Source organism: Cohaesibacter celericrescens (assembly GCF_002866925.1).
Lineage (GTDB): Bacteria > Pseudomonadota > Alphaproteobacteria > Rhizobiales > Cohaesibacteraceae > Cohaesibacter > Cohaesibacter celericrescens.
Genome location: NZ_PKUQ01000031.1, coordinates 173,014 through 286,961 on the forward strand (window position 1 = coordinate 173,014; position 113,948 = coordinate 286,961).

The 113,948-nt window shown below is 50.0% G+C and carries 113 protein-coding genes and 2 tRNA genes (2 of these 115 only partly in view); 49 read left to right on the forward strand and 66 right to left on the reverse strand.

Annotated features, from left to right (window positions below):
- Positions 1–9: the beginning of a DUF3592 domain-containing protein gene (locus C0081_RS15080; RefSeq protein WP_180966915.1), read on the reverse strand. The gene continues 624 nt to the left of window position 1, outside the view; 9 of the gene's 633 nt are visible here — the first part of the coding sequence; its start codon is at positions 7–9; its stop codon lies off the left edge, out of view.
- 553 nt (positions 10–562) lie between these two features.
- Between C0081_RS15080 and C0081_RS15085 the strand changes: the two genes are divergently transcribed.
- From C0081_RS15085 to C0081_RS15095, 3 genes are all read left to right on the forward strand, one after another.
- Positions 563–1,450, forward strand: coding sequence for a glycosyltransferase family 2 protein (locus C0081_RS15085; RefSeq protein ID WP_210200521.1), 888 nt, complete (start codon positions 563–565; stop codon positions 1,448–1,450).
- Positions 1,451–1,615: 165 nt separating this feature from the next.
- Complete coding sequence (dapB, locus tag C0081_RS15090) at positions 1,616–2,428, forward strand: 4-hydroxy-tetrahydrodipicolinate reductase (RefSeq protein WP_101534663.1); 813 nt, start codon at positions 1,616–1,618, stop codon at positions 2,426–2,428.
- Between the two features lie 167 nt (positions 2,429–2,595).
- Positions 2,596–3,216 carry a 2,3-bisphosphoglycerate-dependent phosphoglycerate mutase gene (locus C0081_RS15095; RefSeq protein ID WP_101534664.1) on the forward strand — a complete coding sequence of 207 codons (621 nt, stop codon included), beginning with the start codon at positions 2,596–2,598 and terminating at the stop codon, positions 3,214–3,216.
- Positions 3,217–3,290: 74 nt separating this feature from the next.
- Here the strand turns inward: C0081_RS15095 and C0081_RS15100 are convergent, their stop codons facing one another.
- Together C0081_RS15100 and C0081_RS15105 are read right to left on the reverse strand one after the other, a co-directional pair.
- Positions 3,291–4,181 carry a methylated-DNA--[protein]-cysteine S-methyltransferase gene (locus C0081_RS15100; protein WP_101534918.1) on the reverse strand — a complete coding sequence of 297 codons (891 nt, stop codon included), beginning with the start codon at positions 4,179–4,181 and terminating at the stop codon, positions 3,291–3,293.
- A gap of 91 nt (positions 4,182–4,272) precedes the next feature.
- On the reverse strand, positions 4,273–4,803 hold the full coding sequence (locus C0081_RS15105) for a DUF2244 domain-containing protein (RefSeq protein WP_180966916.1): 531 nt from the start codon (positions 4,801–4,803) through the stop codon (positions 4,273–4,275).
- Positions 4,804–4,959: 156 nt separating this feature from the next.
- Here C0081_RS15105 and nth point away from each other — a divergent pair, with 156 nt between their 5' ends.
- Positions 4,960–5,796, forward strand: a complete 837-nt coding sequence (gene nth, locus C0081_RS15115) for an endonuclease III (protein ID WP_245417964.1) — start codon at positions 4,960–4,962, stop codon at positions 5,794–5,796.
- Between the two features lie 62 nt (positions 5,797–5,858).
- On the opposite strand, the gene C0081_RS15120 is transcribed toward nth, so the two are convergent.
- Positions 5,859–6,545, reverse strand: a complete 687-nt coding sequence (locus C0081_RS15120; RefSeq protein WP_101534919.1) for a sulfate transporter family protein — start codon at positions 6,543–6,545, stop codon at positions 5,859–5,861.
- Positions 6,546–6,754: 209 nt separating this feature from the next.
- Here C0081_RS15120 and C0081_RS15125 point away from each other — a divergent pair, with 209 nt between their 5' ends.
- On the forward strand, positions 6,755–7,753 hold the full coding sequence (locus C0081_RS15125) for an adenosine kinase (protein ID WP_101534668.1): 999 nt from the start codon (positions 6,755–6,757) through the stop codon (positions 7,751–7,753).
- 77 nt (positions 7,754–7,830) lie between these two features.
- Here C0081_RS15125 and coaA read toward each other — a convergent pair whose 3' ends face one another.
- The 7 genes from coaA to hisB form a co-directional block, all read right to left on the reverse strand.
- Complete coding sequence (gene coaA, locus C0081_RS15130) at positions 7,831–8,784, reverse strand: type I pantothenate kinase (protein ID WP_101534669.1); 954 nt, start codon at positions 8,782–8,784, stop codon at positions 7,831–7,833.
- Between the two features lie 308 nt (positions 8,785–9,092).
- Positions 9,093–9,416, reverse strand: coding sequence for a phosphoribosyl-ATP diphosphatase (locus C0081_RS15135; protein WP_101534670.1), 324 nt, complete (start codon positions 9,414–9,416; stop codon positions 9,093–9,095).
- A 74-nt stretch (positions 9,417–9,490) separates the two neighbouring features.
- Positions 9,491–10,273, reverse strand: a complete 783-nt coding sequence (hisF, locus tag C0081_RS15140; protein ID WP_101534671.1) for an imidazole glycerol phosphate synthase subunit HisF — start codon at positions 10,271–10,273, stop codon at positions 9,491–9,493.
- The gene (gene hisA, locus C0081_RS15145; protein WP_101534672.1) at positions 10,274–11,026 is read right to left on the reverse strand and encodes a 1-(5-phosphoribosyl)-5-[(5-phosphoribosylamino)methylideneamino]imidazole-4-carboxamide isomerase; all 753 of its coding nucleotides are present in this window, start codon (positions 11,024–11,026) and stop codon (positions 10,274–10,276) included. It lies immediately after the preceding gene.
- Entirely contained in the window at positions 11,026–11,676 is a 651-nt protein-coding gene (gene hisH / locus C0081_RS15150; RefSeq protein ID WP_101534673.1) for an imidazole glycerol phosphate synthase subunit HisH, read from the reverse strand. The genes hisA and hisH overlap by 1 nt, the downstream gene beginning before the upstream one ends.
- A 12-nt stretch (positions 11,677–11,688) precedes the next feature.
- Positions 11,689–12,201, reverse strand: coding sequence for a DUF2628 domain-containing protein (locus C0081_RS15155; RefSeq protein ID WP_101534674.1), 513 nt, complete (start codon positions 12,199–12,201; stop codon positions 11,689–11,691).
- Positions 12,202–12,262: 61 nt separating this feature from the next.
- On the reverse strand, positions 12,263–12,856 hold the full coding sequence (gene hisB / locus C0081_RS15160; protein WP_101534675.1) for an imidazoleglycerol-phosphate dehydratase HisB: 594 nt from the start codon (positions 12,854–12,856) through the stop codon (positions 12,263–12,265).
- A gap of 440 nt (positions 12,857–13,296) precedes the next feature.
- Here hisB and hslV point away from each other — a divergent pair, with 440 nt between their 5' ends.
- The 3 genes from hslV to hslU are packed head-to-tail and all read left to right on the forward strand — an operon-like array spanning position 13,297 to position 16,242.
- Positions 13,297–13,857: an ATP-dependent protease subunit HslV gene (hslV, locus tag C0081_RS15170; RefSeq protein WP_101534677.1), complete on the forward strand. Its 561-nt coding sequence runs from the start codon at positions 13,297–13,299 to the stop codon at positions 13,855–13,857.
- A complete protein-coding gene (locus C0081_RS15175; RefSeq protein WP_101534678.1) occupies positions 13,844–14,938 on the forward strand; it encodes a hypothetical protein in 1,095 nt (364 codons plus the stop codon). The genes hslV and C0081_RS15175 overlap by 14 nt, the downstream gene beginning before the upstream one ends.
- On the forward strand, positions 14,935–16,242 hold the full coding sequence (gene hslU, locus C0081_RS15180; RefSeq protein ID WP_101534679.1) for an ATP-dependent protease ATPase subunit HslU: 1,308 nt from the start codon (positions 14,935–14,937) through the stop codon (positions 16,240–16,242). The genes C0081_RS15175 and hslU overlap by 4 nt, the downstream gene beginning before the upstream one ends.
- Before the next feature lie 2 nt (positions 16,243–16,244).
- Here the strand turns inward: hslU and C0081_RS15185 are convergent, their stop codons facing one another.
- The 4 genes from C0081_RS15185 to C0081_RS15200 form a co-directional block, all read right to left on the reverse strand.
- Entirely contained in the window at positions 16,245–16,646 is a 402-nt protein-coding gene (locus tag C0081_RS15185; protein WP_101534680.1) for a helix-turn-helix domain-containing protein, read from the reverse strand.
- Positions 16,647–16,696: 50 nt separating this feature from the next.
- Positions 16,697–17,323, reverse strand: coding sequence for a Smr/MutS family protein (locus tag C0081_RS15190; protein WP_245417965.1), 627 nt, complete (start codon positions 17,321–17,323; stop codon positions 16,697–16,699).
- Positions 17,324–17,325: 2 nt separating this feature from the next.
- A complete protein-coding gene (mltA, locus tag C0081_RS15195; protein WP_101534681.1) occupies positions 17,326–18,441 on the reverse strand; it encodes a murein transglycosylase A in 1,116 nt (371 codons plus the stop codon).
- A gap of 103 nt (positions 18,442–18,544) precedes the next feature.
- Positions 18,545–19,267 (reverse strand): Tim44/TimA family putative adaptor protein, encoded by a 723-nt coding sequence (locus tag C0081_RS15200; protein ID WP_101534682.1) that lies wholly within the window; start codon positions 19,265–19,267, stop codon positions 18,545–18,547.
- 151 nt (positions 19,268–19,418) lie between these two features.
- Between C0081_RS15200 and C0081_RS15205 the strand changes: the two genes are divergently transcribed.
- Both C0081_RS15205 and secB read left to right on the forward strand, forming a co-directional pair.
- Positions 19,419–20,036: an FxsA family protein gene (locus C0081_RS15205; protein ID WP_101534683.1), complete on the forward strand. Its 618-nt coding sequence runs from the start codon at positions 19,419–19,421 to the stop codon at positions 20,034–20,036.
- Between the two features lie 189 nt (positions 20,037–20,225).
- A complete protein-coding gene (gene secB, locus C0081_RS15210) occupies positions 20,226–20,723 on the forward strand; it encodes a protein-export chaperone SecB (RefSeq protein ID WP_101534684.1) in 498 nt (165 codons plus the stop codon).
- A gap of 189 nt (positions 20,724–20,912) precedes the next feature.
- On the opposite strand, the gene dnaQ is transcribed toward secB, so the two are convergent.
- The 5 genes from dnaQ to C0081_RS15235 form a co-directional block, all read right to left on the reverse strand.
- Entirely contained in the window at positions 20,913–21,653 is a 741-nt protein-coding gene (gene dnaQ, locus C0081_RS15215) for a DNA polymerase III subunit epsilon (protein ID WP_342587675.1), read from the reverse strand.
- A 51-nt stretch (positions 21,654–21,704) separates the two neighbouring features.
- The gene (gene coaE, locus C0081_RS15220) at positions 21,705–22,304 is read right to left on the reverse strand and encodes a dephospho-CoA kinase (RefSeq protein WP_101534685.1); all 600 of its coding nucleotides are present in this window, start codon (positions 22,302–22,304) and stop codon (positions 21,705–21,707) included.
- Between the two features lie 9 nt (positions 22,305–22,313).
- Positions 22,314–23,186 (reverse strand): shikimate dehydrogenase, encoded by an 873-nt coding sequence (locus tag C0081_RS15225; protein ID WP_101534686.1) that lies wholly within the window; start codon positions 23,184–23,186, stop codon positions 22,314–22,316.
- Positions 23,187–23,192: 6 nt separating this feature from the next.
- Positions 23,193–23,789 carry a Maf family protein gene (locus C0081_RS15230; protein ID WP_101534687.1) on the reverse strand — a complete coding sequence of 199 codons (597 nt, stop codon included), beginning with the start codon at positions 23,787–23,789 and terminating at the stop codon, positions 23,193–23,195.
- 85 nt (positions 23,790–23,874) lie between these two features.
- A complete protein-coding gene (locus tag C0081_RS15235) occupies positions 23,875–24,723 on the reverse strand; it encodes a pyruvate, water dikinase regulatory protein (RefSeq protein ID WP_101534688.1) in 849 nt (282 codons plus the stop codon).
- Positions 24,724–25,267: 544 nt separating this feature from the next.
- On the opposite strand from C0081_RS15235, the gene hemE reads away from it, so the two are divergent.
- The 8 genes from hemE (at position 25,268) to C0081_RS15275 (ending at position 34,623) form a co-directional block, all read left to right on the forward strand.
- Entirely contained in the window at positions 25,268–26,302 is a 1,035-nt protein-coding gene (gene hemE, locus C0081_RS15240) for a uroporphyrinogen decarboxylase (RefSeq protein ID WP_101534922.1), read from the forward strand.
- Between the two features lie 60 nt (positions 26,303–26,362).
- The gene (hemJ, locus tag C0081_RS15245) at positions 26,363–26,812 is read left to right on the forward strand and encodes a protoporphyrinogen oxidase HemJ (protein ID WP_101534689.1); all 450 of its coding nucleotides are present in this window, start codon (positions 26,363–26,365) and stop codon (positions 26,810–26,812) included.
- A gap of 259 nt (positions 26,813–27,071) precedes the next feature.
- On the forward strand, positions 27,072–28,337 hold the full coding sequence (rho, locus tag C0081_RS15250; RefSeq protein ID WP_101534690.1) for a transcription termination factor Rho: 1,266 nt from the start codon (positions 27,072–27,074) through the stop codon (positions 28,335–28,337).
- Positions 28,338–28,650: 313 nt separating this feature from the next.
- Positions 28,651–29,994 (forward strand): tRNA uridine-5-carboxymethylaminomethyl(34) synthesis GTPase MnmE, encoded by a 1,344-nt coding sequence (gene mnmE, locus C0081_RS15255; protein WP_101534923.1) that lies wholly within the window; start codon positions 28,651–28,653, stop codon positions 29,992–29,994.
- Between the two features lie 301 nt (positions 29,995–30,295).
- Positions 30,296–32,143 (forward strand): tRNA uridine-5-carboxymethylaminomethyl(34) synthesis enzyme MnmG, encoded by a 1,848-nt coding sequence (gene mnmG, locus C0081_RS15260; RefSeq protein WP_101534691.1) that lies wholly within the window; start codon positions 30,296–30,298, stop codon positions 32,141–32,143.
- A 20-nt stretch (positions 32,144–32,163) separates the two neighbouring features.
- Entirely contained in the window at positions 32,164–32,820 is a 657-nt protein-coding gene (rsmG, locus tag C0081_RS15265; RefSeq protein WP_101534692.1) for a 16S rRNA (guanine(527)-N(7))-methyltransferase RsmG, read from the forward strand.
- Positions 32,821–32,845: 25 nt separating this feature from the next.
- The gene (locus tag C0081_RS15270) at positions 32,846–33,676 is read left to right on the forward strand and encodes a ParA family protein (RefSeq protein WP_101534693.1); all 831 of its coding nucleotides are present in this window, start codon (positions 32,846–32,848) and stop codon (positions 33,674–33,676) included.
- Positions 33,677–33,753: 77 nt separating this feature from the next.
- Positions 33,754–34,623 (forward strand): ParB/RepB/Spo0J family partition protein, encoded by an 870-nt coding sequence (locus C0081_RS15275; protein ID WP_101534694.1) that lies wholly within the window; start codon positions 33,754–33,756, stop codon positions 34,621–34,623.
- Positions 34,624–35,241: 618 nt separating this feature from the next.
- Here C0081_RS15275 and holA read toward each other — a convergent pair.
- From holA to leuS, 3 genes are all read right to left on the reverse strand, one after another.
- On the reverse strand, positions 35,242–36,273 hold the full coding sequence (gene holA / locus C0081_RS15280) for a DNA polymerase III subunit delta (protein WP_101534695.1): 1,032 nt from the start codon (positions 36,271–36,273) through the stop codon (positions 35,242–35,244).
- Positions 36,274–36,380: 107 nt separating this feature from the next.
- The gene (lptE, locus tag C0081_RS15285; protein WP_180966917.1) at positions 36,381–36,935 is read right to left on the reverse strand and encodes an LPS assembly lipoprotein LptE; all 555 of its coding nucleotides are present in this window, start codon (positions 36,933–36,935) and stop codon (positions 36,381–36,383) included.
- The gene (gene leuS / locus C0081_RS15290; protein WP_101534697.1) at positions 36,922–39,543 is read right to left on the reverse strand and encodes a leucine--tRNA ligase; all 2,622 of its coding nucleotides are present in this window, start codon (positions 39,541–39,543) and stop codon (positions 36,922–36,924) included. Before leuS ends, lptE begins: the two co-directional genes overlap by 14 nt.
- Before the next feature lie 219 nt (positions 39,544–39,762).
- Between leuS and C0081_RS15295 the strand changes: the two genes are divergently transcribed.
- On the forward strand, positions 39,763–40,461 hold the full coding sequence (locus C0081_RS15295) for a YggS family pyridoxal phosphate-dependent enzyme (RefSeq protein ID WP_101534698.1): 699 nt from the start codon (positions 39,763–39,765) through the stop codon (positions 40,459–40,461).
- Here C0081_RS15295 and C0081_RS15300 read toward each other — a convergent pair.
- Positions 40,451–40,963, reverse strand: coding sequence for a L,D-transpeptidase family protein (locus C0081_RS15300; protein WP_101534699.1), 513 nt, complete (start codon positions 40,961–40,963; stop codon positions 40,451–40,453). The two genes, C0081_RS15295 and C0081_RS15300, sit on opposite strands and share 11 nt — an antisense overlap.
- A gap of 289 nt (positions 40,964–41,252) precedes the next feature.
- Between C0081_RS15300 and C0081_RS15305 the strand changes: the two genes are divergently transcribed.
- Together C0081_RS15305 and C0081_RS15310 are read left to right on the forward strand one after the other, a co-directional pair.
- Complete coding sequence (locus C0081_RS15305; RefSeq protein ID WP_101534700.1) at positions 41,253–41,936, forward strand: response regulator transcription factor; 684 nt, start codon at positions 41,253–41,255, stop codon at positions 41,934–41,936.
- Between the two features lie 124 nt (positions 41,937–42,060).
- The gene (locus C0081_RS15310; RefSeq protein ID WP_101534701.1) at positions 42,061–42,573 is read left to right on the forward strand and encodes a cyclic nucleotide-binding domain-containing protein; all 513 of its coding nucleotides are present in this window, start codon (positions 42,061–42,063) and stop codon (positions 42,571–42,573) included.
- Between the two features lie 112 nt (positions 42,574–42,685).
- Here C0081_RS15310 and acs read toward each other — a convergent pair whose 3' ends face one another.
- The 4 genes from acs to C0081_RS15330 form a co-directional block, all read right to left on the reverse strand.
- A complete protein-coding gene (acs, locus tag C0081_RS15315) occupies positions 42,686–44,629 on the reverse strand; it encodes an acetate--CoA ligase (protein WP_101534702.1) in 1,944 nt (647 codons plus the stop codon).
- A 241-nt stretch (positions 44,630–44,870) separates the two neighbouring features.
- Complete coding sequence (locus C0081_RS15320; protein ID WP_101534703.1) at positions 44,871–45,284, reverse strand: Rieske (2Fe-2S) protein; 414 nt, start codon at positions 45,282–45,284, stop codon at positions 44,871–44,873.
- A gap of 31 nt (positions 45,285–45,315) precedes the next feature.
- Positions 45,316–46,281: a citrulline utilization hydrolase CtlX gene (gene ctlX / locus C0081_RS15325; RefSeq protein ID WP_101534924.1), complete on the reverse strand. Its 966-nt coding sequence runs from the start codon at positions 46,279–46,281 to the stop codon at positions 45,316–45,318.
- 34 nt (positions 46,282–46,315) lie between these two features.
- Positions 46,316–47,383: an ornithine cyclodeaminase gene (locus C0081_RS15330; RefSeq protein WP_101534925.1), complete on the reverse strand. Its 1,068-nt coding sequence runs from the start codon at positions 47,381–47,383 to the stop codon at positions 46,316–46,318.
- A gap of 192 nt (positions 47,384–47,575) precedes the next feature.
- On the opposite strand from C0081_RS15330, the gene C0081_RS15335 reads away from it, so the two are divergent.
- Positions 47,576–48,013, forward strand: a complete 438-nt coding sequence (locus C0081_RS15335; RefSeq protein ID WP_101534704.1) for an Lrp/AsnC family transcriptional regulator — start codon at positions 47,576–47,578, stop codon at positions 48,011–48,013.
- A 26-nt stretch (positions 48,014–48,039) separates the two neighbouring features.
- Here the strand turns inward: C0081_RS15335 and C0081_RS15340 are convergent, their stop codons facing one another.
- Together C0081_RS15340 and C0081_RS15345 are read right to left on the reverse strand one after the other, a co-directional pair.
- A complete protein-coding gene (locus C0081_RS15340) occupies positions 48,040–48,333 on the reverse strand; it encodes a hypothetical protein (RefSeq protein WP_101534705.1) in 294 nt (97 codons plus the stop codon).
- Positions 48,334–48,394: 61 nt separating this feature from the next.
- Positions 48,395–48,808 carry a DUF1761 domain-containing protein gene (locus tag C0081_RS15345; RefSeq protein ID WP_101534706.1) on the reverse strand — a complete coding sequence of 138 codons (414 nt, stop codon included), beginning with the start codon at positions 48,806–48,808 and terminating at the stop codon, positions 48,395–48,397.
- A 139-nt stretch (positions 48,809–48,947) separates the two neighbouring features.
- Between C0081_RS15345 and C0081_RS15350 the strand changes: the two genes are divergently transcribed.
- The gene (locus tag C0081_RS15350; RefSeq protein ID WP_101534707.1) at positions 48,948–49,748 is read left to right on the forward strand and encodes a DUF1223 domain-containing protein; all 801 of its coding nucleotides are present in this window, start codon (positions 48,948–48,950) and stop codon (positions 49,746–49,748) included.
- Between the two features lie 26 nt (positions 49,749–49,774).
- On the opposite strand, the gene C0081_RS15355 is transcribed toward C0081_RS15350, so the two are convergent.
- From C0081_RS15355 to C0081_RS15365, 3 genes are all read right to left on the reverse strand, one after another.
- The gene (locus tag C0081_RS15355) at positions 49,775–50,389 is read right to left on the reverse strand and encodes a cytochrome b/b6 domain-containing protein (RefSeq protein ID WP_101534708.1); all 615 of its coding nucleotides are present in this window, start codon (positions 50,387–50,389) and stop codon (positions 49,775–49,777) included.
- A 58-nt stretch (positions 50,390–50,447) separates the two neighbouring features.
- Positions 50,448–50,900 (reverse strand): c-type cytochrome, encoded by a 453-nt coding sequence (locus C0081_RS15360; protein ID WP_101534709.1) that lies wholly within the window; start codon positions 50,898–50,900, stop codon positions 50,448–50,450.
- Positions 50,901–51,368: 468 nt separating this feature from the next.
- Positions 51,369–52,451 (reverse strand): saccharopine dehydrogenase, encoded by a 1,083-nt coding sequence (locus C0081_RS15365; RefSeq protein ID WP_101534710.1) that lies wholly within the window; start codon positions 52,449–52,451, stop codon positions 51,369–51,371.
- 860 nt (positions 52,452–53,311) lie between these two features.
- Between C0081_RS15365 and C0081_RS23255 the strand changes: the two genes are divergently transcribed.
- From C0081_RS23255 to C0081_RS15410, 9 genes are all read left to right on the forward strand, one after another.
- Positions 53,312–53,986 (forward strand): GGDEF domain-containing protein, encoded by a 675-nt coding sequence (locus C0081_RS23255; RefSeq protein WP_180966918.1) that lies wholly within the window; start codon positions 53,312–53,314, stop codon positions 53,984–53,986.
- Positions 53,987–54,214: 228 nt separating this feature from the next.
- Positions 54,215–54,850 carry an HAD hydrolase-like protein gene (locus C0081_RS15375; RefSeq protein WP_245417966.1) on the forward strand — a complete coding sequence of 212 codons (636 nt, stop codon included), beginning with the start codon at positions 54,215–54,217 and terminating at the stop codon, positions 54,848–54,850.
- Positions 54,851–55,267: 417 nt separating this feature from the next.
- On the forward strand, positions 55,268–56,809 hold the full coding sequence (ffh, locus tag C0081_RS15380) for a signal recognition particle protein (RefSeq protein WP_101534712.1): 1,542 nt from the start codon (positions 55,268–55,270) through the stop codon (positions 56,807–56,809).
- 110 nt (positions 56,810–56,919) lie between these two features.
- Complete coding sequence (gene rpsP, locus C0081_RS15385) at positions 56,920–57,312, forward strand: 30S ribosomal protein S16 (protein WP_101534713.1); 393 nt, start codon at positions 56,920–56,922, stop codon at positions 57,310–57,312.
- A gap of 73 nt (positions 57,313–57,385) precedes the next feature.
- Complete coding sequence (gene rimM / locus C0081_RS15390) at positions 57,386–57,997, forward strand: ribosome maturation factor RimM (RefSeq protein ID WP_101534927.1); 612 nt, start codon at positions 57,386–57,388, stop codon at positions 57,995–57,997.
- Positions 57,998–58,011: 14 nt separating this feature from the next.
- Positions 58,012–58,767 carry a tRNA (guanosine(37)-N1)-methyltransferase TrmD gene (trmD, locus tag C0081_RS15395; protein WP_101534714.1) on the forward strand — a complete coding sequence of 252 codons (756 nt, stop codon included), beginning with the start codon at positions 58,012–58,014 and terminating at the stop codon, positions 58,765–58,767.
- Between the two features lie 237 nt (positions 58,768–59,004).
- The gene (gene rplS, locus C0081_RS15400; protein ID WP_101534715.1) at positions 59,005–59,445 is read left to right on the forward strand and encodes a 50S ribosomal protein L19; all 441 of its coding nucleotides are present in this window, start codon (positions 59,005–59,007) and stop codon (positions 59,443–59,445) included.
- A 295-nt stretch (positions 59,446–59,740) separates the two neighbouring features.
- Positions 59,741–61,147: a 3-isopropylmalate dehydratase large subunit gene (leuC, locus tag C0081_RS15405; protein WP_101534716.1), complete on the forward strand. Its 1,407-nt coding sequence runs from the start codon at positions 59,741–59,743 to the stop codon at positions 61,145–61,147.
- Between the two features lie 231 nt (positions 61,148–61,378).
- Entirely contained in the window at positions 61,379–61,846 is a 468-nt protein-coding gene (locus C0081_RS15410; protein ID WP_101534717.1) for a GNAT family N-acetyltransferase, read from the forward strand.
- A 120-nt stretch (positions 61,847–61,966) separates the two neighbouring features.
- Here the strand turns inward: C0081_RS15410 and C0081_RS15415 are convergent, their stop codons facing one another.
- Positions 61,967–62,545, reverse strand: a complete 579-nt coding sequence (locus C0081_RS15415; protein WP_101534718.1) for a TetR/AcrR family transcriptional regulator — start codon at positions 62,543–62,545, stop codon at positions 61,967–61,969.
- Positions 62,546–62,634: 89 nt separating this feature from the next.
- Between C0081_RS15415 and C0081_RS15420 the strand changes: the two genes are divergently transcribed.
- Positions 62,635–62,853, forward strand: coding sequence for a putative antibiotic biosynthesis monooxygenase (locus C0081_RS15420; RefSeq protein WP_101534719.1), 219 nt, complete (start codon positions 62,635–62,637; stop codon positions 62,851–62,853).
- Between the two features lie 269 nt (positions 62,854–63,122).
- Here the strand turns inward: C0081_RS15420 and C0081_RS15425 are convergent, their stop codons facing one another.
- The 4 genes from C0081_RS15425 to tsaD are packed head-to-tail and all read right to left on the reverse strand — an operon-like array spanning position 63,123 to position 66,006.
- Positions 63,123–63,539, reverse strand: coding sequence for an EVE domain-containing protein (locus C0081_RS15425; RefSeq protein ID WP_101534720.1), 417 nt, complete (start codon positions 63,537–63,539; stop codon positions 63,123–63,125).
- A 34-nt stretch (positions 63,540–63,573) separates the two neighbouring features.
- On the reverse strand, positions 63,574–63,858 hold the full coding sequence (locus C0081_RS15430) for a YciI family protein (RefSeq protein WP_101534721.1): 285 nt from the start codon (positions 63,856–63,858) through the stop codon (positions 63,574–63,576).
- A gap of 25 nt (positions 63,859–63,883) precedes the next feature.
- On the reverse strand, positions 63,884–64,909 hold the full coding sequence (locus C0081_RS15435) for an NAD(P)H-dependent glycerol-3-phosphate dehydrogenase (protein ID WP_101534722.1): 1,026 nt from the start codon (positions 64,907–64,909) through the stop codon (positions 63,884–63,886).
- On the reverse strand, positions 64,906–66,006 hold the full coding sequence (gene tsaD / locus C0081_RS15440; RefSeq protein ID WP_101534723.1) for a tRNA (adenosine(37)-N6)-threonylcarbamoyltransferase complex transferase subunit TsaD: 1,101 nt from the start codon (positions 66,004–66,006) through the stop codon (positions 64,906–64,908). The genes C0081_RS15435 and tsaD overlap by 4 nt, the downstream gene beginning before the upstream one ends.
- A gap of 230 nt (positions 66,007–66,236) precedes the next feature.
- Here tsaD and hemC point away from each other — a divergent pair, with 230 nt between their 5' ends.
- The 5 genes from hemC (at position 66,237) to C0081_RS15470 (ending at position 72,041) form a co-directional block, all read left to right on the forward strand.
- The gene (gene hemC, locus C0081_RS15445) at positions 66,237–67,193 is read left to right on the forward strand and encodes a hydroxymethylbilane synthase (RefSeq protein WP_180966919.1); all 957 of its coding nucleotides are present in this window, start codon (positions 66,237–66,239) and stop codon (positions 67,191–67,193) included.
- Positions 67,194–67,244: 51 nt separating this feature from the next.
- Positions 67,245–67,970 (forward strand): uroporphyrinogen-III synthase, encoded by a 726-nt coding sequence (locus C0081_RS15450; RefSeq protein ID WP_180966920.1) that lies wholly within the window; start codon positions 67,245–67,247, stop codon positions 67,968–67,970.
- A 223-nt stretch (positions 67,971–68,193) separates the two neighbouring features.
- Complete coding sequence (locus tag C0081_RS15455) at positions 68,194–69,849, forward strand: hypothetical protein (protein ID WP_101534725.1); 1,656 nt, start codon at positions 68,194–68,196, stop codon at positions 69,847–69,849.
- 18 nt (positions 69,850–69,867) lie between these two features.
- Positions 69,868–71,685, forward strand: a complete 1,818-nt coding sequence (locus C0081_RS15460) for a heme biosynthesis HemY N-terminal domain-containing protein (protein ID WP_101534726.1) — start codon at positions 69,868–69,870, stop codon at positions 71,683–71,685.
- A 280-nt stretch (positions 71,686–71,965) separates the two neighbouring features.
- Positions 71,966–72,041 (forward strand) — tRNA-Thr (locus C0081_RS15470).
- Positions 72,042–72,109: 68 nt separating this feature from the next.
- Here the strand turns inward: C0081_RS15470 and dld are convergent.
- Entirely contained in the window at positions 72,110–73,795 is a 1,686-nt protein-coding gene (dld, locus tag C0081_RS15475; protein WP_101534728.1) for a D-lactate dehydrogenase, read from the reverse strand.
- A 193-nt stretch (positions 73,796–73,988) separates the two neighbouring features.
- Here dld and C0081_RS15480 point away from each other — a divergent pair, with 193 nt between their 5' ends.
- Positions 73,989–74,762 (forward strand): FadR/GntR family transcriptional regulator, encoded by a 774-nt coding sequence (locus C0081_RS15480; RefSeq protein WP_101534729.1) that lies wholly within the window; start codon positions 73,989–73,991, stop codon positions 74,760–74,762.
- Positions 74,763–74,900: 138 nt separating this feature from the next.
- Here C0081_RS15480 and C0081_RS15485 read toward each other — a convergent pair whose 3' ends face one another.
- Positions 74,901–75,884 carry an aldo/keto reductase gene (locus tag C0081_RS15485; RefSeq protein ID WP_101534730.1) on the reverse strand — a complete coding sequence of 328 codons (984 nt, stop codon included), beginning with the start codon at positions 75,882–75,884 and terminating at the stop codon, positions 74,901–74,903.
- 270 nt (positions 75,885–76,154) lie between these two features.
- Here C0081_RS15485 and C0081_RS15490 point away from each other — a divergent pair, with 270 nt between their 5' ends.
- The 3 genes from C0081_RS15490 (at position 76,155) to C0081_RS15500 (ending at position 78,084) form a co-directional block, all read left to right on the forward strand.
- A complete protein-coding gene (locus tag C0081_RS15490; RefSeq protein ID WP_101534731.1) occupies positions 76,155–76,640 on the forward strand; it encodes a tellurite resistance TerB family protein in 486 nt (161 codons plus the stop codon).
- A complete protein-coding gene (locus C0081_RS15495; protein ID WP_101534732.1) occupies positions 76,637–77,404 on the forward strand; it encodes a glutamine amidotransferase in 768 nt (255 codons plus the stop codon). The genes C0081_RS15490 and C0081_RS15495 overlap by 4 nt, the downstream gene beginning before the upstream one ends.
- A gap of 416 nt (positions 77,405–77,820) precedes the next feature.
- Entirely contained in the window at positions 77,821–78,084 is a 264-nt protein-coding gene (locus tag C0081_RS15500; protein ID WP_180966921.1) for a YggT family protein, read from the forward strand.
- A gap of 117 nt (positions 78,085–78,201) precedes the next feature.
- Here C0081_RS15500 and ppa read toward each other — a convergent pair whose 3' ends face one another.
- Entirely contained in the window at positions 78,202–78,726 is a 525-nt protein-coding gene (gene ppa / locus C0081_RS15505) for an inorganic diphosphatase (RefSeq protein WP_101534734.1), read from the reverse strand.
- A 348-nt stretch (positions 78,727–79,074) separates the two neighbouring features.
- Here ppa and C0081_RS15510 point away from each other — a divergent pair, with 348 nt between their 5' ends.
- A complete protein-coding gene (locus tag C0081_RS15510) occupies positions 79,075–79,674 on the forward strand; it encodes a hypothetical protein (protein WP_146006479.1) in 600 nt (199 codons plus the stop codon).
- 403 nt (positions 79,675–80,077) lie between these two features.
- Here the strand turns inward: C0081_RS15510 and C0081_RS15520 are convergent, their stop codons facing one another.
- From C0081_RS15520 to tesB, 3 genes are all read right to left on the reverse strand, one after another.
- A complete protein-coding gene (locus C0081_RS15520; protein WP_101534737.1) occupies positions 80,078–81,454 on the reverse strand; it encodes an ammonium transporter in 1,377 nt (458 codons plus the stop codon).
- A gap of 44 nt (positions 81,455–81,498) precedes the next feature.
- On the reverse strand, positions 81,499–81,837 hold the full coding sequence (locus C0081_RS15525) for a P-II family nitrogen regulator (protein WP_101534738.1): 339 nt from the start codon (positions 81,835–81,837) through the stop codon (positions 81,499–81,501).
- Between the two features lie 368 nt (positions 81,838–82,205).
- On the reverse strand, positions 82,206–83,069 hold the full coding sequence (gene tesB / locus C0081_RS15530; protein WP_101534739.1) for an acyl-CoA thioesterase II: 864 nt from the start codon (positions 83,067–83,069) through the stop codon (positions 82,206–82,208).
- A 243-nt stretch (positions 83,070–83,312) separates the two neighbouring features.
- Between tesB and C0081_RS15535 the strand changes: the two genes are divergently transcribed.
- Complete coding sequence (locus C0081_RS15535) at positions 83,313–84,563, forward strand: ubiquinone biosynthesis hydroxylase (RefSeq protein ID WP_101534740.1); 1,251 nt, start codon at positions 83,313–83,315, stop codon at positions 84,561–84,563.
- Positions 84,564–84,574: 11 nt separating this feature from the next.
- On the opposite strand, the gene C0081_RS15540 is transcribed toward C0081_RS15535, so the two are convergent.
- The 4 genes from C0081_RS15540 to C0081_RS15555 form a co-directional block, all read right to left on the reverse strand.
- Entirely contained in the window at positions 84,575–84,790 is a 216-nt protein-coding gene (locus tag C0081_RS15540; protein ID WP_101534929.1) for a Trm112 family protein, read from the reverse strand.
- 36 nt (positions 84,791–84,826) lie between these two features.
- Entirely contained in the window at positions 84,827–85,522 is a 696-nt protein-coding gene (locus C0081_RS15545) for an LON peptidase substrate-binding domain-containing protein (RefSeq protein ID WP_101534741.1), read from the reverse strand.
- 172 nt (positions 85,523–85,694) lie between these two features.
- Positions 85,695–86,711 (reverse strand): thioredoxin, encoded by a 1,017-nt coding sequence (trxA, locus tag C0081_RS15550; protein ID WP_101534742.1) that lies wholly within the window; start codon positions 86,709–86,711, stop codon positions 85,695–85,697.
- Positions 86,712–86,859: 148 nt separating this feature from the next.
- The gene (locus tag C0081_RS15555) at positions 86,860–87,393 is read right to left on the reverse strand and encodes a prolyl-tRNA synthetase associated domain-containing protein (RefSeq protein ID WP_101534743.1); all 534 of its coding nucleotides are present in this window, start codon (positions 87,391–87,393) and stop codon (positions 86,860–86,862) included.
- Between the two features lie 328 nt (positions 87,394–87,721).
- Here C0081_RS15555 and C0081_RS15560 point away from each other — a divergent pair.
- Positions 87,722–87,796: transfer RNA gene (locus tag C0081_RS15560), tRNA-Gly, on the forward strand.
- A 218-nt stretch (positions 87,797–88,014) separates the two neighbouring features.
- On the opposite strand, the gene C0081_RS15565 is transcribed toward C0081_RS15560, so the two are convergent.
- The 3 genes from C0081_RS15565 to C0081_RS15575 all read right to left on the reverse strand — a co-directional run bounded on the left by C0081_RS15565 (position 88,015) and on the right by C0081_RS15575 (position 90,145).
- Positions 88,015–88,500: a fasciclin domain-containing protein gene (locus tag C0081_RS15565; RefSeq protein WP_101534744.1), complete on the reverse strand. Its 486-nt coding sequence runs from the start codon at positions 88,498–88,500 to the stop codon at positions 88,015–88,017.
- Between the two features lie 260 nt (positions 88,501–88,760).
- Positions 88,761–89,447: a ChrR family anti-sigma-E factor gene (locus tag C0081_RS15570; protein WP_101534745.1), complete on the reverse strand. Its 687-nt coding sequence runs from the start codon at positions 89,445–89,447 to the stop codon at positions 88,761–88,763.
- Complete coding sequence (locus C0081_RS15575; protein WP_210200522.1) at positions 89,444–90,145, reverse strand: sigma-70 family RNA polymerase sigma factor; 702 nt, start codon at positions 90,143–90,145, stop codon at positions 89,444–89,446. Before C0081_RS15575 ends, C0081_RS15570 begins: the two co-directional genes overlap by 4 nt.
- A gap of 31 nt (positions 90,146–90,176) precedes the next feature.
- Here C0081_RS15575 and C0081_RS15580 point away from each other — a divergent pair, with 31 nt between their 5' ends.
- Genes C0081_RS15580 through C0081_RS15590 form a run of 3 tightly spaced genes read left to right on the forward strand, consistent with a single transcriptional unit; the run spans position 90,177 to position 93,624 of the window.
- Positions 90,177–91,520, forward strand: coding sequence for an NAD(P)/FAD-dependent oxidoreductase (locus tag C0081_RS15580; RefSeq protein WP_101534746.1), 1,344 nt, complete (start codon positions 90,177–90,179; stop codon positions 91,518–91,520).
- Complete coding sequence (locus tag C0081_RS15585; RefSeq protein WP_101534747.1) at positions 91,517–92,365, forward strand: DUF1365 domain-containing protein; 849 nt, start codon at positions 91,517–91,519, stop codon at positions 92,363–92,365. Before C0081_RS15580 ends, C0081_RS15585 begins: the two co-directional genes overlap by 4 nt.
- Entirely contained in the window at positions 92,362–93,624 is a 1,263-nt protein-coding gene (locus C0081_RS15590) for an SAM-dependent methyltransferase (protein WP_210200523.1), read from the forward strand. Before C0081_RS15585 ends, C0081_RS15590 begins: the two co-directional genes overlap by 4 nt.
- A 58-nt stretch (positions 93,625–93,682) precedes the next feature.
- Here C0081_RS15590 and C0081_RS15595 read toward each other — a convergent pair whose 3' ends face one another.
- The 12 genes from C0081_RS15595 to C0081_RS15650 form a co-directional block, all read right to left on the reverse strand.
- A complete protein-coding gene (locus C0081_RS15595; RefSeq protein ID WP_101534749.1) occupies positions 93,683–94,135 on the reverse strand; it encodes a nuclear transport factor 2 family protein in 453 nt (150 codons plus the stop codon).
- Entirely contained in the window at positions 94,132–94,881 is a 750-nt protein-coding gene (locus C0081_RS15600; protein ID WP_101534750.1) for an SDR family NAD(P)-dependent oxidoreductase, read from the reverse strand. Before C0081_RS15600 ends, C0081_RS15595 begins: the two co-directional genes overlap by 4 nt.
- A 111-nt stretch (positions 94,882–94,992) precedes the next feature.
- Positions 94,993–95,820: an aldo/keto reductase gene (locus C0081_RS15605; RefSeq protein ID WP_101534751.1), complete on the reverse strand. Its 828-nt coding sequence runs from the start codon at positions 95,818–95,820 to the stop codon at positions 94,993–94,995.
- A gap of 177 nt (positions 95,821–95,997) precedes the next feature.
- Positions 95,998–97,056 carry a transglutaminase family protein gene (locus C0081_RS15610; RefSeq protein ID WP_101534752.1) on the reverse strand — a complete coding sequence of 353 codons (1,059 nt, stop codon included), beginning with the start codon at positions 97,054–97,056 and terminating at the stop codon, positions 95,998–96,000.
- Between the two features lie 24 nt (positions 97,057–97,080).
- Positions 97,081–99,705, reverse strand: coding sequence for a circularly permuted type 2 ATP-grasp protein (locus tag C0081_RS15615; protein WP_210200524.1), 2,625 nt, complete (start codon positions 99,703–99,705; stop codon positions 97,081–97,083).
- A 507-nt stretch (positions 99,706–100,212) separates the two neighbouring features.
- Positions 100,213–103,593 (reverse strand): transglutaminase family protein, encoded by a 3,381-nt coding sequence (locus C0081_RS15620; RefSeq protein ID WP_101534754.1) that lies wholly within the window; start codon positions 103,591–103,593, stop codon positions 100,213–100,215.
- A gap of 97 nt (positions 103,594–103,690) precedes the next feature.
- Positions 103,691–104,692, reverse strand: a complete 1,002-nt coding sequence (locus C0081_RS15625) for an alpha-E domain-containing protein (RefSeq protein WP_180966923.1) — start codon at positions 104,690–104,692, stop codon at positions 103,691–103,693.
- On the reverse strand, positions 104,689–106,110 hold the full coding sequence (locus tag C0081_RS15630; protein WP_245417967.1) for a circularly permuted type 2 ATP-grasp protein: 1,422 nt from the start codon (positions 106,108–106,110) through the stop codon (positions 104,689–104,691). The genes C0081_RS15625 and C0081_RS15630 overlap by 4 nt, the downstream gene beginning before the upstream one ends.
- Before the next feature lie 44 nt (positions 106,111–106,154).
- On the reverse strand, positions 106,155–106,391 hold the full coding sequence (locus tag C0081_RS15635; protein WP_101534757.1) for a hypothetical protein: 237 nt from the start codon (positions 106,389–106,391) through the stop codon (positions 106,155–106,157).
- 243 nt (positions 106,392–106,634) lie between these two features.
- Positions 106,635–108,110 carry a sucrose phosphorylase gene (gtfA, locus tag C0081_RS15640; RefSeq protein ID WP_101534758.1) on the reverse strand — a complete coding sequence of 492 codons (1,476 nt, stop codon included), beginning with the start codon at positions 108,108–108,110 and terminating at the stop codon, positions 106,635–106,637.
- A gap of 203 nt (positions 108,111–108,313) precedes the next feature.
- Positions 108,314–109,129, reverse strand: a complete 816-nt coding sequence (locus C0081_RS15645; RefSeq protein ID WP_101534759.1) for a response regulator — start codon at positions 109,127–109,129, stop codon at positions 108,314–108,316.
- A 14-nt stretch (positions 109,130–109,143) separates the two neighbouring features.
- Positions 109,144–110,754, reverse strand: coding sequence for a sensor histidine kinase (locus tag C0081_RS15650; RefSeq protein WP_101534760.1), 1,611 nt, complete (start codon positions 110,752–110,754; stop codon positions 109,144–109,146).
- 279 nt (positions 110,755–111,033) lie between these two features.
- Here C0081_RS15650 and C0081_RS15655 point away from each other — a divergent pair, with 279 nt between their 5' ends.
- Positions 111,034–111,519 (forward strand): low molecular weight protein-tyrosine-phosphatase, encoded by a 486-nt coding sequence (locus C0081_RS15655; RefSeq protein ID WP_101534931.1) that lies wholly within the window; start codon positions 111,034–111,036, stop codon positions 111,517–111,519.
- 76 nt (positions 111,520–111,595) lie between these two features.
- On the opposite strand, the gene thpR is transcribed toward C0081_RS15655, so the two are convergent.
- The 3 genes from thpR to C0081_RS15670 form a co-directional block, all read right to left on the reverse strand.
- Positions 111,596–112,333: an RNA 2',3'-cyclic phosphodiesterase gene (thpR, locus tag C0081_RS15660; protein WP_245417968.1), complete on the reverse strand. Its 738-nt coding sequence runs from the start codon at positions 112,331–112,333 to the stop codon at positions 111,596–111,598.
- 100 nt (positions 112,334–112,433) lie between these two features.
- A complete protein-coding gene (locus tag C0081_RS15665; protein WP_101534761.1) occupies positions 112,434–113,489 on the reverse strand; it encodes an aldo/keto reductase in 1,056 nt (351 codons plus the stop codon).
- Positions 113,490–113,588: 99 nt separating this feature from the next.
- Positions 113,589–113,948 carry the 3' portion of an arylesterase gene (locus C0081_RS15670; RefSeq protein ID WP_101534762.1) on the reverse strand. Its footprint extends 351 nt past the window's final position, so 360 of the gene's 711 nt are visible here — the last part of the coding sequence; the start codon falls outside the window, past its right edge — the gene reads right to left on this strand; the stop codon is at positions 113,589–113,591.

Here is a 113,948-nt window from a genome sequence, read left to right on the forward strand (position 1 = left end):
ATAACGCATGATATAATACTCGGTAACACAATGAATATAGGGTCTAATGTAATCACATATTTCGAATTGAACCAATGTAAGATCAAGCATACAGCATAAGTTTAATGAAATGCTTGAGTCTTCGGAAAAATTTTATTTATATCCTTTACAAGTGAAACAAGATTCCTGATTAACCGCTTATTAACATTTATTATCCACAGAGTCTTCACAGTTTTTCAACTGTCACAGTCTTGGTTTACCAGAGTCTAACGTAAGATAAACGGATAAAAAGACGTTTGGAGCCAGAGTCTTGGCGCGTCACAAAATTCAAAAATTGCCTCATATTCACATTTGATAACAAGGGTGCCGAACACAGCAGAGTCATTCTCTCTTAAAAAAGGGTTAATACTTGCAGGGGGCGAGTCTAGTGGGAATGAGTCAAAATGGGGCACCCAAAGAGACGTGTTATCAGGACAAGAATTTTGCCACCAACCGGCGACATGGGGTGAGGCTACATCGCTATGTATTGAACAGATATGAACGGTTTTCATCAGATGTAAGCTTTGGTAATAAGGGTCTGCGAATGGCAGACATGAGGAAATTTTGGATTCAAAATGCCTATGCAGCACCTCACGCTATTCATGCATCCGTTGGATTGACCCTGAGAATGAGCAAACCCGTGACATCAACTGATAAGCTTCCTGTTTCTGTCTTCATCATTACTCTGAACGAGGATGACAGAATCGAAACGGCCATTCGAAGCGTGATACAGTGGGTTGATGAAGTCATTGTGGTTGATTCTGGCTCTAGTGACCGAACCGTTGAATTGGCGAAAGCTTGCGGAGCCAAAGTCTCCCATAATGATTGGCGTGGGTATGGAGAACAAAAGCGCCATGCAGAGGATTTATGCAAACATGACTGGCTGCTGAATATTGACGCGGATGAAGAGATCACTACCGCCTTGCGCGACGAGATAGTGTCTTTGTTCAAGCCATTCCCAGATACCGATATTTGCCGGGTGGAAATCCTTGATATTTTCCCTCATGAAGATAAAGCCAAAAAATGGGCATACGGTTATTGGCAATATCGCCTTTATAACCGCCATAAGGGTCGATTCTCTGATTCCAGCGTGCATGACACTGTACGGCCTTTGCCAAAAGCGCGAATTGATACTCTGAAAGCCAAAGTCAACCACCGTTCTATGCGCTCACTGCAAGTTTCTGTTGCCAAAATGAACCGTATTTCTGATATGCAAGTCAACGACATGCTACAACGCGGGCGACATATTTCCCGGTGGAGGCTGCTAACAGAGTTCCCTCTGGCTTTCCTTAAGGGATATGTCCTGCGCAGACAGTTTATATATGGTTTTTGGGGCATGGCCCTTGCGTATAATTATGCTTTTTCCCGTTTTTTGCGCGTTGCAAAAATGTATGAAACGGAACTCAACCAGAAAACGCGCCGCGACCAATAAACCTCGGCCGTGCCTTCAATCTCCCGTAAATGCGTATAATATTATGCAAACAGCGAGGTGCAGCCATGCAGGATGCTGCTATGGACTTGCGCTAAAGTCGTATCCCGCTTAGAAGGGGTCCAGAAAAGATCTGGCTTTTACGTGAACCATAGGCGAGGCAAATCAATGGCTGATATGCGACTGGTTGTCATGGGTGCTCAGGGGCGCATGGGACGCGCGCTCATCGCTGCTATCACCGACCAACAAGGGGTCTGTGTCGCTGGAGCCGTTGAGCGCGAAGGTGCCGACTGCATCGGCATTGATGCAGGAGCACTTGCCGGACAACAACCATTGAACGTCGAGGTGACCACAGACCTTGGAGCGGCTCTTGACGCTGCCGATGGTCTGATTGATTTCACAGCACCACTTGCGACTCTTTCCTTTGCAAAGATTGCCGCACAAAAAGGCAAAGCCCACATTATCGGCACCACAGGCTTTACGCCTGAGCAAGAAGCCGAGCTTAAAGACATTGCCAGTTCAGGTTCCGTGATGGTCAAATCCGGAAATATGAGCCTTGGTGTCAATCTTCTGGGCAAGCTGGTAGAACAAGCCGCCCGATCGCTGGATGCCGATTTTGATATTGAAGTGGTTGAGATGCACCATAAGCACAAAGTGGATGCACCGTCTGGGACCGCTCTTTTGCTGGGAGAATCAGCAGCAGAAGGTCGGGGGATTGATTTGCACAGCAACGCAGTTATGTCTCGTGAGGGTATCACAGGCGCGCGCGAACGTGGCTCTATCGGGTTTGCCACATTGCGCGGTGGATCGGTCATTGGCGAACATACTGTAATTCTGGCAGGGGAGGGCGAACGCATCGAGCTGACGCATAAAGCCCAGGATCGCACTGTTTTTGCAAGGGGTGCCGTCAAAGCGGCCCTATGGACAAAAGAAAAACCTGTTGGCTATTACACCATGATGGATGTTCTGGGCCTGAATTGAGCTCAACACACAGTCATGCTTGGAGTTTGAAACCGCAATTTGAACAATTCTCGTGACAGTCTGCTCGCGGGAAATGATTCAAAACATTGAAACAAAGCCTTTTCTTGTCTGATCTACTCCTAGAATCAGCAGAAATTGCTTTCATTTGCTGCGAAGGAGTGGATCCGATGGAACGGACACTAGTGCTGGTACGTCATGGCCAGAGCGACTGGAACCTGAAAAACCTGTTTACTGGCTGGAAAGATCCAGACTTAACCGAACAGGGTGTTTCCGAAGCAATTGCCGCTGGCAAGAAGCTCAATGAAATGGCTATGAAATTTGACATTGCTTTCACGTCTGACCTGCAGCGTGCGCAAAAAACCTGTCAGCATATTCTGGATGGCGTTGGTCAATCTGACCTCAAAACCATTCGCGATCAGGCACTCAACGAACGCGATTATGGTGATCTGGCCGGTCTGAACAAAGACGATGCCCGCAAAAAATGGGGCGAAGAGCAGGTTCACATCTGGCGCCGGTCTTATGACGTGCCTCCTCCAGGTGGTGAAAGCCTAAAAGACACCGCTGCACGCACCCTGCCGTATTTCATCACCGACATTCTGCCACAGGTAATGTCTGGTAAGTCTGTGCTTTGTGCAGCGCATGGAAACTCCCTGCGCTCATTGGTGATGGTGCTTGACCGTCTGACCACCACAGAAATTCTAGACGTAAACTTGGGCACCGGTGTTCCGATGGTCTACAAGTTCAACGCTGACACCAGTGTATTGTCTAAAGAAATCATCAATCTCTAAGATTTTGGTTGATTGGTTCGGTATCGAAAGGGTGGCTTTGGCCACCCTTTTTTGTTGCCCATCAAAACCTAACGCTATGAAGCGCCGCCTGCCAGATGCCCGCGCTCCCAGCCCAATATGGCGCGTTTACGCGTCAACCCCCAATGATAACCACAAATCGAGCCGCCCTTACCCATCACACGATGGCACGGCACAACGAATGATATCGGGTTCTTACCCACAGCCGTCCCGACGGCGCGGGCGGCCTTGGGGCTACCGACCTGTTGAGCGATGTTTGAATAGCTGGTCATGTCGCCAAAGGGGACCTTTAACAATGTATCCCACACCCTGATTTCAAAATCAGTGCCGATCAGGGTAATGCGCAAAGGCTGTTCTTCCTGCCAAGCAGAGGGATTGAAGATGCGCTTTGCGAAGGGACGAGTGGTGCTTGCATTCTGTCGGTAGGTGGCGCGTGGCCAGCGACTGCTCATATCGCTGAAGGCAGATACTTCTTCGCCGGGGTCTGCAAAGGCCAATCCGGCAAGCCCTTGTCCTGTTGTCATAATCAATGCATTGCCGAAGGGACTTGCGTGAAATCCATAGTCAATCACCAGCCCTTCCCCCTTGGCTTTGTATATGCCCGGCGTGATGGCTTCGTGGGTGACAAACAAGTCATGCAAGCGTGAAGGACCAGACAGGCCCACTTCAAAGGCTGTATCCATTACGGACGCGGATTGATCCAGCAATGCTTTGGCGTGATCAAGAGTAACGGCTTGCAAGAAGCCTTTGGGAGACAACCCTCCGGTCCAGCGCGTGAACAATCTTTGCAAATGATGAGAAGACAAGCCGATGTGGCTAGAGAGATCATCCAGATTGGGTTGATCCCGCCATTGACCGGTCAGATATTCTATCGAGCGGCGAATAGCATCATAATCCTTCAACACCTCTTGCTCGTCGGCAAGGTTGCTTTGCGCTGCGGTTAGCATGGGCAAATCGCTGCTGGATGGAACAATCTGGCTATTGATCATGACGCAAGTCCTCGTGAATGGAACAGCAGGCTATCGCCAATGGCCCGCGTCAGCCACCCGAAACTTGCGCATGCATGGTCTTGGTGGTTTTGGCATCCTGCAAGGCTGTCTTCAGTGCCTGCGCCAGACTTTCACGTTCACAAGCATGCAGGAACGCACCAATCTCTGTCGACTGTCCGTGGGAGGTCAAACTCAGTTTGGTCATGCCTTTGTCTTCTTCATGAACGGCTTCAAGACGCACCCAATAGGGATTGAAGCAAAATTGTTGTTGATGCCCTTTGGGCGATGTCTGGACCAGCGTGACCTTGTCGTGGGTAATCTCAATTTGTTCTTTGGCCCGCGCATCTGAACAGTTCCTACGCAAAGCCCAATAGAGCAGCAACACATCCAATCCAGCAAAGCCAATGATCGGCCACGCCCCTAGCAAAAAGAACGGGATAGACATCACCAGCATCGCACCTCCGATACAGACAATGATCCAGAAGAAACCTTTGCGTCCCATCGATCGATAGGGATGCAGTATGGCATTGAAATAGGGGCCAGAGGCTGTCGGCAAGGCCGCGCTGTTTTCATCAATCATCGTCATGACGCCAGTTTATTCGAAATTACGTATTTTCCCATAAGTTTTTTCTAGCCTGCCACTTTTTGATCAAAGCGCTTGCACGATTGGAGCAAAACACCAATATTGGCGTTTGTTTGATGGGATTTGTGGCAATCGCAAAAAGGATGCAGGATCGTGACCGATAAACAGGATGCTTCAGACCCAAAAGGAGAGCGGCAAAAGCCACCCAAGGAGAAAGCCCAAGCAACCGGCAAACCAGCTGCCAAAAAGCCCACTCGCCGGCGCAAATGGAGCAAGATGTCCAAAGAGGACATCGAAACCCTCTTTGCTCGCTTTCAAGCCCAGCGCCCCGATCCGCGCGGTGAACTGGATTATACCAGCGCTTACACATTGCTGGTCGCAGTGGTTTTGTCCGCGCAGGCCACCGACGTGGGGGTCAACAAAGCAACAGGCCCGCTGTTTGCCATAGCTGATACACCGGAGAAAATGGTTTCGCTTGGAGAAGATGCGGTTCGAGACTATATCAAGACCATCGGCCTTTATCGCAACAAAGCCAAGAATGTCATTCTGCTCAGCCAAAAATTGATTGATGAATTTGGCTCGCAAGTGCCGGATGATCGAGAGTCTCTGGTCAGTTTGCCCGGTGTAGGGCGCAAAACTGCCAATGTTGTTTTGAATATTTTCTTTGGCCAGCCCACCATTGCGGTTGATACCCACATCTTTCGCCTCGCCAATCGCTTGGGGTTGGCTCCGGGCAAAAATGTCGAAGAAGTAGAAATGGCGTTGGAAAAAATCATTCCAGCGGCCTATGTCCGCCAGTCGCACCATTGGCTGATCTTGCACGGTCGCTATGTCTGCAAAGCACGCAAGCCCGACTGCCGGAAATGCATTGTTGCCGATCTTTGTTTGTTTAAGGACAAAACCTATTCGGTACCAGCTCCGATTGTTGAGCTCGATTCCTATGACAATCGCCAAAGCGCGCCGGACAAAACCGGTGAATTTCTGGGCTAGACATAAAAAGCCGCTGCGAATTTTTCTGCATCGGCTTTAGAAGATCGGTGGATCGGAGCATTTTACAGCGTATTAACGGGTTTGGAACCCGTGAATTTCTTATGCACATGAACCATAAAGGCCGTCGCAAACAGCGGTGTCAGCAGGTTCAGCAGCGGTATAGAGATGAATATCGCAATCAGCACCCCTCCGATAAAGATCTTGGCACCATGACGTGCGCGCAATTCTTTTAGTTCTGTTTGGTTGCGAAACCGCAGAGCGGCTTGTTCAAAATATTCTCGTCCCAGCAAATAGCCGTTGGCGATGAAGAAAAGCGGGATGCCCAATCCCAAGAATGGGATCATCAATAGAACCACCAAGTTGACGCCGATGACGACCAACACAAATCGAATGGTCTGAAACACAGCATCCATGATCGGCAAATCGCGGCCATGAGGTTCATGAGGATAATGGGTATCTTCCACAACATGGCTGACCTGATCGAGGAAAAGTCCCGCCACAATGGTCGAAACGGGGATGATCAGGAACCACAAGCCAAAGAAAAAGCCAAAACCGGTGATAACTTTGGCTACGGTCTCGGCCCAACCGGGCAGAAAATCTTCCAAAGTCAAAAGATACTCAATACCGCTCTCAATTCCGACCCAGACAAGCCCAAGCAATAAAATTGTGATGCCAAGCATTTTCCAAAAGACGGAACGAAAGGGTTTGGTGAAAAGCTGGTTGAACGCCAATAGGGCGGAAGAAAGCATGGCCACAGGCCTCATTTGGTCGGTTTCATCAATATCTTGTTTCACATAGGCGGGCAAAAGCAGTTCTGCAAGGCCTTTTCACGGTTTTGCCGGTTGCCTTGCGACGCTGCCCTACTATACTGCCGCCGACTTTGACAGATTTTACAAGGCTATTGGTCCCTCGTTGGTTGACGTTGGTTTGATCAGGCCAAAAAAGGCCGGAGTAGGGCATGACAGCACCTCGTTTTGATATTCTTGGAATTGGTAACGCTATTGTTGACGTGCTTTCGCGCACGGACGATGATTTTCTGGTTTCCGAAGGCTTACACAAGGGTTCAATGAATCTGATCGACACTGACCGCGCAGAATATCTCTATGCCAAGATGGGCCCGACCATTGAAGCGTCTGGGGGTAGCGCCGGCAATACCATTTTTGGAATAGCCAGCCTCGGCGGACATCCAGCCTATTTTGGCAAAGTGGCTGATGATCAATTGGGCAAGACATTCACCCATGATATGCGCTCGCTCGGGGCACATTTTGAAAGCACTCCGCTGCTTGGTGGTGCACCAACTGCACGATCAATGATTCTCATTTCGCCCGATGGTGAGCGCACCATGAACACCTACCTGGGTGCATGCGTTGAATTGTCTGAAGAAGATATCGACGCAGATGTTGTTGCCAATGCGGGCATCACCTATATGGAAGGCTATTTGTGGGACAAGGAAGGCGCCAAAAACGCATTCCGCAAAGCCGCAAAAATCGCTCATGAAGCAGGACGTCAGGTTTCAATCACCTTGTCGGATAGTTTCTGTGTTGATCGCTTTCGTGACGAATTTCTCGAGTTGATGAAAAGCGGACAGGTAGACATTGTTTTTGCAAATGAACCGGAAATCAAAGCGCTGTATCAGACTGCTGATCGAGCAACTGCGCTTAACGCGTTGCGCGAGGATACCAAACTGTCCGCCGTCACCCTTGGTGAAGAAGGCTCAATTGCTATTTCCCACAACGAAACCCATCATGTAAAAGCCTGCACAATCCGCGAACTGGTGGACACCACCGGTGCGGGTGATCTGTATGCGGCAGGCTTTCTGTTTGGTTTGTCCCAAAGCATGGAATTGGAGAAATGCGCGACCCTGGGCAACTTCTGTGCATCAGAAGTGATCCAGCATATTGGCCCACGGCCTGAGCATGATATGAAATCAGCGGCGATACAAGCAGGCTTGCTGTAAGCCAAGGCAATTCCTTCCACATAGAAAAGGCGGCCCTTTGGCCGCCTTTTTGTTTGCGTTGATAGAGTTTGAGCAAACTATAGTTTGCGTAGCATGACTGTCTTGATGGCGTGACTATCGTCTTTTCCCAGAACCAAATCCGCACGCGGGCGAGTAGGGAAGATATTTTCACGCAGATTGACCAGATTGATCGACGCCCATAGATCGTTAGCAATCTTGTCTGCTTCGTCTGCTTCAATCAGTGAATAGCGGTGGAAGTAGGATTCAGAATCCCGAAACGCGGTCTCGCGCAAGCGCATGAAGCGTTCGAGATACCATCGGTGCAATATGTCTTCGTCCGCATCGATATAGATCGAAAAATCGAAAAAGTCCGAGACAAAGGGGATTTCTTTGCCATCTTTTGGCAATATCCCGGTTTGCAGCACATTCAGGCCTTCCAGAATCAGGATATCGGGCTGGTCAATGATTACATGCTCATCGGGCATCACATCATAATAGAAATGCGAATAAACGGGCGCACGGACATTGCGCTTGCCGGCTTTGATGTCGGTCAGAAACTGAATCAGAGCCGTTCGATCATAGCTTTCCGGAAAGCCTTTGCGGCGCATCAGCCCTTCTTTATTCAACACGGCATTGGGCAGCAAAAACCCGTCTGTGGTGATCAGATCCACTTGCGGACTGGCAGACCACCGAGACAACAGGGCCTGCAACAAACGCGCGGTGGTCGATTTGCCCACGGACACCGACCCTGCAACACCGATGATAAAGGGCGTTTTGGGCTCATTTGTACCGAGGAAATGCTGGGTGGCGTTGTTCAACCCCCTCGCAAATTCAACATAATAACTGAGCAATCTGGAGAGTGGCAGATAAATTTCTTCCACTTCCTGAAGTGAAATGGGATCGTTCAGGCTCTTGATCTTTTCCAGATCCGAGCCGGTCAACGTCATGGGCGTATCCGCCCTCAAAGTTGCCCATTCTTCATTTGTAAAGGCGCGGTAGGGGGATAACTGCCGCTTTTCGTTTTGGTCCATTTTGAGTTCCCTAGAGCCTTACTGATCGACTTGCTGTCAATCCCGTTCTAAAGGCTCCCCTCCCTGTGTCCCTGTATGCCAAACCTTACAGCGACATCAACCCTGCCGCGGGAGGCTGGAACGGGATCAATTGTGTGGCACAATAGCGATCAATGCCGCAACATGAGTTGATTGAACTCAATTTCTTCCGTCTTCTACCGTCTTTTGTGCATCTGCGAACTAGGACAATAGTGGAGGTTTTTGGTTCATTTAATAGGTATTTTACCGAGGCTTCTAGAATCTTGATCGGCACCAAAAGGCATGAGGTGTCAGTCAGCTGGACGAGAGGCTTTTTCTTGCAGACCTGTCTGTCCGGTACGATTGGCCAGCTCCAACATGACATCATCCAGTTTCACGCCGGAAATATTCAGCACCACCAACAGATGATACAGTAGATCGGCTGTCTCTGAGGTCAATTCAGCTTTATCGGACTTCATCGCAGCAATCACGGATTCCACCGCTTCTTCACCCAGTTTTTGGGCGCATTTTCCGACACCTTTATTCATCAGTTTGCGGGTGTAGGACATTTCATCGTCGGACGTTGCTCGCGTCTGGATGATAGCCTCAAGGTCGCTCAGGGTGAAATTGCTCATAAAACTGTCTCTTGTTTGCCTTCGTGGCGCTTGTCTTTGATGAACCGCGTATGAAAAGCCCTTCTCGGGCAGTCCTATTTATCACGATCCATCCGCATGGGAATGCCCGCCTTGACCATATGGGCCTTGGCTTCATGAATGGAAAATTCACCAAAATGGAAAATGGAGGCTGCCAGCACTGCTGTTGCGTGGCCATCGCGCACGCCTTCCACCAAATGGTCGAGCGTACCAACTCCACCTGACGCAATCACCGGAACGGAGACCATATCGGCAATTTTGCGGGTGAGGTCGATATCGAACCCAATTTTGGTACCGTCACGATCCATCGATGTCAGCAGGATTTCTCCGGCACCAAGATCAACCACTTCTTGCGCATAGTCTATCGCATCAATGCCGGTGGGTGTGCGCCCGCCATGGGTGAAAATTTCCCATTTGAGCGGTTCGCCGTGTTTGGATACCCGTTTTGCATCAACCGAAGCGACGATGCATTGGGCACCAAATTTTTCAGCGGCTTCCTTGATAAATTCACGGCGCAACACAGCCGCGGTGTTGATAGAAACTTTATCAGCCCCGGCTTTGAGCAAATCACGGATATTGTCTGTGGTGCGGATGCCGCCACCGACGGTGACCGGCATAAAGCATTCTTCTGCGGTGCGGCGTACCACATCAAAAATGGTGTCGCGATTCTCGTGGCTGGCAGTGATATCAAGAAAGCAAAGTTCATCTGCCCCGGCGGCATCATAGGCTTTGGCGCTTTCCACCGGATCACCGGCGTCTTTCAGGTCAACAAAATTGACACCCTTGACCACACGGCCATCTTTCACGTCAAGGCAAGGGATAACGCGGGCTTTTAGCATTTACACATTCCCTGCTTTGCCAGATTTTGACGCAGCGATCAGCGCCAGCGCTTCCGCCGGATCAAGGCGTCCGTCATAAAGCGCGCGACCTGTGATCGCCCCTTCAAGGATGGAACAATCTGGCTCAACCAAGCGTTTTACATCATCAATCGATGCCAAACCACCAGATGCGATGACCGGAATAGACACGGCGTTGGCAAGTTCCAGCGTCGCCGTGATATTAAGACCAGTCAGGATGCCATCGCGGTCGATATCGGTATAGATAATTGCAGCAACACCTGCATCTTCAAACTGACGGGCCATATCAATAACGGTCAATTCAGATGTTTCGGCCCAGCCTTCAACGGCAACCTTGCCGCCTTTGGCATCAATACCAACAGCCACGCGGCCAGGGAAGCGTTTGCAAGCTTCTTTTACCAATGCTGGGTCGCGCACAGCGACGGTGCCCAGAATGACACGGGAAATGCCTTTTTCCAACCAATGCTCAATGCCTGCCAGATCGCGGATGCCGCCACCCAGCTGCACCGGATTGGTGGTATTTTTTAAAATGCTCTCAACGGCAGTGCTGTTTTCTGATTTGCCAGCGAACGCGCCGTTCAGATCGACCACATGCAGCCATTCAAAACCCTGATCCTGAAAACGGCGGGCCTGATCACCGGGGTCGGTGTTAAACACCGTGGCTTGGTCCATATCGCCCAGTTTGAGGCGCACACAGTGACCATCTTTGAGGTCGATTGCAGGAAAGATGATCATTAGGGCCTCCAATTGAGGAAGTTGGAAATGAGCGCAAGGCCCAGCTTCTGGCTTTTTTCAGGGTGAAATTGCGTTCCGACAATATTGTCACGCCCGACCATGGCCGTCACCGTCTGGGCATAGTCACATGTTGCAAGAATATGCGCGGGATCTGTCGGTTCCAGATGATAGGAATGCACAAAATAGGCGTGAAGACCGTCAGGCCCTGTCGGAATGCCCGCCCACAGCGGGTGTTCACCCACCTGATTGACGGTGTTCCAGCCCATATGGGGGATTTTCAAGGAAGGATCGCTGGGCTGCATGGCAACCACGTCGCCAGAGATCCAGTCCAAGCCTTGGGTCACACCATGCTCAAGGCCGCGGCTGGCCAACAATTGCAGACCAACACAAATGCCCAAGAAGGGTTTGCCCTCTTTGATCACCGCCTCAGTAAGGGCGTCTGTCATACCATCGACGGCATCCAGTCCGGCGCGACAATCGGCAAAGGCTCCCACACCGGGCAGTACAATATGCCCAGCCTTGCGCACATCATCTGGATGACAGGTGACCAGCACCTCCGCATCCAGTTCGCTTTCACGCGCAGCGCGTTCGAAAGCCTTGGCTGCAGAGCAAAGGTTGCCCGAGCCATAATCAATGATCGCAATGCGCATTTGGTCTTTCTCCTACGACTGGCCGGGAGCGGGGAAAAGCCCAATAATCGGGCCTTTTGGCGCGCTTTCACGCAGTCGGTCTTTTGTATTGATCGGGCTGTTACCAGTGCTTGGTGTGGAAACCATGGATTTGGATTTTGGAACGGCATCACCAGCCGTCACTTTGGCTTGCACATATCGCCGTTCACAATGGTCACGATCTTCTGCAAACAGACTGGCCACTTCGATATACCCTTTGCGCTTTAGAGACCAGCCGATCAGATTGGGGGCTTCAAGACAAAGCCAAAGACTGACAAGCAAAGTCATCAACATGCCCGACCAAACTGGAAGAATCGATTCCAGCGCAAAAAGGGGTATAAGCAAGAGGACGTAAATCAGCAACACCCACCAAAGTCGTTTGACGAGCATCCAGACAAGCGGCAAAAAGAAAGCCAACATTGAATAGTGGTTCTTTACCAGTATCGCACTGTCGATTGCTTCTTCGAGTGGCAAGTCCGGTTTTTCATAAATGGTATAGGAAGGCATCGCCCCGCCTCATCAATTTGCTTGTCCGAAAACTGGTTCATCCAGATGGGAAATGCAAAGTTTATCCGTTCAGAGTTCCCTTGGTCGACGGTACGCGGTCGGCTTGACGTGGATCCAGTTCCACCGCCTGCCGAAGAGCGCGAGCAACCGCCTTAAAACAACTCTCGGCAATGTGGTGGTTATTGGTACCATAAAGATTGGCTATATGCAGCGTAATGCCTGCGTTGATCGCAAACGCATTGAAAAATTCTTCAAACAACTCGGTGTCAAAGTCACCGACTTTGTCGCGGGTAAAGGTGACGTCCCAGACAAAGAAGGGACGGCCTGACACATCCACAGCAGCGCGGGTCATGGTCTCATCCATGGGAAGATGTACATCGGCATACCGCCCAATGCCCTTTTTGTCGCCCAACGCCTGTTTAAAGGCTTGGCCCAGAGCAATCCCCACATCTTCTGCGGTGTGGTGGCAATCAATATGCAGATCACCGTCGGCCTTGATGTCCATATCGATGAGCGAATGGCGAGACAGTTGATCAATCATATGGTCCAGAAACCCGATGCCAGTCGCAATATTGTAAGCGCCCGTGCCATCTAGATCGATGGAAAGCGAAATATGTGTCTCATTGGTTTTGCGACTGATTGTGGCTGTGCGCATGACTGCGTTCCTTGGCTTGGACTTAACTCAGATCGGCGCTGTATCGCTTCTCGGCATGGGCGAAACAGCAAAAAGTCTTGGTTTTGAGCAGTTCACAGTCAAATGGTCCTCACCGGAATGGCAGGGTTTGGTAGACCGTTCTCTCGTTATGATCTTATGTATCAGGGCCATCTGGACAAATCCATAGGGTTAGGCACCCAAAGTGGACGGGAAAAGCCTGTATCATTGTGATTTTTGATGTCTTTGTTGACGGAACACAAACAAATGCCGCGATACCTCCTATTATAACGGATACCCCGTGCCGTTTTGAAGCGCCCACACGACGATTGAAAATCAGGCATTGATGATTACATTGGGTTCAACCTCTCGATCAACCGTCCTTATGGCGGTGATCTTTTTGGCTCGCACGGAGCGAGCGACAGAATGGAACATGTTTGAGAATGACAAATCAACAAAGCTTTCCCGGTTGGCGCGGAACAACCATTGTCACCGTTCGTAAAGGCAATAAGGTCGTTATTGCAGGCGACGGTCAGGTTAGCCTTGGGCAAACCGTGATCAAGGGCAATGCCCGCAAGGTGCGCCCCTTAGGCAAAGGCAACGTGATAGCCGGTTTTGCCGGCGCGACGGCCGATGCCTTCACTTTGTTTGAGCGGCTGGAAGCCAAACTTGAGCAATATCCCGAACAGCTCACCCGTGCATGTGTCGACATGGCCAAAGACTGGCGTACAGACCGCTATTTGCGCAAGCTGGAAGCCATGATGATCGTGGCCGACAAGGACGTGTCTCTGGTCTTAACTGGCACTGGCGATGTACTGGAGCCAGAATATGGCGTCACCGCCATCGGGTCGGGGGGTAATTATGCCCTCGCAGCTGCACGCGCGTTGATGGATACCGATATGGATGCCGAAGCAATTGCACGAAAAGCAATGGGCATTGCTGCCGAGATTTGCGTCTATACCAATGACCATCTAACCGTGGAAGTGATTGATGATCAATCATGAATTGCTACATCAAGCCAGCGAACGCGGTCTGATTGATAAAGCCCAGATCGCGCCTTTGCTGGCCTTCCTGACCGGTGATGAGTCTGAACAGGCTCCGCATGCAGACCCCGAAGAGATGCATTTTGCGCGTGGGTTCCACGACATATTCATTTCCATCGGACTTGTTATCCTTTTTGCCGGTTACTTTTTTAGCGCCTCTTTGATCACCGACGATTCTCCTCTGCACTGGTTTGGAGTTTGCGCTGGTGCCATGACGGTCAGTTGGCTTCTGGCCGAATGGCTTTCGAAAAAACTGAGGCTTTCCTTACCGTCTATTCTGCTAACAGGTGCTTTTGTCACCTTTAGTACATTGGCAGCGGTCGGGTTGGTGACCTTTATCTTGGGCAGCACAAACCCCATCTGGGATTTGTCCAGTTCATATGATCATCCAGATATTACGTGGTTACAGATCACACCGTTTGTTTTTGGGCTTGTTGCAGGGTGGGGCTTTTACAAGCGTTTCAGCGTTCCTATTACGCCCGCTTTTCTGTCGCTTGTTGGCATCGGTCTGTTTTTGTATAGCATCGCTGTGATTGACACCGATTTGTTGGCCAATTATCTCAATCTGTGGCTAATGGCCATCGGAGTGGGTTGTCTTGTACTCGCCCTTTGGTTTGATATGCAAGATCCGCTGCGGCGAACCGTCAACAGCGACACTGCTTTCTGGCTGCATTTGGTTGCAGCTTCGTTGATTGTACATTCCATTCTCTCCCTCTTTGTCGCTCAAAACCAAAGCACGGTAGCTGCAATTGCCACAATCGTGACGATTTTGGTGATTGGTCTGTTTGCGCTTGTGATCGACCGTCGTGCTCTGTTGGCATCTGCCATAGGCTATCTAGGATTTGCCATTGCGGCTTTGTTGGATCAGATCGATTTGGGTGACAAAGTCGGGTTATCCGTCACTCTTTTGGTGCTTGGCATTTTTGTTTTGATGCTGGGGTCGGGCTGGTCTTCCCTACGCGGATTGATCCTGCGCCCCTTTGCTAAGCGTGCCATTATGCGCCTGTTACCGCCAATTTCTCCGAAAGGATACTCCAAATGACCAATTTTTCACCTCGTGAGATCGTTTCCGAGCTTGATCGTTTTATTGTTGGCCAAAAAGATGCCAAACGTGCGGTTGCCATTGCGCTGCGCAACCGTTGGCGGCGGCAACAGCTAGATGACGACCTCAGGGAAGAAGTCCTGCCGAAAAATATTTTGATGATCGGCCCCACGGGCGTCGGCAAGACCGAAATCTCTCGTCGCCTTGCCAAACTTGCCAATGCGCCCTTCATTAAAATCGAGGCAACCAAATTCACCGAAGTGGGGTATGTTGGGCGTGATGTTGAGCAGATCGTCCGTGATCTGATCGAAACAGGCATTGCACTCACCCGTGAGACCCGTCGTAAAGATGTGCGCACCAAAGCACATGCCGCCGCCGAAGAACGGGTCCTTGATGCGCTCGTCGGTCCCGGAGCAGGTTCTGCAACGCGCGAAAGCTTTCGCAAAAAACTGCGGGGCGGGTTGCTGGACGACAAGGAAATCGAAGTCGAAGTGGCCGACAACACATCCCCTATGTCGAATTTTGAAGTGCCTGGTATGCCAGGCGGATCGATGGGTGTGATGAACCTATCCGATATGTTTGGCAAGGCCTTTGGTGGCCGCACCAAACAGCGCAAAATCCAGGTTAAAGACTCCTATGCTCTTCTTATCGATGAAGAATCAGACAAGCTTTTGGATGAAGATAAAATCATTTCGGAAGCGATATCATTGGTTGAGAATAACGGAATTGTCTTCCTTGATGAAATCGACAAAATTTGTGCCAGCGAAGGGCGGGGCGGGGCAGATGTCTCACGCGAGGGCGTACAGCGCGACTTGCTGCCGTTGATCGAGGGCACCACGGTGACCACAAAATATGGCCCAATCAAAACCGACCATATTTTGTTTATAGCTTCTGGTGCTTTTCATGTGGCCAAGCCGTCTGACCTGTTGCCTGAACTACAGGGTCGTTTGCCTATTCGTGTGGAGTTGCGCGCTCTGACGCGGGAAGATTTCCGTGCCATCCTGAAAGAAACCGAAGCCAATCTGCCCAAACAATATTCGGCCTTGCTGGCGACTGAAGAGGTGACCCTAACCTTCACTGACGATGCCATCGACACCATCGCGGATATCGCCGTAGAGCTAAACAGCTCGGTAGAAAATATCGGCGCGCGTCGTTTACAGACGGTGATGGAAAAAATTCTTGAAGACATTTCCTTTGATGCTCCAGACAAACCCGGAGCGGCCATTGAAATTACCGGTGATTTTGTCAATGAACATGTCGGTGAACTGGCCAAGAATATCGATCTAAGCCGCTATATCCTGTAAAATCAGGTTTGATCCCGAAGGTCTGGGCTTCCCAGACCTTTGTCCCGAGACGAAGCCGCGCGCAATTGCAGAATTAACGCTTCGAGACTATCGACCGACAGTTGATCAATACGATCAGCCAACAGGTTGGCCAACTCTGTTGCGTGCGGGTCTAGCCCTGCGGTCCTAATGGTAGGGTTAGGGTCGGAAATTTCAGCCAGCCGTTGCAGTTCTTCTGCTTCATCCCAAATGACATTAAAATAGGCGATGATGCGCTGAATCAGAAACCAGGTTGGCTTGCCGCGCTTGCCATGTTCAAGGGCTGAGAGATAGGCGCTGGAGACATCAAGGCGTTCGGCCATTTCCTTTAGAGAGATTTTGCGTTGCAGACGCATCCGCCGCAGTTTCGCACCAAAAGGTGTCATGGCTCCATTCCTATGGGTCGGGCCTCTGATCGGCCTTAAGATCTGGACATCTATTTTAATTTGTTACGACTTCTCAAACGGATATGCAAGGCACCACCACCACCCAACGTTGGGTGTGCTTCTTCAAAACCTACAATAATCGAGCGAATTTCAGGCTCTGACAACCACTTGGGCACGACCCGCCGCAAGATGCCCTTTTCTGGCCCGATGGTGTAGGTCTCGGTCTCACCACGACTGCCTTTACCGGTGATTACCAACACATGTTTGCAGCCATTGGTATGGCAACTGCGCAAAAAACCAAACAAAGCCCCATGGGCTTCCCTTTGTGTCATACCGTGCAGGTCAAGACGGGCATCAATAAACCCACGCCCTTGTACGATGCGTTTTTTCTCTTTGCGATCAAGGCTGTTCAATGGTGGTGCCTTGCCCGATTTTGGCCGATCATTGCCGGCAATGCCTGCTTGTCGCAGTGCCTCCAGCTCTGCACCGCTAGCCCGTCGTCGCTGAACCGGATGTTGCGGATCGGGCTGGTTGTCTGGATTTGTTTTTTTAGGCTGATCAAAGCCTTCAATCAACGCTTTCAGTTCGGCAGATTTGCCTTCCATTGGCGACACAGTACGGGCCACCAATTGCCATAATTTGGCATCCTTGCGACTGATAAGCGGTTTTTTAGCCACGGTTAGGACCCTTCCGCATTCTCAGTGCGTTTGATAGGCATCAGGCAAAAGAAGGCCGTCTGTTGTTGAAGTCTGCCTGCAAGCTGTCCAGCTTGGGCGCCTGTGCCGACAAACAAATCACCACGAGCCGCGCCTGTGATAGCAGAACCGGTGTCATGGGCAAAGACTAGTTGATTGAACGGGGTCTGCTCATTTTCGCCCGATGGCAGATTGGTCTGCAGCCAAAAGGGCAAACCGAATGTATGGCGATGGCGATCAACTGCCATGCTGCGCATCGCAACAAGCGGTATGCCAGCCGCCGCAACGGGGCCCTGATCGGGGTCTTGCACCAGCTTGTTGCCGTCAGATTGCACTTGCTTGAAGAAAATATAGGAAGGATTCTCGGCCAACAACTTGGAGCCGGCGTCGCCCAGTGCTTTGATATAAGCCATCAAGCCATCCATTGTGATGGTATCAGCGGAGAAAATACCTTTTTTAATCAGTATCTTGCCAAGAGACTGATAGGGGTGACCAGACTTACCATCAAAAGCGACACGCAGGATTGTTTCATCTTCCAGTACAATCCTCGCAGACCCCTGAATATGAATGATATAGACATCCAGAGGATCTTTCAGCCATACCAACTCAAGACCCAAACCATCAAGGCCACCAGCCATTATTTCACTACGGCTTAGGTGAAAAGCAAGGCCTTGCTCGGTTTCGCGAGCAAAACTGGTCTCTTTGGTGAAGCCTGCTGCCAGCGCTTGTTTGCTTGAAATAGGAATCAGATCGCCAGGGCGTTTGTACAGCGGGTGACAAAAGTCTGCATCCGGCGTGCGGCGACCTTCAAATTGCGGTTGGTAATAGCCCGTTAAAAGCCCATGCTGTTGCAATTGATAAGGTTGAAAGTTGTCTTCAAAAAAGCAGCGCGCTTGCTGTGCATTTAGGTCTTGTGAGCAATCGAACGCCTTTTGCGCGATCAAGAGTAAGTCTTGAGCTCGAGCGCTCTTCTCACGAGAGGTCGGAGGACTTTGTAACAAATAGGATGAGGAATGACGAAAGGCGGCAAATGCCGCCTTATGGTCTTCTTCATCCCAACCTTCAAGCTCTGTAAAGCCCGTTTTTATAAGACCCGCCATTCGGTTGAGCCACTCCTATGGATGAGTCACGCGACTCCTTGCTGTGCTGCTTTACCAAAAAGCAGCACAGGATGTAACAATCGCTTGGATGCCGACAAAGGCTTTATTGCGCCGATTCGGTGCCAATCAATTTCCAATTTGGATTGCGGCTGTTGACATCGCGGCTGAATGTCCAGATGTCAGTCACCTCTTCAACGGCATTCGGATCACCCTCAATGACATGCCCAATCTCGTCTTTTGTGCAAGACGTGATAGACGATACAAAGCGCACTGTGATCTGTGCGTCGCCACCGGCGACTTCCGCTTCGATAATGGAGGATTTATTGATACCGATGAAGGTGAAGTCAACACGCAATTTTTGTGCTTCACGTTCATCCAATGCAGCGGTAAAGCCAGCAAAGACGTCCGCAGCCAACAGCTTTTTCAGCGTTTTTCTGTCGCCGTGAGCATAAGCCGTGACAATCATTTCATAGGCGGCACGCGCACCAGAAACAAACTCTTTGGGGTCAAAGCTTTTATCGACGGCCATCAGCTGGCTCAAAACGGCATTGAGGGATGATCCTTCTGGCGCGATTTTTTCAAGCTGTTTGCTTTTTGCTTCGGCTTCCATTGCTTCAGACTCGGCCCGACCGGGAAGAGAAATAACATTGTCCCCTATGTCGTCAGCCCCAGGAGCATGACCCTCGTGGCCCTTATCCTTATCTGCATAGGGATCATAAGGCTCCTGTTCGTTGCCTGTTCTGGTTCCCAACACATCGCGCAAGCGCATGAAAAGAACGACTGCGATAACAAGGAAAATAATCGTAGTGACATCGAAATCGAACATGTATTTTGCCTAGGTCCGTTTGTTTTTTGCAGAAAAGGCCTGCAAGTTTCATATTTCTTTCTATATGTAGGGGAGGGTTGGTCGCAAATCCAGAAATGAAGCCGTCAGACCCCTAAAAAAAACAGGCTTTTGAGGAGAATCCGTAAAAACCATGCGAAAATCGCTCTTCCCCTTTGTTCCATTCTTGTTATTGATCGTTCCAATTCTCGAAATTGGCGTCTTTATTATCCTTGGCGGACAAATTGGGGTCATCAATACGCTTCTCGGTATCGTGCTGACGGCCTTCATTGGAACCATACTTTTGCGCCAACAGGGTTTTGCTTTGCTTGGACAAGCGCAAAATCAAATGAATAACGGCAATATTCCCGGTCGTGAACTGGCCCATGGTGTCATGCTGTTGGCGGCTGGGCTTCTTTTGCTCACCCCGGGTTTTGTAACCGATACATTTGGTTTTCTTCTTTTGGTGCCAGCCATACGAAGCGGGATTTTTTCCTTCTTCAAAAGCCGCATGACACTGACAGGCATGCACAGCCAAGCAACCGGGTTTTCCTCCGATCCATTCGGCGGGACAAAAGGCACTTATTACGAAAGCTACACCTACTCAACAGACAATGCCAAAGGGGCGGGGGCACGATACCCTAATCAGCCTGTGGATCCATCGATCATTGATCTTGATGAAGAAGATTTCAATGAAGTAGCAGATCGTGATGCCATTGAAGCGCGCCCCGCGAGCGAAAATGACAAAAAATCTCCTTGGGGGAAACCCTAAGCCAGATTCGGTTCCAGATAGGCCCGTGCGGTTTTGGTTGCATAAACGTGGGCAAACCCGCCCAAATACCGATGCTATTGATGTGGCCTCCTTGTTTCAAACGGCCTGTCATGCTAGGCGCATATTAGCCATGGGTTTCTTTTAGAGATCCCCAAGTGTTTTAAACTCAAGATATCAGGAAATAGTTTTATGAGCGACGCACAAGAAAATGGCGCAGCCGAAGGTCAAGAGCCACAAGTCCCTGGCCTGCGTATTCTGGCGCAATATATCAAGGATCTGTCATTCGAGAATCCAAACGCTCCAGATTCCCTGCGTCCTCGCGAGAATGCTCCGGAAATCAATGTACAGATCAATGTCAACGCTGCTCCTCTGTCCGAGAATGAGTTCGAAGCTGAATTGACGCTGAACGCAACTGCAATGGACGGAGAAAACACTCTGTTCAACGTCGAGCTGCTCTATGCAGGCATCTTCTCCATTTCAAACGTACCGCAGGAACAGCTGCATCCGTTTGTTATGATCGAATGCCCACGGATGCTGTTCCCGTTCGCTCGTCAGATCATTTCCGATGCGACGATGCGAGGTGGATTCCCTCCACTGAATGTCGATCCAATCGATTTTGCACAGCTCTATCGTCAACGTATGATGGAACTGGCAGCCCAAGAGCAAGCCAATCAGACCCAACAGTAAAATGTTGTGAAAGAAACTATTTAAAAAGCCGGCTGAAATCAGTCGGCTTTTTATTTGCCTAAAGGAAGCACGCGGTCAATATATCGTGAAAAATGGACGTTTCACGTGAATCCATACAGCCTCTATCTTGGTGATAGAGATGGTTACGACGCTTTTAGGTGTTCGCCTTCTGATTTTCCAAAAGACAAGCTATTCGTTTAAATCTGATGCTTCTCTGGGCAGATAGCGCGACCACAAGCTCTCACCTTTGATTTCCTTTAAGAAAGTCAAATGCGCCTCAATATTATCTTGGGATAGACGGGAGGGTAGGGGTGTTGGTCGCTGTTTTGCAGCGGCCCGCTGGCGTTTTCCGCCATCAGATCCATCCTGGCTAGATCCATCCTCTTCTTCCCCTGCAAGAAGCAGACTAGTTTGCCTACCGCCGATCAGTTCAAGATAAACATCTGCGAGAATTTCACTATCAAGAAGCGCACCGTGCAAGGTGCGTTTGCCATTGTCGATATTAAAACGGTTGCAAAGCGCATCGAGGCTGTTGGGCCCCGCCGGAAATTTCAAACGGGCCATCGCCAAGGTATCAATGACATATTGATCATCGATTTTGCCAAATCCAGCCTTCTCCAACTCCCAATTGAGGAATTTCACATCAAAGGATGCATTGTGCGCGATTATCGGCGTGTCCTTGATGAACTCTTGAAAACTTTGCGCAATTTCAGAAAATTTCGGTTTGTCTGACAGAAATTCTTCTGAAAGGCCGTGCACTTTGAAAGCCCCTTCGGGCATATCACGCTCAGGATTGATATAGACGTGGAAAGTCTCACCGCTGGGCAAGTGATTAATCAGCTCGACACAGCCAATTTCCACCACTCTATCGCCCGAAAATGGGTCAAACCCGGTGGTTTCTGTATCGAAGGTAATCTCTCGCAGCGCCATTGAAATTCTCTTTTTGAAATGGGATCAAATCAGTTTGGTAAGTATGGTCTATCAGGCGTCCGCTGCCAATCGGCTTTTGATGGTGGCCAGGATGCTGTCCACCTGTGCTTGTGCCGCTTCCAAGCCTTGGCCAGTGTCGACAATAAAATCTGCGCGGTGGCGTTTCTCTGCATCAGGCATTTGCCTTGCTTTGATCGCTGCAAATTTGTCTTCGGTCATACCATCACGCGCCAAAACCCGCTGTCTTTGAATATCTTCAGGGGCCGATACGACGACAATAACATCAACCCGATCTTCTGCACCTGTCTCAAACAACAACGGAATGTCCAGCACCACGATTTGTGAGCCGTCCAATTTTGCCATTTCGAAAAATTCTTTTTCTTCTTCACGCACCAAGGGATGAATGATGGCCTCAAGCCGCTTCATAGCCTCCGGTTTGCCAATCACATGCTTAGACAAAGCCGCACGATCAACGCCTTGAGGGCTAGTTGTTCCGGGAAAGGCCTCTTCAATCAACGGTGCAGCGCGCTCTGAATAAAGCCGATGCACGGTAGCGTCGGCATCGTGAAGGGGACAACCTCGTGCGACAAACATTTGGCCGGTGGTTGTTTTGCCCATGCCTATTGAGCCAGTGAGACCAATCTTGATCATCTCAAATTCCTATGTGGTGCTCAGCACCAATTGGCGCAATGCATCGGTTACCGCAGGACGAACGCCGAACCAATGCTCAAAGCCCGGTACGGCTTGATGTAACAACATGCCCAATCCATCAACGGTCACGTTGCCACGTGCTTTTGCGTCTCGCAGCAAGTTCGTTTCTAGCGGTGTATAGACAATGTCTGTGACCAACGCAGAACTTGGTAGGGCATCAAGAGACAGATCCAGCGGCGGTTGACCTACCATGCCAAGAGAAGAGGTATTGACCAAAAGGGAACATTCGGCCAGCAATTCCGATCTATCTTGCCAGTCCCCGACCACCATTGAACTGCCAATCCCGAGCTCTCTTAATGTTTCAACGAGAGATTCAGCCCGCTCTTTGGTTCGATTCACTAGCGTAATGGTTTTGAATCCTCGCTCTATCAAGCCATTGATGATTGGGCGAGACGCTCCGCCCGCGCCCAAAACAAGCGCTTTTCCATCAGAGGATTGATCCCAATTGGGCTGATGTTGATCAAGATTGGACAAAAATCCGTAGCCGTCCGTGGTATCCGCATGCAATTTTCCACCCTCAAACCAGACCGTATTGGCGGCCCGCAAACGCTTGGCGTTGGTGTGAACCACATCAACAAAGGACAGTATGGCTTCTTTGTGCGGGATTGTGACATTGCCGCCAACGAAGCCATTGTCCTTAAGGCTTCCGACGAAGCGTTCCAAATTACATGGTTCTACCGCGATTTTTTCATAACTGCCAGAAAGGCCATTTTGCTTGAGCCAATGGGTATGGATGGTCGGTGATTTGGAATGGGCAATTGGCCAGCCAATGACAAAGGCTTTTGGTAAGACTGCAGTGTTGGCATGCGTGCTTTGTGACATGGTTTGTTAGAACTCCAATCCCTGTTGATCCCTAAAGTAACCCAACAACGGCAATAGTGGCAGACCGAGGATGGTAAAATAATCACCGTCTATCTTTTCAAACAATTGCACACCTAGACCCTCCAATTGATAACACCCGACAGAGGAGCGCACAGGTTCACCCACACGGGCCATATAACGCCCTATTTCCTGGGGGCTTAATGGACGCATGGTTAGGGTGGCTGTCGATATATATCTCCACAAGGTTTGCCCATCTTTTACACAGGCGACCGCCGAATGCAGCTGATGGCTTTCGCCCGCCAGATCAAGCAGTTGGGCGCGTGCGGCAGCGTCGTCTTGCGGTTTGTTAAACCGTTGTGCGCCAAAGCCAAGCGTTTGGTCTGCACCTATAACCAGATGGCCGGGATAGCGGTTCGAAACTTCCACGGCTTTGACTTCAGCCAATAGCTCTGCAATGTCTTGAGGGCTGCCACCCGCTTTAACAAGGGGTTGTTCGGCGGCACGCTCATCAATCTCTGCGGCAACACAATCAAAAGATAGCCCGGCGTTACGCAACAGGCTCGAACGGGCCTGACTTTTGGAAGCAAGAATCAGTGGATCCATAAAATTTGTCCATCGGGTTGGGGTTTTGATATTTGTTTAGAACAAGTGGCAAAGAAAACAAACTGTTCGCCATCTCTCCCTGATTTCACCGTCTATTTTGCACCATTTCCGCCAGATATCGACAATGCTGTTGATAGCTTTTGAGTATTTCAGCGGAAGTTTCTTCAATTGATTTGCGCGTTACATCCAATATCGGCCATTGGTTTCGCTGGCAGATCCGTCTTGTATAAGCGATTTCTTCGTTGATAACGCTGCGATTGAGATAATCGCTTTCCTGACTGTTGGCGGGTAGCCCCAAAATACGATGGTGCCTGATTTGTAGAATGTGCCGGGAACTGGCAATCAAACAGATGATGAATGGCTTTTTGAGTGCAAATAAGGCTTTTGGCAGAGCAATATCTGGAACGATGGGAATGTTTGCCACCCGCAACCCGCGCTGCGCCAAATAGACAGACGTGGGTGTTTTTGACGTACGGGAGATGCCTAGAATGACGACATCGGCCTCGCCAATAGAATGGGGAGACAGACCATCGTCATGCAGCATGGTGAAGTTCATGGCCTCAATGCGCTGAAAATAGCTGGCATCGAGGCTGTGTTGTGCTCCGATTTGGCCTGTTTGTGAAGAGCCCAGATAAGACTGAAACAGATCAAATATTGGGCTGAGTACATTATAAACCGGAATATGCAGCTGCTGACAGGCAGTTTCCAACTTCTGAGCATGATCGCTATTGACCAAGGTATAAAGAACTATGCCGGGTTCTAGCTCTATTTTCTCGAGTATATCACTGAGCTGTTGATCATTTCGAACCATGGAATGTATATGCTCAACAACCCGTGCATGGGAATATTGCGCCGATGCAGCCCGCCCGACTGCACGCAACGTATCTCCCGTTGCGTCAGAAATCATATGCAAATGGAAAAATTGGTCGCGCATTTCTGTCCCCTTGTTGGTCAAACCGTCTGGCGCGGGCCCGTCAGTCTCTTATCGTGACGTGAATCTATAACTCTGGCGCTCGGATGATTCGTCCCCAAGGCCTGTGGGCAACATGGGACAAAAATCCTTTTTTGGTACAGATAAGGTTTTCATCCTCCTTACCCTCAGTTTCATCCCCAAGCTCGATTGAGCAGTCTTGGTTTTGTTAACAGTCTATTAACGAAGGTTAACAAACAATTAATGCACAAACTATTCAAAATCAGTTACGAAACTGTTCCTCGTAATTTAAGACATTGGCCACAGGCAAGCATGCTGGATTCCTTGCACAAACTGACTTGTCCCCGTAATCCCAAAATCGCCTTTGCCTGCGAGGCGAAACCAAAAATAAGGTTTTCCACGCTGACTGTGGGCGACGTGTGGGTGAAAAAGAACCCCCACAATCCACGGTCTAAAAGAATAAACAAAATCTTAATCTAAGAAATTATTATAGGAAATTCGGGACGATCGTGGTCATATGGGATCACACAAAAAGGAAGACCAAACAGTGACCAATCGACGCCTTCTCAATGTACTCAACGGCCAAACTGAAAATATTCCACCAATATGGTTGATGCGACAAGCTGGTAGATTTCTGCCAGAATATCGAGCAACCAGAGCGGATGCAGGAAGCTTCCTAGATCTGTGTTACAATCCCGAACTGGCTACCGAAGTGACAATGCAGCCTATTCGGCGATTCGGATTTGACGCTTCAATTCTCTTTTCAGATATTTTGGTTGTACCAGATGCACTTGGGCGTTCAGTAAGGTTTGTTCAAGGGGAAGGACCTCAGCTTGATCCGATAACCCCACAAGAAATTGCTGATCTTGATCCTTCAAAGGTTCTAACCGAGCTTTCCCCTGTTTATGAAGCTGTGCAACGCATTCGAGCGACACTGCCCGATGAAACCACCTTCCTTGGTTTTTGTGGCGCTCCCTGGACTGTTGCCACCTACATGATTGCGGGCCATGGCACACCAGATCAAGCACCGGCTCGTTTGTTCGCGAGACGAGAACCAGAAGCTTTTAAACAATTGATTGATGTTTTGGTTGATGCTTCCATTCTTTATTTGATCAAGCAATTGCAATGTGGCGCTGACGCAGTTCAGATTTTTGATAGTTGGGCTGGCGTACTGGACGACAAATTGTTTCTCACCGCATCGCAGGACCCAATCGCCCGGATCGTTAAAGGTGTACGGGCACAAGTACCGGATGCTAAAATCATAGGTTTTCCGAAAGGAGCTGGCCAACGTTTGCTAGGCTTTGTCGAAGCAACCGGCGTCAATGCGATTGGACTTGATTGGACCGTACCTTTGGATTGGGCGCGAGACACGCTCCAAGGCAAAGTGGCTTTGCAGGGCAATCTCGATCCGACGCTCTTGATCACTGGTGGTTCTGATTTGGATGAATCGATTGATCGAATCATGGAAGCTTGGAGCGCCGGCCCGTTTATTTTCAATCTTGGTCATGGCATCACCCCACAAGGGGATATCAATCTGGTGCATAGGCTGGTTGAACGGGTGCGGTCATACTCAAACCGATAGTGAGGTGCAAAAGATCAGACAACTTGTGTGTCTGATCTTTTTATCCATTGGAGGATCACAATGGAATTTCTGCAATTTCTCGATTATTCTTGGACCAAAGCACTGCATATTATCGCCATTATTACTTGGATGGCTGGTATTTTCTATCTGCCGAGGTTGTTTGTTTATCACGCGATGACAGAGACGGGGACCGATAAATCGGAAACCTTTAAGATCATGGAACGTCGTCTACTGAAAGGGATTATGAATCCATCGATGATTGCCGCATGGATTTTTGGCCTTTGGTTGGCTTTTCCGCATGAAATCTGGTCCATGGATGCAATCTGGCTTAATATCAAGTTTGGCTTGGTTATCCTGTTGTCGATCTACCATATGGTTTGTGCTCGTCATGTAAGAATTTTTGCTGCTGATGCGAATCAGAAATCTCACGTGTATTTCCGGTATTTCAACGAAGTCCCTACTCTGTTGATGCTTGGAATTGTCATTCTGGCTGTGGTTAAACCTTTTTGACTGTCTGTTTTGGCTTATAAAGATTATCCATTGGTCTTGAAAACCCGCTTTCTCTTTTAGGTGAGCGGGTTTTTTATATGATAGGGCTTGCTCATACCTTTCCAAGCAGCTATGTTCCGCCAAATCGTTTCTTCAACGATCAGCCTCGAATAATCTGCCTCACTTTACCTTTCGAGTCTTCGCAAAGCAGACAATAAAAAACAGTGCTTTGTCTTTTCCAAATTTTCCCCTGGTTGCTTACAGTTAAGAGAGTTTCGCTATGCGCGAAATGAAACTACAAGAACTTAAACAAAAATCACCCACTGAGCTTTTAAATTTTGCCGAAGAGCTCGAGGTCGAAAATGCTAGCACGCTGCGAAAGCAGGAGCTTCTTTTTGCGATTCTCAAAAATTTGGCTGAACAAGAAACAGATATCATCGGACAAGGTGTTGTCGAGGTGTTGCAGGACGGATTTGCTTTCCTACGCTCGCCTGATGCTAATTACCTGCCCGGCCCAGATGACATCTATGTTTCTCCCTCACAAATTCGACGGTTTTCGTTGCGTACCGGTGATACGGTAGAGGGACATATTCGCAGTCCAAAAGAGGGCGAACGCTATTTTGCCCTTCTTAAAGTCAACACGGTCAATTTTGAAGACCCTGACAAAGCGCGTCATAAGGTTCATTTTGACAACCTGACACCGTTGCATCCTGATGAACGGTTCTTGCTGGCATCTTCTGATCCAACTAGTAAGGATCTGTCGAGCCGTGTGATTGATCTGGTTGCTCCACTTGGTAAAGGGCAGCGCGCACTTATCGTAGCGCCACCGCGCACCGGTAAAACTGTCTTGCTTCAGAATATTGCCAAATCCATCACGGCCAATCATCCAGACAGTTGCCTTATTGTATTGCTCATAGACGAGCGCCCCGAAGAGGTGACGGATATGAAACGTACGGTGAATGGTGAAGTTGTCTCATCTACCTTTGATGAACCCGCTTCTCGCCATGTGCAGGTCGCTGAGATGGTAATTGAAAAAGCCAAGCGTTTGGTTGAGCATGGGCGTGACGTCGTCATATTGCTTGATTCCATCACACGTTTGGGTCGCGCCTACAACACGGTTATTCCTTCTTCTGGTAAGGTTCTGACTGGTGGTGTGGATGCCAATGCCCTGCAACGTCCAAAACGTTTCTTTGGTGCTGCACGTAATATTGAAGAAGGTGGCTCTCTGACCATCATTGCTACTGCTTTGATTGATACCGGCAGTCGCATGGATGAAGTTATCTTTGAAGAATTTAAAGGTACAGGCAACGCCGAGATCGTTCTGGATCGTAAGGTCTCTGATAAGCGTATCTTCCCTGCGATGGATATTTTGAAATCCGGTACGCGTAAGGAAGAGCTTATGGTCGAGCGTAAAGAACTACAGAAAATCTTTGTTCTGCGCCGGATCCTAAGTGGCATGAGCAATGTCGATGCAATCGACTTCTTACTCGATAAGCTTCGCTCTACCAAGGATAACAAAGAATTCTTTGATAATATGAATACCTGATGCAAAGCTTGCTCTATCAATAGGGCTTGCCGAACCGCACAGGAAAGCTTAAAAAGCCGTCTGATGATCGTCAGGCGGCTTTTTGTGTTTGGCGAGCGTTACAGAGATCAAACGTTTGGCTTTGGAATAGTCCTTCGGGGATTGTATTTGGCTCTGCGTTCGATTCGGTTCTGAAATAATCAGCATTTTCTCAACTTGGACTGTTCTGGCGACTTTTAGGTCGTTTGATTTATTACGCCAGTTTGGTGGTTCAAGTTGATATGAAAAGCTCCAGATGAAGTAGCTGTCTTTGTTGGCTGCTGGGATTGAAGCGATGAGTCGCGATACAATTTTTGCCCTTTCCAGTGGTGCTGTGCCAGCTGGTGTTGCCGTGATCCGGTTGTCGGGACCGAAGGCCGCCGATGTTATGAATCAGATTATTGATTCGGAGCCGAAACCGCGAATGGCGGCGCTTCGTTATGTTACCAACCCCAAAAATGGTGATGTTATTGATCAGGCTTTGGTTCTTTATTTCCCGGGGAGTAAATCCTTTACGGGCGAAGAGTCTGTTGAATTTCATCTGCATGGTGGCCGCGCCGTGGTCAAGGCCATGATTGACTTGCTTGGGTCCTTTGATGGTTGTCGGATGGCTGAGGCGGGAGAGTTTTCGCGTCGGGGATTTGAAAATGGCAAATTCGATTTGACCGCTGTTGAGGGATTGGCCGACCTCATTCATGCAGAAACCGAGAATCAGCGCAAACAGGCTATGCGCCAGGCCAGTGGGGCACATAAAAGTGTCATTGATGGCTGGCGGGAAATTTTGCTTTATGCCCGTAGTATGATTGAAGCCGAGCTGGATTTTTCTGACGAAGAGGATGTTCCCGGCGCCGTTTCAGATGTGATTTGGCCAAAACTGCAAAAGCTTAAGCAGGAAATGGAGCATCATTTGTCATATGCAGATCGTGGGGAACGTCTTCGGAACGGTTTGACAGTGGTTCTGGCTGGCCATCCCAATGCGGGTAAATCTTCGTTGCTAAACTGGTTTGCCAAACGTGACGTGGCCATTGTCACGGAAGAAGCAGGGACTACGCGAGACCTGCTCGAACTGCATCTGGATATTGAGGGCTTTCCGGTGACGGTGATTGATACCGCAGGCTTGCGTGACTCAAGCAATATTGTAGAGCAGGAGGGTATTCGTCGTGCGTTGGAAAAAAGTGAGAATGCCGATCTGTTGATCGAGGTAGTGGATGGTAGTGCCCCGAATGAACGTGTCGCTTTGGCGAGTCGGGCACAGAGGCTTGTTTTGTTTAACAAGCAAGATCGAATCGGCTCAGAAATGATCAATAGTGGGTCAAATAAAAATGCAGAGGAAAAGGTGTTTTCTGTCTCTCTTCATACCGGATTCGGGATGGATGGCTTTTACGATTCGTTTGTGAAACAAATTGAAGAATTGTTCTCTGGTGCCGAAGATGTGTTAATAACAAGAAAACGACATGAGGCATATTTTCGGCAGTGTGTGGATAATGTGGATAAATCTCTTATCTATACGGATTCTCCACTAGAAATTCGTTCAGAATATTTACGCATGGCTGGGGATGAGCTGGGGAAAATTACTGGACGGATTGATGTAGAAGATATGTTGGGTGTGATTTTTTCACAGTTCTGTGTGGGTAAATAGTGGATCGTTTCACGTGAAACATCACTTTTGAAATTGATGATTGACAATGTTTCACGTGAATCTTTGATTCGAGAATTTTGTCAGTCAATTGTCTTGTTTCACGTGAATCTAAGATAGCAAAATTATCTAATTAAAGCTGGAGCTGTTTCACGTGAATCCTGTATAAGGATGATCTACATATAGCGTCAGAAGTTAAATAAACTCTGAAGGAATAAATATGCCGCATATAAATTGCATTCGGCTATATGACGTGGTGTGTAATGTCTTTTATAAGTGGTGGTATTATTGATGGGAAAACTGAATGACCCAGTTTGATGTAATCGTCGTGGGTGGTGGACATGCAGGGACCGAAGCTGCTGCTGCTGCTGCGCGTACTGGTGCTTCGGTTGCTTTGGTGACACATAGTCGCCAGACAATCGGTGTGATGTCTTGTAATCCGGCGATTGGTGGTCTTGGAAAAGGGCATTTGGTACGAGAGATTGATGCTCTTGGTGGGCTTATGGGTCTGGCTGCCGATAAAGGTGGTATTCAATTCCGTCTGTTGAATCGCCGTAAGGGGCCAGCTGTGCAGGGGCCACGGGCTCAAGCTGATCGAAAGCTCTATCGTAGTGCTGTTCAATCTTTATTATTTGATACCCCAAATTTGACCGTAATCGAAGAAGAAGTATCAGATATGTCCATTGTTGATGGGCGTGTATGTGGAGTTTCTCTATCTGATGGTCGTGATGTTCGTTGTGGTGCCGTTGTTCTTACAACAGGGACCTTTTTGCGCGGCCTAATTCATATGGGTGAGCGGAGTTATTCTGCTGGTCGTATGGGTGATCCTGCGGCTAATGATTTGTCTCTGCGTTTGATGGCTGAAAATTTTCGTTTGGGTCGCTTAAAGACGGGGACGCCAGCGCGGTTGAATGGACGTACTATCGACTATTCTGATTTGGCAAGACAACCTGGTGATGCTGATCCTGTTGCTTTTTCTTATTTGACAACAGCGATTACGACTCCGCAAATCGACTGTCATATCACGCGGACGATTGATAAAACTCATAAAATTATTCGCGATAATATCCATAAATCAGCAATGTATTCCGGAAAAATTGAAGGGACAGGCCCGCGCTATTGTCCTTCGATTGAAGATAAAATTTCTCGTTTTGGTGATCGTGATGGTCATCAGATTTTTCTTGAGCCGGAAGGTTTGGATGTTGATACTGTTTATCCAAATGGTATTTCCACTTCGTTGCCTGAGGATGTGCAAGATGCCTATATTCGATCTATTCCAGGTTTGGAAAATGTGGAGATCGAGCAATATGGGTATGCCATCGAATATGACTATATCGATCCAACCGAACTGAAGGCGACGCTTGAGACCAAAAGAGTTGTCGGTTTGTATTTGGCAGGTCAAATTAATGGCACGACTGGTTATGAAGAAGCTGGTGCTCAAGGGTTGATGGCGGGGTTGAATGCTGCACGACAATGTGGTGATCAGGAAGGGGTTATACTCACTCGATCGGATGCTTACATTGGTGTGATGATTGACGATTTGGTGACCAAAGGTGTTGTCGAACCTTATCGTATGTTTACCTCGCGGGCTGAATATCGCTTGTCATTGCGGGCTGATAATGCAGATCAGCGGCTGACAGAGAAGGCTGATAGTTGGAGATTGATTGGTGATGAACGCCGGCAGGTCTATTCTCGTAAAAAACAAGAACTTGATGCTATTACGGCCTTGGCAAAAGAAAAATCACTGACGCCTAACGAGGCCGAGCGTTATGATTTGCGAATTAATAAGGATGGTCAGCGGCGTTCGGTCTATGATTTTTTGGCCTACCCGGACCTTGATCTTGAGAGATTGACTAAGATTTGGCCAGAATTTGGTGGTTTTTCCCAGCCGATACGACGTCAGCTTGAAATTGAAGCGGTGTATCAGGTGTATATGGAGAGACAGACTAGCGATATTGAAACCTTCAATAAGGACGAGGGCTTGGCAATCCCGCAGGCTCTTAACTTTGAAGAAATTAATGGGCTATCCAACGAGTTGAAACAAAAGCTCTCTCACATTCGTCCACAAACATTGGGGCAGGCGTCTCGAATTGATGGTATGACGCCTACCGCTTTGACATTGGTGCTCGCGTACAGCAAGCGAGTCTCTTAGAATAGGGTTGGGCGGTAAATATGTCTGTTGGTAATAAGGAACGGGGAATCGAGTTGATTTCCTCTCTGATTCCGGTTTCACGTGAATCACTTCAAAAGCTAGAATTGTATGAAGCGTTGGTTCGTAAATGGCAACCAGCGCAAAATCTCGTTGCGCCCAAGACCCTTGATAATATTTGGGTGCGGCATATTGCTGATAGTGTGCAGATATTTGCGAGCTATCCCCAGGCGAGACATTGGATTGATCTGGGGTCTGGAGCAGGTTTTCCTGGTTTGGTGACAGCGATATTGCTGGATGATCTGGGTGAAGATTATTCAGTTCATATGGTGGAAAGTAATGGTCGCAAAGCCACTTTTTTGCGAACAGTTGCACGTGAACTTGAGTTAAATGCTAAGATACATAACGATCGAATCGAAACCGTTTTATCTAGTTGGGACGGTCCTGTTGATGCATTCAGTGCCCGTGCTCTGACCTCATTTTCTAATCTGTGTTATTTTGTCCAACCGTTTATCTCAAAAAGTTGCGTGGGTGTTTTCCACAAAGGGCGCGACTTTGATCGAGAATTGGCAGAGGCCAGTGTCAGCTGGAACATAGATCTGATACAAAAACCAAGCAGGACAGATCCGGATGCGCGGATTGTCCTTCTGCGCGCGCTATCATCCAAAGACGCACAGTGAAACAAACGCAAAGTGAGGCCACTTTATGAGTTCACTACCGGAATCTCCCCGCGTTCTAACCCTTGCTAATCAAAAGGGTGGTGTTGGGAAAACAACGACGGCAATCAATCTGGGCACAGCACTTGCTGCCATTGGTGAGACAGTGCTGATTGTTGATGTTGATCCACAAGGCAATGCCAGTACCGGATTGGGGATTGATCGTAAAGCGCGCCGCGTTTCAACCGCCGAGCTTTTGCTGAATGAAGCGACCTTGCTTGAAGCTGCTATTCCTACTGCTGTGCCTCGTCTTTCTGTTGCGGCGTCAACTATGGATTTGCTCGGTCTGGAGCAGGAAATATCTGGAGACAAAGACCGGGCTTTTCGTCTACGTAATGTGTTGCAGCGCCATGGCGAGCAGGGTGATAAAATCCCCGAAGATAAGCGTTTTACTTATGTTTTGATTGATTGTCCTCCTTCTTTGAACCTTTTGACAATCAATGCGATGGCCGCGGCTCATTCTATTTTGGTGCCTTTGCAATGTGAATTTTTTGCTCTGGAAGGCCTGACGCAGTTGATTCAAACGGTTAATCAGGTGAAGGGTGCGCTTAATCCTGAGCTAACCATCCACGGTATTGTTATGACGATGTATGATAGCCGCAACAATCTATCCAACCAGGTTGTAGATGATGTGCGTGCGCATATGGGTGACAAGGTCTATGATACGATTATTCCGCGGAATGTGCGTGTCTCTGAAGCCCCGTCTTACGGCAAACCTGCTTTGCTTTATGATTTGAAATGTTCTGGAAGTCAGGCGTATCTGAAATTGGCGTCTGAGATTATTCAGCGTGAGAAGAAATTGCGCAACAAAGCGGCCTGATGCCGTTGTGGCTATTATCAAGGAACTGAGCAGGCGGTTGAGGTCAAACCGTTGGTTGGGTTGAAATGCGGAAAAAAATGGTAAAAAAACCTACTGAAGGCAAACGATTGGGGCGCGGTCTGGCCGCTTTGATCGGCGATATGGATAACGAAGCCGTTGCGATTGAGCGGGCCCGTTCTCAGCGTCGTATCCCTATTGAGTTCCTGAGGCCAAATCCTCGGAATCCTCGTCGTGATTTTATCGAGTCAGATCTGGATGATTTAACCAAGTCGGTCAAAGAGAAGGGTATAATGCAGCCTATTCTCTGTCGTCCGGTAGAAGGTGCTGACGATTCTTTTGAGATTATTGCCGGCGAACGCCGTTGGCGCGCTGCGCAAGGCGCCGGTTTGCATGAAGTTCCTGTGCTTATTCACAATGTGAATGACAAAGAAGCGCTGGAACTTGCCATTATTGAGAATGTTCAGCGTGCTGATTTAAACTCTTTGGAAGAGGCTCTTGGTTATGATCAGCTTATTCAGGAGTTTGATTATACGCAGGCAGAATTGGCAGATGTGATTGGTAAAAGTCGCTCACATGTCGCCAATACGATGCGATTGTTGAAGCTGCCTGATAGCATTAAAGACTATTTGAAAAAAGGCGAACTGACTGCTGGTCATGCCCGTGCCTTGATCACAGCCAATGATCCTGAAGAGTTGGCGCGCCGTATTGTCGAAGACGGTATGACAGTGCGGGATGCTGAAAAAGCCGGGCAAGAAAAAGACAAAGAGAAAAAAGAACCCAAACCTAAAAAAGAGAAAGATGCCGATACTGTCGAATTGGAAAGACGTTTGACCGATCGATTGGGTTGGAATGTTTTTATCGCTCCCAAGAAAAAGGGTGGCGAGTTGAAAATTCAATATAAGACACTCGAGCAGCTGGATGCGATTATCTCAATTCTTGAAAAATGATTTCTATTCGGTTTTGTAAGAAGGGGAGCAGATGCTCCCCTTTTTTGTATCTATTTTTCTCGGCAGTTCTATTGCAAGTGACGCTTCGTGTTGACTGTCAGGCACAGCGGAATAAGAACCATCAAAGTTAAGGCGGCGGCAACAGCAAAGGCTCCTGCCGGTTGATAATGTAGGCTGTGTTGTTGTGTAAAGAACGCAAAGACTTGTGTCACAATTAGAGGACTTGGGATTGTTGTAATTGCCATAATGCAGGATATAGCACCCTGTAACTCTCCTTAGGCATTGCCTGGAACTCTTCTGGAAATCAATCCCTGCATCGTTGTTGCTGTGATGCTGTATAGTGGGGAGAAGGGGAGATATAGAAACAGGATCCAGCCTTTCAAAATGAACAGCAGACCGAACATAACTTGAGCTTCTAGGATTACCCCTATGGTTGCGGCGGTGGATTCTTTTGTTTAAGGGGGTGAGAGTGTCTGTCGCAAATGCAAATTCATTAAAATTGAGTGCATTGATTCACGTGAAACGATTTGTGAAATAGCGCGTGTTTTGTGCTTATAAAAAACCCGCACTCTAGTATTTAGGTACGGTGGATTTTTGTTTCCTAACCAAGATTTATGGCTATTTGCTGCGCTGTGCCGTGGCTGCGATCATCAGAAGGGTTTCTGATATTATGGTTTGTGCCAAGCCATAATGCTTGCGGCTGTTGAGGAGACTCTGTGCCAGCAATTCACAGGCGCGCGATGCTTTTTTGCTGTTCCATATGCGCAATTGTGATTGAACACGTGCTTTGCGCTTAAAGTGAACCATCGGACCCGCCTTGTCCAGGGCAGATTGTGGAGACATGCCTTTGTCCATTAGACTGACGCATCGTTCCAACATTTGAAAATGGCGCAGGCTTGCACTGCCGATAACGGACGGGTTTTGGCCTGCTCCCATCATTTGTTCTAGCTGTCGGTCTAGATCGTCGATTTTTCCAAGTGCAGCGGAGTCAATGATCATATCGATTTGGTGACTGGACGCATCACCGACGATATCTTCTATATCTTTTTCAGTAATTTGGCCTTCATGCATAGCATAGAGACATAATTTTTGCACTTCAGCTCTGGATGCCATCCTGTTCGCGCCCAAATTCTCCAATAGCATCGTTCTGGCTTCGTTGCTGATGGATAGTCCTGCCAGAGTGGTTTCTTCGTCTATGATGCCATTAAGGGCTTCTCGCGCATCCACATAGCAGGGAAGAGCGACGGCACTGTGTGCTTTTTCAATTGATTTTCGGAGAGCTGCTGTTTTTTTCAGATCTCCGGCTTTGATGATAATGAAGGCGTCATCCGGCGGTGATGAGAGGACCGGGTCTAGAGCTGGCTGGATGGATTTGTTGCCGGTCATCTGAATGGTGATGACACGGTTTCCGCCAAAGAGTGGAATTGTATTGGCTTCGTCTGCCAATCTCAAAGGATCTGAAGCAATTTCGGATGAATCAAGGCGTAGTGCAGCAAATGGATCGCTGTTGTCTTTGAGTATTTGCTCAGCAAGACGTTTTGCTCGTTCTGTGATGAGCCCCGTGTCTTGCCCATAAATAAGAATGGTTCGATGCTCGGGATTTGGCCTTTGTAGGTATCGGTCTACCATATTGGCTTTGATTTCTGCCATTTTCAATCCCGATCGTGTGCCCGTGATCCGAAGGGCGCTTTGATTTTGATGAGAGCCTACACCAAGTGATGTTGGCACCGCTTAATGACGGGAGAGTTTGTATCCCGTTAAGTTCCGGCAGCAAAAAAGGCGGATAAACGCAAGTGAATGTCGTTGGCAACCTGTTCTGCAACGCGATTTTCAGCGTCCAACAAGGCTCGCTCGTTGGCATAGCGTTGTGTGCTTTGTGCGAAGGATGCAGTGAAGAAGCTTGATCCCGTTGTAGCAACTTCTTTGTCTGCAAGTCGGATCAATTGATAGGTGACAGTCAGGCGGGTGCGCGATGTTTTGGCAAGTCCTGTGCCGCTTTCAATGTCGAGGTCGCTTGTAGAGCTTGTGACCTTCATATCAAGCCGGTAGGCCGGAATGCCTTGTTCAGCACCACCGTTGAAAGCAAAAATGAGATTGTTGCGGAGTTCCTGTTCCAAGCGACTTTTTGCTGGAACAATTTCTATCGACGATAGATCAGCAGATAAGGTTTGGCCGGACATTGTGGTGCCGGAATAGAGCGGACGAACCTGACAACCAGACAGCGCCAGACCTAGGCCGAGGCACAAAGCCAGAGCCACTGGCCCTGACTTGAACTTACGAATGGCCTTCAGTTTGCGATTAAACAACAACATTGACGATCCTTTTTGGCACGACGATGACCTTGCGCGGTGCTTTGCCATCAAGGGCTTTGATGACTGGCTCTGAAGCCAGAACCGCTTTTTCGATTGTAGCCTTATCTGCATCGGCGGCAACGGTTATTTCGCCGCGTTTTTTGCCGTTGATCTGAATTGGCAAAGTGATCTCGTCTTCTACCAGCAATGAAGCATCTGCTTTGGGCCAGCCTTGTGTGGAAACAAGCCCTTCTTTGCCTAGCTGAATCCAACATTCTTCTGCCAGATGTGGCATCATTGGAGCGGACATCAGCACCAACAATTGCATGCTTTCATCCAGGGCCCATGCAAGTGAGGGATCTTTGTCCAATTTGTCTTTTTTTGCCGCTGAAGCGATGTGATTGACCAATTGGTAGATCTGGGCAACAGATCGGTTGAAGCCGAGCTGTTCTATGTTGGATTCAACGCTAACCAGTGATTTGTGCGTGAGTTTGCGCAAGGCATTGGCTTCGTCCGAGAAAGCATCGGGTTTGTTAAGCGGTGTTTTGCCCAAAAATTCTGATGTTTCGACGGTTAGGCGCCAAATACGCTGAACAAAGCGATGGGCGCCTTCTGCGCCTGCTTCGGTCCAAATAACGTCACGCTCTGGCGGGCTATCAGACAGCATGAACCAACGGGCCGTATCGGCACCAAAGCTCTCGATGATGTCGGTGGGGTCCACAGTGTTCTTTTTGGACTTGGACATTTTCTCAATGGAACCAATCGCAATGGATTCGCCGGTTTCATTGTGCTTGGCAGTGCGATTCCCGTCTTGATCCTGAATGGTGATTTCCATCGGTGCGACCCAGCGGCCATCTTCGCCCTTATAGGTTTCGTGCACCACCATGCCTTGAGTAAACAGGCCTCGGAATGGCTCTTTCACCGTCATATGGCCGGTTGCCTTCATTGCGCGGGCAAAGAAGCGCGAATAGAGCAGATGCAAGATAGCATGCTCGACACCACCGATATATTGGTCAACAGGCAACCATTCATCTACAGCCTTTTTGTCGGTTGGTGTGTCTTCCCAAGGGGCTGTGAAGCGGGCGTAATACCAAGAGCTGTCCACAAACGTGTCCATGGTATCGGTTTCACGCCGAGCCGCTTTTCCACATTTGGGGCAAGAACAGTCGCGCCATGTCGGATGGCGGTCCAGCGGATTTCCCGGTTTGTCAAAATTGATGTCATCAGGCAGCTTGATCGGCAGGTTTTCTACTTTTTCTGCCACCACACCACAGCCGTCGCAATGGACCATGGGGATTGGACACCCCCAATAACGCTGACGAGAAATACCCCAGTCACGCAAACGATACTGTGTTTTGCGTTCGGCCTGTGGTTTGCCATCGAGTGTCACCGTTTCCAATTTGGTGGCAACGGTGTCTTTGGCGTCGGTGATCGACATGCCGTCAAGAAACTCGGAGTTAAAGATGGTACCTTCGCCAGTATAGGCTTCGGTTCCAACGTCGAAAGTTGCAGCATCTTCGTCTTTGGGCAACACCACCGGTGTGACTGTCAGATTATATTTTCGGGCAAAATCCAAATCGCGCTGGTCGTGGGCGGGGCAAGCAAAAATAGCGCCTGTGCCGTAATCCATCAGAATGAAATTGGCCACATAGACTGGCAGGATGATTGTTGGATCCAAAGGATGTTTAACGGTCAGTCCGGTATCGAAACCAATTTTTTCCGCTGTTTCGACTTCTGCCGCCGAGGTGCCCTGTTTGTGACACTCTTCGACAAAAGCTTGAAGCGCAGGATTTGTTTCCGCTAGAGCTTTGGTCAGTGGATGATCGGCCGACAGGCCCATAAAGGAGGCGCCAAACAACGTGTCGGGGCGGGTTGTGAAAATCTCGATTTCGGTGTCGCCATTGATCGCAGGGGTCGTGAGCTCGAAACGCACCTGCAGACCTTCGGACTTGCCTATCCAGTTGCGCTGCATCAAGCGCACTTTGTCTGGCCAACGGTCAAGATTATCGATTTCAGCGAGCAGGTCTTCGGCGAAGTCGGTGATTTTAAAGAACCACTGGGTCAGTTCCCGCTGCTCAACCTCGGCACCAGAGCGCCAGCCCTTGCCATCAATCACCTGTTCGTTGGCCAACACGGTTTGATCCACCGGATCCCAGTTGACCTTAGCGTTTTTGCGATAGGCAAGGCCCTTGTCAACAAAATCGAGGAAAAGCATTTGTTGGCGATGGTAATAATCCACATCGCAGGTGGCAAATTCACGATCCCAATCCAGCGACAGGCCCATTAACTGCAGTTGGGCGCGCATGGTTGCGATATTTTCATATGTCCAGTCTTTAGGGTGGACATTGTTTTGCATTGCGGCGTTTTCCGCTGGCATGCCAAATGCGTCCCATCCCATAGGATGCAGAACATTGAAGCCCTTGGCGCGCTTGTAACGAGCGACGACATCGCCCATCGTATAGTTGCGCACATGGCCCATATGAATGCGGCCGGACGGGTAGGGGAACATTTCTAGGACATAATATTTCGGACGAGGATCATCATTTTGTGTCTGAAAGATCTTCTGGGTGTCCCAGGTCTGTTGCCAGCGAATTTCCGCTTCGCGTGCGTTGTAGCGCTCATTAGCCATGGATATGCACAAATGTCTCAATTTATGGTGAGTTTCTGGCCAGAGACTCACCAGAATTCCGTTGTTGCGTCAACCCCTTTAAGGGTAAGAATGCCTTTGAGACAGTTCAATCTTGCGATGTGCTATCGACGGGGGTATTTTGTCGTGCATAATAAGCCGACACGATATCGCCAGATGATCGCTGTCGGTGCCACCCTATTTGAGGTTTGAAAAGAGAAGATGAGTATACCATCCCAGTTGGCCCAGGTTCGTCAGGCCATAGCGGAATGTGAAAAAGCGGCAGAACGAGTATCGGGTTGTGTTACACTCATCGCTGTTTCAAAAACATTCGACGCCGACGTTATTCGCGACGCCCTTGAGGCTGGTCAGCGCGTATTTGGTGAGAATAAAGTGCAAGAGACCAAGGGGAAATGGCCTCAGTTGCGCAAGGAATTTGAGGATGTGGAACTGCACCTGATCGGGCCCTTGCAGTCGAACAAAGCCAAGGAAGCTGTGGCGCTGTTTGATGTTATCCATACGGTTGATCGTAAGAAAATCGCCCGCGCGATCCGAGTGGAAATGGAAAAGCAGAGCAAAACTATCGATCTGTTCATTCAGATCAATACAGGTGCTGAGCCGCAAAAAGCCGGTATTATGCCCAAGGATGCGGATGCTTTTATCGGTTTTTGTCAGGGCGAACTGGGGATGACTATACGGGGGTTGATGTGTATCCCGCCTGTTGAGGAAAACCCCAAGGCACATTTCAAGCTCTTGCGAAAGATTGCCAAACGCAATGGCATTGCAGAATTGTCGATGGGTATGAGTGCTGATTATCCCGAAGCGATCAAGCAAGGGGCGACTTTTGTGCGTGTGGGCAGCGCCATTTTTGGTCACCGCCCAAAACCACACAGTTCTTCGGACACCGGCCTTAGCGTATAATTTGAATGCGACTATTTGTCGTCATGACTTGTAGCAACAGGCGAAGGTTTTGTTTGGCCAGAGCTATGCAGCCTTCTGTCGGTTTGTAACCTTCTCGAGCGACATGCATGAAAAGGGCGCTGCCGCGGCCTTTTTGCCTTTGTGTGATGTTGATATCCAGCACCACCACAAGGTCATATAGCGAATCATCTCTCCACATAGCCTCACACGATGCGCCAAATGGCAGTCTGACTCGTCTGTTATAGCTGGGATGGTCAATTGCATCACACCAGCCCATGGATTTTGATATCGGTATGAAGGGTAAGGTTGAGCGCGGTTTGCTTTCCCGATCCGGTCGATAAAAGCCATACAGCGGGCGGGTATGGGTCAGGGGAGTGGCGCCATCGCCCTCCTGTTTAAAAGCTGTTTGACCTGTTTGACCCAAAGCGCAGGCAAAAACGGTGCTGCCAGTGATACAATGCCCCTGGCTGATGCTAAGAGGCTTTTTCTTGATAGTTATCATCCTAATGGCCATCCATGGGGTCATCAAAAGCGTATTAGACCTGATCAAACAAATGCAATTGTTGTGCTAAATTATGGCTTGTGCGAGATGCGCTTGGTGAATCAAGTGCTTATGACAGTGACGTGATTGACTGTGATTTGCAATTAGACCGATCAGTTTCTTTATTTGAAGGTGAAAACACTTTAAGCTGTCATTGATTTGATTTGTGTATGGTCTTTGCAAATGCGGGGTCCTATGCCCAAGTCTGGCAAGGATAGACCTAAGTAAAGGCCAATCTGGGGATGCAACTATGACTGCAAGAAGAATATTGCTCGTTGATGACGACACCGAACTGCGCGAAGCTCTGGTAGAGCAGCTTTCGTTGTATGAAGAATTCGAGCTGCATCAAGAAGAATCCGCCACCAAAGGTATTCAAACCGCGCGGTCAGATCATTTCGATTTGCTGATTATGGATGTCGGCTTGCCTGATATGGATGGGCGTGAGGCTGTGAAGCTCCTGCGTAAGGGCGAATTCAAAGCTCCTATCATTATGCTCACCGGCCATGACACCGATTCAGACACTATTTTAGGTCTGGAAGCGGGAGCCAATGATTATGTCAGCAAGCCATTTCGCTTTGCCGTGCTTTTAGCGCGGATCAGGGCACAGTTGCGCCAGCATGAGAATAGTGAAGACGCCACCTTTGCTGTGGGGCGTTATACCTTCAAGCCAGCAGCCAAGCTATTGTCTGATGAAGCTGGTGGAAAAGTACGATTGACCGAGAAAGAAACCTCGATTTTGAAGTTTCTCTATCGCTCAGGCGACAAACCCGTTAGTCGGGATGTGTTGTTGCATGAGGTTTGGGGCTATAATTCCGGGGTTACCACCCACACGTTGGAAACCCATATTTACCGACTGCGCCAGAAGATCGAGAAAAATCCATCCAATGCAGAATTGTTGATTACCGAAGCTGGTGGATATAAATTGGTGCCCTAATGTAGGGCAACCCAAATTCCGATTGTTTGAGTTAGCTTGACAGATGATGAGTGCGCGCGCCTAAATAGGTTCGTATTTCGCTTTTTGCGGCGTGAGCCGCCAACGATCCGGACAACAACATCTTATGAGCTTGATCAATGACATTGACCTGTTGAAACAGGTGCCGTTTTTTGCGGATTTCAACGAAGATCAACTGCGACTGTTGGCCTTTGGGGCTGAATCACGGGTTTATCGGGCTAAGCAGGTGATCTTTCGTCAGGGGGATTTGGCGGATTCGGGCTTTGTCATCATTGAAGGCCAAGTCCGGATGACTATCTCGCAGGATGGCTTGGATCAGGACTCCCAGATATTGGGGGCTGGCAGCTTGATCGGGGAAATGGCCTTGATGGCCGAAACGCGTCGCTCTGCAATGGCGACGACGTTGGAAGACGTCAAAGTGATTCAACTGCGGCGAGCGCTGTTTCGCCGTGTTATGGATGAATATCCCGACCTTGCTGCTCTTTTGCATGGTCGGCTGGCTACTCGCTTGAATAATATGGTGCGGGATTTGGATCAAATCCGTGACATGATCGATCGTGTACCAGGGGAGGCCTCCTCATTGGAGGAAGTGACGGCCTTTGTGCAGCGTGGCGACTAACCTCATTTTGATGCTGCCTTTATTGATCTGATTTTGCCGCAAAATCCTGGACTGCAAACAAAAAACCCCCGCCAGTTGGCGAGGGTTTTATTTTTAGGTCTGAAGCTGGTGATCAATCGCGATTTTGGCGGTTATCGATCAGGTCTTCGACGACAGTTGGATCGGCCAGTGTTGAGGTATCACCCAACGCTGCGAAATCATCTTCAGCGATCTTGCGCAGGATGCGGCGCATGATTTTGCCTGAGCGGGTTTTGGGCAAACCCGGAGCAAACTGGATGAGATCTGGGGAGGCAATCGGGCCAATTTCATGACGCACCCAGTTGCGCAGTTCTTTGCGGAGCTCTTCGGTTTCTTCTTCGCCTTCCATCAAGGTGACATAAACATAGATGCCCTGACCTTTGATGTCGTGCGGATAACCAACCACAGCGGCCTCCGAGACCTTTGGATGAGCCACAAGGGCGCTTTCCACTTCGGCTGTACCCATGCGATGGCCGGACACGTTGATGACGTCATCGACGCGGCCTGTGATCCAGTAGTCTCCATCGGCATCACGACGGGCGCCATCTCCGGCAAAATAGTAGCCTTTGAATGTCTCGAAATAGGTAGAGACAAAGCGGTCATGGTCACCATAGACGGTGCGCATTTGGCCTGGCCAGCTATCGGCGATGCAAAGAATGCCTTCACATTCGGTTTCGCTGATTTCGTTCCCCTCATTGTCTAGCATAACGGGCTGAACACCAAAGAAAGGACGTGTGGCCGAGCCGGGTTTGAGGGCTGTTGCACCGGGCAGTGGAGTGATCATGATGCCGCCGGTTTCGGTCTGCCACCAGGTATCAACGATCGGGCAGTTTTTCTTGCCAACCACCTCATAATACCATTTCCAGGCCTCTGGATTGATAGGTTCACCCACAGATCCAAGAATACGCAACGAGGAAAGATCCGCTTTTTCAACATGTTCCTTGCCTGCGCCCATCAGCGAGCGAATCGCGGTGGGAGCGGTGTAGAAGATGTTGACCTTGTGTTTTTCGCACACATCCCAGAAGCGGGATGGTGTCGGGTAGGTTGGCACACCTTCGAACATAACAGTGGTCGCACCATTGGCGAGCGGCCCATACACGATGTAGGAATGGCCGGTTACCCAGCCGACGTCTGCAGTACACCAATAGACATCACCATCATGATAATCGAAGACATATTGATGCGTCATGGAGGCATAAACGAGATAACCGCCGGTGCTGTGAACAACGCCTTTTGGCATGCCGGTAGAGCCGGATGTGTAGAGAATAAACAGCGGGTCTTCGGCATTCATTGGCTCTGGTGCACAGTCGGCAGAGGCGGGACCTACAATATCGTCATACCAGACATCGCGACCATCGGTCATCGGAACGTCGCCACCGGTGCGTTTGACAACCAGAATTTTGGCATCATGATCGACTTTTTCAAAAGCAGCGTTGACGTTGGTTTTCAGTGCCACTTTACGACCACCGCGCAGACCTTGATCTGCGGTAACTACCAGTTTGGCTTTTGAGCCGTTGATGCGATCTGCCAAAGCGTCAGGAGAAAAACCGCCAAAAACGATGGAATGAATGGCGCCAATGCGGGCACAAGCCAGCATTGCGTAAGCCGCTTCAGGGATCATTGGCATATATAGAATGACACGATCACCTTTGGCTACGCCCAATTCCTTGTAGGCATTGGCCAATTTACAAACGCGCTCGTGCAGCTGCTTGTATGTGATGTTTTCGCTGTCAGACGGGTCATCGCCCTCCCAGATGATGGCGGTTTGATCGCCACGGCTTTCTAGATGGCGGTCGATACAATTGGCTGAAACATTTAACTCACCGTCTTCGAACCATTTGATTGACACATTGTGATAGTCGTAAGAGCTGTTTTTAACCTTTGTAAAAGGCTTCATCCAATCGATGCGCTTGCCATGTTCGGCCCAGAATGCGTTTGGATCTTCGATTGATTGCTTATACATCGACAAATAAGTGTCGTTGTCGATCAGGGCATGTGATGCCACGTTAGCCGGCACAGGATAGACGTTCTCCGACATGCGTTCCTCCCAGAACTTATCCAAAATTGTTTCACCGCAGCTTCAGAGGCTGCGCAGTTTTTGTAAAGTGTATCCCCTAAAGCATTGTAACCTTGGGGCAAGAATTCACGTAGAAATGCTCTGAAGCTTTTTGCATTTTGACAAATGTGACCAAGCTTCCGGTTCGCGCCCATTATGATCAGAGGATTACCTAGCGTCCACTGGCTCGGTATTGCTCTTTCGTAGGTTGTTTAGACGAATTTTAAGTCTCTTTGCCGTTTTGTTGAGCGTTCTCTTCCACCAATGGACTAGATTTGGGAGGAATGAGAAAAATTTCATTGTTTTGGATTTTGATGTTGAGACGGATAAGGGCCGTTCCTTTACAGGGACCCGAGATACAATGGCCGTCTGAAATGCGGAACCGTGCGCCATGGGTGGAGCAGACCAGAAGGGCCGGGTTTTGTTTGTCTATAAATTCGTGATCGAAGGTCTCTAGCGGCGTTGCGATATGCGGGCAGGCATTGCGATAGGCTCGAACAACCGGTTCATTGCTAGATGCAGACGGGTCTTTGACCAGCAGCACTTCAAATCCGCCTGTTGCTGTTTGAACCGTGATACCAAAAGCACCGGTGTGATCAAGCGCATTGACCTGACATAGAGGGATTTGGTCTGTCATAGAGGCACTAAGCCAGTTGGGCTTTTGTGCGTCAAGCACCAACGTGGCGTGGGGCGGGGGATCGCGGTGTAAGATGAACACCGGCAATGGTGCAACGAACTGAACCGCCTGCCAATTCGATGGATGGAATGGTGAGGGGGACCGGCTGGGCGCTTTTTTCAATGTCTTTGATTTGAGTGTCTGTAAGCGCTTGGTAAGCCCGCTGGGATAGCGCCAGAATGCGGTCGTCTTTGCCTTGCAATTCAATGGCATTGCCGGCAAATTCAAGAATTTGATCATTGCTGAGTGCGATGATTGTACGCCCAGATGCTTGGAATCTTTCGATTATTTCCTGTTTGCGCGTTTCATTTTCTATCATATCCAGCCCGATCAAAACAAATTGCGTGGCAATACACATCAGAACATTGGTGTGATAAATGGGTGTGCCAAACTCGTCTGACGCGGCAAAAGCCATTGGCTCGAAGTTAAAATGGGTGCAAAAACGCTCCAAAGCGATCGGGTCTGTGCGATCTGATTGCACCGCATAGGCCACCCGATCAATTTGGTCCAGAACCATTGCGCCTGTGCCTTCAAGAAACAATCCATCAGCTTCCAGTCCGGAATAATCAATCACATCCTGAACGCGATAGCGGCTTTTTAGCATTTCGATTACGTCTAGCCGCCGTTCAAGGCGTCGGTTGACGGCTTTCATCGGGTAGATGGCGACGTGGCCACCGGCGTGGGTGGAGAACCAATTGTTTGGAAAAACGGCATCCGGTGTGCTGTGGCCTTCATCTTCAAAGAGATGAACCGTTACACCATGGGCTGCCAGTGCTTCTGAGGCACTTGTGATCTCATCATAGGCGGTTTTGGCAATATCCCCGTCCTGTGGGGCTCGTTCTGACTGAAAAGCATTGTCCTGCGCTGTTTGGCCGTTGACTTGGAAATTATGGGGGCGAACCATGACTACTGCCGAGGGCGCCTGAATGGAGAAAACTTGGTTTCTGACGTTTTTCATATATTGGCACCCTTGCGCTGCATTGCTCGGTTTTTTAGGCGACGGCGCCGGTTTTTGCGGCACGGCGGACCATGCCATACAAATCGCGTGGTTCATCCGGGTCGGCCAACATATCAAGATTGTCAAAAAATTCCGTGCCTTTGATGGCGCTATACAGGTAGCGTAGGGCAGAGAAATCTTCGATGGCGAAGCCGACGGAATCAAACAGCGTGATTTGTGTGTCTGACGTACGGCCTTGTTCGATACCTGCGATGACTTTCCAAAGCTCCTTGACCGGGTGGTCTTCCTTGAGCTGCTGGATTTCACCTTCAACGCGGGTTTGAGGCGGATATTCAACAAAGATATCCGAGCGCAACAAGATGTCTTTGTGCAGTTCGGTTTTTCCGGGGCAATCGCCGCCGATGGCGTTGATGTGCTGGCCTGCTCCGACCATATTGTCAGTCAAAATTGTGGCGCATTGTTTGTCGGCGGTGCAGGTGGTGATGATGTCGGCCCCGCTGACACATTCCTGATGGCTGTTGGTTCTGATGACGGTGAGGCCCGAGTCTTTCAGATTGAAGACTGCTTTGTCGGTGGCGACCGGGTCAATGTCATACAGGCGCACTGTGTCGATACCGCAAATGGCTTTGAAAGCCAGGGCTTGAAACTCACACTGCGCACCATTGCCTATCATGGCCATGATTTTGGCATCTTTTGGGGCAAGATATTTTGCCGCCACTGCCGACATTGCTGCGGTGCGCAGGGCGGTCAGGATGGTCATTTCGGTGAACAACAAGGGGTATCCTGTGCCAACGTCAGCCAACAGGCCAAATGCGGTGACAGTTTGCAGCCCTTCTTTGGTGTTTTTGGGGTGACCGTTGACATATTTGAAGCCATAAACTTCGCCGTCTGAGGTGGGCATCAATTCAATGACGCCTTCTTTGGAATGGGAAGCTACACGGGCCGTTTTGTCAAAGCTTTCCCAGCGTTTGAAATCGCTTTCGATCTGGGCTGCGATCCCAGCAATCATCTCTTCGACACCAATAGACAGAATGAGTTTCATCATATTGTCGACGCTGACAAACGGGACGAGATTGAGGTTGCCTTTTTGGGGTGTGGTCATGATCTGTATCCTGTTGCCGGTGGGAAATGAGCCGATTGCTCGCGGGCATTGATTGTTGCCTAGAGGATACAGCGTCAAAAATTCAGACAAAATGGCAATAATCTTCAAATTATGATATTCTTTTGCGCAAAACGTCAGAGAATATTGTACAAATTTGTAATTTCAGAAAATCAATAGCCAAGGAGGATGCGGATGCAGCAAGCCAAGCATATTTATGATCAGTTGGATCGGGATCTTATTTCTCTGCTGCGTCATGACGGTCGGGCTCCGCTTTCCAAATTGGCAGACATTCTGCGCGTGTCGCGTGGCACCATACAAAATCGTTTGGATCGACTTAGCCAATCAGGGGCCGTTTTGGGATTTACCGTGCGCGTGCGTGAAGATTATGAGCTGGACGGTATTCGGGCCATTATGATGATCGAAGTGGTGGGTAAATCGACGTCACAAGTTATCAAAAGGCTGCGCGGCATGGCCGAGCTGCACACTTTGCACACGACCAATGGCTCTTGGGATCTGGTGGCTGAAATTCAGGCAGCCTCGTTGTCGGATTTTGACCGGGTTTTGCGCGAAGTCCGGATGATTGAGGGGGTATTGAACAGTGAAACGAGTCTTCTGCTCAGTACCATCTAGTGGTGTGAGGCTGACGGTTCAAACCACTAGCGAGTCATCAGTGGCCATTTGACTTTGCTGGTATCCGCCTTCTTTGGGTTGTCTTTTGTGGCTTTGAGCCTATCACTAGGCATAATTGGTGGAAATATTAGGCGCTTGGGTGGCTGCAATTTGCGGAATTTATTGAGATGATTAAAGTCCGTCGGCTGCATTTTATGGGGTGTTATGCTCGATGTTGGAGCCAAGCTTTTCATCGGTTCGACGGCTTTTACATCGGTAAGGCTGAGTGGAAAGGCAATCCCCATCACCAATATCAACGGCAGGCGTGAATAGTTGAACATTGCAAGTCTCTCGCGGTGCTGGTCTTGTCTCAATGACGGGTGGGTGGCAGCAACATTTACATCATCCGAACCAGCCTAAAATCGCACCTTGTGCTACCAAATTGACCAACCAGTGACCGCCATCAATGAGGGTGAGGCGCAGAGGTTTCATTTGATAGGCATTGTTGACGCTTAATGTTGTCAGCACAAATCCGATCCAGATGAATACTGCCGAAATTATGCCTCGGATTGGGGTTGGATCACCCACATGCACCAGAATGCCAAACAGCATCATCGCCATAACAATATTTGCAATAGCAGCGATGATGAAGGGCATCGGGTTTTGCTTGTCATTTTTGCCTTTGATCATGTCTTTGGTCAGGCCGGCCGCCGCCATCCAGGGATTGGAGAGGGACATATACCAAACCGCACCAATGGCATAACCGACAAATGCCGAGACCAGAACTGCTATCCAGTTGATTTCATTAAATGGCATGGGGCAACCTTTCCTGATTTATTGCAAGCGACCCAGTCGGGCTTGGTTTTTGTCCTATTGTTCAATCATGACAGCCAGTATGGGAAAACTCAAACGAAAGTGATTGGCAGTTGAGTATGGTTTGTCTTTAGGTAGGGTCATGATGATTTATAAAACACTATTTGGCCAATCTGTATCCCGACGGTTTTTGATACGTAACTGTGCTTTGCTTTTGGCGTCAGGTCTTGGCTTGGGTGCAACGCTACGAGCACACGCTCAGGTCGGTGAACCTGTGGTGGTTGTTGAGCTGTTCACCTCTCAGGGCTGCTCGTCTTGTCCTCCGGCTGACAAGCTGCTTGGTGAATTATCAGAAAATCCTGACATGATTGTTCTGACCGAAGCAGTGGACTATTGGGATTATCTGGGTTGGAAAGATAAAAATGCCAACCATGAACATACGGTACGCCAGAAGAATTATGCGCGTATGCGCGGAGATAGAAGCATTTACACACCGCAGATGGTGATTAATGGTCGCGTGCATGTGGTTGGCAGTCGTGCTGGCGAGGTGACGCAGGCTTTGCAACAAGTGTCCAGTGGAACTGGTCGCCTTTCCGTGCCTATCAAGACACGCACTGACAAAGAAACCTTGTCTATTGAGATCGCTGCGGGACCTGAAGGTCTCAGTGATGTCAAAGACGGTACGTTATTTTTGGTGCCATTCCGGCGCGAGGTATCTGTTGATGTCGAGCGCGGTGAAAACAAAGGACGTAAGATCGTTTATCACAATGTGGTCGATCAAATGCGCCCTATTGGCATGTGGCATGGTAAGGCGCTGAATATTGAGCTTCCGATGCATGAGATCCGTAAAGGGGGCCATGATGGTTGTGCGGTGTTGTTGCAGGCCGATGTGAATGGCTTGCCCGGCCCGATCTATGGCGCAGCCATGATCGAGCTTCACTAGTGTGTGGTTTTAGTCTGGGCTGAAAATCAGGCTTTATCAGATTTTTTGACCAACTTCCAACCGGTGATCATTGGTTTGACCAGGTTTTCACGTTTCCAGAGTTTGTAAAATGCGATTGCCGCTAGATGAATACCGACCATCGCTAAAATCAGATTGGAAATCTGATAATGGATGCGATTGGCAAAAACGGCATTGTCATAACCGACATAGCTGGCCAATGGCCCGACATTGACAAAATCGTCCGGATCCGAGGTTAAACCAGTTGCGACTTGAGCGATAAGCAGACCCAAGAGTGCAAAAGCGGCCAATGCCCCAAGGGGATTGTGGCCTCGCCAGTAACTGGGTTCGCGCTTGAAAATTTTTGACGCATAAGAGAGCGTGGTTTTGGGGCCATAGATAAAGTGTCCAAAGCGGGCGACTGTAGGGCCAAAAAATCCCCATATCAGACGAAACGCCAACAGAGCGCAAATAGCATAACCGAAATAGAAATGCAGCGTCATGATGTCGGGGCCAAATCGTCCTAGCCCCCAAGCTGCCACCACGCAAATGACCAACGCCCAGTGAAATAGACGCAGAGCAGGGTCCCAAAGCTTTACATTTTCAAGGGGTTCGGTATCGGTGTTTTTTGCTTGATCGTTCATGGTCAGCTTGCCTTTAAGAATAAGGGCCGAAATGCTTTTTCGGCCCTTAATATGCGTCCTATTTTTCGCGGAAAGATTTGTGGCAGTTGCCGCAAGATGCACCAGCGGCACCGAGTGCTGCGCCCAATTCACCACGGCCTTTGCCGGCTTCTGCCTGCAAGTTCATGGCAGCTTCAACAAGTTTGGCACCAGCAGCGCCAACAGCTGGGAAATCTTCCCAGATTTCTGCTTTGGCACGAGTCACGCCTGGCATGTCGGTGGAAGAGGTTCCTGGAATAAACAGAAAACCGATGTTGTTTTTGGACAACAAAGCCAGATTGTCGGCATGGATCTGTGCTTGTGCCGCGTCATAGTCAACTTCGCCTTTTGCCATCGCGGCCAAAGCACCCATGTTGGCGTTGAGCAATTTATAGTGCCCCTGACGGGCAGCTACGGCATCTTCATTTGGTCCAGCAAGAGCAGGCGCTGCAAAGAGCGACAGTGCAACAGCGGCGAGAGCAATTTTACGCATGATTGGTCCTCATTGATAAATGTAACCGTTACAGGAATAACGGGGTGAAATGATTTTAGCATCTAGTGGCGGGTTGTCTTGATGAAATTTCTTCATCTATTCAATGAATTTCCCGTGAAATGTAAATGACGATATTGAGGCGTCTAGGAGGCTTTTTTAGCCTCTGGATTTCAAAGAATGACCGAAAACAGCCAAAGCCTCAATATAATGTCTACTTCGAAAGTATGATGATTATCTGTAGCAGGAGAGAGCAGAATTCCCCGTTGCGTGTTTCTTTAACAAATGCCGGAATGGCGCCGGTTTAAATGTGGCAAAAAAAAGGTGCCGAGGGGTATGAGCCACGCTGGCTGTTTTACAAGTCTGTTGGGTTCGCTACTTAAAAAATTTGGATATGGCATGATGGTGTGTTCAACAAAAACGCACTGTTTCTCGTGTGTTTTTGTTGAACATTTGTATAGATGATCAGAATTAGAGATTTGCTTTCTGGCAAATCTCTTGGAATTTTTCTGCGCCATTTTTCCATTCTGGGCCATCGGGAAAGCACAACAGAGACTTGATGAACTGGTCGGAAAATTCTTCGGCAGCCTGTGCCGGCAAGAGAGAAGGCAGATTATCAATGGACGTGACTTCTACCGCGTCACCATGACTGTTTTTGGCGACCTCGACCACAGGCTCAGTCCAGCTGGTGGGTTCGCTGTAAATAGGCAGTGGGTTGAAGTCAGAGAAAGGATCGCAGGAGACGTCCGAGATCACTTTCATATTGCAAGTGGGTGCCGCAAAATGGGCTTTGTTGGCCAGCAGCAAACCAGGACCAAACATCAATACACAATTGACCATCAGGTCATGGGAAAGTAGAGCGGCCCTATCCAGCAAACGGGTTTCTTCAATGTCCCATTTGGTGACCTCCATGCCGATGGCTTCAAGGCATTCACAAGCCCCCGTGCCGGAGCGGCCTTTGGCGCCGATGACGATAGCGGTGGGCAAATCGCCCTCTTTTTCGGCGGCAAGCGATTTGAGTTTGTCTATGACGACGGCCTGACTTTCATAGGGTGAAACACCACCAATGATGTCGTCACGTCCAGCGCGGCGCTCAAGCAGGCGATGAGCGCCAAGGGCTGCCCCCATCCATCCGGCCCAATAGCCAAAGGCTGCAACGCGGCGACCATCATCCCCTACAAGAAATTCGATGTCATACAGTGACCCTCCACCATTGACAAAGCGGGCTATCTCATTCTCCCAGCCTGTCTGATCCTTATAGATATGGGCAAAATGGATCATGCGGTGAGGGAGTTTGGTGGGGGTTTCTGCCAGTTCTTTAAGGCCCAGAATGACAACGTCTTTGTCGCAATCCACCCAAGAGCGAGGCTCGGCAAGGGTGCAGCCTGCGGCCACATAATCCTCATTGGAAAAGGCACGTTTGTCGCTGGCTTCAACGGTTACAGTAAAGCCATTGTCGAGCAGGGTTTTGGCATTCTTGGGGGTCAGTGCTGTACGGCGTTCGGTGGCACGATCTTCATCGCGCAGCCAAATGTGGGCTTTTGGCATAGACATTCATTGATCTCCGTCGGGTCTTGTCGTTGCGCTCTTGCTATCGGATCATAAGTCACTGCGCACTCTATTGATTTGGCTCTAGATTACTCTTTTTGAAGAAAAATGATAGCGTTGGGTTGCGGACGGATTGCCGGAAGTTGATATTCTGTTTGGCAGTTTACCGGCATTTTGGCCAATAAAGGGCGTTGGCTGACGGGATAATAATGGGTTAATGCATTTTTCTAGCAAGAGATTTGGTAAAGATGACCAAACGTCATTAGAACTATCTTTATGGTTTAGCGCTAACGTTGTCCAAAAAAGGGGACACAATGCTGACTGCGCTGGATACCGCGACGATATTTGCCTGTTTCATGCTTGCGATGGTTGCGTCAGCCGTCACAATGACTGTGGTATGGTTTAACAATCCAAAGAGCCATTCGGCTGGATATTGGACTTTTACTTATTTGACGGGCATTGCGGCTGGAGCAATTTTGGTTCTATGGCAGCAATTGGGTAGCTATGTCGTCATACTCAGCACACTTTCCATTTATGCATGCCATTGGTTTTTATGGGCTGGGTTTCGCTCGTTCAATAACCAGACTGCGCCAATATCAGTGCTTGTTGTTGCTGTCTTTGTGTATCTTGCTGCTGTAACCTATAATCCATCACTCTATTTGGACCTTAATTTGAGTACCGCTATGCATTCGCTGTTTATTGGTGCAGCAAGTCTGGTCAGTGCGTATACGGTTTTTACCGGCCCCGAAAGCAAATCGTTGCCGATTACGCTTTCCGCGACAATCATTCTAGTGAGTCACGGGCTGTTTCGATTTTCCTTTTTGTATTTCACCCTGTTCGATCCATCCCCCATAGTGGATGGTCGGATGGCGGCTCCATGGTGGAAAATTTCTCTTTTGGAGATTTTTTTCAATACGATGCTCATGGCTATTTCGACCGTTATTCTGATTAAGGATCGCTCAGAAAAGCTTCATCGAGTCGCATCCGAAACAGATGTATTAACGGGGATTGCTAACCGTCGGGCTTTTGTTGAGAAGACAAAAAACGCAGCAATCGGTTCCGATACAGGCGCTGCTTTGGCTGTACTCGATTTGGATCATTTTAAAAAGATCAATGACAAATATGGCCATGCGGCAGGCGATACGGCTTTGATTGATTTTGTAAATATCGTGACCAAATGTCTGCCAAGAAAGGCACTTTTTGGCCGCATGGGTGGCGAGGAATTCGCCGTTTATTTACCATCTGGTTCTGGCGAGCCGCTCGATATTTTGGAAAAAGTTTGCAAACAGGTCGCTGAGTCAAATATTCAGCATAACAGCACCCACATTCCGCTTACTTTGAGTATTGGTATTGCGACCATTGAGGCTGTCGGTAACAATTTTGATACCCTTTTTGCTTCAGCGGATCGTGCGCTCTACCTTGCAAAACAAGAGGGGCGAAACCGCGTGAAATTGTTTTCGCATACCGAGCGATTGCGCGAGATGTTTAACCAGCAAAATAATCTAGCGGAACAACAAACCCGCTCTATCCAGGCGTCTTGAGCCCAGATTCGTAGCCTTGAGTAGGATCGATTGTCATCCGCTAATTCTTAGTCTCTGGCGCCTTTGGTTTGTAAGGCTCAGCGCTGTGATCTTGGTTGTTAGGTCACCGAGCCATACATCCATTGTCGTTGATTTTTCTGCCGTTTGGCTTGGCAAAAAACATTTCATTTGTTAAGCAAACGCATAATTTAAGTGGCCCGACAAAGGGTTATAATAAAGGATTTTAAGGTGGCAATATTTTTTGATCTTGATGGTACATTGACAGATCCAAAGCTCGGAATTGTCGGTAGCATCCGGTATGCGCTTGATGCACTGGACGTGGCAGATCAACCGGATGACCTAGATTGGTGCATCGGTCCGCCGCTACAGGAAAGTTTTGCCAAGATGGTGGGACCTGAGCGGATGGAGGAAGCCATCGCAGCATATCGCCAGCGTTATTCGACAGTGGGCTTGTTTGAAAATACCGTTTATGATGGTATTCCCGCGCTTTTGACCGACTTGAAGTCACGGGGTATTGCTCTTTATGTCGCCACATCCAAACCGCGCCTATATGCCAATGAGATTTTGGAGCATTTTGAATTGGCTCCCTTCTTTTCTGGTATCTTTGGTGCCGAGATGGACGGGACACGGGGCAACAAAGCGGAATTGTTGTCCTATGCGCTCAAGATGTCGGGAGAGACTGCAGACCTGTCGCTGATGATTGGTGATCGCAAGTATGACATTCTCGGCGGCAAGGCCAACCAAATGAAAACATTGGGTGTCTTGTGGGGGTATGGTGATCGTGCCGAGTTGGAACTGGCGGGTGCGGATCTCATCGTGGATGATCTGAAAGCGCTGGCCGATAGGTTAAAGAGTTCTGAATAGACGTGCCTTTACATTGATCAGTTTTTCTGAGGCTCGGTGGCGTTCATCGGCATCGGGTTTTGTCGGGATGGTGCGGCTGTATTCTCCAGAGTGTGGTTTGCTCTCGGTGTCGGTCGCACTAAATCGACCAATTTCGCTGATTTTCTGGCTTTTGGGCCGGTTTGTTCTGTGAATCAGGTTGACGAAGCCTCTCTTTCCGCGTAAAACCCGCCCATTCTCAACATGTATTTGACATATTGAGCCACTGACTCGGACCCTTTGGGTATAAAAAGATCCGGGAAGTCCCCATCCGACAGCGCGTTGCGCCCTCGGGTGTTTTTCTGTTGTGCGTCTTTTTTGATGAAAAGCGCTTGGAGGGAGGGATGCTGAGGCCCAACTGTAGAGTATCAATGATGGGAAGAGACGAAGGAGCAATGCATGTTTGAATCTTTATCAGATCGCTTAGGCGGCATTTTTGACAAGCTTTCCAAGCGCGGTGCGCTGTCGGAGACTGATGTCAATACTGCGCTGCGCGAAGTGCGCCGTGCTCTGATTGAGGCCGATGTTGCTCTGGATGTTGTGCGCGACTTTGTCGAGAAGGTAAAAGAGCGGGCTGTCGGCGTTGAAGTGATCAAATCGGTCAGTCCTGCGCAAATGGTTGTCAAACTGGTGCATGACCAGTTGGTTGAGATGCTGGGCTCTGATGCGCAGGTGATCGACCTGAATGCACCCGCACCAGTGCCGATCATGATGGTTGGCCTGCAGGGATCGGGTAAAACCACATCGAGCGCCAAAATTGCTCTGCGTTTGCAAACCCGTGACCGCAAAAAAGTTTTGATGGCGTCGCTTGATACCCGCCGTCCTGCTGCGCAGGAACAGCTGCGCGTGTTGGGCGAGCAGAATAATATTGCCACTCTGCCAATTGTTGCTGGGGAAGGCCCGACACAGATTGCCGAGCGTGCCATCAATGCTGCCAAATTGGGTGGCTTTGATGTGGTTATGCTCGACACTGCGGGCCGTACACATGTTGACGAACCTTTGATGTTGGAAATGTCCGATATCAAAAAGGCAACTAACCCGCATGAGATTCTGCTGGTGGCCGATAGCTTGACCGGGCAGGACGCGGTCAATGTTGCAAAAAGCTTTGATGAGCGTGTTGGTGTTACCGGTATTGTTCTGACCCGTGTTGATGGCGATGGTCGCGGTGGTGCGGCGCTGTCTATGCGCGCGGTGACGGGCAAGCCGATCAAGTTGCTTGGTGTTGGTGAGAAAGCCGACGCTCTGGAAGAGTTTCACCCTGAGCGTGTGGCTGGCCGTATTCTGGGCATGGGCGATATTGTTTCTCTGGTGGAAAAAGCTGCCGAGACCATTGATGCTGAAAAAGCCGCGCTTGCTGCAGAGAAAATGCGCAAAGGCAAATTCGATCTGGAAGATCTTCGGGATCAACTGGGTCAGATGGCCAAGATGGGCGGAATGAGCGGTATCATGGGCATGATGCCCGGTGTTGGCAAAATGAAAAAGCAGATGGCTGCGGCGAATATGGATGACTCTGTCGTCAATCGTCAGGTGGCTATTATCAACTCGATGACCAAAGCCGAACGGCGCACACCCAAGCTGCTCAATGCGAGTCGCAAAAAGCGTATTGCCGCCGGATCTGGTGTGCAAGTCTCGGAAATCAACAAACTGCTCAAAATGCACCGCCAGATGGCGGACATGATGAAAATGCTGGGCAAGCGCAAGGGCGGGCTTGGCGGCCTGTTCGGTGGCGGTATGCCCAAGGTTGATCCGGCCGAGCTCGAAGCAATGCAAAAATCCGGTCAGATGCCTGATATGGGCGATCTGTCAAAAGGATTGCCCGGTGGTGGGCTTCCTGGTGGTCTGTCGGGTTTGCCCGGCGGCATGCCTGGCTTGCCCGGTTTGGGTGGTCCGAAATTTCCTGGTCTGGGCGGTATGCCCGGCAAAGGCAAAAAGAAACGCTAAACGGTTCGATACCCGATCTGTTTGACACTTGAACATGGCCAAGGGATGGAAACAGCCCGGAATGTTGGCCCTAAGACATAAAAATTAGCCGAATCTGGAAAGGAAACTCCATGGCTCTCAAACTTCGTCTCTCCCGCGGTGGTTCTAAAAAACGTCCTTTTTATCGCGTTGTTGTCGCTGATGTGCGCTCTCCCCGTGATGGCCGTTTCATCGAACGCGTTGGTACATACAACCCATTGCTGCCTAAAGATTCCGAAGAGCGCGTAAACCTTAATGTTGAGCGCGTTCAGCATTGGTTGAATGAAGGCGCACAGCCTACCGATCGCGTTTTGCGTTTTTTGGCTGAAGCAGGTTTGGCAACACGCGCTGCACGCAGCAATCCGAACAAAGCCAAGCCGGGCGCTAAAGCGACCGAACGCCTTGAAGAAAAGAAAATGAAAGAAGAAGAAGCAGCCGCTGCTGCTGCTGAAGCTTCTGCTCCCGCTGAAGAAAGCGCTGAGTAATCTCAAAGCTTAAAGGGAGTTCGGGCCATTGGGTCAGGACTCCCTTTTTTTGATTCTTGATCGGATAATTGGCATGTCCCAAAACACTCCCGCCCCTGAAGACAAAATTTGTATCGCGCAAATCGGTGCGGCGCATGGTATTCGCGGTGAAGTGCGGATCAAGCTTTTTTCCGATGATCCTGCATCTTTGACGCAATATGGCCCGCTGCAAACTGCGGATGGATCGCAGCGTTTCAAGATCACCTCTGCACGGGCGTCAAAAACTATTTATGTGTGCCGGATCAAAGGTGTGTCTGATCGCAACGATGTGGAAGCCTTGAATGGCACCCTGTTGTATGTAGATCGTGATCAGTTGCCCGAGCTGGAAGAAGAAGAATTTTATCATTCTGACCTGATTGGACTTGAAGCCCGTCTGGACACCGGTGATGCATTGGGCAGCATTGTTGCTGTGCATGATTTTGGTGCCGGTGAGCTGCTGGATATTGCACCCAAGCGGGGCAAGGGATTTTATGTTCCTTTCACGCGAGAGGCTGTGCCGATCATTGATTTGACTGGCGGCTTTGTGACCGTTGTTCCCCCTGAAGGCCTGTTGGAAGATGCAGACGAAGGAGAACGTGCGCTGGAAGGTGAAGCCGTTGATTTTGCCCAATCGCCTCAGTTGCTTGATGGACTTGAAAAAGGCTGAGTCGGAGAGTGATCATGCCGCAAGACAATGCAAGCTATGATGACGCTGAAACCGGTGATGCTGCTGGCTGGCATGCGACCGTTTTGACGCTTTATCCCGATATGTTCCCCGGTCCATTGGGCACATCGCTTGCAGGTCGCGCGATGGTCAAAGGCCTTTGGTCATTGGATGCGGTCCAGATTCGCGATTTTGCCGAAGGCAAGCATCGCAACGTGGATGACACGCCGGCTGGAGGCGGTGCGGGCATGGTTCTGCGGCCCGATGTGCTGGCCCGTGCCATTGATCACACCACTCTTGAGGGCGATACACGTCCGCGTATTCTGCTTAGCCCGCGCGGCAAACCACTCACACAGAAAAAGGTACGTCAGCTGAAAGACGCTGGTGGGGCCGTTTTGCTGTGTGGACGCTTTGAAGGGGTGGATCAGCGAGTGATCGACGGGCGCGATTTGGAAGAAATATCCATCGGTGATTATATTCTATCCGGTGGTGAGCTGGGTGCGATGGTTCTGTTGGATGCCGTGGTGCGCCTGTTACCCGGTGTGATGGGCAAAGAGGCCAGCGGTGAAGATGAAAGCTTTGAGAGCGGTCTTTTGGAATATCCTCATTATACCCGACCATCTGTTTGGGAAGATCGACCCATTCCAGATATTCTCAGCTCCGGGCATCATGGCAATATTGCCAAATGGCGGCATCAGCAGGCAGTCGCGCTGACCGGGGAACGGCGTCCAGACCTCTATGAAGCATGGGCTAAAACCCGCAAAAAGCCGTAATTTCGGCCTCTATTGCCTTTGCTTTTGGTCTTAATTGGAAAAAGGCATCAAAAGGGGCAATAAATGGCCAATTTGAGTCGCTTTTTGGGGTGACAAACGCACCCACATTGGCTATGAACCCTCAATCTGATTTCCAACAAGTACGGCGAACCGGCCCTTGTGGCATGTCGGGCACAATGAGCTCGGCGGGACTGCTTTGGACGCTCTGGGCGTAACTATAAAACAAGAGTGAAGATCATGAACATCATTGAACAGCTCGAAAAAGAGCAAATGGCTGAAGTTGCAGCCAAACGCGTACTCCCAGAATTTTCTGCCGGTGACACCGTACGTGTGAATGTGCGCGTTACTGAAGGCACCCGTACCCGTGTGCAGGCTTATGAAGGCGTTTGCATTGCCCGTTCCGGCGGTGGCCTGAACGAAAGCTTCACCGTTCGTAAGATTTCTTACGGCGAAGGTGTCGAGCGTGTATTCCCAGTTTATAGCCCAATGATCGATAGCGTAGACATCGTTCGTCGCGGTAAAGTCCGTCGTGCGAAACTTTACTATCTGCGCGGTCTTCGTGGTAAATCTGCCCGTATCGTTGAAGCAACAAATGTTCGTTCGCGTCGCCTGAATGACGCAGCAAAAGCCAAGGTTGCTAAGGCCAAGGCTGATGCCAAAGGCAAAAAAGACGCATAATCGAGCTTGTCTCTTTTGATACGCTTCAAGGCCCGATGCATCACATGTGTCGGGCCTTTTTGTATGAAAATTGCACTGGCGAGGGCGGTTTTGAAGCAATATTACTTGACCTTGACCCTTAATCTATCGCAATACAGTGCCAACTCAATTGGGCCATCTTAATTGGATATGTTGGTGCATGGATTGACCTTTCCATGTGCTAACACTTTGCTTGATAGGTTAAGCGCCATTCCGATTTGTTCGGATAGGTCGAGCACCCATTTTCATAATCGCTGTAAGAGGACTGGTAACGAGCATGTCTGCACCTAAGACCCTTTATGACAAAATTTGGGATTCCCACGTGGCTGATGAGCAGGAAGATGGGACGTGCCTGCTTTATATTGATCGTCATCTTGTCCATGAAGTGACATCTCCACAGGCCTTTGAAGGGCTTCGTATGGCTGACCGTAAAGTGCGCGCACCGCAGCGTACGTTGGCTGTTGTTGACCACAATGTGCCAACCACAGACCGGACCAAGGGCATTGATGATCCGGAATCCAGACTTCAGGTGGAAACACTGGCATCCAACGCTGCTGAGTTTGGTGTTGAATATTATGATGAGCTGGATAGCCGTCAGGGTGTTGTTCACATTGTTGGCCCAGAGCAAGGCTTCACGCTGCCGGGCATGACCATCGTTTGTGGCGATTCCCATACCTCAACCCACGGTGCATTTGGCTCGCTGGCTCATGGTATTGGTACCTCGGAAGTGGAACATGTTCTGGCCACTCAAACCCTGGTTCAGAAAAAAGCCAAAAACATGAAGGTGGAAGTCAACGGCAAGCTTGGTGAAGGCGTGACAGCCAAAGACATCGTTTTGGCTGTTATTGGCAAGATCGGGACTGCTGGTGGAACGGGCCATGTGATTGAGTTTTGTGGCGAAGCAATTCGTGACCTGTCCATGGAAGGCCGGATGACGGTTTGTAATATGGCGATTGAAGGTGGTGCACGCGCAGGTCTTATCGCTCCGGATGAAAAAACCTTTGCGTATGTGCAGGGGCGGCCAAAATCACCAAAGGGTGACGATTGGGACAAGGCACTTGCCAATTGGAAGACTTTGTTCAGCGATGAAGGCGCGCATTTTGATACTGTGGTTACGCTTGATGCAGCATCTTTGCCACCAATCGTATCTTGGGGCACCAGCCCTGAAAATGTTGTGACCATTGACGGCGCAACTCCCGATCCCAAATTGATTGAAGATGAAGGCCGTCGGGCAGCTGTTGAACGGGCGCTTGCCTATATGGGGCTTGAGCCAAACACCAAGATGACGGATATCCCGATTGATCGCATCTTCATCGGATCTTGCACCAATGGCCGCATTGAAGATTTGCGGGCTGCGGCTGATGTGTTTAAAGGCCGCAAGGTTAAAGAAGGTGTCAATGCGATGATTGTGCCGGGTTCCGGCCTTGTGAAAGCTCAGGCTGAAGAAGAAGGTTTGGACAAGGTGTTTGTGGAAGCCGGTTGTGAATGGCGTGAACCAGGTTGCTCCATGTGCTTGGCTATGAATGCCGATAAACTTGCTCCGGGCGAACGCTGTGCATCTACGTCCAATCGTAACTTTGAAGGCCGTCAGGGCTTTAAGGGACGCACACATCTGGTATCTCCAGCGATGGCAGCTGCTGCCGCTGTGACAGGCCACTTTGTTGATGTGCGTGATCTTGACTAGTCCATGGCAATAGGAATTATTCGAAAAGCCGGGTTTTGTAGCCCGGCTTTTTTGTGTTTGATTGGTTATTGGGTTGATCTTGTGTGATATGTGGGGACGGCTGAGGAGAATAGATTGTCAAATCTTCAGGGCCATTTACCATGGGCCATCGCTGAATTCTGAGCTTATTTTGAAGCCTTTGGCTATTTGGCACATGATGACCGGTTATTGAGACGAAGATTGGGAGTGATTATGAGCAAGATCGAGATCAAGATACTGGAACAGGACGCCGCCCTTGACCTGGCTCCCCTGATTTCTTCCTACGCGCAAGAACGCAAACGGGGTGCGCCTCGTCAACCGGATATGTTCTATGCCGAAACCTTGCTCAATGATCGCACCGCTGAAGTTTTGGGCGCGTATGTGGATGGAAAATTGAGCGCTTTTTGCACCTTCTTTGATTTGCCGGAAACAATTTCTGGAAAACGTGTCGGGCATGTAGACATTCTTTATGTCGATTATGAAGCCCGCGATCTGGGTGTTACCAAGGCCGTTATTGAAGAACTGGTGAAACTTGGTGATGATCGGAACTGGCTTGAACTGCAATGGAATGATCCCAATGAAGTGCAGCAGAGTAAAATTTCCGAGATATCTCGCCTGTCGACAGCTGCTAACGTGCGCCTGAGCATCGGCATCCATGAAGAGCATACCAAAGTGCAATAGGCATTACAGACTGACTATAAAAGGCCCTGTCGCTTTTGATCGATGGGGCCTTTTTTGTTGAGGTCGGAGCTTGACCCTCGCAATGGCGTGATTGCAGCATGAGTGTGATGGCCTTGGTCTTTATGGTTTGGCTGCCAGCAAACGGATTGAGCCATCTATGTCTTCGTTGAGCCTGTTCGTTAAGAGCCTTTGCCACATCATGCTCATCATCAATTCTGCACGTGGTTTGTGATCTTGTCCGGCAGGGAGCTCACCGCGTTTTTCTGCGCGCTTAAAAATGATCAAAAGCCCCTCCAATCGTTGGGACCGGTAGCGCTCCAATTCCTGATTAACATCGGGATCGGATTGTGCTTCGGCGATGATTGCCTTGAAATAGGCCCCGAATTCTGTCTTCCAGATCGCACTCAGTTCGGACGCAAAGCTGTGTAGGTCGTCAGTCAGGTTGCCTGTATCTTGGTAAGACACTGCGGGTTTTTCGCGTTGATAGACTGCTAAAATCAGTGCTCCGCGTGTTGGCCACCAACGATAAAGTGTGGCTTTACCTGCCTTGGCGGCACGCGCGACTGTTTCCATTTTGAGTCCGGACATTCCTTTTTCAGCGACAATTTTTGATGCGGCGTCCAGAATCGCGGTTTCAGTGGCGGGATTTCTGCGTGCACCTATGGAACTTCTGCTGTTTGATTTTTCTTTTTTAGTCATTTTAGCCAATCAAATCACTTTACAGAACGGAACGTTCCGTTTATATAAGTGTCCACTAACGAAACGTAGCGTCTCGAAAGGAATGTCGCATGGAAAAGAAATCGCGTAAACCCCGCCGGTGGCGGTTCTCACTCTATATTTTTTGTTGTGTCTATCCACTGGTTACCGCCGGACTTTATTTGGTTGTAGCACTGACGCCGGAATGGGTGCTTTGGCAGCGCACATTCGTGTTGGTGCCAATTGTCGTCGTTGCGATGGTGTATGCGATCATTCCGTTTATCCAACAACGCATGGTCCGTTGGCTCTAAGGCGCACAAATTGAGGCGCGGCGGCTATTCCGAGTGCGTATTCAGGTTTTTGTGCATCAGGCAGGGCTTGTCTCTTGTTCATTGAAACCGCACAGGGTGATCTCAACGTTCCCATTTAATAGACCAATCCAACATTGCTCTTGTTGTATGGTGCAGGGGTTGGGTTTGTAGCTACAAAACAGCCCTCCCGAACAATTTCGAGAGGGCTGTTTTGTTACCAAAATCCAGACGATGGCTCGCGATGGCCACGTTTGGATTTAGTATTTGCGTTAGGACACACCGGCCAGTTGGCAAATGATGGTCCATTCGTCTTCGCTAACGGGCTGAACCGAGAGGCGGGAATTGTTGACCAATATCATTTTACTCAGCTCTGGATGCGCTTTGCAGTCTTCCAGCGTTACGGGTGTTTTTACCGCTTTTACCGCTTTGATATCGACGCAATGCCATTTGCCGGTGTCGTCTGTGCTATCCGGATGGGCGAGGGCACAGACTTCCACAATACCGACGATGCGTTTTTCTTTGATGGAGTGGTAGAAAAAGCCTCTATCGCCTAAGGCCATTTTTTGCATGTTGTTGCGGGCCTGATAGTTGCGCACGCCGTCCCATTGCTCACCAGCCTCGCCTTTGGCGACCTGCTGGTCCCAGCCCCACGTATTGGGTTCGGATTTGAAAAGCCAATAGGCCATGAGCCCCTCCGGTCTTTATTGTTTTTAAACAGGATTATTCTGGTGCGCCGATGACCCATTTCCAAGGCACAATCGAGCTCGATTCGAACAAGCCGGCCTTGGCGTAAGGGTCGGTTGCCATAACCGCTTCCAGCGCAGCTTTGTCTTCTGCTTCGCAAATCAGGCTAGAGCCGATCATTTGGCCATCGTCAGAAAGCAAAGGGCCTGCGACTTTGATGGTGGCCGCATTGTCTTTCAGAAAGGCTACATGGTCATCTCGATTGGCCAAACGGATTTCAAGAGCGCCTGCTTTGTCGTGTGCTGTGAAGATGAAATGCATGGGAAATTCCTTTGTTTATTCTAGTCTAGTGGTGGTCGCTTTCGCGGCGCAAGGGGCGTGTCATGAGTTTTGACACTGCTTTATCGATTGTGTCTTTGCGATCCAATACATCGGCGACCGCTTGGGCAATGGGCATATCCACACCGTTTTTTTCGGCCAATTCACAGGCGACCCGGGCTGTGTAGGCCCCTTCAGACAATTTTGCACCCGGTGCCATCAAGTCGGACAGGTCTGTGCCTTGGCCAAGGGCATAACCAAATGAAAAATTGCGGCTTTGTGGACTTGAGCAGGATAGGGTGACATCGCCAAAACCTGAAAGGCCCATCAAGGTGTCGGGACGTGCGCCTAATTTGAGCGCCAGTCGCTGCATTTCTGCAAAGCCGCGTGTCATCAGCGCCGCGTGGGCGCTGGCCCCGAGTTCTTTGCCCATGACTATACCGCACGCAATGGCGAGCACATTCTTGAGTGCTCCTCCCAACTGCACACCAATAAGGTCGGTGCTGGCATACGGCCGGAAGCTCTTGTTTGATAGGGTGGCGCAGATTTGTTCGGCCAGGGGCGCTGTGCGCGCTGCGATGGTTACTGCCGTTGGCAGGCCACGCGCTACATCAAATGCAAAAGAGGGACCGGAAAGAATGGCCGGTTGTGCTTGTGGTAGATAATCGGCAAGTACCTCGCTCATCATGCGCTGGGTACCTTTTTCCAAGCCTTTTGCAGCAAGAATGACCGGTGTGCCCTTGCGCACGTAAAGGCCGATGGCTTCAGCAATATGATGGGTCACCTGTGCCGGAGCAACGATCAGAATACAATCAGCATCCGCTGCCTCGGTCACATCTGTTGTGGTCTCCAAGGGGTGATCAAAGGTGAGTCCGGGTAAATAGGGTGGCAATTGCCGCTGGGTGCTGATGGTGTTGAGATTGTCTTGGTTGCGGCCCCAGAGAACCACATCACGACCAGCACGGGCAGCGTTGAGTGCCAGTGCCGTGCCCCAAGCGCCGGCACCGAGTACCGAGACGCGCTGGAATGGTTTTGGTGCGGATGGCTCACTCATGCTTTGGCTCCCTTTCGGCCGAAGCCAATTTTTGCTTCGGCGTTGCTATCGAGTGGCCAGCGGGGGCGGGCGGTGGTATTGAGCGGGTCTGTCAAGCCAAGGGCCAGACGTTCTGCCCCAGCCCAAGCGATCATTGCGCCATTGTCTGTGCACAACGCGATCGGTGGAGCGATCAATTCTGCCTCATGTTTTTGCAAAATAGCGTACAGGGTTGCCCGGATGGCTTGATTGGAGGCGACGCCACCTGCGACGATCAATTGCGGAGAGTCTAAATGAGGGAAGCGTTGTTTGAAGGCAAGCAATGCTTTGTTGATTCGGTCTGCCAGGATGTCGCAAATAGCGGCCTGAAACGAGGCGCACAGATCGTTGACATCGGTATCAGAAAGGGGCGCGGTTTTTTCAGCTTCCCGTCGCACTGCGCTTTTCAGTCCTGAGAAGGAAAAATCATATCCGTCGCGCCCTTTCATCGAGCGGGGAAAGTCAAATCGTTTGGGATCGCCGTTTTTGGCGGCTTTTTCCACTTCTGGACCGCCGGGATAGGGCAGGCCCAGCAGTTTGGCTGTTTTGTCAAAGGCTTCGCCCAAAGCATCGTCGATGGTGGTGCCCCAGCGTTCATAGTCGCTAACGCCCTTGACCAAAAGGATCTGGCTGTGGCCTCCCGAGACCAGCAACAAAAGGTGGGGGAATGGGGCGTCATTGGTGAGGCGAGCGGTGAGGGCATGGCCTTCCAGATGATTGACTGCGATCAGTGGTATATTGTGGACTGCAGCGATAGCTTTGGCGCTCATGAGGCCAATCAGCACGCCGCCAATAAGCCCGGGGCCAGATGTTGCCGCAACACCATCAAGCTGCTCGAATGTCACATTGGCTTCCAGCATGGCGCGCTTTATGATGCCATCGAGGGCTTCCACATGGGCGCGGGCGGCAATTTCTGGCACCACACCGCCATAAGCTGCGTGGTCTTCTATCTGGCTGAGGACAATATTGGAGAGAATCTCTCCCTGTCCGGCTCTTTGATTATCTGACTTGTCGTCAAACCGACGGACAATGGCTGCCGCGGTTTCATCACAACTTGTCTCTATACCTAAAACGATCATTGCGTGGGCTACTTGGTTCCCTTTATGATTTGTCCCCAAGGGGTCTGTCGGCATGTGCTAACAGGCCTGAGTATTAGAGCAAAGAGCTGCGATTGACATCCCCTTTCTTAAGATGGGATGCAATTGATCAAATTCAAAGATGTCCATCCCATTGGCCCTTATGGATGGCGTGACCCCTCAATCGGGTTTGTTACAAGGCCTCAAAAGCCTTTTTGCAAGCCGATAAGACAATGAAAGCACAAAAGATGCAGTCTACTCCCATCAAAATCGGTACGCGCGGCAGTAAGTTGGCGTTGGCTCAAGCGTATGAAACCCGTCAGCGCCTGATGGAGGCGCATGGGCTAACTGAAAATCGCTTCGAGATTGTGGCGATCCAGACCACTGGTGACATGATTCAGGACCGGCCTTTGTCAGAGGCAGGCGGCAAAGGCTTGTTCACCAAAGAGATTGAAGAAGCCCTGCTGGATGGCCGTATTGATCTGGCGGTGCATTCATCCAAGGATATGCCCACTTATTTGCCCGACGGCTTGGAAATGGTGACCTTTTTGCCGCGTGAAGATGTGCGTGATGCGTTTATTTCCCGCAAATATGGCTCACTTGCCGAGATGCCTGAAGGAGCGGTAGTTGGTACTTCTTCGCTGCGTCGACAGGCGATGGTCAAGAAGATCCGTCCTGATCTGGACGTGGTGATGTATCGCGGCAATGTGCAAACGCGATTGATGAAGCTGGAGCAGGGTGTCGCGGATGCAACTCTTCTGGCCTGTGCGGGATTGCGGCGACTGGGTGAAGCCGAGGTGATTACCTCAGCCATTGATGTGGATGACTTTTTGCCAGCCGTCGGACAGGGGGCAATCGGGATCGAGACCCGTGTTGGGGACGAGCGTATTCTAGAATTGCTTGGCGCCATTCATCACAGAGATACCGAGCGGGCACTGGCTTGTGAGCGCGCTTTTCTGGGGGCTTTGGATGGGTCTTGCCGCACGCCAATCGCAGGCTTGGCGAGAATTGATGGCGATAGTCTTACTTTCAGCGGTCTGGTTCTGATGCCTGACGGCAGCGCTCATTTTGATGTGGTTGAAGAGGGGGCGGTCATCGATGCACAGAACATCGGGCTCCGGGCCGCGGATGCTTTGAGGGCCAAGGCAGGTGCCGCGTTTTTCGAGGCCGTTCTGGCAGCAAGCCACTGAGCTATGAGTTCATGAAACAAGGGCAGGGGTTACAGGGCAGGAGGGCTGTGCTTGAAGATACTTGTCACCAGACCCGATGCTGACCAAAAACAAACCATTGGTTTGCTCAGTGGACTTGGGATAGAGGCTGTGTCGTCTCCGGTTATGGAGGCGATTAAGTTGCCATTTATGCTGCCCGATCGAGCATCAGAGCTGCCTTGGCAAGCTATGGTGGTTACCTCCCGCAACGCGTTGAGGATGCTAGAGTCCGAGCAATTGGCTCAATTGCGCAGTGTTGCGCTCTATTGCGTTGGAGCGCAGACCGAAACACTTGCTCGCTCTCTAGGGTTTGACACTATCGGCGAGACCTCACCGGATGTGGCACATTTGACGGATCGTCTTTTGGATCTTTTCTCTCCGGATGCTGGTCCTATTCTCTATCTCACTGCCAAACATCGCTCGGGCAAATTGGCGCAGGCTCTTGATGTTGATGGATTTGATTACACGTTGATTGAGAGCTATGAAATGGTTGCGCTGTCGTCGCTAACTGAGGAGGCGGTGGCTGCAATCCAAACTAAACGACTTGATGGTGTATTGCTTTACTCCAGCCGAACCAGTCAACTGTTGCTTACATTGTTTGAAAAGCACGACTTGGCAGATGATATGCAACATGTGACATTTTATTGCCTTTCTGATGCTGTTGCATCTCCGTTAAAGCCGACAGGCTACCCTTTGGTGGTATCTGCTGCACCAAATGAACAATCATTGCTTGCATGTGTAAAAAAGGACCATAACTAGTTAATCTAATAGTCCGTAAACCAAGTGACCGTTATGCTCACTCTGGGGAATAAGGCAATGGGATGGGCCACACCAAGGCCCGATAGGCATTTTGTCCAGAATCAGATGTTGGTTTTGATAGACGATATGTGCAGAACAATTGATATATGGTCCGTTGGCGTCATTCGATGCAATGATCGCCAGAGATTCGACCGCCCCGGCTTCACGGGAATTGAGGAATGGTATGACAGCTCGCAAACCCACTAACAGGACCAAGGCCGCAAGCAAGGCAGCCAAGACCATTGATTTAGCCGCGAAAGATGTCACAAAGCGCGACACACCAGAGGCAGCGAAAGATGCGGACGCACAGGCCGTCTCAGAGCCATCTCCTCCAACGGACGTAGGCGCAGAACCCGAAACATCCGTGCCACAATCTGAAACGGACGACACGTCGCAGGCTGCCGTACCGGAAACAGATGAAGCAAAATCAGATACGGCAAAGCCGGATGTGGCTGAGGCTGACGTTTCTGACGTTAGCGAATCACTCGCTGCTGATACAGATACTGATGAGGCCACGGTTTCAGAAGCGCCCAAGCCGGATAATGGAGTGGCTGCTGAAGACTTGCCAGTTGCTTCGATTGTCCCACCCATAGCGCCAGCGGCTGAAAAAAAGAGCGGTTTTAGCAGCGGCCTTGTTGGTGGTTTCCTCGGTGGCGTGGCGGCGGTTGCGCTCAGTTATGTTGGTTTGCAGCAGGGCATGATATCTTTGCCCAGCGTGGATGCACAGCAAAGCGAACAAGTCAGTGCATTGTCTTCCCTGAGTTCGGAAGTCTCATCGCTCAGTTCAGAAGTGACAGGGCTGAAAACACTAATCCCTGAAACCGCACCATTTGATATATCCCCAATCGAGACGCGGATCACTGATATCGAGTCTCAAATCATGTCAATCGGTGACAAGATTGCATCGTTGGTGACCACATCCGACACTGACGTGTCGGCTGACTCTGTTGATGCAAACAGCCCCGTGGCGCTGCAACTTGAGGCTTTGACGTCCAGATTTGAAGGTTTGAAAGACCAGTTTGATGGGTTGGGTGATCTTCGTGCACAACTTGAAACGACCCAAGCAAAGTTGGTTGCATTGGAAACGCAAGCCAGCCAGCAGGTCGTGCTTATTGAGCAAAAAGCCGCTGAGCAAGCCGCGCAATTTGAACAGGGTCTGGCCGCTGCAAAAGACAGCATACTGTCTTCGGCGGACAGACGAATCAACGATGTGGTGACTGACTTGTCCAATCTGGATGAGAAGGTGAGAGCAGAGACGAGTGCGCTTGTCGGGCGTGTGACGTCGCTGGAAGAAAACAACCTATCGGCAAAAATGCAAAATTCGGCTCGCACCATCGCTTTGGCCGGCTTAGAGAATGCAGTTGCATCAGGTGCGGATTATCAACTGGCGTTGACCACCTTTGCTGATGTGGTTGGCAAACATGAGGCCGTTGAGTTGTTGGCGCAATATGCCCAAACGGGCGCACCGACAAAGGCGCAATTGGCGCGCGATTACGAAGCTGTTTATGACAAGGTGTTGAGCGAAGCTGAAAGCGCAGGGGCTGCGACCTTGATGGATAAACTGCTTCTCAATGCGCAAAATCTTGTTCGGGTACGCTCGCTGAGTGGCGAGAAAAAGGGTGATAGTCTGACCAATAAGCTTGGTGTGATCGAGTTCCATGTTGGTCAGGGAGATCTTGCAACGGCTGCGGCTGAATGGGACGCTTTGCCTGATGCGGCGCGAGATGCCAAGGCCGGAGCTGAATGGCTGACCGGTTTGAAAGCACGCATTGCGGTGGATACTGCAATGGATACCATTCGCGCTGAATTTGGCAATGGTGCCAATGGCACTGCGCAATAAGGTGGGGAATGAAACATTATGATTAGGACACTCATCTTTTTTGCAGTTTTATTGGGTATTGCGTTTGGCGGATCCTGGTTGGCGGACCGACCGGGTCAAATCATCATTCAATGGCCGTGGCTGGATACCGGTTTTGAGGTGTCATTGCTGTTCGGCGCTTTGATGGTGGTCGCTGCGATGGGCGTGGCGATTGCATTGTGGGTTTTTGTGCGTTCGATCTGGAAGTCTCCCGGGGCAATTGGCGGTTTCTTTTCCGGTCGTCGCCGTGACAAGGGCTATAAAGCCTTGTCGACCGGCATGATTGCGGTTGGTGTTGGCGATCTTGCGTTGGCGAAAAAACATGCGGTCAAAGCGCGTAAGTTGATCGGTGATGAGCCCATGACCCTTATGCTGGAAGCGCAGACTGCACAAATGGCCGGCGATGCGACCAAGGCGCGCCAGAGCTTTGAAGCGATGTTGGATCAAGACGAAACCCGCGCATTGGGTCGTCGGGGTCTCTATATCGAAGCTCAGCGCCGTGGAGACGCTGATGAAGCCATGGAAATGGCCAAAGCGGCGACAGACGAAGGCAAGAAGACACCCGGCTGGGCCGGAACAGCCTTGTTCGACATGCAGACCGCTTCAGAAGACTGGCAAGGCGCTTTGATCACCCTGTCGCAGAATCATTCTAACAAACATGTGTCCAAAGAGCAGTTCCGTCGCCAACGTGCGGTTCTTCTGACAGCACAAGCGTTTGCCTTGGAAGGCGAAGACAATGCGGACGTTCGCATGCGCCCGTTGTTGCTGGAAGCCTGTAAATTGGCGCCAGGTCTTGTGCCTGCTGCTACAAAAGCGGCTGACATTCTCAATGAGCTGAAAGAATATCGCAAGGCTTCCAAGTTGATTGAAGCGGCGTGGCGCGAAGAGCCTCATCCTGAATTGGCCATGAGCTACGCCTATATCAAGACGGGAGACACGGCAGTTGATCGTCTTAAACGCATTCGCTCCCTTTATGCCTTGATGCCGGACCATCTTGAATCAAAGATTGCCATGGCGCGGGCCTGCTTGGACGCACGGGAATGGGCTGAAGCACGCAATTTGATTGAGCCTTTGGCCCAAAGCCATTTGACTCCGCGCCTTTGCATGTTGATGGCAGAACTGGAAGAGGGTGAGAGCCATGACTTCGGTCTTGTGCGTCAGTGGTTGGCGCGGGCTGTTGGTGCGCATCGCGATCCCGCATGGACCGCTGATGGTCAAGTTAGCGATACATGGCAACCGACATCGCCACTGACTGGCAAACTGGATGTCTTTGAATGGAAGGTGCCGGTGCGCGAGATCGCACATGCGTTCCAACCCATCCTCGAAAGCAGCGAGCTGGACAGCGATAGAAAATCCAACGACGACGATCTGCTCTTGCTGCCTAGCAAAGATGATGCTGAGGACATGGTTGATATTACTGACGGTCCGAAGGTCGAGACCGAAGCTGCAGGTGTTGTGGCTGATGCCGAACCTGATGTTGAGCCATCTTCTGAGCCAGCCACCGAGCCTGCTGAGAAACCCGAAATCCTTGAAGCCGCCGCAGCTCCGTCTGCAACCAATAGTCAAGATGAGACTGTATCTGATGCCTCTTTGACGAACGTTGATAGTACGGACACAGTTGATGCTGAGAATATTAAGGTTGCGTCAGAGTCTTCTGAGCATGGGAAGGATGCTGTGCCCGAAAAAGAAAAGACTGCTGAAGGTATAAAGAGCAAACCGAAGAAGGTTGAGTTCCCGATGCCGCATGCGCCGGATGATCCGGGTCCAAAAGGTGATCCTGTGCCTCCGACACCTGAAAAGCGGTTCCGGCTGTTTTAGTCCTGCAATCCCATTTCGGGGTCATCCAATGAATAAAAGCCCGGCCATCGCCGGGCTTTTATGTGAAGTTTGGGGGTGAGATCGCAGGTGCTTGTGACTCTATGTTCATTTCTCCCACAAAGCTCTGGTTTCCTCTTGCCAGTGAAGAGGGAATTGGCTATGAGAAGCCACCCGTTTCTGGTCTCCGGTTGCGTTGTTTCTTTCCTAGCTTTCTCGGCGAAGGTTTGCGATTAAAGGCAATTGAATTTAGCGCACATGTGTGTGACCAGATCATTGGCATGCCGCATTAGCTCAGTTGGTAGAGCACATCATTCGTAATGATGGGGTCAGGTGTTCAAATCACCTATGCGGCACCATTTTTCCCTTCCACGTCGGGTTTCTCTTACTTGTCACCTAGCTCTTGCATTGGCGCGGCAGGGGATTTTTAGCGATAATCTTTATTGCGTGATAGTTTGCCGATGCCGGGATTGAGGCCGTTGGTGGGATCTATGCTTTTGTAAAAATTGGCCAGATCGGGTTTGGCTGCATAGAGATGGCCGACGTTATGCTCGGCAGGATATTCGGCGCCGCGTTGATCGAGGATTTTAAGCATTTCTGCTTTCAGCGCCTTGGGGTCCTCACCTTTTTTGACAATATAGTCCTGATGCAACACATGGCACATGAAGTGCCCATAGTAGAGTTTGTGGATCAACTTGTCCGAAATGCTATCGGGCAAGTGCTCCAACCAGTCTCTATCATTGCGCTTCAGGGCGATATCAAGGGCCAGAATGTCTTCGACCTCATTGTCATGAATGGCCATGTAGCGAATAGCGGCTCCAGCCGCTGCAAAACGGTGCAGGCCCGCAATCTTGGCCTCACGGGCATTGCACTCGAAATAGTCAAGGCTCTTGTCTATGCGGGCCTGAGACAGCAGGGCGCGGGCCTCGTCTATGCCACCGTCGCGCATTTTCAGGATGAGATGGTGCTGATAAAGGTCGCGGAACGCCAGCACCCGCTTGGGCAGGATTTCGGGCCACAGCTTTGACAACAGCTGCATGAAGCGATCGGTGATGTGTTTGAAGCCCGGCATTTTATCGGTGCGTGCATCTACCCACCCTTTGAGAGCAAAGAAAGTCGGCAACCGATCCGTGCCAAGTTTGTCGATCAGGACGACTGTGTCTTTGCCATAATGTCGAGTGATGTCGAAAATTTCCTGATGCATATATTCGGCTGAGACAGGCAGGCTTTTAAAGCCTGACAGGATTGTGCGGCGCAAGGTCCCCAATTCATTGGGATCATTGGTGCCGATATAGAATGTTTTTTCTTCAGCATTCTTGGCATAGGTATCCAGCCGAACGGCAAAAACAGCCAGTTTTCCTGCACAGCCTGACGCTTCATACAGACGCCGTTTGTCGGCATTGAATCGGGCTGGCGTATCGGCGTCAACATCGCGCACACGGGTGGCATAATCGGTGTCGGATGCTTTGAGATTGCTGTCTTCAATATGGCGATCTTGATAGTCGCCCTGTTCAAGGCGGGTCAGGATTTCATGCGGGGTGTCCCCGAGTTCGATACCCAAATGATTGACCAGCTCCAACGTGCCGTCTTCTCCGATACGGGCGTAAAGCGACAGTTCTGTGTAGGATGGGCCGCGTTCGATGAGTGATCCACCTGAATTGTTGCAGACGCCACCAATTACTGACGCACCGATACAGGAGGATCCGATAACGGAATGGGGTTGGCGGCCCAGAGGGTCGAGCATTTTCTCCAGCGCAAATAAAGTCGCTCCGGGGAAGGAGATGACCTGTTTGCCTTCTTTGAGGCTTTGCAATTTGTCCATGCGGCGGGTGTTGATTAGCACGACGTCGCGGTCATAGGTGCCCTTGGGGGTTGAGCCTTCCGTCAGACCGGTGTTAGCAGCCTGCATAATGATAATTTTATCTGCAGCGACGATGGCTTTGAGGCTGCGCCAGAACTCGAGCAATGTAGCTGGTTGAACAACCGCCAGAGCGCTGCCTTCACCTGAGCGAAACCCTTTGCGAAAAGGCTCTGTTTCCTTTGCTCCCGTCAGAATATGTTTAGCACCGACGATGGCCGTGAGTGCGGAGATGAGATCGTTGTTGTCCTTCATTCTAGTCTCCTGCTTGTCACGACATTGTTTGTTTCGAATTAGACCATAGTGCAAATCCGGATAGTGGTAAATTATTTTTACCTCTTACTTTAGGGCTATATATACCACCTATTTATGGTTTGATTACAAGTGCCTTGGTGTTATCGTGATTGGTAAGTCACCTAACGTAACATTGACATGAATCTGTTTGACCATGAGCAAAGCCAATCCATTTGAACCTGTCGGGCATGAAACCATCGCAGATGCGGTTGTCAATCAGATCGAAACCATGATTGTCGATGGGGTTTTGAAAGAAGGGCACCAGTTGCCATCTGAACGCGATCTCGCACTGATGATGCAGGTCTCCCGGCCTAAGATTCGCGAAGCGCTGCAGTTGCTTGAAGAGCGTGGTTTGGTGACTGTGCGGCACGGGGAAGGGGCCTTTATCGCGTCCCTGACTGGTTCTGCTATGTCGCCTGCGCTTCTGGAGCTTTATGCGCGACATGGGGAAACCTTTTATGACTATTTGGAATATCGCCGGGAGCAGGAGGCTTTTGCAGCTCGGTTGGCTGCTTTCCGGGCCACGCCAGCGGATAAGCAGCGTATAGCGGACATCATGGAGGCTTTGCAGCACAGCTGGGAGGCGAATGATCAGGATGCATCCCTGCAAGCGGATTTCAATTTTCACACAGCAATCACTGACGCCAGCCAAAATTCGACGCTCATTCATATGATGGCTTCGATTTATGATCTGACGAAAAGCCGGATTTTTTATAACCGCACGTTTCTTCTCAGCATTGACGGCTCAGGCAAACGGTTGCTGGAGCAGCATCTCGAGATCGGCAATGCCGTATTGGCGGGGGATGCGGAGCGGGCTGATCACGCAGCGCGGTCTCATTTAGACTTTGTCGAAAGGTCTTTTCGAGAAGGGCAACAACAATCCCTTCGCGAGATCAAAGCCTTGAAACGGCAACAATTGTCCCGTTAAGCTTGTATCTCTAGTGGCTCAATTCAGCGGCCGTATTTTTCTCTCTAAATTTTTGAATGCCAATGTTGAAACATTAGCACCGAATTTTAAAAGCCCCGATCGTTAATCGGGGCTTTTGGGATATTGGCAGCGCATGGGTTAGTAAGCGCCGCGCACATGTTGTGCGATTTTTTCTTCATAGAAGGTCGCCAGCTCACGGTGGGTGGCGTCAGACAATGGTGGCAGAGCGGAAATGGCCGCATTGCGATCAATCTGTTGGGGCTTGCTGGCACCGGGAATAATGGTTGAAATGGCATCATGGTCGAGAATCCAGCGCTGTGCAAAATCCGCCAATTCCATGCCTTCCGGTAGCATTTCTTTTAGGTCATTGACCAATTGGAGTCCCGTTTCAAACGGCACGCCTGCAAAGGTTTCGCCTACGTTGAAGGCCTGGCCGTCGCGGTTGAAGTTGCGATGGTCATTTTCGGCGAAGACCGTTCCGGAAGAGAATTTGCCGGATAGAATGCCGCTGGCCAATGGTAGCCGAACAATGATGCCGACGCCCTTTTCCTTGGCTTTGGGCAGCAATTGGGTGGTCAGCTTCTGGCGGAATAAATTGTAGATGACCTGCAAGCTCAACAGACCGTCTTGCTCGATGCACAAAAGTCCTTCTTCAACGGTCTCTACGCTGGCACCAAAGTGGCGAATGACGCCTTGCGATTGCAGCGTGCGGAGCCAATCAAAAATAGCACCGTCGCGCATCACTTGGGTTGGAATACAATGCAGCTGGACCAGATCAAGGCAATCCATACCCAGACGGGCACGTGACTCATCAATGCCTTTGCGCAAGGAGGCTTCGGTGTAGCCATCGGGATAGGGATCGCCGCGGCCGAATTTGGTTGCGACGCGGATGTCACCGCGGTCTTTGTTTTTCAAAAACTTTCCGATGAGCAGTTCGCTCTTGCCACCGCCATAGACGTCGGCTGTGTCAAAAAAAGTAACACCTTTTTGAAGGGCTGTTTCTAAAATCGCGAGACCTGCATCCTCGGCCAATGGGGCACCCCAGTCGGCACCCAGTTGCCAACATCCCAAGCCAACTTCGCTGACTTTAAAGCCTTTTGCACCTAAGTTTCGGCTATGCATAAACTCTCTCCCTAGAAAATTGTCTTTGCCTTATGGCGCTTTGTCTTTCTGCAACAAAAACAAATCGTGTGCCATGTTAGACTTGTGGTTGGAGGGTTTGACCGAGCCTTCCAAGCTGTAAACAGACTATTCCTGTTGATCACAATTTGGAAGCGGTTATGCTCGGCGCTCGATTGCGTCTTGACGTTGGAGCGTGAAGATACAAAATAATGCACTATAAGATGTCTGCATTTTTCGCATGCATTACTGACCTAGAGATTGGATTTGATCATGTTTGAAAGCTTGATGCAGATGTTTCGTGATGTCGCAGGTGACAGCGACGACAGCAATGTGTTCTCGGACGGTGACCATCGGGTCGCTGCTGCGGCGTTGCTTGTCCATTTGATTGCTATTGACGGAGTGATTGAGCCTGAGGAACAGGCCAAAATGCGTGATATTCTCAAACAACGCTTTTCCCTGTCGGATAGCGACACATCTGACTTGATCGCGGTCGCCAGCAAACGCGATGATGAAGCCGTGGATCTTTACAGTTTTACTTCAAAACTCAAACATCAGCTTGATGAAGAGGGCCGCATCGAGATTATCGAAATGATGTGGGAGCTGGTGTTTGCAGACGGCAAAATTCATGAGTTTGAAGACAATCTGGTTTGGCGCGTTTCTGAGTTGATGGGGGTATCGCGGCGCGATCGGATTCGCACCCGTCAGAATGTTCAAGCCCAGAATGAGTTAGACCAAACTGAAATGGGTGACGGATGAACTGGGCGGCCTCACAACTTGTGCCATCAGACGCACCCAGGATTCTCATAATATTACATCAAGAAAATTCCATTCCCGGACGCGTTGGCTGGATGTTGAAACAGCGCGGCTTCAAGCTGGATATCCGTAGACCACGATTTGGTGACAGCCTGCCCCAGACAATGGATGGGCATGCTGGCGCGGTTGTGTTTGGCGGCCCCATGAGTGCCAACGACAAAGAAGCCTATATCAAACGCGAAATAGACTGGATTTCTGTTCCTTTGCGCGATGACAAACCATTTTTGGGCATTTGCCTAGGTGGGCAGATGCTGGCCAAACAATTGGGTGGTCATGTGACCAGTCGTGTCGATGACCATGTTGAAATTGGCTATTATCCGATTGAGGCGACCAATGCGGGGCAGTCTTTGCTGGATTGGCCAAGCAAAGTGTATCAATGGCATCGGGAAGGCTTCAGCTTACCTAAAGGGGCGGAACTGTTGGCGACAGGGGCATCTTTTGCCAATCAGGCGATGCGCTATGGCAACAATGCTTATGGCATTCAGTTTCACCCCGAGGTGACCATGCATATGATGCATCGATGGACGGTGAAAGCGTCCGAACGCCTTAAGTTGCCCGGGGCACGCAGCAAGAGAGACCATTTTCAGGGGCGCTATATTTACGATCCAGCGGTGGAAGTCTGGCTTGATGCCTTTCTTGACCTTTGGGTTGGGTATGGTAATGACTATCTGACACATGATAGCCAAGTCTCGCAAATTGCGAAGTAGGTCGTGCAGAATGCATGTGGCACACCTTACCGAGGTCTTACCGTTTCAGTCGTTATTTCAATATATGGGGGGCATTTTCGCTCGCGTGCCCATATATGGCATTACTCATGAAATGAGCCGGTTGGCACGTTGTTTGCGTAAGAGATGTCAGTTGGCAATTTGTATTTGCGTAGCCAACTCTGGTTTTTAAAGGCCCCGATGTGCGCGTGTTTATGTCTGCATCGGGGCTTTTTTAGTTTATGCCCCTCCATTACGAATTCCTGTATCAGGCCTTGCAGGATTGCAGGTGGATCGCTACATGCTTTAAAAGCAATGGTGCTGTTTGTTCAGGGTGCCAAAAACAGAATGATGATTATAGATTGAGCCCGGCGCTGCCTTGGTGCTGTTTTGGCTGTTGAAATTGAATGAGGGTGACAATGGGTGAGATACTGGCTTCTATTCTGCAGATCTACATGTATGTGGTGATCGCATATGCTGTGTTTTCTTGGCTTTTCGCCTTCAATATCGTCAATCCGCGCAACCAGCTTGTTGCTACAATTTATGAAGTTTGCTGGAAACTGGTGGATCCTGTGCTTTCCAAAATCCGCCAAGTCATTCCGACGATGGGCGGTATGGATTTTTCACCCATCGTTTTGTTGTTTGCGGTGTCTATTCTGTCCAATCTTGTCAGGGGTATGTAAGCGACAAAATGTCTCTGGTGCTTTAACCAGTGCTGGTTTTCACCTTTGTTCAGTTATAAAAAAAGCGCGGTTGCCTGATGGCGCCGCGCTTTTTGTTTCTTGATCGATGGTTGAAGATTATTTCTTCATATTGTCGATGGAAATTTGAATCATTTCCTTGGCTTTTTCCGGACCGGCCCAATCGTCAATTTTGACCCATTTTCCTGGCTCCAGATCTTTGTAATGCTCAAAGAAATGTTTGATCTGATCACGGAGGTTTTGCGGCAAATCCGTGTAGGATTTGATGTGATCATAATGGCTGGTTAGTTTGGAGTGTGGCACGGCAACAACTTTTTCGTCTTTGCCTCCATCGTCTTCCATGATCAACACGCCAACGGGACGTGCGCGGATGACAACGCCGGGAGCAAGCTGCGCATCACCAACGACGAGTACGTCGATTGGGTCGCCATCGTCTGCCAGTGTGTTGGGAACAAATCCATAATCGCAAGGGTAGGCCATCGGTGTGAACAGGAAGCGATCCACGAAGACCGCGCCAGAGTCTTTGTCGACTTCATATTTGACGGAAGAGCCTTTCGGCACTTCGATGACAACATTGATGTCTTCAGGGGCGTCTTTACCCGCTGGGATTTCGCTAATATTCATGGGTGTAACTCCAATTGGGACCATGTGTTGATAGCGGTTTAAGAGGTCTTGGCGGTGATGGCAAGACAAACCTTAGATCAAGCCTCTAGGTCCACTGGAGTTGCGTTAATTTGTGAAGATTTGTTGCCCCGTTTCGAATTGCTTGCTTGTGTCACTGTTTAAATTTGGTTAGGTACAATTTTAAATTGTTTCAGTTTGTTTCTATTTTTTCAGCAAAAGACACCAAAATTTTTTGGTTATGGCTGAACCTGTTAAAACCAAGCCGAGTCCTTGTGGGAAAGGGCTATGATTTTATGGCTTGGGAATTGCGACTATATAAATGAATGCGTCAGCCATGAGGGGATGGTTATGATTATTCTTAATCCAGTTAAATTTATGGGGTTTGTAGCGGGGACCTCACTTTTTGCAAGTTATTGTCTGCTTTCCAATCCGGCCCATTCTGCCGAGATTTCCTATCAATATAGCAAGCTCGACGAGGGCTCCTGTATGTCTTTGATCGTTAATGAAGAAGAAGGCTACAGTGAACAGGTTTGTAAAGGCGTCGATGGAATTGCCGTTTTTGTCGCTGAGGGCGATTTGCGGATGTCGGTGGCCTACCGCAATCAGGCTGCGACCGATCGCTACTTTACCTTTGGTGGTTTTAACCGTGTCGGCGATGTGGTGGAATGGCGCCTGAGTGACGAAGAAGGGTATGCCAAACCTTATGCTACGATTCTGCGCTGGTATGTTTCTGTTGGTGAGCCTAAGGATAAGCAAGCTTTGGTGGTGAGCAAAATCGCAGATGACGATTTTTGCATTGCGGGATTTGTTGATGCGTCCGCCAATAAAAATGCCAATGAATTGGCAAGATCCATAGCTGATGGTGTGGCGAGATCCTTCGTTTGCGGGCAGGATAAACCTCAATGGTATGGTGAAACTGGCGTGTTGGCTACTGCGCTGCTGCAGTAGGCAGCGTCAAAATCCAAATTGAAGAAGGCGGGCTGCTGATATATCGCACCCGCCTTTATTGGTCCTTGGGACATCTTTTTGCCCAAAAGCCTACCGCCAATGCATTTAACGCACCAACGATCGAGCCAACCAGCGGCGAAGCGAAGGTAACTCTTCCACGGCTACTGTGAGATGTTGCCCCGAAGATCCTGATACCTGCAGCAATGACACCCTTAGGCCACAGATGTACGTGTGGGGGCGATACGCCAAGGACGTCGTCAATTCTTGGATTATTCTGGCAAAATTTGGACAAAAAGAAACCCGCCGGCTTTGCTCCGGCGGGTTTCTCCCCTCTGGGGCCCCTAGGGTGGGCCTTGAGCATCAGGCGGAGGAGGTGATTAGAACTCCGCTTTGCTCTTTATGATTAGAGGCGTTGGCTACCTTGACCAAATTCAGGATAGGCTTCTACACCAATCTCTGCTTTGTCGAGGCCAAGATGTTCTTCTTCTTCGCTGACGCGGATGCCGACGGTTGATTTCAGGATCATCCAAACGATGAAGGATAGAACAAAAGTGAAAGCACCGTATGCTGCAACACCAATCAGCTGGGTCATATAGGATGTGCCGCTGTTGGTAAGAGGAACAATCATCGTACCCCAGATGCCAGCCATCAAGTGAACCGGGATCGCACCAACAACATCATCGATTTTGAGTTTATCGAGCATTGGAACTGCGAAGACCACGATGGCTGCGCCGACGCCGCCGATGAACAGTGATTGTGCGATGGTTGGTGTCAGAGGTTCCGCGGTAATGGCAACAAGACCTGCCAATGCGCCGTTGAGGACCATAGTTACGTCGACTTTTTTATACAGGATCTGCAGCAGGACCATTGCTGTAACAACACCGGCTGCTGCTGCCATGTTGGTATTAGCAAAGATACGAGATACATCAGACACGTCAGCAATGGTACCCATAGCGAGCTGGGAAGCACCGTTAAAGCCGAACCAACCGAGCCACAGGATGAATGTACCCAAGGTGGCCAAAGGAATGGAAGAAGCCGGCATTGGGGTTACAAGACCGTCTTTACCGTATTTGCCTTTACGAGCACCAAGAAGCAGTGCGCCGGCAAGAGCAGCCCAGCCGCCTACAGAGTGTACGAGGGTGGAACCTGCGAAGTCGGAGAAGCCCATTTCAGACAACCAACCTGCGCCCCACTGCCAGGAACCGGCGATTGGGTAGATGAAGCCGGTCAATACGACAACAAACATCATGAATGGCCATAGTTTGATGCGCTCGGCCAATGTGCCGGATACAATCGACGCTGCAGTGGCCACAAATACCATCTGGAAGAACCAGTCAGACCCAGTGGAATAGCCGGTTTCCAGAAGAGCCGCGGTGTCTGCACCTTCTAGGCCGACAGGGTCGAGACCGTAGACAAAGGAGAAGGAACCGATATAGCCGCCATCAACGCCCGTATACATCAGGTTATAACCGATGAGCCAATACATGATGCCTGCAACCGCATAGAGAGCGATGTTTTTCAGGCTCTGCATCGAAACGTTTTTGGTGCGGACCAGACCGGCTTCGAGCATGGCGAAACCAGCTGCCATCCACATGACTAGAAAACCACCGATCAGGAAGAGCAGGGTATTGAGGATATAGGCAGTATCGGCAGCAGCTGCGGCTGCAGGAGCAGCTGCTTCAGCGACTGCTGGTGCTGTGGCCGCTGCGTCCTGTGCGAGGGCCGGGCCCGCGACAAGGGTAGCTGCGCCAACAAGAAGGGCAAGGGTTGTTTTTGACATTGGTGTGTCCTTGATTTTTCGCTTCTACTTGACAGGGGTTTTGCTTAGAGCGCGTCGGTGTCTGTTTCGCCGGTGCGAATGCGCATGACATGCTCTAGAGAGGTGACGAAGATTTTGCCGTCGCCGATCTGGCCGGTAGCTGCAGCCTTGGAAATGGCTTCGATTGTTTTTTCGGCTTTTTCAGCAGTAACTGCGACTTCAATTTTCAGTTTTGGGAGGAAGGAAACTGAATATTCTGTTCCGCGATAGATTTCAGTATGACCGCGTTGGCGACCAAAGCCTTTGACCTCGGTAACGGTCAGGCCTTCAATGCCTTCGGCAGACAATGCTTCACGCACAGCTTCCAGCTTGAAGGGCTTGATAATGGCAATAATGAACTTCATGGCACTCTCTCATGTCCCTCTTTGGGTTTTTGGATATTCCGCCCCAAAATTGTCAGGAATTTTGGGATGGAACTTTTGTTCCTGCCCCTTCTCTTTCAAGAGCCGTGCCAGTTTTTAAACTTTTTGTTAAGCTATTGAATCTTCATCGATAAATTCATTTATGCCTATTTTTAATCCATGCTTGATAATTGTGCATCCGCCAAAAAAGACAAAATATTAGGCAAAATTTGATTTTTGCCTAATATTTATACAGTCTTTGGGTGTTTGGATTGTGTGCAGTGCGTTCTAAGAGCCATTTCTATGTTGTTCGCTGCTTAAGCATTGGGCGCTGTTTGGGAAATGACTCAGAAATGGGCGATTTTTACCGATTAACGGTTGGAAATTCGAATGAGCCCCTCTTGAACGGCTGTTGCGACGAGTGTGCCGTCGCGGCGGAATAACGAGCCGCGATTGATGCCACGTGCTCCACCGGCCCAAGGGCTGTCCTGGCTATAGAGCAGCCACTCGTCGGCGCGAAAGTCTGCGTGGAACCACATGGCATGGTCCAAGCTGGCGGCGCTGACATCTTTGTTAAAGACTGAGCGCCCATGAGCAAATAGCGATGTGTCCAATAAAGTCATGTCTGATGCATAAGCCAGCGCACATTTGTGAATGGCCGGGTCGTCGGGCAGAGTGGATGTGGTGCGGACCCAAACATATTGCAAAGGATCGTGCTTTTTGTCGGTGGTATAATGCTCCATATTGACCGGCCGGAGCTCGATGGGCCTTTCACGCCGAAAATAGGCTTTTATATTGTCCGGTGCCTTGGCCATATAGGCCTCAATCGTATCCGCTTCGCTTGGAAGGTCTTCCGGAGCCGGTATGTCCGGCATTTCCATTTGGTGGTTGAGGCCCTCTTCCTGTTTGTGAAAAGACGCGGACATGGTGAAAATGGCCTTGCCGTGTTGGATGGCCTTGACTTGCCGAGTGACAAAAGAGCGTCCATCTCTGAGGGTGTCCACCTCATAGATGATGGGCACCTTGGGGTCACCTGGTCGCATAAAATAACAATGCAGGGAATGGGCCAGCTTGTCTGAATCCACCGTGCGGGAGGCGGCAACCAATGACTGCCCGATGACCTGACCGCCAAACACCCGCTGCCAACCATCTTGTGGGCTGCGGCCACGAAACAGATTTTTCTCGAGGGTTTCCAAATCCAGAATGGAAAGAAGCGTGGCAACTGCTGATGTCATGGTGCGGGTCCTGTTTGTTATCGTGCTTGTTTCGAAGCAGTCAGATCAACTTTGCCCTAGTCCGGTGGTCTTGCAAACCAATAGATGACAAAAAAATGTATCATAGCGACAGTTTGTGCAGATCTTATGACTGTGCTTGTCTATATAAGAAGAGAGTTGATGAGCGAAGGATGTAGTCGGAATTGCGCGTTTTTGTTGCAAGATGCCGGATAATGCTGCGTCAAACGTGTGAAAGGGGCAGGGATGACCAAGGGCGGTAAAATGGATCAAACCGATATTCAATCTCGCTATGATTTGGTGATTGCGGGTGGTGGATATGTCGGCCTGTCTCTGGCGCTTGCTATCAAGCAGGCGAGTGATTTGTCGATCCTTGTTGTTGAACCGCAGCCTGCAGAGAAGATGCGCCGCGATGAACGCGCATCTGCGATTGCGTCGGGCGCAACCAAAATGCTCGGGCAATTGGGTGTTTGGGAGGCAATTCTGCCGCATGCCGAACCGATTCAGGACATGGTTGTCACCGACAGCAAGCTGCATGATATTGTCCGGCCGGTGTTGTTGACCTTTGAAGGCAACACAGATGAGGGTGTGCCCTTTGCTCATATGGTACCCAATGGCGTTATGGTCGGTGCCCTTTATGATGCTGCCAAGGCCGCCGGAGTTGATTTGGTCGAACAAGACACGGTGCTCGATTTTGTCGAAGAGGGGCCCAGTGTTGAGGTAACGCTCGGATCAGGCCGTAACTTGCGGGCCGGATTGCTGGTGGCCGCTGATGGAGTGCGTTCGCGCTTGCGCGATCTTGCTGGCATTCCGGTGGTGCGGTTCGACTATGACCAGATGGGCATTGTGACAACGGTCGAGCATGAGCGTCCTCATGAGGGACGCGCCGTAGAACATTTTCTACCGTCCGGGCCTTTTGCCATTTTGCCGCTCAAAGGCAATCACTCTTCGCTGGTTTGGAACGAGCGCACGGATGACGCCAAACGACTGTTGAAGATGGATGACTTTACTTTCTCACTGGAACTGGAGCGCCGGTTTGGCAAGCAGTTGGGCGCTGTGACGGAAAAAGGGCCACGCAAGGGATTTCCATTGGGAATGGTTCTGGCGCGGTCTTTTGTGTCGCCGCGCTTTGCGCTGATCGGCGATGCTGCCCATGGCATTCACCCCATCGCGGGGCAGGGACTTAATCTGGGCTTCAAGGATGTTGCTGCGTTGGCAGAGGTGATTGTCGAAGCCGCTCGACTGGGTCAGGATATTGGTGCTCTGGATGTGTTGGAGCGCTATCAGACTTGGCGCCGGTTTGATGTGGTGCAGATGGGTATGACCTGCGACATCCTCAATCGTTTGTTTTCAAACAAGAGCGATATTCTGCGCCATGTGCGTGATTTAGGGTTGGGCATTGTCGAACGCCTGCCTGGCCTCAAGCGGATGTTTATCGAAGAAGCAGCAGGCAACAGCGGCGATATCCCGCGTTTGTTGCGCGGGGAGGGCCTTTAAAGTCCCATTGGTCAGTCCTCGAGCTGACGGGCTTCACTGGGCAGCATGATCGGCACCCCTTCCCGGATTGGGTAGCCTAGTTTTGCGGCATGGCTGATCAGCTCTTGAGCTTCAGCGTCATAATGTAGCGTCGTTTTGGTAACCGGACAGACAAGGATTTCCAACAATTTGCGATCCACAGTGCCGGTTTTTCCGGGTGTCGTGCTGTTGTTGGTGGTGTCTGTCATGGCCATTGCCCTTTTTGCTCTGCTCTGCGCTGTGCTTTATTGCAAAGTCGTGGCTGTTTCACCACCTTCGCTTGCCAAATGCATCTCGGTGATAGCGATGAGCGTTTCTGCTCTTACTGTAAGACTTGGAGCCTCAAGCAATGCTTGCTTTTCAGCGATGCCGTAGGGACTCATCATTGATAAGGAATTGACGAGAATTTCATTGGAGGATTTCTCGACGTTATCCCAATCTGCTTCCATATCATTGGCATCAAGAAAATCGCGGAAAATGTCGAGTAGACCCTGCCTGTTTACATCGTTTTCACCGAATCCTTCGATGAGATCCTCAGCATAGTCTTCACAGTCAATTTCTGCCATTCGGAAAGGCTGTTCCGTTTCAACCTCTGCAATCATCCTGAAACGGCAAAGTCCTGCAAGTGTTATCAGAACGCGGCCGTCGCCGGTTTCTCCATAGGCGGATATCCGCCCCAGACAACCGATGGTTTGCAGTTCTGGTTTGGACTCCGGGTCCTCTTGGTCGTCGGTTTCACTCGGACTCGATGCCGGCTGGATTATGCCGATGATGCGATCATTGCGCATGGCATGATCGATCATATCGACATAGCGGTCTTCAAAGATATTCAGCGGCATCTGGGTGCGGGGCAGAAGCAGTGCTTCTTCCAGCGGAAAGATAGGGATGATGGCCGGAATATCTCTCGGGCTGTCATAAATTTCGTTGCCAGCTTGGGCCATGTGATCTCCTCGGCCCGCTTCGTACGGGCCTCGATATGCAAACCGTCATCCGGTCTTTGGTTAGACCGGACAACATACTAGCAGACAGGTGTCTGATGGACGAAGGGGCGTCAGACATATTTTCGCACCGAGCGCGCCCTGCAATTGGGTGTCAAACAGCCTTCTCTGGCCTTTAAGAAAACAGCAGGGACGACAATTGGCGTCGGCCATAGACGCTTGCAGGGTCCATAACCCCCCAGCTTTCAAAAAACTGGAGCAGCTGTTTGCGGGCGCCGTCTTCGTTCCACTCGCGATCCCGCTTGATAATGGTGACCAGATGGTCAACCGCTTCCTGTCTTTTGTTTTTACCGTTCAAAGCGATCGCTAGATCATATTGGGCTTGATTATCTTCTGGGTTGGCGTCCAGTTTGGCTTGTAAATCAGCCAAGTCACCCAAATCTGCGCTCTGTTCAGCCAGTTCCAGGCTTGCTTTGAGCGCGGCCACGTCTTGCTCATCATGGCTGTCTTGCGGCAGGGTATCAAAGACGCCGCGCGCCCGTTCCACTTCTTCCAGCACCAAGAAACACTTGGCAAGGCCGATAACGGCGGGAGTATGGTCTGGCACCTGTTGAAGAATGCCGCCAAAGATTTGCAAAGCCTCGGCTGTGTTGCCCTCTTCAAACTGATTATAAGCCTGATCTGTGGCTTGTTGAAGGGGATCTGCCGGTGGTTCGGTGCCGTTTTTATCAATGAAGGCTTTGATCTGGCTTTCTGGCTGAACACCCATGAAACCGTCAACCGGTTGACCGTTTTTAAACGCCAGTACGGCCGGCACTGACTGGATGCCCATTTGACCGGGGATCTCGGGATTGTCATCGATATTCAGCTTGACCAGTTTGACACGGCAATTGGCTTCAGAAACCGCTTTTTCAATGATCGGGGTCAATTGTTTGCATGGGCCGCACCAAGGCGCCCAGAAATCAACCAGAACTGTGGTTGTGCGTGATGCCTCAATGACATCTTTCATGAAATTCTGCGTGGTGGTATCCATAATCAAGGGACCTGTGTCCACGGGGGGCTTTGGCCGCGCCAATGGGGCCGGTTGAGCGCTGGGCTGCGTCGGCTTGCTTCCAAAGGATGCCGCGCTGCCTTGCGATGTGGTGTAATTGGCGGACATGCCGCTGCCATAACCATAGGACTTGGTGTTCATTGTTTCGGTCCTTTGTTCGGGGACTGCGTCCAGCCCGAATGCCGTCGTCGATCAGAAAACCAATCGAGCCTTATGCTTGCTTGTCTTTGCTTCAATATGGGGCAGAGCCGGTCTGGCTTCAATGCCCAATGGTATGTTTGACACAATCTCAGGCGTGAATGGATTCGTCCTGCGGTTTTTCCAAGTCAAGAATGGTGGGTTTATGGCCGGTCGCATGGAAAAAGGCCAACAGATCCTGACTGGTAATGGTTGTGGTTGCTGTGTTTTCCAAAGGATGGAAATTGAGCAGCTCCATCTCCATCATGTTGGCGTCGAGCACAAGTTGGACTTTTCTCTCTTGGCGGTCATTGATCAGCGAAAATGGCGTCACCGAGCCAGGTGTGACGCCCAAATGTTCCCACAATAGATCTGCATTGCCAAAGCTGACGCGACCGCACTCGTATTTTTTGTGAAAGCTTTTTAGATCGACCTCGGTATCGTTGAGGCAGACAACCAGCATAAGGTTGCCTTTTTTGTCTTTAAGAAACAGATTCTTTGAATGACCACCCTGCAAATCTTGTTTGATCTTGTGGCTCTCTTGCACCGTGAAGACGGCTTCATGATCATGGGTGCTGGTCTGGATGCCAAGCTGATCGAGAAAATCAAAAAGGTCTTGGCGAGTGGCAGGTGGTTCGGAGGACATGCAGAGGGTTCCGTTTTTTTATCTGGCGGAGCGAGTGCGCGCGTGGTTTTGCATTGAAGGTAATTATTTATTGGTACGACTTTGTCAATAAGCTGGCTTTGACCTCGTCGCAAGAGGCTTTTCTGGGCTTTACGACAATGGGTCCTATGCCAAGGTGTTTTCACCGCTTGTGAAGAAAATACAGACTTCGTTGGAAAAAGAGATTTTTTGTAATTTCTTTGTTGCAATTGATCTGCAGGTCGTACATATAAGCACCGGTCAGCAAGACGGAGCGCTTAGCTGACAGCGGCGACTTGTTGCTAACGGTTTAAGAGACCGGATAAGTTTCGCGGGCGTAGCTCAGGGGTAGAGCATAACCTTGCCAAGGTTAGGGTCGGGCGTTCGAATCGCCTCGCCCGCTCCAAATTAAAGAGGTTGTTCAATGATTTGAACAACCTCTTTTTTTATACCTAATTCAGTAGCAGCGCTCAGCCACACAAAATCCAAGGAGATTGTCTAACGGTGTGAGCAATGTCTGCGCTGGTAAATCTAGTGCCTAGGCTGGCCGCATTTATATAAATTGTTGGCACTAAAATGGCGGCACTTGGCCGCCACTGTATTTTGGATCTGGGGTGCTCTTGCTTAGCTGGATGGCAGCATCACCTGGTCGATGACATGGATAATGCCGTTATCGGTTTTGATATCCGCTTTGATGACGTTGGCGTTGTCGACGGTCACACCTGTCGCTGTCTTAGCGATTGCCAATGTGCCATCGTTGGTTTTCTTGAGTGTTTTCACATGGATTGCCGGCCCGGGGAGCATATTTGCGGTCAAGGTGCGTGGCACCACGTGATAGCTGAGGATAGCGACCAGTTGGTCTTTATTTTCTGGCTTTAGGAGCGTCTCGACGGTGCCGGCTGGCAGTTTGGCGAAAGCTTCATCTGTGGGGGCAAATACGGTCAGGTTTTCGCCAGTTGCCAATGCGTCGGCGAGGCCAGCTGCTTGGGCCGCAGCAAGGAGCGTTTTGAAGGTTCCTGCGTCTGATGCGGTTTCTACAATATTCTTTGCAACGGCAGGGCCAGCAAGAAGGGCTACAGATAGAAATGTTCCAGCGATTAAGGTTTTCATTATTTCACTCCAAGGGTTGGTGATGGGTCTAGGCGACTATTTCTTTGTCGCTTCATACAAACTGTTACGGTGGGGATCTGGTATGGATCATCTGGTTTATCTATTTGTAATCACAAGATTTTGTCTGATCCAATCCGTTCTGAATACCGTATTACATCGCTGATTAAATGATGGGAAGCTGACATAGAAAAAGCCCATAGGGCTGGGCTCCTATGGGCTTATCTGTAGTGTTTGTGTGGGAGGCGTTTTCTTTTGGTTGCCTAAATCCCCACCATGGGCTGTATCATTCGGCTGATGATGCTTTTGAATTCCAATGGTGCATCGGTGACGGCAAGACAGATGCATTCTTCGTCTGTATCTGCGACCGGCTGGTGATCCAATCCGTCATCGGCTTCTTGAATGTCTCCGGCAGCATATCGGCCGGTCTCATCGCAAAATGACCCCTTGAGCACCAAGGTCATTTCCGAGCCATGATGACTGTGTTGGGGTGTTACAAAGCCAGGGGAAAGCTTGAGCAGTCGGACTTTCTCACCCTCACTTGGTGTGATGGGCAAAATGAACTGCCGTATTCCCGGCCCAACAATCTTCCAACGAACTTCATCCAGTCCATGACCGAGCACGTCGCGCAACAGTTGGGGTGTTTTTTGGCGGTCAGACCCCTGGGCGTTCGCGACCGAAGGCATTGAATCTGGTTTTACTTGAGTTGCATCAGCGGACTCATCCAGAGATTCGATTTCTGCGATCAGATCATCGAAGTTGAGTTTCGATACGAGCCGTTCGTCCAACTCTTCGATTAGGGCTCCGCCCAGAGCTTCAGCTTCTTGAAGGCGGGCCGAGCAATGTGGGCACGTTTCCAGATGGCAGTGCACCACCATGGCTTGCCCAGCCGAGAGGGAGCCCGCGGCATATCCCAAAATCATTTCGTCGCTTAAATGGTGATTGATCATGTTTCCAACCCCGCAAGAATGGTGCGTAGCTGTTTGAAGGCCAGGCGTATTCTGGATTTAACCGTTCCCAATGGAAGCGATAGATGTTGCGCTATCTCGGAATGGCTTAAATCCTTAAAAAAGGACAGGTGAATGATTTCTGATTGATTTGCGGGCAGCAGTGCAAGAGCGTCTCGCACACGATGCCCCAACTCGGATTCAAACACGGTTTGAGATTGACTTTCTTCTGTCACCAAGACGGTGGAGAAGAATTGCTCATCTTTATAGATGAAACTTTTTTCTGACCGGAAGCGGTCGATGCGCCGATTACGGGCGATTGTAAAGATCCATGTTGAGGCGGCTGCTTTTTCAGGATTGTAGGTATGCGCCTTGCGCCAGACTTGCACAAAGGTTTCCTGTATCAATTCTTCTGCGACTTCCTCATTGGTTCCAATCTTTAAAAAGAAGGACTTCAAGCGCGGAGCGAAATGCTCAAACAGGGCACGAAAAGACTTTTTACAACGGTCTTTTCCTAGCACCACGAGCAGGTCTTTGAGTTGTTTGGCGGTCAAGTTCTGCCCCCCTATAATCTCACCTGCTCTAAGCTGCATTTTTTTCATCGGCTTGTACACCCGTTGATTGAATTTGACCTTGTTACGCATGTAAAATGTGGTTGGATCACAACGGGTATGGGTGATCCAAATTTCAGAATTGCGCATATAAGGTCAAAACAAACACAGGACTTGCTCAATGCGTATCGCAGTAATTGGAAGTGGAATCTCGGGACTGTCTGCAGCTTGGTTGTTATCCAAGACGCATCATGTCGATCTGTTTGAAAAAGACAATCGGCTGGGAGGACACGCCAATACCCAGACCGTTGAGGTAGAGGGGCGCGCTGTTGCGGTCGATACCGGCTTTATTGTTTATAATGAGCCAACCTATCCCAATCTGACTGCTTTGTTTGAGTATTTGGGTGTGGAAACGGCACCGACAGATATGTCTTTTGCGGTGTCGTCCGACAATGGTCGGAAGGAATATGCAGGATCGAGCTTAAGTGCGCTTTTTGCTCGACGCTTAAACATGATCTCCCCCTCCTTTCTGATGATGCTGTGGGACATTCGCCGTTTTTACAAGTACGCTCGACTGGATGCCGCAAAAGCGCGTTTTCAAGATTACTCTCTGGCTCAATATCTGGATGAGAAAAACTACAGCGCTTGTTTCCGTCAGGACCATTTGCTGCCGATGGGAGCGGCGATCTGGTCTATGCCCTCAGAACAGATGCTGGCCTTTCCATTTTGTTCTTTCGTCCGTTTTTGCGACAATCACGGGCTGTTGCAAGTTCGGGATCGCCCGCAGTGGCGCACGGTTGTTGGTGGGTCGATCGAATATGTGAATCGCATGGCCAAGGGGATATCGGGTGAGATTTTGCTCAATTCCTCCATCACCGCTTTGTCGCGCAAAGCCGGTTCGGTGACACTGAATATGCGCAATGGTGATGATCGAAAATACGATCATGTCATTCTGGCTTGCCATTCTGATCAGGCGTTGCGTTTGTTGAAGGCGGGAGATGAAGGGGCCACGCCGTACGAAGTCCAGATCCTGTCAGACATCAAATATCAAAAAAATGTAGCCGTTTTGCATCGAGACCCAAGTCTCATGCCAAAACGCAAGAATGTCTGGTCTGCCTGGAATTATATGAAGTCGGAAGGCGAAGCACAGGACAAGCTGTGCGTGAGTTATTGGATGAATGCTTTGCAGCCGCTCAATGCCGGTGGCGACCTTTTCATAACCCTCAATCCGACCCACCAACCAAAACAAGGGGATGTGTATAGAACCTATATTTATGCACACCCCATTTTTGATAGGGAAGCTGCAGTCGCGCAGAAAAAGATATGGACGATACAGGGCCAGCGCAGGACATGGTTTTGTGGAGCCTATATGGGTCATGGCTTTCATGAAGATGGTATTCAGGCGGGTCTGGAAGTGGCCGAGCGCCTTGGAGGTGTCAATCGCCCTTGGTTGGTTTCCAATCCTTCGGGGCGCATGTATTTCCCTGAAACCACCGAGTTAGACAGATTAGAGGCTGCGGAATGAACCAGGCCAACTGTCCGTCACACCAAGATCCCTTTCGATGTTACAAGGGAAAGGTTTTTCACCAACGCCATGATACGGTTCAACATCGGCTCTCATATGATGTTTTTTCGGTCTGTCTTGATTTAGGCGACGCAGAAAACACGTCCAAATCAGTGCCATTTTTTTCCTACAATGGGTTCAACCTGTTCAGCATTCAGGCAAAGGATCATATGGACGCGGGCTATGATGATCTGCGCCTGTTTGTTCAGGGTATACTTGCCCAGAGCGCTCTTTTCAATGCTGGCGCCCCTTTACCAGAGCGTATCGAAATGCTCGCTTACCCACGATTTTTAGGGAGGGCATTCAATCCTCTGACTGTTTTTTTCTGCTATGACGCTCATGATGAGTTGTCCGCCATTCTTTACCAAGTGCGCAACACTTTCGGTGAGCGTCACCATTATGCTTTTGGTATTGCTGACGGGTCTGCATCATCTCATTATCATAGTTGTGACAAAAAATTTTATGTGTCCCCCTTTATCGAAATGGAGTGTCGCTACAACTTCCGTGTTGATGTGCCCAGAGACACTGTTGCGATCATCATCAATCAAACCCAGCACCAAAAACCATTGTTGACTGCGTCTTTCAGCGGTAAAAAAATGCCTGTGAGCGCGTGGTCTATGCTTGGATTATCTTTTTCCTATTTTCAGATGGGGTGGAAAATTCTGGCAGCCATCCATTGGGAAGCACTAAAGCTGTGGTTCAAGGGTGCTGTTTACCAAAAACGCCAAGCACCTCCGTCTAGCCCTGTAACGTCGATTTTGCCCGATCCAATGCCCGGCCCGATTAGCAAAGGGGACTTGTCGTGACCCATCATCCAATGCAAGCCAAATCACAATCAGCACTTTCTAAGATGGATGCGCAGTCTTCCAAGAGGTCCCTGCAAGACAGGGTATGGCAAGCCTTACTAACTCGGATGCTGTCCGGCCTCAAAGGTGGAGCGCTGGTGGTCTCGTTGCCCAGTGGCTGTCATTTGACGTTTGGTGAGAGCGGTTTTGCTCCCATTGTCATATCCGTTACGTCGAACCGTCTCTTGTTCAAGGTGTTTTCGGGCAATCCATTGGCATTGGCCGAGGGAAACTTACAAGGCTATTGGTCCTGTAGTGATCAAGTGGCTCTGTTTATTTTGCTTCAGAAAAACCGGCATATCCTTGATCGAGCCCTCCGGTCCGATTGGCTGACACGGCTAATGGCCAAATATCAGCATAAGGGCCGCAGCAATACGCGCACCGGTAGCCGCCGAAACATTGCCTTTCACTATGATCTGGGCAATGACTTCTATCGGTTGTGGCTGGATGAAACCATGACTTATTCCGCAGCTTATGGTCTGAGCGGAACCAGCCAAGATGATCTGGTTCAGGCCCAATTGAAAAAACACGCGCGCGTATTGGAACTGTTGGATCTTGATTCCCAGAGCTCTGTTCTGGAAATCGGTTGCGGTTGGGGCAGTATGGCTTTGACCGCCGCAGCAGCCGGACACAAGGTTAAAGGTGTGACCTTGTCACGGGAGCAACTTGCCTTTGCTCAAGACAAAGTGATTCAAAAGGGATTGGCTGAGCAGGTCGATCTGTCGCTGACCGACTATCGCGACGTGGCTGGCGTTTATGATGGCATTGTCTCGATTGAGATGATTGAAGCGGTTGGACAGGAAAACTGGCCAGAATATTTTCAAAAAATCAGACAGAGCCTAAAACCGGGTGGGCGCGCGGTGATACAGGCGATCACCATTGCAGATGATCATTTTGATCACTATCGCAACAACGTGGATTTTATTCAGCATTATATTTTTCCTGGCGGATTCTTGCCATCTCCTCAAGGATTGGAAGAAGAGGCTGCCAAACAAGGCTTGCTGATTAAGCAGCAGGAGTTTTTTGGCGCGGATTATGCGCGCACTTTGGCCCACTGGAGACAAGCTTTCCTTTCCCATTGGCCCGAGATTGAAGCATTGGGCTTTGATGCACGCTTCAAGCGCATGTGGCTGTATTACCTCGATTATTGTGAAGCGGGTTTTTGGCAGGGTTCAATCGATGTGGGCTTTTTTGTTATTGAAAAGCCAGCCAATGGCTAATCGGCTGCTAAAGCAGCGCTGACATATGGCGTTCCTCGCTATATGTCAGTGTCATCCGTCAAGTCTTGGAGATACTGGCCTTGCGTATAATTGCTCGAATGATACGTCCCAGAAAGGGGAGTTTGGCATAAAAATGTTTGCCAGAATCCCAATAATCAAAATGGGAAGAAATAAGGCCTTCTTGATTGAAATGAAGCTCGGTCATGCCGCGAAATTTCCAGATGCCGAGCGTGGGTTGGAAGCATGAAAAATCCCAACGCATGAAGCAAATATCGCCTGACCAGATTATGTCGAGAATCATAAATCTCGGATTCTCGACATCCTTATGCATCTTTTCAAGAATGGCAATCACATTGCCTAGCCCTTTGGTGTCATTGAAAGGATCTGTAAAATGAACATCAGCACTGAGTATTTCGCTGAGGCCATTATGCTTATCAGCGGATAGATTTTGAAAGAATGAGGCGTAAGCATGGGCGGTGGCCTCGCGCTTTTCCTGCTGATTGTTGCTCATGATGCAAGCCTTTTGGTCAATTTGAAATAGAGCGCATAAGGCATTTTTTGAAGAATTTTCAATGATATAGAGAGAGGCCATGGGAACGCTATTTCAAATTTTCCACGCGCCAGCCCGGTGGAGATTTTGTCGGCTGCCTGCTCTGGTGATAAAAGAAATGGCATGGAAAAGCTGTTTTTGTCTGTCATCGGAGTTTTAACGAAGCCGGGGTTTATGAGGCTCAGCTTGAGGCCGAGCTGGTCATAATCTGGTTTAAGCGTCTCACATAGATTGATGAGGGCAGCCTTGGTTGGTCCATAGAGCGCCGCATTGGGCAAGCCGCAATAACCAGACAGGGATGCAATGATTGCCAAGTGTCCATGTCCACGTTTGGTAAATTCAGGCGTGATGGCCTCAATGAGCCCAACCGCGGCCAGATAATTGGTCGCCATGTGGTTGTTGGCGTCTTTATGCGTCAACACGTCCAATCCACCGGGTCGATAGGTCGCCGCAGAAAAAATCACTAAATCCGGTAACGAGCCTGTTTGGTTGAATTGCGCAATGGCATGATCGAACGCACCTGCATCTTGTACATCCATCACCAGACTGGATATTTTGTGGCCACTGGATGCCAAGTCGTCCAAAGTCTCAGCATTGCGGGCAGAGGCGGTGACACGCCATCCATTTTGGTCATATTTTTTGGCAAGAGCCGCTCCGATGCCGGAGCTGGCGCCGATGATCCAGACATGTTTGATTGATTGGTCCATACTACCCTCTTTGCCTTTGATACGGCAAACGGGTGTTTTTGGATCTTATGATGCAACGGGCCAGTCTGCTTTCCCATTTCATGGTTGGCTGGCCCGTAAAGCTGATTTTCCCTACGTCAGTTTGAAGACACTGGGGTCTGGTCCTGTCCTCAAGCCAATGTCCAGTGATTTGATGGCGGTCATTTCATCGTCGGTCAATAAAAAGTCGAATATATTGATATTCTCGGCCTGACGCTCGGGGCTAACGGAGCGCGGAAAGACAATATGTCCAAGCTGAATATGCCAACGCAAGATCACTTGAGCCGGGGTTTTCCCTGTCCGCTTTGCCGCCGTTGTGATGGGGTCAGCGTCAAAGGACTGGCCTTTTCCAAGAGGGGTCCATGCCTGTGTGAGGATGCCGTGTTTGGCATTTGCAAAGCGTGTGTGCTCTTGTTGCAGTTTAGGATGGACTTCGATTTGGTTTACAACGGGCGTTTCACCGGTTTCTCTGATGATGCGATCCAAATGATCTTCGTTGAAATTGGAGACGCCGATGGATTTGATAAGCCCCTCATCGCGTAGCTTAATGAGGGTTTGCCATGTCTCGACATAGAGATCTTGGCTAGGAACGGGCCAGTGAATGAGAACCAGATCCAACTGGTCAACGCCAATGGTTTTCAGGCTACGCTTCACAGAGATGCGGGTGTTATCTTTGCCATGATCCTTGTTCCAGACCTTGGTGGTGATGTAGACTTCGCCACGCGGAATACCGGAAGCACGAATCCCCTCTCCCAAGCCTTGCTCATTGCGGTAAATATAGGCACCATCAATCAGTCGGTACCCTGTTTGCAATGCGTTTGAGACAACATTTGCTGTGGTCTCGGGGGGTACATTCCAGATCCCAAAGCCGAGTTGTGGGATTGTTGTGCCGTCCCTCAGTGTGATGTTTGGAATAGTCATTCAGTCTTCCCCCCTTTTGCACCATTTCTGGGCATAATTTACGGATTTGTTGTTTACAATAAATCCGACTATGTCCAGAAGACAAGGCGTGTTTTGAATTCCCGATGGATGCGGGGAGGATATGCACCGGGAGTCTACACGAAAGGGACATAAGGCTGTTTTAAAGCGCTATTGCGGTCAATAGGTGCGGTCGGCGGTCACCGGTTGCGTGGGTGTGGTTTGCGTTGATGGCTGGTTTTGCGTCTGTTCCTGCGCACGCTCTTGATCTTGTCGTTGGGACAACTGGTTCGCAACCGCTAGCGCAGCCCCTTGTGCTTGGCTTTGAGGCGGCTGAGGATTTACGGACGGTCCGATTTCATTGCCCTTGCTATCAATTGGCATAACATCGACTGAAACGTCGACAAAATGGCTGCCGCCACCAAGGATGATGCCGGAAATTGGGCTGACATCTTCAAAATCACGTCCTACAGCCAAGATGACATGCTCATCGGAGATCATTTTATTGTTGGTCGGGTCAAAGTCTACCCAGCCTGCCTCCGGACACCAGACCGAAATCCATGCATGGGATGCATCTGCGCCAATCAAGCGCGGCTGCCCCTTGGGCGGATAGGTCCGCAGATAGCCAGAGACATAGCGTGCAGGCAAACCCAATGCGCGCAGGCACGCCAGTTGCAAATGGGCAAAATCCTGACAGACGCCACCCTTGAGCTCAAACACCCGTGTGACGGGCGTGGAGGCGTCGGTGACGGTGCCATTATATTCATAGTCTGTGAAAATGCGTGTGGTCAGGTCGTTCACCGCCTCGAGCAATGGGCGTCCAGGGATGAAGGACTGCGCTCCATAGGCTGCGATGTCTGCAGTCGGCGTGGTGAATCCGGAATAACAGGCGAATTCTGCTTCTGTTGCATATTTGGGTTCGCGCATCATGTCGCGCACCATTTCCCATGACGCAACGGACAGGGCAAGCGTCTTGCTTTGATCGCGCTCGACGGTAATCACACTGGTTGCTGTGATAGACAGAATGTCGTGGTCATCTTCTATCGACAAATGCGCTGCTGGATTGCCAAAATAGTCCAGAAAATCTTGCTTTTGCGCAGGAACAGGCGAGATCAATAGATCATGGCTTTCCACAATTTGGCCTTTGGTCTGGCGCGGAGCGAGGTGGACCAGATGGTTGGACTGGGCCACGGAATTGGCATAGCGATAATCCGTTTTGTGCGTTATGCGATAGCGCATGCGGAGTGTGGCCTCTGTTTACCGTTAGATACGATGGGGTTTATCTTCGGTGTGAGTGAAGTAGCGTCGGGTCAAAATTTCGGTCAGTTGTGGCAGTTTTGACATTTGATTGTCGAGCAGATTTTCAAGCTGGCTTTTTTCGGTAATCACTTGCTCTATGTCTTTGCTCTCGTCCATTTGTGGGATGTGAGACAGCAAATGCCCTTCAGCCAATTGGATTTCTGATAAAAGTGCAAGGATAAGGCGGTTTTCCTCACTGCGGAGGCCCATTTCTGGCTCCATCGGCAAGGAATTGATATGATCGGACAGGGCTGCAATCTGGAAAGCGATGGAGCGGGGATTGGCCTCATCGAGCAAAAGAAGATCAATAACTGCGGGCAACGACGGCATGATCCGGTAGCGTGAGCGATAGGTGATGAAGCTGTCTGCGACCTCGAGTATAAACATCATTCTGCGTGTGGAGTCGGTTGCCATGCCCGGAGCAAAGACCAGACGGCTGAATAGCCCAGCCAGATTTTCGGCTCGTTCAACCCGACGGCCGATGTCCAGAAAACGCCAGCCATAATTGCGGGTCATGTTTTCCATCGCCATGCCAGAGAAGGCCGCGAGGCTCATCAAACCTTTGTCCAACAGGTCTATCACTTGTCCTGAATGCACAAACCCGGGTTCTTTGTGCCAACGCCGGTCGGTAAAGAAGTCGTTGAGGATACGCCATGCTTCCGAGGACATGCGATCGCGTGTCAGACCGGATAAGCGATGCATATGGTAGACACTTTCCTGAAAGCCGTGGGTGCGATTTTTACCATAAAGAATGGTCCGCACCAGCCGTTCGATTTCATTCATGCCACCAAATCCGGCATCAAAAACCGGGGCTTTGGGGGCTCGCAGGATCAGGCTGTTCAGAGCCGAAATGACCGTTCTTTGGTCTTCCTCGGGGCCACTGTCTTCGTCAAGGCGACTGAGGGCCTGACGGCAGAGGCGGAATTGCCATTCAATGCGTTCGACGTTGCGGCCCAACCAGAATAGATTATCAGCGATGCGACTTTGCAAGGAGCGTCCGGCACGAGAGTATGCACCCGCTTTATCAAGCGTTGGCCAAACGCTTTCAAAGGGAGCCAGTTTGGTATCTGAGGCGATCCAAACATCGCGGGTCAGGCCTTCTGGTGCAAACAGGCCAATTGCTTGAGTTCCTCCAACCGACATCGACAGACCACCGGGCATGACTTCGTAGTTTTGGGATTTGCGGGACGTAAAGAATCGGACAGCAAAGGGGCGCGGTTCGAGACTTTGCCCTGTCCAGCTGGGCGTTGTAGCAAAGTCGAGCTTTTGCTCGGCAACCATTGTCTTACCCATGAGGGACATTTTCTGGACCAGAGCGGTCTTGTCCTGTTCGGTCAATGTGGCCCCATCGATTGCGGGGCGCACCTCACCTGGTCTTCCTGAACCTTCGTGTGCATCTGTAATCAGCATCTGATCCAGGTTTTTCATAACGTGCAAAACAGATGCAGGGTCACCCAGCCACCAACGAGGGGCTTCGCGTAGCATCAGATCTTCACCCAATAGATATTGGCTAATAGGCGGCAAATAGGGTGCAATTGCACGGTTTTCGACGATTGCTGTTCCCAATTCATTGATCATCTTGACGCCCATGCTGCGCACTGCGCGCACCATGGATGTGGCTCCGTCAAACCCGTCAGGGTTCAGCTCCAATGGGTCGGCTTTGGCGCCTTCGATGGACCGGACGATTAGATCAATTGGTTTCAGGCCCGCCAAGGTTTTCAGATGAACTTGATTGTTTTGACAAACCAAATCACCACCTTCCACCAGCAAATAGCCTAGATAGCGGGCAAGATAGGCATGGGAGAAATAGTCAGGATGCTCGGGCCCGGGTGAGAGGATGGCAATATGCGGATCCTCCAGCCCTGATCTATCGATGAGCGTGTTCTGCAATTGCTGGAAATAGGGAGCAAGGCGTTTGGCATTGCTTTGACGGAATAGATTGCCTTCGCAATGGGTCAAACTGATCCGGTTGGCCACGGCAAATCCTACACCGGCAGGCGTTTCGGCGTGATTGTCCAACACGCGCCATGTGCCGTCTGCCCCTTTGGCCAAATCAGCAGCAAAGAACTGAAGACCATTAAACATGCCTTTGTGGCCATGCATGGCACGTAAGTAGCTGGGGTCGCTAAAAACCAGCTCGGCAGGAAGATAGCCCTCCTGAATCAGTTTGCGCGGACCATACAGATCGGCGTTAATGGCATTGAACAATCGGGCGCGCTGGGACAGCGCTGTCTGAAGCCATTGCCACTCATCCGGTGCGATAATCAATGGGGCAAGATCGATGGACCAAGGCTGTTTGGCTTCATAAGGATCGGCAAATAAATCAAAGGCAATACCGGTTTCACGAACCACCTGATTGAGCTTTTCAAAATGGGAGGCGCGCTCATCTTCTGTCCATGTCGAGAAGGCATGAAACCACTGTTGCCAATGGGGCAAAACAGCGCCTGAAACATCCATCATTTCATCATGGATACCCGGCAGCGCCTGATAAAGCATGGATGGACTTGATGGTTTGACGCGTTCGCCAAGCGCCGTCCCGTCGCTGGATGATTTCGACTCACCTGCCATCTTTGCCTGGTCCAATTGCATTCTGTCTCCGCAGGTTTGCCATTCTAGAGCATGCCCTACGATCTTTTCATCGTAGGGCATGCGCCGAGTTTTTACTCATGTATCCTTGCCAGAAACCCCATGGTTGGTCTCTCGGTATTGTTCTGGGATACGCTTTAAGTCTGAGTATATCGCATCACTCCCATAATGGTTCCAATTCTTTATTGGCACCAATCGGATGCGTGTCCGGTTCCAGACTCCAAGCTACAGCTTCTAGCATTGGTTTAATGAAAATACAAAGACAGGGCTTTAGAACTTTTACCTATATTTGAAAGTGGCTGAAATTATTGAGAATTTTGTTCCAAATTACTTGTTTTAACCACTTGGAGACAAAGCCTCGGTGAGGCAATTTGGGGAACTCTTTTTTGGGAATGTGCGCCCTTATTGGGGCAATTACCTCTGATTTGTTGCGGTTTGGCCCAATGTGGAGGGGGCTTGAAGTGGGCAAAGGCTCCTGTTCGGCATTGCATTCGAACAGGAGCCTCGATTTTATCGCACAGATGCCAAACGTAGGTCGAGCGTGTGCGGGAATTCAGGATTTTCACCCAAACGGATAGGATCCACATAGCCCGGCGTGTGACCAATGGTTTCAAAGCGTGACAAGCGACGGCTTTCAGCTTCATAGGCATTGATCGGGAAGATTTCATAGCCCAAACCACCCGGATGGGCCACATGATAGCGACAGCCACCCAAGGACCGCATATTCCATGTGTCCAACAAATCGAAAGTAAGCGGTGTGTGGACTCCGATCATTGGATGCAGACAGGAAGGTGGTTGCCAAGCGCGATAGCGAACGCCGGCAACAGCTTCGTCTTGTCGACCCGTGCGGTGCAGAGGAATGGCCACTTCATTGACAGACAAGACATGTCGGTCGGGATTGAGGCCCGTAACCTTGACTTGTACCCGTTCAAGGGAGCTGTCTACATAGCGGGCGGTACCACCGACAGCACCTTCTTCGCCTAAAACATTCCATGGCTCCAGAGCCTGACGCAGTTCGATTTGCACTCCATCATAGGTGACTTCGCCGTGACGAGGGAAGCGGAACTCGAAGTGCGGTGCGAACCAGTCCTGATCAATCTTCAGTCCATGGTTGGAAAGATCTTTTAGCACGTCGTTGAAATCTTCGCGGACATGGTGGGGCAACATGAACTTGTCATGCAACTGGGTGCCCCAGCGAATCAATTTGTTGCGATAGGGTTGCTCCCACAACCGAACGACGATCGCACGCAGCAGCAATTGTTGAGCCAGCGACATGCGCGCATGGGGCGGCATTTCAAAAGACCGAAACTCAACCAAACCAAGACGACCAGTAGGCCCGTCTGGTGAAAACAGCTTGTCGATACAAATTTCGGCGCGGTGAGTGTTGCCCGAAACATCAATCAGCAAGTTGCGGAACAGGCGATCAACCTGCCAAGAGGGAATGAACCCTTCGCCGGGCAGAGGCACCTGTTTGAGGGCAATTTCCAGTTCATAGAGATTTTCGTGGCGTCCCTCATCGACGCGCGGGGCTTGCGAGGTTGGGCCAATGAAGGTGCCAGAGAAAAGATAGGACAGACTCGGGTGGTTTTGCCAATAGGTGATCAGGCTGGCTACCAGATCGGGACGACGCAAGAAGGGGCTGTCGGAAGGGGTGATTCCGCCCATGACAATATGGTTGCCGCCGCCTGTGCCTGTGTGCCGGCCGTCGAGCATGAATTTTTCAGTTCCCAGACGCAGCTTATGGGCTTCCTCATAGAGGATCTGGGTAATTTTGCTGGCTTCTTTCCAATTGGACGCCGGCTGGATGTTGACCTCGATAACCCCTGGGTCGGGTGTAACCTTGATCACATTGAGGCGCGGATCGAACGGTGGTTCATAGCCTTCGATGTGGACCGGTTGCTCCACTTCTTTTGCGGCAGATTCAATGGCAGCGACCATTGCTGCATAATCTTCGGCATTGTTGAGCGGTGGCATGAAAATACACAGATGCCCATCACGCGGTTCAACGGTGATCGCGGTGCGTACATGGCCGGAGACCTCATTCATCGGGATGAATGTGGAATGCTCGGTATCGTGCCACTGCGCTTCATTTTCAGTTTCGAGCAACGAGGCTGGATCTGTTTTTTTCAGTTTGGTCAGCGGTGTGAAAGGTTTACGGCGATCTCTTATCAAGGCCTCACGGGCAGGCAGAGCAGCATGGGCTGCATGCGGGTCCAGTGGGATGACATGGGGATATTGCACTTCGGAAACAAAAGGCAACGAACCCAGTGGCAGACGGAAGCCAACGGGAGAATCTCCGGGCAAGATATAAAGCCGCTCACGGCGCAATTTCCAGACTTCAGACATCCATGACCGGCCATAGACTTCGGAATTCCACGCCTGAACGGGAAGAACAAAGCCCGCTGGAGTGGATAGGCCCTGATCAAACACCTTGACGATGCGGGCTCGCTCGGCGGGGTCATCGATCTTGTTGTCTTTGGTATCGACATTGACCGGCAGTTTTTGTTCTACCAGTGCGAAATGGCCCGGATCTTCATAGGCAGGCAATACGCATTGCGGATCGATCTTCAGATTCTCGGATAATTTATAGATAAAGCGCTGCGCGACTTTGTGGTCTGCGGCCTTTTTGGGTTTTTCGGAATCAATCAGGCTGGAATCTTCCCACAAGGGCTCGTCATCTGCACGCCAATAAAGCGCAAAGGCCCAGCGGGGCAGTTGTTCGCCGGGATACCATTTGCCTTGACCAAAATGCAGCAGGCCACCTGGTGCAAAACGATCTTGCAATCGGCGAATGAGATTTTCAGCAAAGACACGCTTGGTCGGGCCGACTGCTGCAGTGTTCCACTCTTCACCTTCCAGATCATCGATCGAAATAAAGGTTGGCTCGCCGCCCATCGTCAGGCGCACATCACCTGCCTCCAAGCGTTTGTCAACCTTTCCACCCATCTTGTTGATGGCTTTCCATTGCTCATCTGTATAGGGCTTGGTGACACGAGGGCGTTCGAAAATACGCTGGACGTTCATTTCGAATTCAAATTCGACCTCGGCCTTTTCATGGCCACCCGAGATGGGGGCCGCCGACATCGGATTGGGCGTTGCTGCCAACGGGATGTGGCTTTCGCCGGTTAGCAAGCCGGAGGTTGGGTCAAGCCCAATCCAGCCAGCGCCGGGGATATAAACTTCTGTCCAAGCGTGCAGATCGGTAAAGTCGTGGTCGGTGCCTTCCGGGCCATCCAATGGCTTGACGTCCGGTTCGAGCTGGATCAGATAGCCTGACGTGAATCGGGCCGCCAGTCCCAACCGGCGCAGGACATGGACCATCAACCAGGCACTGTCGCGACAAGAACCAGATCCTTTTTCCAGTGTCTCTTCAGGTTTCTGTACGCCCGGTTCCATGCGGATCAGATAGTCGATTTTCTGCTCGATCATGTGATTGATCTGCACCAGCACATCAATCGTTTTGATTTCTTTGTCTTCATAGATCGGTTTGACGTCTTCGACCAGCTTGGCGAGCAAAGGTGTCGTCTCGCCCTGTTCAAGATAAGGCGTGAGATCCTTCTTTTCACCGTCTTCATATTTGAAGGGATAATATTCAGCGTCTTCCTCAATGAAAAAATCAAAGGGATTGATGATGCTCATTTCAGTGACCAGATCGACAGTCACCGAGAAATAGTCCACTTTTTCAGGGAAGATGATGCGCGCCATGAAATTGCCAAAGGCGTCTTGCTGCCAGTTGATCCAATGGTCCGCCGGTTCGATCTTTAACGAATAGGACTGGATCTGGTTGCGCGTGTGCGGTGCGGGGCGAAGCCGGATCATTTGCGGGCCCATGCGCGTTGGTCGGTCGTAGGTGTATTTGGTCTTGTGGGTCAGGCCTGCATGGATGGACATTGTGACTGCGCCTTTGGTTTTTGGGCCTTGAAGCTGTGCCCGTAAATTTCAATTGGAGGCATATCGCACTGCGATGGATCGGTGCATCGCGTGCGGGTTAAGCCTGACGTTGGACTTGCTCTTGTTCAGATTGAACAGACTGTTCGCCGTGGCCAAAGAAAGAGCTCCCAAGGCTGCTGGTGACGGCGATGAGGTGGTTTTGAACCTTGTCGTTAAACCCGTGGAATTTTTGCTGTAAATCGGGGTCTTTTGACGCTCCGTTCAGTTCATTCATAAGCATTTCAACTTCTTTATAACTTTGCTCGACATGGTTTAGGTCAAACTCATCGTCGAGGTCGTTGAGCATATTTTTTATTTCGCCGATGCAATGGGTCAATGAGCGCGGGAAGCTCTTGTTAAACATCAGGAAATTCGCTACTTTTTTAGGGTCCAGATGGCCAGATTCTGTGCGCTGGAAGGCGTGATATGCCTCAAAAGAATGCAACAGCAGTTTCCAGAATTCCGGGTCTGCAGTGGTTTCTGAAGGTTGGAATTTATGTTGTGCAGCAACCTGTGCCACTTTCACATCAAGCAGGCGGCTGGTTTGGTCTGCGCGTTCGATCCAGAGGCCCAACTGATAAAAACGCCAACCTGCATCGCGAAAATAGGTGCCTTCGGTGACGCCCATAATCGCGTCACAGCGACGAGCTATGGTCTCGCAAGTGCGAGACAGTCGCTTTGCATCGATATCTCTATCACCCAGGTTTTTCAGGTCATTGTATGAGACGTTGACATAGGACCACATGGAAACCGAAATGAGAGGCCTCAGTAGACGGGCATTTTCGCGCGCGGCCCACAGGCAAGACAGGATTGACCCCGGATTCTCACGATCCGTGATGTAATAGCGCGCAACATTTTGCGCTGTCATTGTGCCATAATTCTCGTCAAAACGCTTTTCATCGACATAAAGAGACAGGATCGCTGCCCAATTCTCTTCATTGGATTGGTCTTGCCAAAAACTGGCTTGAACATTGAGTATACGGGCAAGGCTTGCGGAGCGTTCGACATAACGGGCGAACCAGAAGAGAGCCTCTGCGTAACGGCTGAGCAGCATCGTCATGATTTCTCTCCTTGCTTGCTGGATTTTGTGTCCTCTGCCAGCACCCAAGTATCCTTGGTGCCCCCCCCCTGGGAAGAATTGACAATGATCGATCCTTCTCTGAGTGCCACGCGTGTCAAGCCACCGGGCAGTACCCATGTGTCCTTGCCGGTGATTGCATATGGTCGCAAATCAACATGGCGGGGAACCAGATCTGTTTCACCCAAAGTGGGACAAACAGAAAGCGAAATCATAGGTTGAGAGATGAAATTGGACGGGTTCGCAATCAAAGAGGCGCGCGCTTCTTCCAGCTCGGCTTTTGATGCCTTGGGGCCTACGGTAATGCCATAGCCACCCGATTCACCAACCGGTTTGACAACCAGATCGGCCATATTATCGAGTGTATATTGAAGGGCATCGGCTTCGCGACAAATGTGGGTCTCGACATTGGCCAGAATTGGTTCCTCATCCAGATAATATTTGATGATGCGTGGCATATAGGCATAAACTGCTTTGTCGTCTGCAACACCGGTGCCGATGGCGTTGGCAATTGTCACATTGCCAGCACGCATGGATTTGACCAAGCCTTTCACACCGAGCATTGATTCGGGGTTAAAAGCTTCGGGGTCCAGAAATTCATCGTCGATGCGACGGTAAATGACATCAACTCGGCGTGGTCCGCCGATGGTTTTCATGTAGACCGTGTCATTATCACAAAATAGATCGCTGCCTTCGACAACGGGTACGCCCATTTCTCTGGCAAGAAAAATATGCTCGAAATAGGCCGAGTTGAACATTCCTGGCGACATAACGACCACTTGCGGCTGATCTTTGTCGGCGCAGTTGACTGGGGCGGTTTCGACCAATTTGGTGAATAGGTTTTGCCCGTAATTGGACACTTTTCGCAGTTTGAGATTGGCCAGCAAATCGGGGAAAGACCGCTCCATCAAGAGACGGTTTTCAACCACATAAGACACACCGGATGGAGATCTGACATTGTCTTCCAACACGAGATAATTGCCTTCGTTATCGCGGATGATGTCGGTGCCAGCGATATGACTATAAACCCCACAAGCGGGCTCAAAACCGATCATTTCCTTTCGATAATTGCTGTTGCCCAAAACCAGCTCTGCGGGAATGATGCCGTCTTTGATAATGTGCTGATCATGATAAATATCATGCAAAAAGGCATTGATCGCAGCGACCCTCTGAACCACACCTTGGTCCAGTGTTTTCCATTCTGGTGCGGTGATGACGCGCGGTATGATGTCAAACGGCAGAACCCGGTCGATCACATCCTTGTCGCTATAAACGGTAAAGGTGACGCCGAGGTCAAAGAGCTCTAGGTCCGCGTCTTTGGACCGCATTTTCAAATCTTCAAAATCGGCAGATTCGAATCGGTTCCATATGTCGACCAGTTGCGCGCTGCGATCTGCCATTTGACTGGACATTTCGCAGTAAAAAGCGTGTGGGTGGTAATTACTCACGCGATACACCTTCCCATTGGTGCTTCAGTCACTCGTGTTAACTGCTTTTTCCGCTGCTGCTCTACGGTCTTTTGAAGTGCTTTTTGCTTTTCTGTTATTGGGCGAGCCTGCTTTTGTTGGGAAAAACGGTCCTCTCGAGCTCGAAGCGATACTAAACTAACTGCAAGAATACATTCTACAGCAAATTCTGGACCAAGAGGCTTAGTAGAAATAAAGCCTGTTACTTTCAACATGTTATGTCGTTTCAAGGGATGCAGCCAATAGACTTAGGGGATTTCCCGCCTAAATTTTAGTCATTTTGATGTTCAAAACCTAGCCTTTGCTGCATAATTCTTGAGCTGCTTATAATGAGCGCAAGTTTTTGGCTTTGGCAAGCCCGAAATCTGTTGATATTGGTAAATGTGCGTATTATCGAAAATTTGCCGATCGAGGATGAGCACTCTGTGCTCCTATTTGTTTCGGATCTACAAATTTCATCAGCAATAGTTGGGTTCAACCTTGAATGTCTGCTCAGCATCCTGTGTCGAGTGGCGAATTTTGGCGGCCATCACAGCAAAGTCGACAGACAACTGTGCCCACTGGGTGCCGTTGCGCCATTCCAATATCAGGGATGCCGAAGTTGGCTGATCAAGTTTGAAGGTGCCGTTAAATGCGGGATGCCTATTGCGAAACTGAATGAGGTTTATCAATGCTTGCACCATTGGTGTTTGTAGGGCTTGGCTGACTTCGTCTTTATTAAAATAGTGGCGGTTTATATCGCGCCCAACGTCGGTTCTGGCCAATAGATCCATGTCGTTGGCAGCCCCAAACAGGCCGACATAATAGACTTGTGGAATACCCGGAGCGAAGAATTGCACCGCCCGTGCAATGAGATAGTCGGTTTCGCGACGTCCCAGAGCATCATAATAGGTTGAGTTGACCTGATAGAGATCAAGATTGGAAGCGGCGGCTCCTGTGGCCTGAAGGGACGTGCCTCTGGTGCGTTGGTGTATGGTTTTTACCAGTGCGTCGATGGCGTCCGGATCAAGTAGGCCCGGGCGACCATCCGCATGTGGGCCTACGTCGATGACGCCGATACCGTCATGAGTGTCGAGTACCGTCATGGCGTTGCGGGGACTTATCGCCAGCCAATCACTCAGGGGTTTGGCGTCACCGGTGAATAAGGCGTGGAGAATGAGCGGCGGCAGAGCAAAATCATAGACCCGATCAACCTTGCGGGAAATCTCGATCTGGTCCTGATAGTAGCTATGAATCTCGACCAAAACATCCATGCCGAGGGTTTTTGCCTTACTTGCCAGCTTCTCAAGGAACTCAAATGTTTCTGGTATCATGAAACAGCTGGTGCCAGATTTTTTGATGGCATATCCAGCTGCGTCAAGCCGAATGCTTTTGATACCGGCACGGGCAAACGCCATTAGGATCGATTCAAGATAAGCAGCGCCCTTTTCACTATGGACATCGATATCGATCTGTTTTGGGGTGAATGTGGTCCATATCAGACGTTTGCTGCCGTCTTTTAAGGTCACGTTGGTGAAAGGCAATCCCGGACGTGGGCGGTAGATGGCGAGCAAATCGTCTTCCGTTGCGCCTTTGGGGAATATAGTGCTGTAGCTGAGGAATAGCGGCGCAAATTCGGAGGAATCCCCTTTTTCAAGAAAATCCTGAAACGGAGCCCCATCAGCGGAGACATGATTGACGATCAGGTCCGCCATAACATCGGTGGATTGGGACAGCGCTTTCACGTCGCTCCAGTCGCCCAGTCTTGGATCCACAGTCGTGTGATCCATGGGATCGAAGCCAGCATCTGCTCCGTCATGAGGAGTGAAAAAGGGGAGGGTATGCACTGTGCCGAACAAGCCCTGCAACGGACCATCAAGCATGGATTTTAGGTCGATAAATGTGCCGCCCGTCAGTCTATCGACATAGGTAATGAGTTGTACCTGGTTTTTCATTCGTCCTGATCCTCAATAGTATGGCGGATCTTTCGGGCAATCGGGGGCTGAATCGATCCGGATCATTTACGCAGCATTTTACGGCCATTTATCATTTACGGTAAAGCGTTCTGATCGCGCTATGCGCGGGTAATAAACGGGGGCTTTACCCAAATTGCTTCCCGTCGGTGACCGGCTCAGCGACACTTAATGAGATTTTGTAATTATTTATTCTGTGTGGCGGTAAGGATTATTTTGAAAATCTCAACTGGTGGGTATGGGTAGTCAATGGTTTGGCCAATGCCCAATTCGACGAGTGCTTTTTTTAGGGATTTGTCGACGGTGTCGTTGCACATCAATACCATTTTTCCGCGCCCGTGGGTGGTTTTGGTTTTTGCCATTCCTGAAATGAAATAGTGGACAATCTTGCTGTAGACAAGGAAGCATAAATCGTTGCGTTCCACCACGTCCTTCCGGGTTGCCAGATCGTTTTCCGGGATGAATTCCACCAGACAGCCCAGTTCGTTTAATGCACGTTCAATGGGCAAGATGAATTTATGAGATTTGGCGATCAGGGCGACGGAAAGGGGGTCTTTGTTGTGATGTTCTTCTTTTAGCGCACTATAAATACGCTTGAGGCGCGATTCGTTGGTTTCCTGAATACGGTGAACCTGTTGCAGGCGCGTTTCTACTGTTGCCAACAGCAGGTCATAATCTATCGGTTTGGTTAGATAGTCATCGACGCCCATTTTTTTACCAGCGAGGATGTCTTCTCGGGTTGCTTTGGCTGTTAGGAAAATGAATGGGATTTCGTCATGCTGAGGCAGTCGCTCACGCACCAGTTTAAGGGTCGTTGGGCCGTCGATCAGGGGCATCATGATGTCGCAGAGCACCAAGTCTACGGTCTCATATTTTAGTATTTCAATGGCTTCTTTGCCGTTGGTTGCTGTGAGAACGTCATAGCCTGCGTCCTGTAGTTCTTCGCTGATATCGGCGAGGAGTAATATTTCATCTTCGACGCACAGGATTTTGGTAGCCATCGATTCTTCTCCTGTCAGGACGCTATCTTTTCAGTGCTTTTGGATAGTTGCGTCAGGCTTTCTGACGCTTTCTCGGTTTGGGCTGTATCTATCGCGATGGAAGCAGGAAGGAAAATGGTGAAACAGGATCCTTCGCCAACCACGCTTTCCACTTCGATGTGACCGCCCTGTTCTTTGAGGGCCATTTGCGTGAAATTAAGCCCAATACCAGTGCCAGCGATGCCGCTTGATGTCGAGGCGCGGTAATATTTGTTGAAAATTTTGGACAATTCGGGTTTGGGTATACCAACCCCCTGATCATGCACTTCGATTTTCAAATAACGCTTATCCCGTTTGCCGACAACATGGATCGGAGCGTTCTGATCGGAATATTTGATAGCGTTTGACAGAATGTTGCTGAGGCATTGATCCAGAAGATTCTGGTCGAAAGAGGCAAGATCGGGCAGCGCATCAAGGTTCCATTCCATCACGGTATGGTCTTGCATTTCCAAATGCAAATGACAGAGTTTTTCCAATGTGCTGCGGAATTTTTGCGTTTTGGCTTCCACTTTGATACCGGCAATCTCGTCGCTTGAGAAATCCATAAACCGGTTGATCAAATATTGCATGCGCTCGACAGAGTCGCGAATGTTGGATACCCGCTCGGCCAAGCGCTCTTTGGGCATATTGTCGATTCTGCGTTGAATGCGCTGGGCGTTGCTATCAATGATTGCTAATGGCGTTTTGAACTCATGGGATGCCATGGAAACAAACTCGCGCTGGGTATCGGACAAGTTGATTTCTTTTTGCAGAAGTTTGACCAATTGATTGGTGTGCTCTTGCAATTTACCGGTCTGTTCCTTGTAGGCGGAAATATCAGAATAGGTGATGATTTTGCCGCCGTTCACCGTTGCAGATTGCTCGATGCGATACCAGCAATCATCATGCAGTTTGCTTTCCTTGCTAAAGCGCTTCTTGCCGTTATTGTCATATTCTTCGGTTGAACAAGGCACTTGAAACCCTTCGATTTTCGAAATATGTGAGTTTCGTGCCAAGTGGCGCCTGAGGGAAGGATACAGCTTCTGCATGCGGATATTGGCGAGCACAAGGTTGTTATGTTCGTCAAATACGATGAGGCCGTCGTCAATGGCGTTGATAGCATTGACCAATAGATCTCGATTGTAGCGCACTTCGCGGACGCTATTCTCTAGTTTGAGTTCTAGCTCATACTGGATGGCTTCCAGATTGGCTTCATAGGTGCGCTGTTCTGTGACGTCTGTGTAAATGGTTACAAAACCGGCCTCACCGATGGGATTGCCTTGAATCCGAATGATTCTACCATCTGGTCGTTCGCGTTCAATTTCGTGCGCAATGAAGCGTCTGGTCAGGTCCATCCGTTCGGCAACCTGTTCTTCGATGTCGCCGGTGCCATAATCGCCGCGCTCAGCGTTGAAACGGAAAATGGCTTGCAGAGAAGGATTTTTTTTAATGACGCTGATGGGCAAGTCGAGCATTTTGCAAGCGGCCCGATTGATGAAAACCATATTGAGGTCTTTATCGATAACAGAGATGCCCTGATGGACAGACTCCATCAAAAACGGCAGTAGATTTTCTTCAAGCTTGCCATCGTTAATATAGTAGGGCATTTGATTCTCCGGTCTGTATTCTGCCGAAGTTATAGGGTAATCATTAATTTAGATAAAATGTCACTTCAATACGCAGGTAAGTCGTGTCGAGGCTTGATGAAATCACCCTGTGGGGTATCTCCATCTTGATTCTAGACTTGACGGGGTGTTTGCTCGTCACTTTGGCTTATGTTTCAATGCCGCACCCCGATTGGCCCACAGGGGTTGCGGCTTCGCCTTTCGTTGCATAATTTGAATGCAAGCTGTTTGGCTAGGTCCTATTCCGATAAGAAAATTGATATGAAGCCTGTTTACCCCACATCCATTTTGTTTGTTTGCCTTGGCAATATTTGCCGATCCGCTTTGGCTGAGGGTGTGATGCGCCATAAAGTTCAGCAAGCAGGATTGGATAATCGCTTTCTGCTGGATAGCTGCGGCACGGGTGCTTGGCATGTTGGTCATCCACCAGATCATCGTTCTATCGAAGTGGGCCGAGTCCATGGGGTGGATCTGTCGGATCTCAGTGCTCGCAAGCTTTGTCTGGATGATTTTTATGCCTTTGATTTGATCTTGGCGATGGATCGTAGCAATCTGGCTGATCTTAGATATTTACAGCCACGCGATGGCACTGCGGATCTGGCGCTCTATCTGGATTATTGCGACCTCGGCCCGCAATTGGGTTTTAACGAAGTGCCTGATCCCTACTATGGTGGAGCGGATGGATTTGAGGATATTTTTCAAATCATCGATCGTGCTACTGATGTTTTGTTACAAAAATATCGGTGAAATTATATGGTTGTCGGGCCTAGGGCGGCGGTCTTTTGAACCTGTTGAGGGCCGTGTTGCTGCATCCAGGGTTTTTCTATAACAAGTCAAATGTTTCTTCGACGACATAGGGGCCGCCGCCAATGCTGTCTCTGGATGAATACAGCACAAAGCGTGGCACCGTGAAATCCTGGGTTCGAAAATTGCCATGCAGCGCCAGATAATTGGCAACGTCGATCGGCGCGGCGCTTTTGTTCAGCCGCGCCAGTGTCACATGGGGGGTGTAATCATGTTTGTCGGATTTAAGGCCAAGCCGTCTCATTCGGCTGGTGATGTCTTGATGCAGCAGTGTCAGGTCTTCACATGTCTTGACTGCGGCGAAAACTGAATGGGGATTTTTTGATCCAAAAGAGCCAAATCCGTGCAGGGAGAGATCAAACTCAGGCAATTGGATCTGCGACATCTGAAAAGCAATCTCATTGGCCAGATCATAATCAACGTCACCCATATAATGCAGGGTAATGTGATAATTGGCTTCATTGATCCAGCGTGCGCCATGCAGTCCGCCTTTTTGTAAGGACAGCATGGTGGATATGGAGGACGGGATTTCAATTCCGGCAAATAAACGTGGCATCATTAGGCTCCAGTTTGAGGACTGGTGGCTCGGGATATCGGGTGTGTTGGACCCAATTGGATCACGCAACAGATTGTTTTGAGCAGCGGTCAGGCCATACAGCCATTGATAGTCGAGGCGAATCACATGTGTGCGGTATTCATTTGAGCGTAACGCAGACCAACCGCGGGCTATATGACAATGCTCTAAAGTGATCGTCATTCAGCATGCTATTCAGCACTCAGCTTCAGAGGGGGTGCTCCATCCGATATTAGATGGAGCACCATTTGTTATGTCCAATGTTACGTCAGTGATAGGCCAATTATGGGCACGGGTTGGAATGCAGCATGTGGACGTCGTTGATCGCTTTTTCCATCTCTTCGGTGATGACCAGTTGCTGAGAGGCGATGTCGGTTTTGAGCTGGTCCATCTTGGTCGCACCGAGAATGGTGGATGTGGTAAAGGAGCGAGAGGTTGCAAAGGCCAGCGCCATTTGGGCGACATCAACACCAAAATCTTCGGCAACTTTCATATATCCGCGAACGGCAGGATCAGCGCCAATGGTTCTGTAGCGCGCCCCGAAATTCTTGAACAGAGCCATACGCGTGCCTTCCGGGGTTTTGCCATCCAAATATTTGCCGGTGATAAAGCCTTGTCCCAGAACCGAATAAGCCAATAGACCAACATTCTCTCGCATAGCCACTTCGGCCATATTGACCTCAAAGGTGCGGTTGAGGAGGCTATAGGCATTTTGCACGGAAACCACACGCGGGCCGGTGCCTGCGTCCGCTTCACGCAGATAATTCATTGTTCCCCAGCCGCTTTCATTTGACAGGCCTAGGTGGCGGATTTTGCCCGCATCCACAAGTTCCTGCATGGCGGCCATTGTTTCGGCAATTTCCACTTCATCTTCAGCATCTGCTGGATGCGTGTAAATAGTCGGATTGGAGCCAAACTGGGTGACATTGCGATCTGGCCAGTGAATTTGGTACAGGTCGATATAGTCCGTTTTCAGTCGCTTGAGGCTTTTGTTGACCGCTTCGTGGATCTGGTCACGGTTCAATCGACCCAAAACACCACCATCGCGGAACCACGTGCCGCTTGAGCGCCCTATTACTTTGGTCGCCATAATGATATCGCTGCGATTGCCGCGATCGGCCATCCAGTCGCCGATGATTTCTTCAGTTCGGCCTTGTGTCTCTGCTTTTGAAGGAACAGGATAGAGTTCGGCGGCATCGATAAAATTGATGCCCTGATCGACGGCATAGTCGAGCTGTTCATAGGCTTCCGCTTTGGTATTCTGTTCACCCCATGTCATCGTTCCAAGGCATAGGCTCGTTACATCTAGGTCTGTACGACCGAGTTTTCTCTTTTCCATATCGGGATCCGTTTGATTGGTAGAACAAGAACCGGCAAGCGTTAGGATCTTGTATGTCAGGTGGGGTGCTCGCCTAAGCTCTGAGGCGACGCCGAGTAATCAATTTAGTGATTTTACAATGTCTATGACAAAAGGCGCAATCTTTTTGACAATAATTTTTATGCCTTCTTCATTTGGATGCATGCCGTCGCTGAGATTTAAATCGGTTATGGCGGCAACACCATCAAGAAAGAAAGGGTAGAAAGGCACGGAATATTGTTTGGCCAACGCCGGAAAAATCGCGTTAAATGCTTGGATATAGTCGGCACCCATATTGGGAGGGGCCTGCATGCCGATCAGACCGACGGTAATATTGCGGCTTTGGAACTTTTCAATCATTTCTGCCAAATTTGCTTTGGCCCTATCGACAGGCAAACCTTGCAAGGCATCGTTGGCCCCAAGTTCCAACAACACAATATC

Excerpts from the sequence above, each read along its gene's own strand:
- C0081_RS15135 (WP_101534670.1), bottom strand. The coding sequence starts at position 9,416 with ATGAGCAATTTCACCCTGAGCGACCTTGAGGCTATCATCCAGACGCGA.
- C0081_RS15270 (WP_101534693.1), top strand. The coding sequence starts at position 32,846 with ATGAGTTCACTACCGGAATCTCCCCGCGTTCTAACCCTTGCTAATCAA.
- C0081_RS15355 (WP_101534708.1), bottom strand. The coding sequence starts at position 50,389 with ATGAACGATCAAGCAAAAAACACCGATACCGAACCCCTTGAAAATGTA.
- C0081_RS15615 (WP_210200524.1), bottom strand. The coding sequence starts at position 99,705 with ATGCAATTGGACCAGGCAAAGATGGCAGGTGAGTCGAAATCATCCAGC.
- lptE (WP_180966917.1), bottom strand. The coding sequence starts at position 36,935 with ATGTTGTTGTTTAATCGCAAACTGAAGGCCATTCGTAAGTTCAAGTCA.
- dld (WP_101534728.1), bottom strand. The coding sequence starts at position 73,795 with ATGAAGGACAACAACGATCTCATCTCCGCACTCACGGCCATCGTCGGT.
- C0081_RS15625 (WP_180966923.1), bottom strand. The coding sequence starts at position 104,692 with ATGACGATGCTGCTCAGCCGTTACGCAGAGGCTCTCTTCTGGTTCGCC.
- C0081_RS15545 (WP_101534741.1), bottom strand. The coding sequence starts at position 85,522 with ATGGCCCAAGCTGGCAACGAAATTTATGACAGCCCGAGAGATATTCCG.
- C0081_RS15225 (WP_101534686.1), bottom strand. The coding sequence starts at position 23,186 with ATGTCACAAAGCACGCATGCCAACACTGCAGTCTTACCAAAAGCCTTT.
- secB (WP_101534684.1), top strand. The coding sequence starts at position 20,226 with ATGAGCGACGCACAAGAAAATGGCGCAGCCGAAGGTCAAGAGCCACAA.
- C0081_RS15485 (WP_101534730.1), bottom strand. The coding sequence starts at position 75,884 with ATGCATAGCCGAAACTTAGGTGCAAAAGGCTTTAAAGTCAGCGAAGTT.
- C0081_RS15460 (WP_101534726.1), top strand. The coding sequence starts at position 69,868 with ATGATTAGGACACTCATCTTTTTTGCAGTTTTATTGGGTATTGCGTTT.
- hisF (WP_101534671.1), bottom strand. The coding sequence starts at position 10,273 with ATGCTAAAAGCCCGCGTTATCCCTTGCCTTGACGTGAAAGATGGCCGT.
- C0081_RS15535 (WP_101534740.1), top strand. The coding sequence starts at position 83,313 with ATGACCAAGGGCGGTAAAATGGATCAAACCGATATTCAATCTCGCTAT.
- C0081_RS15605 (WP_101534751.1), bottom strand. The coding sequence starts at position 95,820 with ATGACTATTCCAAACATCACACTGAGGGACGGCACAACAATCCCACAA.
- C0081_RS15085 (WP_210200521.1), top strand. The coding sequence starts at position 563 with ATGGCAGACATGAGGAAATTTTGGATTCAAAATGCCTATGCAGCACCT.
- C0081_RS15510 (WP_146006479.1), top strand. The coding sequence starts at position 79,075 with ATGATTATTCTTAATCCAGTTAAATTTATGGGGTTTGTAGCGGGGACC.
- C0081_RS15540 (WP_101534929.1), bottom strand. The coding sequence starts at position 84,790 with ATGACAGACACCACCAACAACAGCACGACACCCGGAAAAACCGGCACT.
- C0081_RS15595 (WP_101534749.1), bottom strand. The coding sequence starts at position 94,135 with ATGAGCAACAATCAGCAGGAAAAGCGCGAGGCCACCGCCCATGCTTAC.
- mnmE (WP_101534923.1), top strand. The coding sequence starts at position 28,651 with ATGAGTCGCGATACAATTTTTGCCCTTTCCAGTGGTGCTGTGCCAGCT.
- gtfA (WP_101534758.1), bottom strand. The coding sequence starts at position 108,110 with ATGAAAAACCAGGTACAACTCATTACCTATGTCGATAGACTGACGGGC.
- C0081_RS15340 (WP_101534705.1), bottom strand. The coding sequence starts at position 48,333 with ATGTTCAACTATTCACGCCTGCCGTTGATATTGGTGATGGGGATTGCC.
- C0081_RS15480 (WP_101534729.1), top strand. The coding sequence starts at position 73,989 with ATGAGCAAAGCCAATCCATTTGAACCTGTCGGGCATGAAACCATCGCA.
- coaA (WP_101534669.1), bottom strand. The coding sequence starts at position 8,784 with ATGGACCAAAACGAAAAGCGGCAGTTATCCCCCTACCGCGCCTTTACA.
- C0081_RS15175 (WP_101534678.1), top strand. The coding sequence starts at position 13,844 with ATGATCAATCATGAATTGCTACATCAAGCCAGCGAACGCGGTCTGATT.
- trmD (WP_101534714.1), top strand. The coding sequence starts at position 58,012 with ATGCCGCAAGACAATGCAAGCTATGATGACGCTGAAACCGGTGATGCT.
- C0081_RS15105 (WP_180966916.1), bottom strand. The coding sequence starts at position 4,803 with ATGATTGATGAAAACAGCGCGGCCTTGCCGACAGCCTCTGGCCCCTAT.
- C0081_RS15420 (WP_101534719.1), top strand. The coding sequence starts at position 62,635 with ATGGAAAAGAAATCGCGTAAACCCCGCCGGTGGCGGTTCTCACTCTAT.
- rplS (WP_101534715.1), top strand. The coding sequence starts at position 59,005 with ATGAACATCATTGAACAGCTCGAAAAAGAGCAAATGGCTGAAGTTGCA.
- C0081_RS15585 (WP_101534747.1), top strand. The coding sequence starts at position 91,517 with ATGAACCAGGCCAACTGTCCGTCACACCAAGATCCCTTTCGATGTTAC.
- C0081_RS15495 (WP_101534732.1), top strand. The coding sequence starts at position 76,637 with ATGAACTGGGCGGCCTCACAACTTGTGCCATCAGACGCACCCAGGATT.
- C0081_RS15120 (WP_101534919.1), bottom strand. The coding sequence starts at position 6,545 with ATGCTTTCTTCCGCCCTATTGGCGTTCAACCAGCTTTTCACCAAACCC.
- C0081_RS15570 (WP_101534745.1), bottom strand. The coding sequence starts at position 89,447 with ATGATCAATCACCATTTAAGCGACGAAATGATTTTGGGATATGCCGCG.
- C0081_RS15435 (WP_101534722.1), bottom strand. The coding sequence starts at position 64,909 with ATGAGTGAGCCATCCGCACCAAAACCATTCCAGCGCGTCTCGGTACTC.
- C0081_RS15610 (WP_101534752.1), bottom strand. The coding sequence starts at position 97,056 with ATGCGCTATCGCATAACGCACAAAACGGATTATCGCTATGCCAATTCC.
- C0081_RS15275 (WP_101534694.1), top strand. The coding sequence starts at position 33,754 with ATGGTAAAAAAACCTACTGAAGGCAAACGATTGGGGCGCGGTCTGGCC.
- thpR (WP_245417968.1), bottom strand. The coding sequence starts at position 112,333 with ATGACGATCACTTTAGAGCATTGTCATATAGCCCGCGGTTGGTCTGCG.
- C0081_RS15555 (WP_101534743.1), bottom strand. The coding sequence starts at position 87,393 with ATGTCCTCCGAACCACCTGCCACTCGCCAAGACCTTTTTGATTTTCTC.
- C0081_RS15295 (WP_101534698.1), top strand. The coding sequence starts at position 39,763 with ATGAGTATACCATCCCAGTTGGCCCAGGTTCGTCAGGCCATAGCGGAA.
- dnaQ (WP_342587675.1), bottom strand. The coding sequence starts at position 21,653 with ATGGCGCTGCGAGAGATTACCTTCGATACAGAAACCACCGGGTTTGAC.
- hisB (WP_101534675.1), bottom strand. The coding sequence starts at position 12,856 with ATGCGCACAGCCACAATCAGTCGCAAAACCAATGAGACACATATTTCG.
- hslU (WP_101534679.1), top strand. The coding sequence starts at position 14,935 with ATGACCAATTTTTCACCTCGTGAGATCGTTTCCGAGCTTGATCGTTTT.
- dapB (WP_101534663.1), top strand. The coding sequence starts at position 1,616 with ATGGCTGATATGCGACTGGTTGTCATGGGTGCTCAGGGGCGCATGGGA.
- hemC (WP_180966919.1), top strand. The coding sequence starts at position 66,237 with ATGAAAGCACAAAAGATGCAGTCTACTCCCATCAAAATCGGTACGCGC.
- C0081_RS15655 (WP_101534931.1), top strand. The coding sequence starts at position 111,034 with ATGAAGCCTGTTTACCCCACATCCATTTTGTTTGTTTGCCTTGGCAAT.
- holA (WP_101534695.1), bottom strand. The coding sequence starts at position 36,273 with ATGGCAGAAATCAAAGCCAATATGGTAGACCGATACCTACAAAGGCCA.
- rsmG (WP_101534692.1), top strand. The coding sequence starts at position 32,164 with ATGTCTGTTGGTAATAAGGAACGGGGAATCGAGTTGATTTCCTCTCTG.
- tsaD (WP_101534723.1), bottom strand. The coding sequence starts at position 66,006 with ATGATCGTTTTAGGTATAGAGACAAGTTGTGATGAAACCGCGGCAGCC.
- hslV (WP_101534677.1), top strand. The coding sequence starts at position 13,297 with ATGACAAATCAACAAAGCTTTCCCGGTTGGCGCGGAACAACCATTGTC.
- ffh (WP_101534712.1), top strand. The coding sequence starts at position 55,268 with ATGTTTGAATCTTTATCAGATCGCTTAGGCGGCATTTTTGACAAGCTT.
- C0081_RS15425 (WP_101534720.1), bottom strand. The coding sequence starts at position 63,539 with ATGGCCTATTGGCTTTTCAAATCCGAACCCAATACGTGGGGCTGGGAC.
- leuC (WP_101534716.1), top strand. The coding sequence starts at position 59,741 with ATGTCTGCACCTAAGACCCTTTATGACAAAATTTGGGATTCCCACGTG.
- C0081_RS15100 (WP_101534918.1), bottom strand. The coding sequence starts at position 4,181 with ATGCTAACCGCAGCGCAAAGCAACCTTGCCGACGAGCAAGAGGTGTTG.
- C0081_RS15415 (WP_101534718.1), bottom strand. The coding sequence starts at position 62,545 with ATGACTAAAAAAGAAAAATCAAACAGCAGAAGTTCCATAGGTGCACGC.
- C0081_RS15300 (WP_101534699.1), bottom strand. The coding sequence starts at position 40,963 with ATGATAACTATCAAGAAAAAGCCTCTTAGCATCAGCCAGGGGCATTGT.
- C0081_RS15345 (WP_101534706.1), bottom strand. The coding sequence starts at position 48,808 with ATGCCATTTAATGAAATCAACTGGATAGCAGTTCTGGTCTCGGCATTT.
- C0081_RS15565 (WP_101534744.1), bottom strand. The coding sequence starts at position 88,500 with ATGAAAACCTTAATCGCTGGAACATTTCTATCTGTAGCCCTTCTTGCT.
- C0081_RS15185 (WP_101534680.1), bottom strand. The coding sequence starts at position 16,646 with ATGACACCTTTTGGTGCGAAACTGCGGCGGATGCGTCTGCAACGCAAA.
- C0081_RS15235 (WP_101534688.1), bottom strand. The coding sequence starts at position 24,723 with ATGCGCGACCAATTTTTCCATTTGCATATGATTTCTGACGCAACGGGA.
- C0081_RS15320 (WP_101534703.1), bottom strand. The coding sequence starts at position 45,284 with ATGACAGACCAAATCCCTCTATGTCAGGTCAATGCGCTTGATCACACC.
- C0081_RS15410 (WP_101534717.1), top strand. The coding sequence starts at position 61,379 with ATGAGCAAGATCGAGATCAAGATACTGGAACAGGACGCCGCCCTTGAC.
- C0081_RS15500 (WP_180966921.1), top strand. The coding sequence starts at position 77,821 with ATGGGTGAGATACTGGCTTCTATTCTGCAGATCTACATGTATGTGGTG.
- C0081_RS15310 (WP_101534701.1), top strand. The coding sequence starts at position 42,061 with ATGAGCTTGATCAATGACATTGACCTGTTGAAACAGGTGCCGTTTTTT.
- C0081_RS15155 (WP_101534674.1), bottom strand. The coding sequence starts at position 12,201 with ATGCCTTCCTATACCATTTATGAAAAACCGGACTTGCCACTCGAAGAA.
- C0081_RS15665 (WP_101534761.1), bottom strand. The coding sequence starts at position 113,489 with ATGGAAAAGAGAAAACTCGGTCGTACAGACCTAGATGTAACGAGCCTA.
- ctlX (WP_101534924.1), bottom strand. The coding sequence starts at position 46,281 with ATGAAAAACGTCAGAAACCAAGTTTTCTCCATTCAGGCGCCCTCGGCA.
- C0081_RS15205 (WP_101534683.1), top strand. The coding sequence starts at position 19,419 with ATGCGAAAATCGCTCTTCCCCTTTGTTCCATTCTTGTTATTGATCGTT.
- C0081_RS23255 (WP_180966918.1), top strand. The coding sequence starts at position 53,312 with ATGGCGGCTCCATGGTGGAAAATTTCTCTTTTGGAGATTTTTTTCAAT.
- hisA (WP_101534672.1), bottom strand. The coding sequence starts at position 11,026 with ATGATCATCTTTCCTGCAATCGACCTCAAAGATGGTCACTGTGTGCGC.
- C0081_RS15645 (WP_101534759.1), bottom strand. The coding sequence starts at position 109,129 with ATGGCTACCAAAATCCTGTGCGTCGAAGATGAAATATTACTCCTCGCC.
- C0081_RS15230 (WP_101534687.1), bottom strand. The coding sequence starts at position 23,789 with ATGGATCCACTGATTCTTGCTTCCAAAAGTCAGGCCCGTTCGAGCCTG.
- tesB (WP_101534739.1), bottom strand. The coding sequence starts at position 83,069 with ATGACATCAGCAGTTGCCACGCTTCTTTCCATTCTGGATTTGGAAACC.
- rimM (WP_101534927.1), top strand. The coding sequence starts at position 57,386 with ATGTCCCAAAACACTCCCGCCCCTGAAGACAAAATTTGTATCGCGCAA.
- C0081_RS15335 (WP_101534704.1), top strand. The coding sequence starts at position 47,576 with ATGCAGCAAGCCAAGCATATTTATGATCAGTTGGATCGGGATCTTATT.
- C0081_RS15305 (WP_101534700.1), top strand. The coding sequence starts at position 41,253 with ATGACTGCAAGAAGAATATTGCTCGTTGATGACGACACCGAACTGCGC.
- C0081_RS15330 (WP_101534925.1), bottom strand. The coding sequence starts at position 47,383 with ATGACCACACCCCAAAAAGGCAACCTCAATCTCGTCCCGTTTGTCAGC.
- hisH (WP_101534673.1), bottom strand. The coding sequence starts at position 11,676 with ATGCGCATTGCGATCATTGATTATGGCTCGGGCAACCTTTGCTCTGCA.
- C0081_RS15575 (WP_210200522.1), bottom strand. The coding sequence starts at position 90,145 with ATGCGCAATTCTGAAATTTGGATCACCCATACCCGTTGTGATCCAACC.
- leuS (WP_101534697.1), bottom strand. The coding sequence starts at position 39,543 with ATGGCTAATGAGCGCTACAACGCACGCGAAGCGGAAATTCGCTGGCAA.
- trxA (WP_101534742.1), bottom strand. The coding sequence starts at position 86,711 with ATGAACACCAAGTCCTATGGTTATGGCAGCGGCATGTCCGCCAATTAC.
- C0081_RS15360 (WP_101534709.1), bottom strand. The coding sequence starts at position 50,900 with ATGCGTAAAATTGCTCTCGCCGCTGTTGCACTGTCGCTCTTTGCAGCG.
- C0081_RS15095 (WP_101534664.1), top strand. The coding sequence starts at position 2,596 with ATGGAACGGACACTAGTGCTGGTACGTCATGGCCAGAGCGACTGGAAC.
- coaE (WP_101534685.1), bottom strand. The coding sequence starts at position 22,304 with ATGATCAAGATTGGTCTCACTGGCTCAATAGGCATGGGCAAAACAACC.
- C0081_RS15630 (WP_245417967.1), bottom strand. The coding sequence starts at position 106,110 with ATGGCAGATCGCAGCGCGCAACTGGTCGACATATGGAACCGATTCGAA.
- hemJ (WP_101534689.1), top strand. The coding sequence starts at position 26,363 with ATGGAATTTCTGCAATTTCTCGATTATTCTTGGACCAAAGCACTGCAT.
- C0081_RS15125 (WP_101534668.1), top strand. The coding sequence starts at position 6,755 with ATGACAGCACCTCGTTTTGATATTCTTGGAATTGGTAACGCTATTGTT.
- C0081_RS15650 (WP_101534760.1), bottom strand. The coding sequence starts at position 110,754 with ATGCCCTACTATATTAACGATGGCAAGCTTGAAGAAAATCTACTGCCG.
- C0081_RS15520 (WP_101534737.1), bottom strand. The coding sequence starts at position 81,454 with ATGTCAAAAACAACCCTTGCCCTTCTTGTTGGCGCAGCTACCCTTGTC.
- rho (WP_101534690.1), top strand. The coding sequence starts at position 27,072 with ATGCGCGAAATGAAACTACAAGAACTTAAACAAAAATCACCCACTGAG.
- C0081_RS15600 (WP_101534750.1), bottom strand. The coding sequence starts at position 94,881 with ATGGACCAATCAATCAAACATGTCTGGATCATCGGCGCCAGCTCCGGC.
- C0081_RS15200 (WP_101534682.1), bottom strand. The coding sequence starts at position 19,267 with ATGTTCGATTTCGATGTCACTACGATTATTTTCCTTGTTATCGCAGTC.
- rpsP (WP_101534713.1), top strand. The coding sequence starts at position 56,920 with ATGGCTCTCAAACTTCGTCTCTCCCGCGGTGGTTCTAAAAAACGTCCT.
- C0081_RS15525 (WP_101534738.1), bottom strand. The coding sequence starts at position 81,837 with ATGAAGTTCATTATTGCCATTATCAAGCCCTTCAAGCTGGAAGCTGTG.
- C0081_RS15620 (WP_101534754.1), bottom strand. The coding sequence starts at position 103,593 with ATGTCCATCCATGCAGGCCTGACCCACAAGACCAAATACACCTACGAC.
- mltA (WP_101534681.1), bottom strand. The coding sequence starts at position 18,441 with ATGGCGGGTCTTATAAAAACGGGCTTTACAGAGCTTGAAGGTTGGGAT.
- mnmG (WP_101534691.1), top strand. The coding sequence starts at position 30,296 with ATGACCCAGTTTGATGTAATCGTCGTGGGTGGTGGACATGCAGGGACC.
- ppa (WP_101534734.1), bottom strand. The coding sequence starts at position 78,726 with ATGAATATTAGCGAAATCCCAGCGGGTAAAGACGCCCCTGAAGACATC.
- C0081_RS15635 (WP_101534757.1), bottom strand. The coding sequence starts at position 106,391 with ATGTTGAAAGTAACAGGCTTTATTTCTACTAAGCCTCTTGGTCCAGAA.
- C0081_RS15455 (WP_101534725.1), top strand. The coding sequence starts at position 68,194 with ATGACAGCTCGCAAACCCACTAACAGGACCAAGGCCGCAAGCAAGGCA.
- acs (WP_101534702.1), bottom strand. The coding sequence starts at position 44,629 with ATGTCGGAGAACGTCTATCCTGTGCCGGCTAACGTGGCATCACATGCC.
- C0081_RS15490 (WP_101534731.1), top strand. The coding sequence starts at position 76,155 with ATGTTTGAAAGCTTGATGCAGATGTTTCGTGATGTCGCAGGTGACAGC.
- C0081_RS15430 (WP_101534721.1), bottom strand. The coding sequence starts at position 63,858 with ATGCATTTCATCTTCACAGCACACGACAAAGCAGGCGCTCTTGAAATC.
- C0081_RS15365 (WP_101534710.1), bottom strand. The coding sequence starts at position 52,451 with ATGTCTATGCCAAAAGCCCACATTTGGCTGCGCGATGAAGATCGTGCC.
- C0081_RS15350 (WP_101534707.1), top strand. The coding sequence starts at position 48,948 with ATGATGATTTATAAAACACTATTTGGCCAATCTGTATCCCGACGGTTT.
- C0081_RS15580 (WP_101534746.1), top strand. The coding sequence starts at position 90,177 with ATGCGTATCGCAGTAATTGGAAGTGGAATCTCGGGACTGTCTGCAGCT.